Annotated in this window: 97 protein-coding genes and 1 pseudogene (1 of these 98 cut by a window edge); 66 read left to right on the top strand and 32 right to left on the bottom strand. The window is 44.4% G+C overall.

Annotated elements, in window-relative coordinates:
• Positions 1–1212 precede the first annotated feature (1212 nt).
• The 11 genes from OGX90_RS01125 to OGX90_RS01075 form a co-directional block, all read right to left on the bottom strand.
• Entirely contained in the window at positions 1213–3894 is a 2682-nt protein-coding gene (locus tag OGX90_RS01125; RefSeq protein ID WP_047745019.1) for a TraC family protein, read from the bottom strand.
• 8 nt (positions 3895–3902) lie between these two features.
• Complete coding sequence (gene trhV / locus OGX90_RS01120) at positions 3903–4853, bottom strand: IncHI-type conjugal transfer lipoprotein TrhV (RefSeq protein ID WP_001022588.1); 951 nt, start codon at positions 4851–4853, stop codon at positions 3903–3905.
• A 9-nt stretch (positions 4854–4862) separates the two neighbouring features.
• Complete coding sequence (gene htdT, locus OGX90_RS01115) at positions 4863–5615, bottom strand: protein-disulfide isomerase HtdT (RefSeq protein ID WP_182911723.1); 753 nt, start codon at positions 5613–5615, stop codon at positions 4863–4865.
• Between the two features lie 118 nt (positions 5616–5733).
• Positions 5734–6216 (bottom strand): hypothetical protein, encoded by a 483-nt coding sequence (locus OGX90_RS01110; protein ID WP_000377632.1) that lies wholly within the window; start codon positions 6214–6216, stop codon positions 5734–5736.
• Between the two features lie 7 nt (positions 6217–6223).
• A complete protein-coding gene (gene trhB / locus OGX90_RS01105; RefSeq protein WP_000351841.1) occupies positions 6224–7579 on the bottom strand; it encodes an IncHI-type conjugal transfer protein TrhB in 1356 nt (451 codons plus the stop codon).
• Complete coding sequence (gene htdO, locus OGX90_RS01100; protein ID WP_000521242.1) at positions 7569–8030, bottom strand: plasmid transfer protein HtdO; 462 nt, start codon at positions 8028–8030, stop codon at positions 7569–7571. Before htdO ends, trhB begins: the two co-directional genes overlap by 11 nt.
• Position 8031: 1 nt before the next feature.
• Entirely contained in the window at positions 8032–9303 is a 1272-nt protein-coding gene (locus OGX90_RS01095) for a TraK domain-containing protein (RefSeq protein ID WP_000592092.1), read from the bottom strand.
• Positions 9303–10091: a TraE/TraK family type IV conjugative transfer system protein gene (locus tag OGX90_RS01090; protein WP_000783153.1), complete on the bottom strand. Its 789-nt coding sequence runs from the start codon at positions 10089–10091 to the stop codon at positions 9303–9305. Before OGX90_RS01090 ends, OGX90_RS01095 begins: the two co-directional genes overlap by 1 nt.
• 11 nt (positions 10092–10102) lie before the next feature.
• Positions 10103–10453, bottom strand: a complete 351-nt coding sequence (locus tag OGX90_RS01085; RefSeq protein WP_001447770.1) for a type IV conjugative transfer system protein TraL — start codon at positions 10451–10453, stop codon at positions 10103–10105.
• Between the two features lie 17 nt (positions 10454–10470).
• Positions 10471–10824 carry a hypothetical protein gene (locus tag OGX90_RS01080; RefSeq protein ID WP_000423602.1) on the bottom strand — a complete coding sequence of 118 codons (354 nt, stop codon included), beginning with the start codon at positions 10822–10824 and terminating at the stop codon, positions 10471–10473.
• A gap of 1148 nt (positions 10825–11972) precedes the next feature.
• Positions 11973–12848, bottom strand: a complete 876-nt coding sequence (locus tag OGX90_RS01075) for a RepB family plasmid replication initiator protein (RefSeq protein ID WP_000594611.1) — start codon at positions 12846–12848, stop codon at positions 11973–11975.
• Between the two features lie 476 nt (positions 12849–13324).
• Here OGX90_RS01075 and OGX90_RS01070 point away from each other — a divergent pair, with 476 nt between their 5' ends.
• The 4 genes from OGX90_RS01070 to OGX90_RS01055 all read left to right on the top strand — a co-directional run bounded on the left by OGX90_RS01070 (position 13325) and on the right by OGX90_RS01055 (position 16399).
• A complete protein-coding gene (locus tag OGX90_RS01070) occupies positions 13325–14377 on the top strand; it encodes a ParB-like helix-turn-helix domain-containing protein (protein WP_001065778.1) in 1053 nt (350 codons plus the stop codon).
• Positions 14378–14396: 19 nt separating this feature from the next.
• Positions 14397–14597, top strand: a complete 201-nt coding sequence (locus tag OGX90_RS01065; protein ID WP_000594930.1) for a hypothetical protein — start codon at positions 14397–14399, stop codon at positions 14595–14597.
• Positions 14594–15310: a DnaJ-like cysteine-rich domain-containing protein gene (locus OGX90_RS01060; RefSeq protein WP_047745022.1), complete on the top strand. Its 717-nt coding sequence runs from the start codon at positions 14594–14596 to the stop codon at positions 15308–15310. The genes OGX90_RS01065 and OGX90_RS01060 overlap by 4 nt, the downstream gene beginning before the upstream one ends.
• A gap of 234 nt (positions 15311–15544) precedes the next feature.
• Positions 15545–16399: a hypothetical protein gene (locus OGX90_RS01055; RefSeq protein WP_000970401.1), complete on the top strand. Its 855-nt coding sequence runs from the start codon at positions 15545–15547 to the stop codon at positions 16397–16399.
• 8 nt (positions 16400–16407) lie between these two features.
• On the opposite strand, the gene OGX90_RS01050 is transcribed toward OGX90_RS01055, so the two are convergent.
• Positions 16408–17220 carry a DNA adenine methylase gene (locus OGX90_RS01050; RefSeq protein WP_001121574.1) on the bottom strand — a complete coding sequence of 271 codons (813 nt, stop codon included), beginning with the start codon at positions 17218–17220 and terminating at the stop codon, positions 16408–16410.
• A 369-nt stretch (positions 17221–17589) separates the two neighbouring features.
• Between OGX90_RS01050 and OGX90_RS01045 the strand changes: the two genes are divergently transcribed.
• The 4 genes from OGX90_RS01045 (at position 17590) to OGX90_RS01030 (ending at position 21369) form a co-directional block, all read left to right on the top strand.
• A complete protein-coding gene (locus tag OGX90_RS01045; protein WP_000114860.1) occupies positions 17590–18753 on the top strand; it encodes a ParB-like helix-turn-helix domain-containing protein in 1164 nt (387 codons plus the stop codon).
• Positions 18754–19000: 247 nt separating this feature from the next.
• The gene (locus tag OGX90_RS01040) at positions 19001–20692 is read left to right on the top strand and encodes a DUF4942 domain-containing protein (RefSeq protein WP_000096325.1); all 1692 of its coding nucleotides are present in this window, start codon (positions 19001–19003) and stop codon (positions 20690–20692) included.
• Complete coding sequence (locus OGX90_RS01035; RefSeq protein WP_100165683.1) at positions 20689–20865, top strand: hypothetical protein; 177 nt, start codon at positions 20689–20691, stop codon at positions 20863–20865. The genes OGX90_RS01040 and OGX90_RS01035 overlap by 4 nt, the downstream gene beginning before the upstream one ends.
• A 60-nt stretch (positions 20866–20925) precedes the next feature.
• Positions 20926–21369 carry a hypothetical protein gene (locus tag OGX90_RS01030; RefSeq protein WP_261307972.1) on the top strand — a complete coding sequence of 148 codons (444 nt, stop codon included), beginning with the start codon at positions 20926–20928 and terminating at the stop codon, positions 21367–21369.
• Positions 21370–21694: 325 nt separating this feature from the next.
• On the opposite strand, the gene OGX90_RS01025 is transcribed toward OGX90_RS01030, so the two are convergent.
• Positions 21695–22321: a hypothetical protein gene (locus OGX90_RS01025; RefSeq protein ID WP_000966518.1), complete on the bottom strand. Its 627-nt coding sequence runs from the start codon at positions 22319–22321 to the stop codon at positions 21695–21697.
• Between the two features lie 372 nt (positions 22322–22693).
• Between OGX90_RS01025 and OGX90_RS01020 the strand changes: the two genes are divergently transcribed.
• Together OGX90_RS01020 and repHI2 are read left to right on the top strand one after the other, a co-directional pair.
• Positions 22694–25150, top strand: a complete 2457-nt coding sequence (locus OGX90_RS01020; RefSeq protein ID WP_047745024.1) for an Ig-like domain-containing protein — start codon at positions 22694–22696, stop codon at positions 25148–25150.
• 1107 nt (positions 25151–26257) lie between these two features.
• Positions 26258–27346, top strand: a complete 1089-nt coding sequence (repHI2, locus tag OGX90_RS01015; RefSeq protein WP_000159528.1) for an IncHI-type plasmid replication initiator protein RepHI2 — start codon at positions 26258–26260, stop codon at positions 27344–27346.
• A gap of 2077 nt (positions 27347–29423) precedes the next feature.
• On the opposite strand, the gene OGX90_RS01010 is transcribed toward repHI2, so the two are convergent.
• From OGX90_RS01010 to OGX90_RS00990, 5 genes are all read right to left on the bottom strand, one after another.
• Positions 29424–31844: an Ig-like domain-containing protein gene (locus OGX90_RS01010; RefSeq protein ID WP_047745025.1), complete on the bottom strand. Its 2421-nt coding sequence runs from the start codon at positions 31842–31844 to the stop codon at positions 29424–29426.
• A 464-nt stretch (positions 31845–32308) separates the two neighbouring features.
• Entirely contained in the window at positions 32309–32896 is a 588-nt protein-coding gene (locus tag OGX90_RS01005; RefSeq protein WP_000491820.1) for a hypothetical protein, read from the bottom strand.
• A gap of 43 nt (positions 32897–32939) precedes the next feature.
• The gene (locus tag OGX90_RS01000; RefSeq protein WP_000149862.1) at positions 32940–33203 is read right to left on the bottom strand and encodes a hypothetical protein; all 264 of its coding nucleotides are present in this window, start codon (positions 33201–33203) and stop codon (positions 32940–32942) included.
• 93 nt (positions 33204–33296) lie between these two features.
• Positions 33297–34058: a methyltransferase gene (locus OGX90_RS00995; protein WP_001447802.1), complete on the bottom strand. Its 762-nt coding sequence runs from the start codon at positions 34056–34058 to the stop codon at positions 33297–33299.
• Between the two features lie 80 nt (positions 34059–34138).
• Positions 34139–34903 carry a hypothetical protein gene (locus OGX90_RS00990; protein WP_000277498.1) on the bottom strand — a complete coding sequence of 255 codons (765 nt, stop codon included), beginning with the start codon at positions 34901–34903 and terminating at the stop codon, positions 34139–34141.
• 332 nt (positions 34904–35235) lie between these two features.
• Here OGX90_RS00990 and OGX90_RS00985 point away from each other — a divergent pair, with 332 nt between their 5' ends.
• The 40 genes and pseudogenes from OGX90_RS00985 (at position 35236) to OGX90_RS00790 (ending at position 63379) form a co-directional block, all read left to right on the top strand.
• Positions 35236–35751 (top strand): hypothetical protein, encoded by a 516-nt coding sequence (locus OGX90_RS00985; RefSeq protein ID WP_261307973.1) that lies wholly within the window; start codon positions 35236–35238, stop codon positions 35749–35751.
• A 103-nt stretch (positions 35752–35854) separates the two neighbouring features.
• Positions 35855–36286: a hypothetical protein gene (locus OGX90_RS00980; RefSeq protein ID WP_001251242.1), complete on the top strand. Its 432-nt coding sequence runs from the start codon at positions 35855–35857 to the stop codon at positions 36284–36286.
• Positions 36287–36522: 236 nt separating this feature from the next.
• Complete coding sequence (locus OGX90_RS00975) at positions 36523–36711, top strand: hypothetical protein (RefSeq protein ID WP_001107529.1); 189 nt, start codon at positions 36523–36525, stop codon at positions 36709–36711.
• Positions 36712–36743: 32 nt separating this feature from the next.
• On the top strand, positions 36744–36995 hold the full coding sequence (locus OGX90_RS00970) for a hypothetical protein (RefSeq protein WP_000115760.1): 252 nt from the start codon (positions 36744–36746) through the stop codon (positions 36993–36995).
• 402 nt (positions 36996–37397) lie between these two features.
• Complete coding sequence (locus OGX90_RS00965; protein WP_286622990.1) at positions 37398–39788, top strand: Ig-like domain-containing protein; 2391 nt, start codon at positions 37398–37400, stop codon at positions 39786–39788.
• A gap of 434 nt (positions 39789–40222) precedes the next feature.
• The gene (locus tag OGX90_RS00960) at positions 40223–40693 is read left to right on the top strand and encodes a hypothetical protein (RefSeq protein ID WP_286622988.1); all 471 of its coding nucleotides are present in this window, start codon (positions 40223–40225) and stop codon (positions 40691–40693) included.
• Between the two features lie 49 nt (positions 40694–40742).
• On the top strand, positions 40743–41039 hold the full coding sequence (locus tag OGX90_RS00955) for a type II toxin-antitoxin system RelE/ParE family toxin (RefSeq protein ID WP_000581857.1): 297 nt from the start codon (positions 40743–40745) through the stop codon (positions 41037–41039).
• A gap of 44 nt (positions 41040–41083) precedes the next feature.
• The gene (locus tag OGX90_RS00950; protein WP_000339750.1) at positions 41084–42229 is read left to right on the top strand and encodes a hypothetical protein; all 1146 of its coding nucleotides are present in this window, start codon (positions 41084–41086) and stop codon (positions 42227–42229) included.
• A 405-nt stretch (positions 42230–42634) separates the two neighbouring features.
• The gene (locus OGX90_RS00945) at positions 42635–43012 is read left to right on the top strand and encodes a hypothetical protein (protein ID WP_000645321.1); all 378 of its coding nucleotides are present in this window, start codon (positions 42635–42637) and stop codon (positions 43010–43012) included.
• A gap of 91 nt (positions 43013–43103) precedes the next feature.
• Complete coding sequence (locus OGX90_RS00940) at positions 43104–43532, top strand: hypothetical protein (protein WP_020833738.1); 429 nt, start codon at positions 43104–43106, stop codon at positions 43530–43532.
• 64 nt (positions 43533–43596) lie between these two features.
• On the top strand, positions 43597–43854 hold the full coding sequence (locus OGX90_RS00935; RefSeq protein WP_001290639.1) for a hypothetical protein: 258 nt from the start codon (positions 43597–43599) through the stop codon (positions 43852–43854).
• Positions 43855–44009: 155 nt separating this feature from the next.
• The gene (locus tag OGX90_RS00930; protein ID WP_000833775.1) at positions 44010–44618 is read left to right on the top strand and encodes a polyamine aminopropyltransferase; all 609 of its coding nucleotides are present in this window, start codon (positions 44010–44012) and stop codon (positions 44616–44618) included.
• A 170-nt stretch (positions 44619–44788) separates the two neighbouring features.
• Complete coding sequence (locus tag OGX90_RS00925) at positions 44789–46039, top strand: site-specific DNA-methyltransferase (protein ID WP_000104393.1); 1251 nt, start codon at positions 44789–44791, stop codon at positions 46037–46039.
• Between the two features lie 294 nt (positions 46040–46333).
• Complete coding sequence (locus OGX90_RS00920; protein WP_000834113.1) at positions 46334–46654, top strand: hypothetical protein; 321 nt, start codon at positions 46334–46336, stop codon at positions 46652–46654.
• 242 nt (positions 46655–46896) lie between these two features.
• A complete protein-coding gene (locus OGX90_RS00915) occupies positions 46897–47223 on the top strand; it encodes a hypothetical protein (RefSeq protein ID WP_000556022.1) in 327 nt (108 codons plus the stop codon).
• Positions 47224–47288: 65 nt separating this feature from the next.
• Positions 47289–47546 carry a hypothetical protein gene (locus OGX90_RS00910; RefSeq protein WP_001052325.1) on the top strand — a complete coding sequence of 86 codons (258 nt, stop codon included), beginning with the start codon at positions 47289–47291 and terminating at the stop codon, positions 47544–47546.
• 229 nt (positions 47547–47775) lie between these two features.
• A complete protein-coding gene (locus OGX90_RS00905) occupies positions 47776–48567 on the top strand; it encodes a hypothetical protein (RefSeq protein WP_000774871.1) in 792 nt (263 codons plus the stop codon).
• A 50-nt stretch (positions 48568–48617) separates the two neighbouring features.
• Positions 48618–49067, top strand: a complete 450-nt coding sequence (locus tag OGX90_RS00900; RefSeq protein ID WP_000182312.1) for a hypothetical protein — start codon at positions 48618–48620, stop codon at positions 49065–49067.
• A 165-nt stretch (positions 49068–49232) separates the two neighbouring features.
• A complete protein-coding gene (locus tag OGX90_RS00895; RefSeq protein ID WP_000469469.1) occupies positions 49233–51617 on the top strand; it encodes a phosphoadenosine phosphosulfate reductase domain-containing protein in 2385 nt (794 codons plus the stop codon).
• 249 nt (positions 51618–51866) lie between these two features.
• A complete protein-coding gene (locus OGX90_RS00890; RefSeq protein ID WP_001180999.1) occupies positions 51867–52106 on the top strand; it encodes a hypothetical protein in 240 nt (79 codons plus the stop codon).
• A 62-nt stretch (positions 52107–52168) separates the two neighbouring features.
• A complete protein-coding gene (locus OGX90_RS00885; RefSeq protein ID WP_000172888.1) occupies positions 52169–52480 on the top strand; it encodes a hypothetical protein in 312 nt (103 codons plus the stop codon).
• A complete protein-coding gene (locus OGX90_RS00880) occupies positions 52477–52671 on the top strand; it encodes a hypothetical protein (RefSeq protein ID WP_047744965.1) in 195 nt (64 codons plus the stop codon). Before OGX90_RS00885 ends, OGX90_RS00880 begins: the two co-directional genes overlap by 4 nt.
• 54 nt (positions 52672–52725) lie before the next feature.
• Positions 52726–53259, top strand: coding sequence for an HNH endonuclease (locus tag OGX90_RS00875; protein ID WP_000241452.1), 534 nt, complete (start codon positions 52726–52728; stop codon positions 53257–53259).
• Positions 53260–53369: 110 nt separating this feature from the next.
• Complete coding sequence (locus tag OGX90_RS00870; RefSeq protein ID WP_001371923.1) at positions 53370–53981, top strand: DUF6012 family protein; 612 nt, start codon at positions 53370–53372, stop codon at positions 53979–53981.
• 570 nt (positions 53982–54551) lie between these two features.
• A complete protein-coding gene (locus OGX90_RS00865; RefSeq protein ID WP_102063209.1) occupies positions 54552–55361 on the top strand; it encodes a toxic anion resistance protein in 810 nt (269 codons plus the stop codon).
• Entirely contained in the window at positions 55358–56470 is a 1113-nt protein-coding gene (locus OGX90_RS00860; RefSeq protein WP_000609386.1) for a toxic anion resistance protein, read from the top strand. The genes OGX90_RS00865 and OGX90_RS00860 overlap by 4 nt, the downstream gene beginning before the upstream one ends.
• Positions 56460–57353, top strand: coding sequence for a hypothetical protein (locus OGX90_RS00855; protein WP_047744966.1), 894 nt, complete (start codon positions 56460–56462; stop codon positions 57351–57353). Before OGX90_RS00860 ends, OGX90_RS00855 begins: the two co-directional genes overlap by 11 nt.
• Before the next feature lie 174 nt (positions 57354–57527).
• Entirely contained in the window at positions 57528–57755 is a 228-nt protein-coding gene (locus OGX90_RS00850) for a hypothetical protein (protein WP_000336109.1), read from the top strand.
• Between the two features lie 178 nt (positions 57756–57933).
• Positions 57934–58254: a hypothetical protein gene (locus tag OGX90_RS00845; RefSeq protein WP_000071366.1), complete on the top strand. Its 321-nt coding sequence runs from the start codon at positions 57934–57936 to the stop codon at positions 58252–58254.
• Positions 58255–58770: 516 nt separating this feature from the next.
• Complete coding sequence (locus OGX90_RS00840) at positions 58771–59082, top strand: DUF957 domain-containing protein (protein WP_001165367.1); 312 nt, start codon at positions 58771–58773, stop codon at positions 59080–59082.
• Between the two features lie 4 nt (positions 59083–59086).
• The gene (locus tag OGX90_RS00835; protein WP_001371932.1) at positions 59087–59578 is read left to right on the top strand and encodes a DUF3085 domain-containing protein; all 492 of its coding nucleotides are present in this window, start codon (positions 59087–59089) and stop codon (positions 59576–59578) included.
• Positions 59579–60130: 552 nt separating this feature from the next.
• Positions 60131–60334, top strand: coding sequence for a hypothetical protein (locus OGX90_RS00830; RefSeq protein ID WP_020833755.1), 204 nt, complete (start codon positions 60131–60133; stop codon positions 60332–60334).
• A gap of 54 nt (positions 60335–60388) precedes the next feature.
• On the top strand, positions 60389–60613 hold the full coding sequence (locus tag OGX90_RS00825) for a hypothetical protein (protein WP_000551490.1): 225 nt from the start codon (positions 60389–60391) through the stop codon (positions 60611–60613).
• A gap of 39 nt (positions 60614–60652) precedes the next feature.
• Positions 60653–60853, top strand: coding sequence for a hypothetical protein (locus OGX90_RS00820; RefSeq protein WP_020833756.1), 201 nt, complete (start codon positions 60653–60655; stop codon positions 60851–60853).
• Positions 60854–61075: 222 nt separating this feature from the next.
• Positions 61076–61387: a hypothetical protein gene (locus OGX90_RS00815; RefSeq protein WP_020833757.1), complete on the top strand. Its 312-nt coding sequence runs from the start codon at positions 61076–61078 to the stop codon at positions 61385–61387.
• 53 nt (positions 61388–61440) lie between these two features.
• Positions 61441–61617, top strand: coding sequence for a hypothetical protein (locus OGX90_RS00810; RefSeq protein ID WP_000802040.1), 177 nt, complete (start codon positions 61441–61443; stop codon positions 61615–61617).
• A 145-nt stretch (positions 61618–61762) separates the two neighbouring features.
• A complete protein-coding gene (locus OGX90_RS00805) occupies positions 61763–62044 on the top strand; it encodes a hypothetical protein (protein WP_000703842.1) in 282 nt (93 codons plus the stop codon).
• A gap of 216 nt (positions 62045–62260) precedes the next feature.
• The gene (locus OGX90_RS00800) at positions 62261–62866 is read left to right on the top strand and encodes a hypothetical protein (protein ID WP_047744967.1); all 606 of its coding nucleotides are present in this window, start codon (positions 62261–62263) and stop codon (positions 62864–62866) included.
• Positions 62867–63201: 335 nt separating this feature from the next.
• Positions 63202–63312: pseudogene (locus tag OGX90_RS00795) on the top strand (DUF5431 family protein); the annotation flags it as partial.
• Entirely contained in the window at positions 63260–63379 is a 120-nt protein-coding gene (locus OGX90_RS00790; RefSeq protein WP_223152483.1) for a type I toxin-antitoxin system Hok family toxin, read from the top strand. The pseudogene OGX90_RS00795 and the gene OGX90_RS00790, both read left to right, overlap by 53 nt.
• A gap of 608 nt (positions 63380–63987) precedes the next feature.
• Here OGX90_RS00790 and OGX90_RS00785 read toward each other — a convergent pair.
• From OGX90_RS00785 to OGX90_RS00760, 6 genes are all read right to left on the bottom strand, one after another.
• Entirely contained in the window at positions 63988–64308 is a 321-nt protein-coding gene (locus OGX90_RS00785) for a hypothetical protein (protein WP_047744968.1), read from the bottom strand.
• 68 nt (positions 64309–64376) lie between these two features.
• Positions 64377–64796, bottom strand: a complete 420-nt coding sequence (locus OGX90_RS00780; RefSeq protein WP_047744969.1) for a P-loop NTPase family protein — start codon at positions 64794–64796, stop codon at positions 64377–64379.
• Positions 64797–65217: 421 nt separating this feature from the next.
• The gene (locus tag OGX90_RS00775; protein ID WP_047744970.1) at positions 65218–65421 is read right to left on the bottom strand and encodes a hypothetical protein; all 204 of its coding nucleotides are present in this window, start codon (positions 65419–65421) and stop codon (positions 65218–65220) included.
• A 45-nt stretch (positions 65422–65466) separates the two neighbouring features.
• Positions 65467–65817, bottom strand: coding sequence for a hypothetical protein (locus OGX90_RS00770; protein WP_045899599.1), 351 nt, complete (start codon positions 65815–65817; stop codon positions 65467–65469).
• A 59-nt stretch (positions 65818–65876) separates the two neighbouring features.
• Positions 65877–66476 carry a hypothetical protein gene (locus OGX90_RS00765; protein WP_047744971.1) on the bottom strand — a complete coding sequence of 200 codons (600 nt, stop codon included), beginning with the start codon at positions 66474–66476 and terminating at the stop codon, positions 65877–65879.
• 99 nt (positions 66477–66575) lie between these two features.
• Positions 66576–67520: a DUF5417 domain-containing protein gene (locus OGX90_RS00760; RefSeq protein WP_286622977.1), complete on the bottom strand. Its 945-nt coding sequence runs from the start codon at positions 67518–67520 to the stop codon at positions 66576–66578.
• Positions 67521–68029: 509 nt separating this feature from the next.
• Here OGX90_RS00760 and OGX90_RS00755 point away from each other — a divergent pair.
• The 11 genes from OGX90_RS00755 to OGX90_RS00705 all read left to right on the top strand — a co-directional run bounded on the left by OGX90_RS00755 (position 68030) and on the right by OGX90_RS00705 (position 74505).
• Positions 68030–68206, top strand: coding sequence for a hypothetical protein (locus OGX90_RS00755; RefSeq protein ID WP_001371930.1), 177 nt, complete (start codon positions 68030–68032; stop codon positions 68204–68206).
• Positions 68207–68622: 416 nt separating this feature from the next.
• The gene (locus tag OGX90_RS00750; protein WP_047744973.1) at positions 68623–69807 is read left to right on the top strand and encodes a ParB-like helix-turn-helix domain-containing protein; all 1185 of its coding nucleotides are present in this window, start codon (positions 68623–68625) and stop codon (positions 69805–69807) included.
• A gap of 65 nt (positions 69808–69872) precedes the next feature.
• Positions 69873–70154, top strand: coding sequence for a hypothetical protein (locus OGX90_RS00745; protein WP_042896222.1), 282 nt, complete (start codon positions 69873–69875; stop codon positions 70152–70154).
• A 226-nt stretch (positions 70155–70380) separates the two neighbouring features.
• The gene (locus tag OGX90_RS00740; protein ID WP_261307971.1) at positions 70381–70617 is read left to right on the top strand and encodes a hypothetical protein; all 237 of its coding nucleotides are present in this window, start codon (positions 70381–70383) and stop codon (positions 70615–70617) included.
• A 120-nt stretch (positions 70618–70737) separates the two neighbouring features.
• Complete coding sequence (locus tag OGX90_RS00735; RefSeq protein ID WP_047744974.1) at positions 70738–71034, top strand: hypothetical protein; 297 nt, start codon at positions 70738–70740, stop codon at positions 71032–71034.
• A gap of 44 nt (positions 71035–71078) precedes the next feature.
• Positions 71079–71516 (top strand): hypothetical protein, encoded by a 438-nt coding sequence (locus OGX90_RS00730; RefSeq protein ID WP_045340437.1) that lies wholly within the window; start codon positions 71079–71081, stop codon positions 71514–71516.
• A gap of 66 nt (positions 71517–71582) precedes the next feature.
• Positions 71583–72119, top strand: coding sequence for a hypothetical protein (locus OGX90_RS00725; protein ID WP_047744975.1), 537 nt, complete (start codon positions 71583–71585; stop codon positions 72117–72119).
• A gap of 225 nt (positions 72120–72344) precedes the next feature.
• Complete coding sequence (locus OGX90_RS00720) at positions 72345–72713, top strand: hypothetical protein (RefSeq protein ID WP_042896211.1); 369 nt, start codon at positions 72345–72347, stop codon at positions 72711–72713.
• Between the two features lie 432 nt (positions 72714–73145).
• Entirely contained in the window at positions 73146–73445 is a 300-nt protein-coding gene (locus tag OGX90_RS00715) for a hypothetical protein (RefSeq protein ID WP_047744976.1), read from the top strand.
• A 356-nt stretch (positions 73446–73801) separates the two neighbouring features.
• A complete protein-coding gene (locus OGX90_RS00710; protein ID WP_042896207.1) occupies positions 73802–74086 on the top strand; it encodes a hypothetical protein in 285 nt (94 codons plus the stop codon).
• Between the two features lie 65 nt (positions 74087–74151).
• Complete coding sequence (locus OGX90_RS00705; protein WP_000210769.1) at positions 74152–74505, top strand: hypothetical protein; 354 nt, start codon at positions 74152–74154, stop codon at positions 74503–74505.
• Positions 74506–74791: 286 nt separating this feature from the next.
• Here the strand turns inward: OGX90_RS00705 and OGX90_RS00700 are convergent, their stop codons facing one another.
• From OGX90_RS00700 to mobI, 8 genes are read right to left on the bottom strand one after another with little or no spacing between them, the layout of a single operon-like run.
• On the bottom strand, positions 74792–75523 hold the full coding sequence (locus tag OGX90_RS00700) for a nuclease-related domain-containing protein (RefSeq protein ID WP_000338612.1): 732 nt from the start codon (positions 75521–75523) through the stop codon (positions 74792–74794).
• Position 75524: 1 nt separating this feature from the next.
• Entirely contained in the window at positions 75525–76706 is a 1182-nt protein-coding gene (locus OGX90_RS00695; RefSeq protein ID WP_000952985.1) for a S49 family peptidase, read from the bottom strand.
• Between the two features lie 10 nt (positions 76707–76716).
• Positions 76717–77379: an IncC plasmid conjugative DNA transfer DtrJ family protein gene (locus tag OGX90_RS00690; RefSeq protein WP_000718549.1), complete on the bottom strand. Its 663-nt coding sequence runs from the start codon at positions 77377–77379 to the stop codon at positions 76717–76719.
• Positions 77366–78475: a hypothetical protein gene (locus tag OGX90_RS00685; RefSeq protein ID WP_000343598.1), complete on the bottom strand. Its 1110-nt coding sequence runs from the start codon at positions 78473–78475 to the stop codon at positions 77366–77368. The genes OGX90_RS00690 and OGX90_RS00685 overlap by 14 nt, the downstream gene beginning before the upstream one ends.
• Positions 78475–80559 carry a conjugative transfer system coupling protein TraD gene (gene traD, locus OGX90_RS00680; protein WP_001284073.1) on the bottom strand — a complete coding sequence of 695 codons (2085 nt, stop codon included), beginning with the start codon at positions 80557–80559 and terminating at the stop codon, positions 78475–78477. The genes OGX90_RS00685 and traD overlap by 1 nt, the downstream gene beginning before the upstream one ends.
• Positions 80559–83705 carry a MobH family relaxase gene (mobH, locus tag OGX90_RS00675; protein WP_047744977.1) on the bottom strand — a complete coding sequence of 1049 codons (3147 nt, stop codon included), beginning with the start codon at positions 83703–83705 and terminating at the stop codon, positions 80559–80561. The genes traD and mobH overlap by 1 nt, the downstream gene beginning before the upstream one ends.
• Positions 83706–83714: 9 nt before the next feature.
• Positions 83715–84452 carry a hypothetical protein gene (locus tag OGX90_RS00670; protein ID WP_000128631.1) on the bottom strand — a complete coding sequence of 246 codons (738 nt, stop codon included), beginning with the start codon at positions 84450–84452 and terminating at the stop codon, positions 83715–83717.
• Positions 84449–84934 (bottom strand): conjugative transfer protein MobI(A/C), encoded by a 486-nt coding sequence (mobI, locus tag OGX90_RS00665; protein WP_000071885.1) that lies wholly within the window; start codon positions 84932–84934, stop codon positions 84449–84451. Before mobI ends, OGX90_RS00670 begins: the two co-directional genes overlap by 4 nt.
• Before the next feature lie 759 nt (positions 84935–85693).
• Between mobI and OGX90_RS00660 the strand changes: the two genes are divergently transcribed.
• From OGX90_RS00660 to OGX90_RS00640, 5 genes are all read left to right on the top strand, one after another.
• Positions 85694–86494 (top strand): hypothetical protein, encoded by an 801-nt coding sequence (locus OGX90_RS00660; protein ID WP_000004208.1) that lies wholly within the window; start codon positions 85694–85696, stop codon positions 86492–86494.
• 1 nt (position 86495) lies between these two features.
• The gene (locus OGX90_RS00655) at positions 86496–87008 is read left to right on the top strand and encodes a hypothetical protein (RefSeq protein WP_001140952.1); all 513 of its coding nucleotides are present in this window, start codon (positions 86496–86498) and stop codon (positions 87006–87008) included.
• Positions 87009–87600: 592 nt separating this feature from the next.
• Positions 87601–88647: a thioredoxin family protein gene (locus OGX90_RS00650; RefSeq protein WP_000196726.1), complete on the top strand. Its 1047-nt coding sequence runs from the start codon at positions 87601–87603 to the stop codon at positions 88645–88647.
• Positions 88637–90052 (top strand): IncHI-type conjugal transfer protein TrhH, encoded by a 1416-nt coding sequence (gene trhH / locus OGX90_RS00645; RefSeq protein ID WP_001257292.1) that lies wholly within the window; start codon positions 88637–88639, stop codon positions 90050–90052. Before OGX90_RS00650 ends, trhH begins: the two co-directional genes overlap by 11 nt.
• Before the next feature lie 8 nt (positions 90053–90060).
• Positions 90061–93923: the 5' portion of a conjugal transfer protein TraG N-terminal domain-containing protein gene (locus OGX90_RS00640; protein ID WP_047744978.1), read on the top strand. It continues 88 nt past the right edge of the window; 3863 of the gene's 3951 nt are visible here — the first part of the coding sequence; the start codon lies at positions 90061–90063; the stop codon falls past the right edge of the window.

The following is a 93923-nucleotide window of genomic DNA, read 5'->3' as shown; positions in this document are numbered from 1 at the left end:
AGTGTTAGCAACCCTGCCCAGGACGGAAGGACACTATCAGGACTGAACGCCAGTTTGGCGATTAAGGGGGTTAAATCTGCAAGCGGATGACAGTGCCCCAGCTGCTGCTCAGTCACACCACGTCCTGATAAAATCTCCTGCCCGGTAATGTGATGACCGAAAAAAGCCCGTGCACTGGTGTCGGCAGACCGGCACGCAGGAATATGACGTTAATCTGTATCAGCAGGTACATCTCGCATTAGGGAGCAAGTGATAGCAACCCCGCCCAGAACTGAAGGCCAGCATGAGGACAGAACCCCAGTTTGGCGATTAAGGGGGTTAAATCCGGCAGCGTGAGTAAGTGCCCGTGCTGTGTTAAAGAAATATTCCCTAAGGACAATCTTCCGCTCGGCCTTTTGTATAAAGTTGTCACCCCGGGAGCGGGGATCACTTTACCTGCTTAGCCTAAATCTTACGTCAATCGCTATCCGGAATTTTAGCTTAATGGTCCTGAGCAAGTTAAAAGGGCTACCCATAATGACGTCCCCAGATGGTGATAAAGGAGTTAATTCCGCCTTCGGCTTACAGTGCCGCAGCTGCTGCTCAGCAACACCACGCCCTGATTAAATCTCCCGCCTGTCCTTGTGATGACCAAAAATAGTCCGTGCACTGGCGTCGTAAGACCGGCATACAGGAATGAGGCGTTAATCTTTATTAGGTGGCAGGATTCGCATCATGGGAGCAAGGGCCCTAGAACTGTAGACTAACATTAGAAAATCACAGTTTGGCGATAAAGGGGGTTAAATAAGTTAAAAGTCTTCGGTGAGCAAATTGGATAAATTTTCAGAAACCAAACCGTTAATAATAAACTTTTAGAAGAATGATTAAAGGATATCAAGTTTTGTATGCAAAATGACACCAGTGATCTGTTTTCACTAATAATGCCGCGCTACTTTGATTACCTTTGGTAAACAAAAATGTAATTTACGTGATTTTCATCTTATAATGTCAGTATTGAAGTTATAAATTTTGTTTACTTAATGCGTACACAACCTAACTGCGATTTGTATTTATGTCACTGTTTTTACACCACATTAATTATAAAACCAAAATTTGCAGCACAGTGATGAACTCATTAAGTCACAACCTCATTTGTTTACTTAAGGCATACAATAAAAAACCAGATTCTTATGAGACATCTGGTTTAATTATTTTTGCTTGAAGATATTTACTCTACGCGGCCAAACCCGCTGCTACTTCTTGAGCATAGAGAATTTCTATTGCCTCGCCATAGCTACAATTCTCGCGGCTTTGAATTTCCCATAATTTACTCCTGTCAGCACTATCCGTAGTAAAACAAAGCTCCATTTTCCGGTCTACGTATAACCGACAGATCTCTTGGAAGTTTTCGAACCTGACTAACATCTCTGAAAACACCTTTTTGACTGTACGAATATTTTTCATACGTTCATATTCTGCATCTGAAGTAGAAAAATATTTATTAGCCTTCATTGCTTCAATGCTTTCTTTTTCTTGTTTCATGATTATCTTCCAAGGCGAGTTAGCAGTCAGGGCCCGGCCAACAGAAGAAGTAAAATAATCTTCAAACGACTGTGTGATACAGATGCCAGCGCAGTTTGTTTTCCTGAACCTACGCCATGCCGCTTCGAGGAAGGAAGAGAAGAATTGGTTTGATTGATTTCCGGCACCTGATGAATTATCAGGACGAATGTACTCCCATGCTTCATCAAGGATGAACAAGCGACGACGCCCATCTTTTTTGATGAACATTGCATGCTGAGCAGCCTGAATGATAGACATTAATACAACTGTCTGAAGGTGGGGGGTGCCTTTTAGCTCCTCCAGTTCCAAAACAATAAATCTGCTGTCGAAGTTGATTGGAGGCAACGTATCGGTAAACCGGTGCCCATAAATTCCACCTTCGCACCATGCTCCGAGTTGATCCCCAATATCCTTTATACGTTTGTCTTCATGCTTCTTGCAACGCAGAGCAAAGCCGGTTATTGAACCGGTCCGACCTGATTTTCTGGATTCTTGGTACTCTTCTGCAATAAGCTGAAGCATCACTGATTGTTGATAATCATCGATAAGGCCTTTCTCTGAAGCCATAATTTTTAGCTGATTCAAAACCATTATGGTCTGAGCAACTTTGTCTTTTTCTGCATCGTTTGAAGTTGATTCACCGGTAAATTCAGGTGCTTCGTTAAATACATCGTCGTTAACAGTGATGTCAGTTAGGAAGGCAAAGGGATTTAGGGTGAAGTCAGGGGTTTTACCGAAATCAATAAATTGACTGTTTGTATATTGTTCCGCAATCCCCTGGTAAGAACGGCCCACGTCCACAACAAATACTTGAGCACCGTCAGGATCATCATCTGGGTATTCGTTTTCTAAAAAATGCTTAAATGTTGAGCGATAATGAACGAGGTTATTAGATCGCGGTCCAGCTCCAAGATAGTTATTGATTAGATATGCTGTCCAGAATGACTTCCCTGCACCTGACGTTGCACCAATAACCATGTTATAGCTTGCAGAAGTCTTGAAAATATCAAGTCCCATGAGTTGACCTTCACGAGAAACTAAACTCAGTACTGGTCTATCTGTATTACCTTTCCAGGGCCCAAAGATCGGTGTCATATGAGCCGCTCCGGTGTTGCTCACTACTTCGGAACGGTCAAGGTCGAAAATTGTCTTTGGGTCATTGCACATTGGCAGACATGACATAAATGACGGGAAAACGATAAAGGAATCATCTGCTACTTTGACCCGGCTTTCGAGGTAAAAGGATTTGAGATCGTTAGCTGCTGTCTGCACAGAATTGGCATTACTACCCATAACAGTGAAAGTAAGATACCCTCTTAAAAGCTTTGCGCCATCCTCAAGCTCGCGAGTTACGGCCATGTAGTCATTATCCATATCCCGCAGGCGAGGGCAGAATGTGACAACTGAAGGTATACTTGCCTGTTTATTAGTGATTGCTTTGTAGCGGACGTTTTCTTTTGACAACTTGAGCGGATCGGCAAACTGAACAGTCTGAGTGATCATAAATGGGCTGAAAATTGTCTTACGTCCATGCATCCAGTTAACTACTAACTCATACATACAACCGAAATTGACGTATTCAGGAAACTTTACAACGGAAAGTTGTTTGAAGTAACGATGCTCAGATTCGTCGTCACTTTGTGTGACTGATGAGAAATGATTTTCTGTGACTGTATACTTACGGCCGGGAACGTTAACTTGTTCATTAAGCCTTTTCATAGTGTTAACGTCTATGAAACCTTCAGCCCACCGGGAGTTCTTTCCGGGGTTTACGACCTTATCTATACAATAGAGCCAGTTTTCTGCATCGACCTTAAACGGATGCAATCCAATCGTAATTAACTTACTTACAAGTTCAGAGTAAAGTGAATCGATACGCGAATGTTCCAGCTCGGTAGGAAGGGCAGACTGTAAAGGAATCGATAGCGAGATCCATACCTGAAAATCCCTCAACATAAGGTTATCATGATCAGGTTTTAAAGGCTTATGCATACTTCTGTCGTAGTAGTCCAACTGATAACCATTAAGCAGATCTGCTTTAAGCTTATCGTTCCCAGTCATACGCCCACCTCGCACAGCTGACCAAGCACTAAGCTGTAAAGTCAGGTCTGGCAATGCAGTCAGAGATATTTGACAGACAGTATCTGTAGGGAAATCCATTTTGAACATTTCAGCAAGAACATCTTGCTGATTATCAAAAACTCCAGGGGATGGATTACAGATAAACATAAACCCTAATCTGTTGCCATCAATCAAAAAATAGTGAGTCCCTGCTAATTGATCGTAAACAGGGATAAACCCACCTAATTGATGGCGATTTAAACCGCTATTGTAATTATTGATAGCTTCCATATTTGACCTTACAGTTGTCTAACAATGCCGTTCGAAGAGACAGCTTTAGTTGCTTTTTGTTGCTGCTGCATATTTTCCCGGGCCGCATCCTGTACTTCTAAAGGAACTATGCGAGCTGGGTTTGAGGTCGAATTCTTGCCAGCAATCCATGTTTGCGGTTTTACGTTGACATAAACGTAGCCGGGAAGATTAAGCGCATCGTTATCATCGGTATAAGGTGCAAAAGTAATTCTCATTACTTTCCCCTGTTGCAGAACAGCAAGTGGTTCAGGAGCCACTACAGCTTGTTTATAACCTTGCGAACGGTATTGCTGGATCTGCCCAGGGTTGAGAGTCGGGTTAACGGGCTGGCCATTGTAAAGAGAGTACATATCCTTACCAGGACTGATATCAGAATTAGGTGCAACGTAGCGTGGGGCATTTCCAGCAGAAACCGGATAGCTTGTTTGTTTAACGACTTCCGCAGCCGGATGAACGAAAGGGTTACCAGTTGAAGAGGCAGTGCTATAACTGCTAGTCATCCTTACGTTTGAATTAACCGGAACACCAGAAATAGGCCGTGGTCCAATGGATGAAGTAGGGGCACCCATTTTTAAAGTTTTATCGTACATGACAGGTAACTGACCAACTGGCTTAATTTCGGTTTTTGAATAAGCCACAGGCTGATTTTTAAGGGTAGTAGACTGTGGATATTTGACTTCCCCTGGAGGGCTAATTTCAGTTGGATAACGGCTGTCATTGACAGCCGATTTCTCCTTTCCCGATTCCGACTCTTCCCCCGCCAGTGCAGACAGATCATCTCGATTATTAGTTAACTCCATAACTTCGCGAGGACCTTTACAGATAACGCCCTTTTCAATGCCTGGACATTCGGATTCGGAACTACCGATGGAGCACCCCGTAAGATATGAGGATGTACCTACAACCAGAGCACTGAGTACCAATCTTTTGATGTTCATAAACTAGCCTTAATTTGTCTCAAATGGATTTTTTAAGAGAGGTTCAACGCTTTGGTTCAACCAGTAGTCGAAATCTTTTGGAATGCCATTACCAGCCAAACCATCCTGTCTGACAACTGAAGGTACACCCTGCAATTTATAAATTCCTGCGAGCATCAATGACGCTACCAAAGGTTCCGCCGGACATTCTTCTGCTTCTTTTTGAGAGAGCAATCTTTTTTCAATGTCGGATTTGCTTCCCATTAGCCAACGAAGAATATCGAGGTTGTTTATTTTTCCTTTTTCTTTACTACACCAGAGCCTTCTAAGCTCTTCTTTTGGCTCACCGGGTGAGGGAACTAAAACAATATCTATCCGATACTTGTCCCGATCTGCATAGAATTTCTTAACAAGTTCCATGCAACCGTCACAATCAAGTGTTATGAAAATGGCTGCTTGTCTTTTAAGCTTTGAATTTCCCAGAGGAATGGACGCTACAGTTTCCAGAGGGAAGGGGGCCTCATCAAGACTAATAAAATAGGAATTCCTGATTTCTTCTACAGTCAGAACAGGTTTACGTTTAATTACATCAACAAGGCTTCCCCCAGTAAGGGAGTATCGGCCATCGGTCGTTACTGCCATTAGCTGCGAACGTTCGTCCTGAAAGAGGTATAGCCCACCAGAAGGAATGTATATGGCATCCTTAGGTTTATATCCTTTCATTTTTGATAACACACCCGAGATCTGACTGGGTGAAACGCCACCTTCCTTTGCCTTTGCCATTAACGCAGCAGCATCACTATTAGTTAGGACCTGCTCTGAAGCATAAGTGACCGTATTCGCCATAATGGCGAAAGCCGCCATTAAAGGGAAAAGTAACTTTTTCACTATTGGGTGCCCTCTACTTCTTTGCATTATAAGAACTTGATTGTACCGCTTCAGAGCTATCTTCAAGTTCCATATAAGTGACGATTTCAACACTATCCGGTACAGTAACGGCAAGCGTTGCATCAATAATTAAATAGCCACGGTCACGGTAGATCTTCATTAATGTTCTGAAATATTCTTCGAATTGAGATCTATCATTGTCAGCAGTACGGCCTCCGTGATGCTTGAAAAATTCCTTACGTAATTCAGGCATGTCAAGCACTGCAATCTTGTACGAAGGCTGGGATTGTTTATTGAAGTAATCGTAAACATTCATAAAGCCTTTATAACCATAAATAATGACCAATACGGCAAAGGCGAAGAAAAATAAATACTTCAATATTTTTTCAATATCAATTTCGAAGGTAATTTTTTTTGTTGTCCTTTCTCGCACCATTTTTTTAGTGATTTCAGGTCCAGCTGATTCAGGCGATTCTTTTTTTTCTAAACTATCCATTTAAACCTCAGCGACTGGTCAGATTCGTTGGAATTGTAGTTCCGGTCTGAACGACAAATGTAATAGCTCGGCCAGGGCTAATTTCTACGATTGGCCACTGTTGTTCTGCAATTGCGGTGTAGTAATCGACGAGTCGATTAAGACCACCTTGAGCTGCACCAGCCCCGGCTAATGCCCCAAGTGCACCAAAATTAGGGGACTGATACTGAGCCTGTGAATTAGGGTCGATGTTAAGTGAAGATACCTTACTGGGACTTAAGCTACCGGCAAGTGAAGAAAGTCCACCGGCAAATGCAGCTCCTGCAATTGCGTTACCATTTCGGCTGATAAGCGTGCCTCGGATCCCATTTTTTCCGTCATTTTCACTTACAGCATATGCTTCCAGTTTTACGTCAAAAGCTTTCCCTTTTGAATTAACACAAGAGATAGAAGTGGCACGTATGTAAGCACGCTGTGACGCCAGATCACCAACAGCTGAACCCAGAAGGTTACAGTCACGCAAATCCATGGTGAAATTATTGGGCATGATGACATCTTTTTTAATACGCATCGTTACTGGCATTGGTTCTGATTTGGAAGAAAGGCTTGTAGGCGCTTCAAGCCCGGTAATCAGAACACCAGTGATAATAGATGTTGCCGGAAGAAACATTTCATCTTTTCGGGCAGCATGCCGCGCTTTGCTATCAACTGGCGCAGTACCATCACCTCGTACAGTCCGAGTTGGCGCTTTATCTCCTGCAATGACCTCTCTGCCTTCCTTGATTCTGTTTTCAGACACGGGCATAACCTGAATGACACCATCGGTACCATTAGTCTTAATGGAACTTTGTGTGATTGTTCTCATTGGGCTATTACGCGTAGGTGTGATAGAAGCGTAATTAGGGTTTACGCCATTAATCGGCGCATTAGCATTAAGCTGATAAGGAGCTGCCGGTGCCTGCTCATTAATCGTTTTACGCGAACTACCAGCATCCAAGTTACGATTGCCGTTTCGATTTGTCTGCATATCATTAATTTGCTGAGACAGCTGCTGAAGTTGAGAAGTTAAACTTGCAACTTGGGCTTTAGTTTCCTGTTGGGCTTTTTCTGCTTTTTCGCGGTCCTCTTTCGCCGCATTTTGGTCAAGTCGGTTTTGCTTAACCATTTCTTTATATACTTTCTGGCTTTCTTCATTACTCAATTTGTTCATTTGCGAATCATCTAACAACAAATTGGTCTGCATGTCTTTTTTCTGTGTTTTCTTTTCTTTCTTAACTGGTGTGGAAAAAATAGACTGGCTAATAATATAAACAATCACTACCAGCAGAGCGCCAATAACAGAAAGTCTGACGGTCTTATTTTCCCAGGCCTTTTTAATGTCCATGATTAGCTCCACTTGTAGGTTTCTGGAATCGTTTAATTTTTAGATTTCGTTCGCTGTCAGACATCTGAGGAACGATATAGGGTTCACCTGCTCTGGCCCAGTTTTCACGAACAGATGGATGATTCATTTCAGCTTTATCTATCTGGCTCGTTCTAGATATTTCATGTTTGTAATTAGGTTCCAAAACGTTACTTTTGTGATAGTCAAAAGCATTCTCCTCATTAATATTGCCCTCTCCTACAAATTTATCAATAAGAGTTGGATCGTTCATTATTACTGTCTGAACGGGAAAAGCGTTACTGCCATCTTCGATACTAATGGGTGCGTCCGGAACGATTAATACACTCCTTTTTGGTATATATTCTGACCTGTAGTAAAAGCTGGTTAAAGCAAATACGACAAAACCAATCACGGTGGCCCCAAGCAGAGCAGGCAAAGTAACTTTTCCCATATTATTTTCTGATTAGACTTGGTCTGGTTGTAACCCGGGCCTCGCGTTCCTTGAACAATTTATCCCGGACTATGTAAAGCTCTGTTTCTTCTCCCGGTTGCAGGTATGCTTTATCAAATAAAGCACTTGCAATAACGCCTTCTGCCATACACTGCTGATCAGCAACGATTTGACCGTATGGTTTATCGTTTTTCACAAGAATTACATCAATAAGTTCACGTGAGCCAACCAGTCTCTGACCGAGCTTTGCATACATATTAAAGTTACATGGTGACTGCTCTGGCGCAGGAATACGAGAAAGTCGGTCCTGTTGTAAACTGAATCCTGAAGGGACCTCACCAAGAGCCACAGGAGTCAATAAATCAATGATTCTTTGTTTATGATCGTCTTGTTTTGGATCCGTTGGAGCCAGTTCTTCTGACTGGGAGCGGGCCAACATTTCCTCATAGTTTTGCTTATCCAATGAGGTTTCACGTTTGGCTTGCATAGATGGGCTTAAAGATGTAGTAACTGAAATCATCGCACCGGGAACATCAAGCGGTACCAGGGTCAGGTTATAGGTCGATTCAGGTACCTGATCTTCAGACAACATAATCCCGATTGGTTTATCGGTATTAGTTGAAATAAAGACATCGCCACCATTAACAAATATGCTTGCCTCTTCAGCAGGGGTAGAAGTACTGACAGAAGCATTCTTGAAGCTGGTCGATATTCTGTTTTGAAGTCCTCGTGAAACTGGCAGTACCACATTCCCACCAGGCGGCACATTTACACGCTGAACTTCTTTATATCGGTTACGAGCTTCGACATAAAGTTCATCGGCTTTTGACGTGGCGGTCGCATTGGTTGCATTCTGCTGGGAAGAGGTACCTGTTGGTCTCCCATAGCTATCAATTGCACCAGATCGGGTCTGTGCGTCAAATCCGGGGAGACTAGGATTATTTGATAATGCTCCAGTAATAGCGCTTACCGCAGGCGAAGCATTGCTGGCTGGGGAAAGTTGCACGGTAGGGAGATCAGTTGTAGGTTTTTGTCCCTGCGCATTACCGGCTTCACTAAGGTTTGTTTGTGCACCTGACTGTTCAGAACCAGCTTGACCCGGAATAATGGCTTTTGCAGCTCCATTCTGAAATCCGTCAGCACCAACTGGCATTACAACCGGGTTATTAATTGTTGCTGGCAATTGGTATTCTTCAGCGATTACGCAGTTCGAAGTCGTGAGCATGATCAATGCTGTAATTGCGTTGAAGCCTAAGCCCTTTTTTTTAATCATCACTTGTTACCTGTAGACGGTGGCGGATTATCCAGCGTTGCCAGTTGCTCTTTGCCGTTTATCGTAATTTTTTTAATATTCGGTGTTCCGGAATATTGATTTACATATGCAATTCTTGGGCGACCATTTTTCATCCCGAGAACCCATTCATAAGTCCATTTCGATGATTCAGTTTTGTCCGGAACATTTACAAGTCGAGTCGTTTTGGTACCCCAGACATAGACCATGTCATTTTTTGGATCAAAGTAAATATCATTAGGCTTAAAGGTCTGCTCAACACCACGAGCCTGCATGATATTTATCTGCTCCTGTAAAGACTCACTCGTTTTAGCCTGTAGTTCAGGTGAAAGGGCATCGAGGACATAGGCCGTCACAAAGGAAATATTAGTTGGATTAATATTCCCTAAAAGGGTACTAAAAAAGAGAGCCCATTGTGTTTTATAAGATTCCGATGCTTTGTTACCAACAACCGTGATCTCTTCATTCATGTTTGGAGGGGTAACAATCGTCACTGGGTCAGTGAAAAAAAGAATCTTTGCAACCAATAACCCAATGACGGCTATTGAAACAGTATTAATGCGGATAAGTTTTGTATCACGATTAATCAGGGCGCTGTATGTAATTCCAGCACCTGACGCTTCAGCTTGTGGGCTAAATCGTTTTTTAATGTCCAAAAAACGTCCCTTAGCACTTTCATCTTTCTTTACGTATGACTGTTCAAGATCACCGTTTTCATCCTTTTTAGATTTTTTGAAAAAAGGGATGTTAATGCCACTTAGCATTTTCATTCATAGCTCCATCAAGAATACAAATCTCTGATAAATGGATCGTTGAAATAACGGCTACTAAAAACTGCTTTACCTGGCAAAAAACCGAGCCACCAGAGTTTGTGTTTTAGCAATCCTCTTATTCCTGACTCAGCTGCTTTGTTATACGCAATCCAATACACAACCGCTGCTACAACAGAAAACCCGAAGCATTCGAAGATATTCCCAAATGCAACCAGAATGAATGCAAGCCCTAATTTTTTGGCATCCCAAAACAAAATCAGTAGAGGCATGTTGATCCTGAAAGGGAATCTATAGGTATGCTGAGGAACGTCGTTCTGCTTACTCATTAAAAATCCAGAGAGGGGGATGAACCCCCTCATGCATGATTAACAATAAATTACAGCGGTACGCCAGCATCCATAAAGGTGCTGATAATTTTCTCGCCGTTGGCCATTACCAGCATCATGAATAATGAAACCAGTGCCAGGCCCGGGTTAGGCTTAAGGACAGAGAAATATACGCTTGAGATCAACATCGCGGCTGCCAGAATTTTGCCCGGAGCTCCAGTCATACTTTCACTCATGTATGACCAAATATCTCCCAGTGCCCCATCATCTGAACCCGCATATGCCAGACCGCAAAAAAGCACGGTCAGCAGAACAAACAAAATCACTTTTGCGCTTTTTGTTTTAAAAAGTGCAGCCGTGTTAGATTTCTTTTCACTAAGGCCAATATTTAAAGAAAGTTCCATAATTACTCCGTGTAGATTTGAGTTCACGTAAACGCGAATGAATAATACTTTTTTATTCCGATCCTTCCGTTCGCATAAACCCCCTTTTTTTAACGTTTAGCGATTGGTGAATTTTTAAGCAAAGGGCCTAAAGCATAATCTTTGAAAGGTACCAGTGAACGCTTAGTAAAAGTTTGAAAGAGGGGAGGGGGTAAGATTACGTTAAGCTCAATCCTGAAGCTGATGAGACTCCTCAAGCATAAAAGTCACTTTTGATGGTTTGAAAAGCTCTAACTAGATATCGGGCAGGTAACTAAGCTTCATATCTAATCTTTTTTGTTCCCTTATTATCTATCTCTTGATTCTGAGAAGGCCGCATATCACTGTGCTCCCTGGTTCGGCAACTATCAGTTGGAGAAACTACATACAATCCTCGGGCCGGTGCGTCATTCATCTAAATGCCTTTTACACCTCTGGGCGTGAGTGGGACTTTGTCTTGTCCATACGAACATCATTCATTCGAATGCTTTTGGCCAATGCTATTTAAGCAAATGCTTTCTGGCTGAGTCCTTTTGCGAATGAGTCTTTGATATAACTGCATGAATTTTGGGTTGTTTGGTGTACTAACAAAACAAAGGCATTTCTTTGAATGCCATTGGAGTTGTGATGCTTCTGATATTTTTTTGATCTCATATCAAGCACATAGTCCTTCTGATGCCCAATGTCATAGATGTCTTGGACCATTCTCGCTCTTAACAAAGCTGAACTGTGTGTCATTCGACCTAATGCCATTCACCAAAATGCCTTTTTATACCACTGCATAGCTATGCTCGGGATACAGTGTCAAACAAAAGCATTTCAATGAATGAATTTTTGGGATACCGACATCAAAAGCATTTGTATGAATGTAAGAGGCGTAATCCACAAAAGGCATTCACGTGAATAGAGTGCGCACGAAACCATCTTGCTCAACGGCATTTAATGAATGGGCTAGCATGTACGCTTGAGTCAGAAAGGCATACAGATGAATAGTCAGGAGTTCGTTTGAAAAGTTACTTTTTTGCACATTAAGCCGAGATGTAAGACCAGTAGTAAAAGAAGCACTAAGCATAGCACTGATAAATAACTTATTTTTCAGCAGGTTATAACCAGTGCATACCAGATAGCTTTCAACCTTGTTTGGCAAGGGCCAGCTTAGGGCTTCTTTTGAAGATCTGAAATTGTATGTCGCGACCTTTCTTAACTTCTTGATAATCGAGATATCCGATAGATTCAAGTTCCCGCATTGCTTTACGAATTATCTGGTTTTGCGTACGAATAGGGGTTGTAAGAAGCAACCTTTCCCTCAACCGTTTCATATTAACGAACAACGTACCAGCTGGCATTGCTTCAAAATAAATATAGAGAGATTGCGCAGCTTCTTTTTTAGCCAAAATGTATAGAACCTGAAGGCTTAACAATGTCTTATGGTCGTAACGATACAGTTCCCACATAGAAGGATCCCCAACCAGCTCAACAGTATCGCTTTTTGGATCAATCATAGCCTTCTGCACCAGATGCGTTACTGTGAACCGACCACTACGAGAGTCTGAGAAGGCAAGCACTACCGATGCAAGGTTCATTAATGACTCTTTAAAGCGCGCACGAGTTCGTTTGTTGATGTTTGTTGAACTGATACCACACATCTTCGCAAACTCGTTAAAAGTCAGGCTAATCTTCTCGGAAGTAAAACCATATTTACTGAAAGCCATGATGATCCCGAGCCAGCACTTAAAGTCGGTAGACATAGATAGTTTGACACCAGTTATCTTGATGTCGTCATAACCCTCCGATCTTGCAATTTCCATACACGAAAGCTCATCAGAGGCATCAACTTCAAAGTTTCGGTCTCGGTTTTCTTTTGTGCCGACAGGGGTAAATACACTCAATCTCAGCAGGGCCACGGGCTGAACCGACTTGGACGAGTTAGGCGTCAGTTGATAAGTCTTACCTGATTCATTACTGGTTACGTCAAAAGGATGGATTAACTCGTTGTTTTTAATCATTAACTTAACTCGTCGGTGATAAGATTTTCATTTGGCAAACTGTTTATAACATATTCTTGCAAATGCTTTTTACGCATTTACCTAAATGCCATAAGCATTCCAGTAAATGCCTTCCTTATTCATTCAAATGCTTTTCGCATGCATCCGAATGCCGGATCCTTTCATAAAGTTACTATAATCAATGAGTTAAAGATGCCGTGATCTTTACTTGAACTCTATTGATCTTTAGTGATCTAAAGAATTGATCTAACCTGTTGAAAACAATGATAAGTCCATATAAAACAAGGAATAGCGCTCCTTTATCAATATCTACAGATCGCAAACGGAAATGAAAGTGGGTTTACTATCATTGTTTTATTCAAGACAGTTTTTATTTTAATTTTATTAAGCAAATTTTTTGAGTTTACCTTTTAGATGTATCAGCCCTATTTGGCAAATTTGAGGTTCATGTATCATGTAGTAAACAGGAGGAAGATATGAACAACAGCAAACATACAGTCATTGAAGTGGATACTAATCTAGTTGAAATTGAAAAGGGATTTAATCCCCGAGAGGCGGTAATCGGAGATTTGTGTTACGAACAAGAACCTGTCAAATCGATGATTGTGTCAATCAAACAAGCCTTTAAGGAAGGAAGGCAGGTTGATATGATCAAGGTCGTAAAAAGAAAAGGTAAATATTTAGTTCGTCAAGGTCATACTCGTTTTCATGGCTTAAAATTAGCAATTTCTGAAGGTGCTAATATTCCAAAATTATCTGTTATCTTAATCGATTATAAAAACGAAATTGAAGAATACCTTGAGAACCTCGATGGTAACAGAAGCAATGGGCTAAATCCGGTTGGGCAAGCTCATGCATTAGCTCATGCTGTTAGTCTCGGGTATTCGGTTGAAGAACTAGCAATGCGATATCAACGATCAACTACCGCAATTCGTAATATGCTAAAAATCCTTGATATGCCATTAGAGCTTCAACGTTTGATTAGCCTAAATCTAATCAAAAAAACGCTCGCCATTGAAATAATGTTAAAATATTCCAACGATCACAAAATGGTTTTAAAACATATAGAAGGTTTCTTACCTGGCGTTAAGAATATTGAGACTACAACGAGCAAAATTGTAGGCATACCTGAACACAATGCAGCTGGAGCAGGACCAGACACCTTAAATAAAGGCGGACCAGAAAAGAAAAATTCGGCAGTCACACGTAAGACTTTGGGTATTAAGCGCCTCTCGCATAAGAAAACAGAACGGCTAAAATCTGAATTTCTTGAGCTTGTGGAAAGTACACATACGGAATCTATAACGAATACTCAAACAGAACTAAAATTTGGTAGAGATAGTGCACACTTGTTCAAAAATGTTGATAGTAAAAATGTAATATTTTCTGATGATGGTGTTCAAATAATCTTGAATGATGAAAAGCTAAATATTTTATTGTCTTTACTTAACGACGAAAATACAGCAATCATTCTTTCTAAACCAAAATTAGAAGAGCTTCTGGAAATTCGAGATCTCCTTAAGGAATAAAAAACCGAGGATTAGTTGAGTGATTAAACCTATAAAGCTGACTCTTATCGATAATTATAATGATTTGCTTCTAACTCATGAAGTCCTTAAACGCAACATGGAAGAGTTAGAACACGGTAAACGTTTTGACCAATTTCCTGAAGGGCATGACCACTATGAAAAAACTGTGAAAGAAGCTGTAGCAATCGTAGAGGCACGTTTGGAGGTGTTTCGAAAATGAAATCTCTTTTCTTTACTCTTGATGGTCATATGGTACCAGCCTCAGTGAATGTATCCCTTAACGGAGATGGAAATTATTATGCACCTATCGAAAGAGAATGTAACGAATGTGCGGGCACAGGCCACAAAGGGGCTGATGTATGTGAAAAGTGTCATGGGGTACAAACAGTTGGACCCATTATTGAAAAATTAGTGGTACTAGAGCCAATTACCTTTCTCGATAACATTCCGGAACTGCGTGTTAACCCAACACTCGAAGCATGGAAATCCAGAAACCACGTACTTATTGAGAAAGCAAAAAAGGCTAACACTAAGTTTTCTAATAGTATATTGGCGCAACTAGACAATAACCGTTTTTTGACAGAACGCCAGCTGGATTGTTTCTTTACAACCTTTGATGTGATGTTGTCTGAAACTCCGGAAAATGAACAAGAAATTCTAAAACATAGCTACAATATCGGCCAGGTCATAAGCATTGAACTAACATTTACTGAAGTCAGGGCCGCGTACGCAAAAAGTAAAGGGAGTTATTTTTTTACATTTACTGGTAAAGTTAGAAATGACGGGATCGCTTTAACGGCCGATAAACAGGATCACATTTTATTGGGTGAACGTTATCATTTGACTGGAAAAGTCAGAAAATTCTATGAATTTGATTCGAAAAATTATGCTGCAATAACAGTTTTTAAGTTAAGTAAACTCCAAGACAGTTAAATGTTTTACTGCTTAAATATAGAGCCAAGACTTAAACTGTCGTTAGGACTCACTCACGTAATATTGTTGCTTACGCAATGGGTTTTATCCCTCATAAAGATCTGCGAGTATAAATCTTTTACATTTAAATTCCCCTCTATCACAACCTTTTCAATAGTAAAAAAATGATAATCTTATTAATTATAATTTTTAATTTTTTGTATACCAATACCATACAGTTAAGGCTAAAAGGTGATGATGGAGATGGACTTTAAAATGCACAATGATCTGGGTCTCGGTTTCATTTGTAAAAATGCAAGAACATCGTCAAAGCCAACGTTAAGAAAAGTTACTTTTCCGGTAAGCGCATATGAAACGTCTAAGCTTTCTTTAACCGGTTTTCAATGCCCCACAGCCTGCCGATTTCCTTTTTTTGTGCTATGCATGATAATCCATAACCATCTTTCGTCTGCATGCCCTATCAACCAAAATGAATGTTCAAATCATATATCGCAATTTTCTATCGACATTAAAGTACAAGATTGGCTTAGCCGTTCAAGAGTAGCGTTTATTGATTTCCATAATCTAAGAAATACAGATAAAACCACATTAATAACAGTGGAACATCTTGAAGCTTTACTTACTGTTATGTCAACTACTCTTGTCGCTTACGCTCCATATTCAAAAAAGAGACTTAACTTTAGCTTTCTAAATTCATTTACTTTGTCTAAAACTTCTCAAAGTTACACATTAACTTTCCCGGTAGTTCTCAGTCCGCTTTTAGATGCTCTTGGCGGTTTCATTCAGGAATGCATAACCGAAAAATTGTTAAAACGACGAAATTCGAATTTCATGGTTTACGAGTATCTTAAACGTTCAGGCCAGAGCTCTCATAAAGTGGAGGACATTAATAACGACTTACAGCTTAAAACTCTAAATATAAGACTTATGAGCGTCCTTACTGGGCTTTCTCAGCAAGGACTCATTTCATTTATTTGCGAAGGAAAGAGGGGCGACCGGAGAATAGAAGAGCTTCAGTTTATACCTTATGTTCAACGAACTCACCCTGAGGTATTAACTTTTCAGGAATGGATTAGCCCAGTTGATTAGAATTAACTCTATTTCAGCACGGCCAGTATTTCTGTTTCCGTTTTCCGTGTATTTGGCTTACTTCCTACGGATCGGTAAGCGCTGAGTCTGTGTATGACGAATCCACGCTCTTCATAGAGGCCCAAAGTGAATGGTGTCAGGCTATTTGATATCGCAACAGCAGCGCCTTTTCTGTGAGCGTCAACGAGCATATTTGCTAACAGCACGTGGTCGCTTTGGCTGAACGGTTTACCATCGTAACTGACAAAACTAGTTTTGCTTGTTTTGTCATATGGCGGATCACAATAAATCTGATCTCCTTCACCGGTTGCGGCCAGAGTCTCCTCAAAACCAGCGGTGATCAGTTCAATACCTGAAAGACGAAATGAAAGGTAGTCTATTTTATTGAAGTCAAGCTTCAGTTCTGTATGTTTCCCCCAGGGCACTGAATAGATTCTTTCTGAGTTATAGCGGCACATACCGTTATAGCCCAGGCGATTCAGGGAGTAAAACAAAGCCGCTCTTTGAAGCGGTTGACCAGAAATACAGGTTTTGTTGAAACGGTCCCTCATCTCATAGTAGTCCTTTTCGACAAAGGTTTTATCCGCTAGGTTTTGGACCTGATTTATAAAGTTAGTTTTCTGTCTTTGAATAGTCCTGTATAGGTTGATCAAGTCTGGATTGCTATCTGCAAGCAATGCATTTTGTGCAAACATGTTCAGAAAAACGGCACCACCGCCTATAAAGGGTTCTACCCACCGGCAACTATGATCGTGTGGGTAGTGATGGCTGATGAAAGGCATCAGTTTCGTTTTTCCACCAGCCCATTTGATTATCGGCATGTGTCTGAGATGTCGAGTCAAAGTGTCTATACCTGAGAGAGAAATTTAGGTGCTGGTATCGTACCTAACCACGGGCTTTAACTAATAACTTAGGGAGCAAAAAAAAGTTGTTTAAGACGCACAGTTTTGACTTTCAGCATTGCGGATTTATAAGATTTTTCCTCACTGATACCTGAACTTTATGTTTTGGATTTATGTCTTTGTTTATGAAGCGATTTTGATGCCATCACAAGAAATGGGGAGCCCTCTTTTTTTGTGAAAAATCAGAATAGGCTCAAAAAGTACCTTTTTTGCGAAAAATTATGGATTTTTTTTTCGGTAGTATCCCCGCTACGCAGAAAGTAAGCAGAAAAATGTAACGGAGCCCCTATGAGTGTTTTACTGACAGAACCTACACAGCAAGCTAATGACAAGGTCTTTAAAACGGCCCATGTTGCCTTTTCAGTAGTTACTGGCACAGGTCGTTACGTCACTGGGCTTAAACAGTTCCGTGATGCAAACCCTGAACTTTGTACTGAAGTAAGTGACCAGAAAGCATGGGCTATCCACCCTTCAGTAATTCAGGTCACGCCAGGCTTCAACTCCCGCGAAATGGGAATGGGTGACGATTACTATAAGCTCCCTGAGGTTGAAGAACACATCTACAACATCAAGAATGCCTACATTCGAGGTGACTATGTAGACCCTATCCGAGTACGTGTCATTGATGGGGTACCTTTTGTTCGCCAGGGGCACTGCCGTTTAAAAGCCGCAATGATGGCATGTGATGAAGATCATGACATCACAATCCTTTGCGTTGAGATTAAAGAAGATGAAATTGGCTGTGAGCTCGCGACCATTGATGGTAACCGTGGTCTTGCGCTTTCTCCTGTTGCGCTTGGCGAGTCCTATCGTCGCCTACATTCTCTTGCTGGCTGGTCACTCGAACGAATTGCTCAACGTGAAAATAAAAGCCCGACGACCATCAGTTCTCTTATCCGCCTGACAACCTGTTCTGTTGTTATCAAGAAATGGATTCATGCTGACGCTATTTCGTATGTTAACGTGCTTTCACTGATCGATGAGCTCGGTGAAACAGAAGCAATTTCACGTATCAAGAAGATGATCGCGGAACTTGAGCAGGCCGATGCGAATGGCATCACGGTGAAAAAAACCCAACATGGTCAGGTACGAGTCAGACCTTCAGACTTCAAGCCAGCACGGATTCCGCCGGTTATTGCCACAAAAGCCGTAGAAGGCGTCAAACTCATCACCACCAGCTTATTACAGAAACTGGGGGATATTGAATTGCCGGAGATGACAGATTCAAGTGCTGACGAAGAAATCAACATTACGTTGAACCGCAGTACTCTGGAGATGCTGAGAAATCTTTCAAAAGAGATCACAGAATCAGAGAACAAGCAGCTTCGCCGTGCGGAGAATCGTCAGGCAAAACTTAATGGTGAGAAGCCAAAATACCCACGTAAAAAAAATGCTAAGAAGGCAGGGGAAGAGACCGATCAGGATACTGACCCACAGCCGGACGCAGAATAATTTACTTTTGGCAAAGTGTTGGTTTTGTCAGAGTCATTAAGGATTCAGGCTTTTTGCCCGCCTTTTTTAAACCTCCATGTATCGTTCTTGCCCCGTTTATGCGGGGCTTTTTTTTTGCTTCTTTCTATGAGTTGACATCTTTAAGTTTTATTCAGAGACATAAAAAACTTTTTCGTGTCACTGAACCTATTAGGTTACAGAGCGACGTTGCTATCCTGGTAAAAGTTTTTTCTAAAGGACCGGTAAAATGTCATCTCTTGATTCTGAAGCTAAACCCGATAATGCAGGTCACAGCGTACTGGCTTTAACAACCTCTCATAGCCTGGTGGTTAGCTCTTCTGAAACATTTCTTCCAGATATGCGCAAAGAGCTCGGCATTATCGCGGATCTTGTTGAGTCCTATAATGATGAACTCTGCTTGTTGAAACACATGGCTGTCCAGTTCAAAACCCACAATCACCAGAAACTTTATTCTTATCTCTCAGGCTACAACCACAGTATCTCTGAAGCGGATGCCTTGTTCGCGGAAAACGCTCTGAGATCTGAATACTGGAAACGCGTTATGGCACTCACTGATGTTTTGCCTATCATGTCGGATGCCAAACGTAACGAATGGGATAAGCAGTTTACGGCCGACCGCTATATTATGCCGCCTCAGGTGATCCCTGATTTCACAGCTGACGCTGTAGTAGGCACAGTCGTTGCTTTGCTTAATGACCGCAATCAATTTATTAAAGAAAGGGTTTACGACGTCTTCCAGTCTCTGAGCCGCAGTCATAAGACAAACAAAGCTTTTGGGTTCTCCACCCGCATGATCACTACCGGAGTTTGCGAGCCGTCTAAATACCCCTGGCAGAAATTAAGGGTGGATTTTAAAGAGTCTGGCATTTCACCACTGAGCGAGCTCCGCGTTATATGCGCATTCTTCCGTGGCGAACAGGTGAAGGCGATCCATAACACCAAATCATTGGTTGAGGCGTTGGTCGAACATGAGGGGTTCAGAAAATGGATCTGCATCGATGGCAACAGTATTCGTTTCAGGGTTTACAAAAATGGATCAATGCATATTGACGTCCACCCTGATATCGCCGAGCGGCTTAACAATATTTTATCAGCTATCGTACCGCTGGCATTACCTGCCGACCGCATGGCTCATAGCAAGAAATCTTTGGAGGCATTCCCTGTACTTAAGCAGTGCATCGACTTTGATACCCGGATGCAGCTTTCTGAACTAATGTTTAAAAATGACGGGGACAATAAATGGAGTTGCTGGACATCTTTAGGGTCTCTCGCCGAACGCAAATCTTCGAGTGTTGCCGCTGACACCCTTCGGTTCTTAGGGGCAACAGTAACAAAATACGATGTGACATTTTCCTATGATCCGTGTGAGGTTATTCGTTACATCGGCCAGATAGGGGAGATGCCTGATATTGTATCGCATCAGTTTTACCCTTCATCTTGCCGAATCAGCGAATATGTATATTCCCTGCTCGGTGCAGGGGAAGGGGATACCCTCCTGGAGCCTAATATTGGCCATGCGGATTTGCTTAAATCATTCCCTGCCGGTGTGATCGTTACTGGCATCGAGCTTGATACTTTGAATTGCCTTATCTCCCGGGCTAAGGGATACGATACGACAGAAGCTGACTTCCTCACATGGTCTAAGTCTAATCAACAGAAGAAGTTTGATTATGTCGTGATGAACCCACCTTTTGCCGATAACCGGGCCAGGCTGCATCTCCAGGCAGCTGCATCTCATCTCGCAGCCGGGGGATCTCTAGCAGCCGTTCTTCCATTATCTCTTCAGGGGCTCGATAACCTTCTGGGGGAAGAATTCCGGACGGAATGGATGGACGTTTTTGAGAACGAGTTTGAAAACACGACCGTTTCGGTTCGCATCCTGTACGCCGAACGTATTCAACAAGAGGAAGTCCTATGAGCAACCAACCCACCAGCCTGCCAGAAGAAGATATTGAGTTTGTTATGGATACCTTTCAGAGGAGCATGGGTAAATCCAAACCTGTCAGGGATACTCAAATAGAGGGCGAGAAACCGCAAAGTAAAGAGTCCGCAAACTCAACTGATAACCCCGGTTATGAAGAATTCTTTTAATTACGCTCATGATATCCTGGTGCAGTTATTTAGAATGATATTTGAGGGATGGGGGACATTGTGATTAAAAGGCGTAACATTCGACGATCAATTTATGGATTGCTTATTGTTCTTATCGCCGGAAATGTGTGGTTAGGCCTTAGAGCTGATAAAATTCATAAAGTGCGTTATCAGGATTTCTGGTCACCGGCAACTGTGATTAAAGTAACTGTAATGCCTTCAACGAATGAAATCCAGCTCAGTGGTAAAATCCCTAAATCGGTAATAGTTTCAAACAATTATGTTGAGTACTCGTTACCGGGCACACTCTCGGCCAAGACCATTTACCGAAGCGTGTTAGAAGATGAGATGCTCACTTTGCTTAATGCTGGAGGTCAACTTGAAGTTAAATACACTCTGGACAAGCAGACAAATCGAACTAAGGTATGCACTAAGTGCTTACGGGTGATTAAAGATATTAACCATCAATATTCAGCCACTGAGGTAAAGCATGGGCAGTCCTAAATTTGAAATTGCTGAGCAAATTTAAATGTGGATCGTTGTTTATCTAGTTTGCTTTTTAGCACTTTACTGTGTGTTAAGCGCTCTACATGCGCTTTATGATCCGCTAAATTTACCTGCCCTGACGTGGCCTATCAGCTGGTTCGTGGTGCCTGAAATGACAAGTTTTGGCAGTGCATTATTAGCTTTTGTCCTAACGCCAGGCCTTTGCTCTATAATTGCTGTTTTATTCGGTAAGTCTACCTTTAAAAAAGCTAAAACAAAAATATAGAGTTAATTAGATTGGTGGCTCAGGTTTATAAAACCTCTCACTAGAGAGGTTTATTTATTATTTTTGGCTGAGATTAACAGCGTTTTCCATAAATGTATCAATAACAACCGTAAGAGACTGGCTGGTACCATGGCTATACTCAGGCCAAGGTAAAAAAGGATATGAAGAATACGCCATCAACATGATACTGGTTGGGCAACGCCAGTCCGTTGGAACACCTTTACTGTAATGGACAATCATAGCCGGGCGACTACAATCAATATCTCCAGCGTTTTTATCGAGTACGAAAGTAGCCAGAACGCCGGTGTCCTTCTGGGATACGAAAACAAGGCTGTCAGTAAAAATAAAGGCCATTAAGGAAGAGGCCAGGAAAGCGCCAGTAAATAAGGACTTCTTCTCTTTCCAAACGCGTCGAGCATATAACCCCATTAGCGCTACCGCTGAAACCATTCCGGACCACTGAGCACCCAAAGAAAAATCTGTTACTGTTTTAGATGTCATACTTTCATTAATAGTAATCATTGCGACAATGAATGGTGATGCAATTCCAAGTGTTGCTAGGACTATCAGCGATATTTCAGACCGGTTTTCTTTAGCGGATCCTTTACTTATTGCAGACATTGCTCTGAACATAACGAATGTACTGTTGAGCATCAGAAAACAGCATAAGAGCATGTATAACATTGGGTTTCCTCAACCTAGAAGTGATGGTTACCCTGTTATTTTACATAGATTTGACTCAACAGATGCTTTTAAAATCTCGCTTCCTTGAATTTACAAACATATCAGCACAATTGGCAAACATAAAGAAGCAGCGTCTATCAAAAGTTACTTTTATGATTGGTTGAATACTCATTTTGAAGGCTAAAATCCAAAAAAATGGGTACAAAAAGTTACTTTTGCGTCATCCAGATGCACTGCCGCCATTTTGCATTCTGTACGTTGGTTGCTTTCTCACTTGATGTCTCTTTTAACAGGCAAATTATCACTTTATCCGACCGGACCTTGTAGGCTGAATCCGTAGAATAAGGCTATAACCTATTCCCGGAGCATCATATGCGTAAAACTCTAATTGGCTGCATGGTTGCAACTGCCCTTGCTACTGTATCTTCGGCACATGCTCAGGTATTTAGCTACTCATTTACAGATACCAATAAGGCTGTTCGGAATATCAAGCCTGCAACACAAACATATCTTAATCCCGCTGGTGTTTTGACTCTGAACTTGATTTCGGGTCTTGATCGGTACGAGCGAGTGACGGTCACACGAGACAGCGATAAAAAGGTTATGTATTCCTCTGTCTCGACCAAAACGAGCGTTGCAGATCGTATCGTTGCTGCCGATGGAACAGAATACTATGGAAAGGATATGGTTCTACCGGCGCTCGGAGAAGGGACCTTTACTGTAGTCAATGAAACTCTGGATATTCGCCAGACTGTAGTGAGCACATCTACTTATCATTTCATCGTTGATACAACTCCTCCACGCTATAAGAGTATTTATCCGAGTCAAAACGCAGGTTACGACATGGTACTTTCTGGGCCACTTTGGGAGTTGGGCCGTGGCGGTAGTGGCCAGTTTTCTATATTTGCAGACGGTATTGAGGATACTAGTGGAATTGACAAGATCCGTCTTGTCATTAAACGAAGTAATGGTTCTGTGGTCTCCGACAATAACCTGAGTTATGACACAGCCAATAAACGTGCGTTCTATCCGTGGATTAAAGATATGAACACCCAGGCTGGCATGCCCTCAAGTGATCTTGATGAAGAATTCACCTTCAATTTCATCGTTACGGACCTGGCAGGAAATACGCTTAACATTCCTCCCCAGCGGTTTTTATATGACGATCAAATGGGAGAATTTACGCCATTTGCAGTTCATGACTCACGTGTAAGCACCAGTGTTGTACCCGGCATTTCTTCGGGATACGTCCCGTTTAAACGAGGCCTTACAGTGCTGGAAAACCCCTACAAGTTGGTTATACGTATCCCAAGAACTAACTGGAAGCCATATCGAAATGGTGGCATGAGCATTACCAATAACTATGGCGGAGTACAGGTCCTTTCCGAAGATGCCACCTATGTCTACGTGGAAGTTAAGCTGCCACAGGGTGCCTTAGATGGAAACTACTATAGACCTGTGAATACATATCAATGGTCTGGAGGAGATCTTGGTCAGTATGCCAGCTGGCTCAACTGGGATCCTGCCTCTGTAAAGAGTCCGGCTTGGGGAAGTTCACCCATAGAACGACAAAAGGCTGATGGAACATGGTTCAACAGCGTAAACTGGAACCTGTTCAAGGCATCTGATATGCCTATAAAACTTACTAATATCCGATTCAATGTACAGGCCAGGCCATATGATCAAAAAATCACTGGCGGAGCAACATGCAGTATTCCAGCTGGCTCAACAACCTGTACCGTCTCTTTGCCCCAGGATATTATAAATGGCACTACCGGCTATCTTCATAGTGGCTATGAAGTAAGGTCAACCACCGAAGCAACCTTCTTTGCCCCTATATGGGAGAATATAGCCTGGCATACACTGGGTCCCTCCGTCACTGGATTTGATTACAATGAAACCACCAACATTCTCCAGGTTTACGTGAATCAACCTGGAGATGGTTCATATTTCGACCATGTTTATGTAAATCGAGTTTGGTTGTCAGATAAAAACCGTAACAACGCAGAAATAAGCGTAACCGGCAAACAAACAGGTAGAAATATGGCGTCTGGGAACTACACGTATGAGTTCAACATGAAAGAGGTACCAGAAGGCAGTTATAACGTGGTGATTAATGCCCAAGATACATTCAACAATACCGGTAACCTCCCTTATCAAACGGTTGTCGTTGATAATACAGCACCATCTGTAAGTATTAGCTACGAAGGAAAACCGATCAGCAAAAACGTAACAGTATATGGGCTGGAGAACGTCCGTATACAGCTCACCGATGCTCTAACTAAACCATCCTTAAGCCGTATGACTCTTCGCGGTGGCCCTGTTTCTGATGCGGTGGAATTGTCTTGGGTGAATCTGGGAAAAAACCTGTATGCACCTAATTATCCCAAGATCTTTCCGTCTCTTAATGAAGGCGAAACATACACTCTCACAGTTCAGGCCAAAGATGAGATGAACAACGTTAAAGAAAGCTCAGTCGAATTTAACTACCTTCCAAACAATCTCGTCAGGCTAGAGAATCTGAAAACCTTAGCTGTCAATGCTTCTCTCAAAACATCTGACAATACTCCTCTGGCTGTTCTGTATGCCAGCCAGCTGCGTAAAAAGGATGGTTCAATCGCTACAGGGCTTCAGGACGCAGTGCTTACTGTCCGTAAGGACGCTGCATTCGGCGTGACTGTAAATGGTGTTTCTGCGATGCCAGGTGAAAGCAAAGAGCTTCAACTGGATTTGGGGCTCGGGGACAGCCGTAGCTTTCCTATTTTCCCTGCTGTATCCGGCCTTACAGGCAGATCTGAGTTCATGATTAACATTGAAGAATTAAAATAAAGCAGGGCTGTTTTGCTGAAGCACAACGGCCGTCTTCTGATGCGCCGTAGCCCATGTTGTTGCAAATCAGTCCGACGTTCATTGCGTAAGTAACGCTTACTGCGGACCATGGTAGTGATTAGACTCACTACCATGGTCATTTCACCACATATCTTCTCTGCATTGCTCTTGTTGGGCAGACTAGTAACTCGTCACTAAATTGCAGCTTTTGTCTTGCTAAGTCGCTGGTATAACTGCACTACGAAATCGTCAAAAGATTTTATCCCTCATGTAGATCCAATAAATGATCCCAAAGGTGCCAGAGAGTACAAAGAAGATCCCGGTACGCTGTAGGCCGCATGGTTACTGGGCTGGAGCATTGTCACTGACAACAGTAGCGACATAAGTGACAACGGGAGTGACTTAAAAGACAATGGTAGAGACTATTTCGACGTTGGTAATGATTTTAAGTGACAATGGTAGTGAGGTTAGACTTAAACTTCCACTGTGAGGTAAGGTGACTCGCATTATTTAAATAAATTATTACTTTCAATTACTTGCGACACGAGTCTGCATGTATGCTTCTATTTCTCAAAAATTTATCCACCGAAAATGCCTGTGGCTGTGATTTAGCTTTGACGACAGTTTTTATCAGGGAGGCAAGTTGAGACCTGTATAAGAACTAAGCATTTATTTATCCCCATTTTCCACAAGGTAGTTCCAATAATTAGTACCTTAGTGTTCCTGATAGATCAAAAGAGATCCCCGCTGCCTCCAGGCCAGACGGCACAAGGCCTGAGACGTGATCAGTGACAACAGTAGTGATTATCTTGACATTGGTAGTGATTATTATAACGTTGGTAATGAGTTTTTTGACATCAGTAGTGATCAGAGCGACAATAGTAGTGACTTTTCATTAGATCTTTTTAACTTGATCTGATCCGTTGTTGATAAGAGTTGCAGGTCATTGTATGCAAAGAGTTTTTGCCAAGTTTTAATGAGTGGAGTCGTTTTTTTAGGTAGAACTTATGCACAGATATGGATCATCACAATGATCCATCCAGTGACATAGAGTTCGCTGGGGCTTACTATTCACCAATCTGTTTACACATTCAGTGATAACTTATTATGACTAAAGAGAAAGATACTGAGCAGCAGGACCTGGTCACCAGGGCTTTCTCTGTTAGAGAGAAAGAATCAGGTAAAGACATCATTTTGCGTCCTAACAGCAACCGTACGGTGCAGTCTATTGCTTTGATGCGGCTCGGGCTGTTCGTCCCATCACCAAAGAGTGTGGGGCGTCAAAATCGGGAATATAAAACGGTTGGCTTTGACGCAACGAAAGAGTTACAGACGCTCTCTTTAATGGAGAGCGAGGGGTTCACCAATATTTCAATTGTCGGTGAGCGTCTTGATATGTCAGTAGATTTTAAGACGTGGATGGGCATCATTCGAACCTATGCCAATCATCCGATTAACAATGACACGATAAGCTTAAAATTCACTGAATTCCTCAAGCTATGTACGCCTGAAAATTATCGCTCATCTACAGCGTCCAGAAAACGTATAGACGCCTCCTTACGCAGGTTAGCATCCGTTACCTTGTCGTTCACCAGTAATAACTCGTCCAAAGTCTATACAACGCATCTGGTACAGTCTGCCCTGTTAGACCCGGAATCAGATCAGGTTGTCCTTCAGGTTGATCCTAAGATTTTCGAGCTCTATCAATACGATCATAAGGTTTTGATGCAGCTGAAGGCAATTAAGGAGTTGGCCAAGAAGGAAAGCGCCCAGGCTCTCTATACGTTCATAGAGTCATTACCGCCAAATCCTATACCGATATCCCTTACTCGGCTGAAAAATCGTCTGAACCTCAAAACACGAGCAAATAGTCAGAATGCTACCGTGAGAAAGGCTCTTGAAGAGTTGGCATCGATAGGATACCTCCAGTACACCGAAATTAAGAAAGACGGAAAAGTATACTTCCAGATTCATAAGCGGGATCCCGATCTGAATTTGAACAATACTCAGCCTCCTTTAGAAGTGGTTGAAGATGAAGAAGAGAACTCAGGGTCTTCTGTTTTAGAAGGTGAGTTATGCCCACCAGCTGACCCGATTGACGGCGATGATGTTCTTACCGTCCATGATTTAACCGCTGAAGAACTGCGCTATATTCGTAGTCTTCGAAGCCAGAAAAAGAACAGCAACGCCAGCTAAAGTTAACCCGGCGGTTCAGGCTCCGGGTGCTAAATTACTTCTTCGATTTTCGTTAGTCCCAGCCCGCTCTTTCACGTCAACGGTAATGAGTCAAAAGTCATTACCGTTGTCATTGTTCTCTACCACCCTATGTAGATCGAGATTGCGAATTCAACGCTTTCTCCTGAGTCACCTGTTAACACCCGGTTTCTACGCTTTACTTCATTGGCCAGTACATCCAACGGAAAATATCGTAACGGGGTGACAATGGCAGTGAGTTGACCCACTCACTACCATCGACATTCAAATCCCGGCTTCTCTGGTAGCTATAGTGACAATGGTAATGATGTGTACCTTACTGGCATTGTCATTGTCCTCCGAGTGTGCGTTCAGCTTTGGGAGGACACCGGAACTTAATGCGGCGAGTCACGGCCATTGTGAATCTCGATTGGATTGGCGAATACGGCTTCCGGTTGGGCCAGATGTCAATGGTTATGCTTCATCCAGCTCATTACTGTAGTCATTGCCGTTCAGCTGAGCTGATGCTCCTCTCATTCTATGTGGCGACAACGGTAGTGAGCCCAGAAAGTGACTACCGTTGTCATGGCCGTCCAGTAGAGCGGGTCAACCTCTTAAATCACAGGGTGACAACGGTATTGAGCCCAGAAAGTCACTACCGTTGTCATGGACGTCTGGTTAAGCGGATCTACCTCTCAATTCACAGGGTGACAATGGTAGTGAGCCCAGCAAGTCACTACCGTTGTCATAGTCGTCCCGTTGAGCAGATCAACCTCTTAACTTACAGGATGACAACGGTAGTGAGCCTATTAAGTCATTACCGTTGTCATTGCCATCCAGAAGAGCGGATGATCCTCTCAATTCATACGGCGACAATGGCAGTGAGCCCAGCAAGTCACTTCCGTTGTCATAGCCTTCCAGAAGAGCAGATGAGCCTCTTAATTAACAGGGTGACAACGGTAGTGAGCTCATTAAGTCATTACCATTGTCATGGCCGTACAGCTGAGCTGATCATCCTCTCAATTCACACGCCGACAATGGTAGTGAGCTATTAAAGTCACTACCATTGTCATAGACGTCCAGTTAAGTGGACCATCCTCTCAATACACACGGTGACAACGGTAGTGAGCCATTAGAATCACTACCGTTGTCATTGCTTTTCAGGTGCACTGATAAGGCTCTCAATAGACACGACGACAATGGCAGTGAGCAATTAGAGTCACTTCCGTTGTCATTGCTTTCAGCTGAGCTGATAAGGTACGTCATTTACACGATGACAATGGCAGTGAGCCAATCGAGTCACTACCGTTGTTAATGCCGACCAACCGAGGGAAGGGTCCGCTCAAAGAACTGAGTGACAACAGTAGTGAGATCATCCAATCACTACCATTGTCAGCTTAAACCTGTAGGACGAAGAGGCTTGTCCGATAAAATGACGACAATGGAAATGAGCCTATCCATCACTACCACTGTCATTAAAGTCCAGCGGTTCAACGTTAATCAGTAGCTCCGGATGACAATGGTTGTGAGTCAGGCAATTCCCAAGCATTAGGTGACAGCAGCGTAACACCTCTAAGCTCACTCCTGTTGTCAGGGGTTAGGGTATTGAGTCTCTACCGTCGTCAGTGTTTCTGAGACACCAGTATTGCAGATCACTACAATTGTCACTTAAGTATCGACGGGGGAATAGATGCAAGTGACTGGCTAACCAGTACCAGTTTAGATTCAAAACGATCCCATCTTTGTGGATGCACTTGAGTAAGCTCGTATGACGATATGTCAGAGAAGTGACAACGGGAGTGAGTTGCCGGACTCACTACCGTTGTCATCCCCGGTTGAAGGAAGAGGATCCCCGGGGCTGTATATTTACCGGGTATCCTTACTCAAGGGTTTCGACACTCACTCCCATTGTCGTAATCAACGAGTGTGCATTGTCTTTTAAAAGCATCGCTGGAAACGTACGATTAAAGTAACTTTTCTTTCGGTTCTTCCTTGCGAATCTCTGAAGACGTACTGGCTGATCGGAGTCAAGGAGGGCAGTAAAATTGAAGCCGTCAGTTTTACTGTCGGCTCCGGGTAGTTACTTCAACTCGTCGATCTGAATCATGAATTCTGAGGTGCCAACTTTCCCATTTTCGGAAGGATAAACGGGTAACAGAAGATTATCCCCCTGGCCCATATCTATTTGCACCTCAACTGACTCGCCTGGAGCCGCCTGTGCCCCATTAAATTTAATACCGAAGGCTGCATCCTTCCGCACAGTCAGCGTTGCGTTCTGGACCCCTTTAGCAATTTCTCCATTTGTCTTACGCAGAACGTTAGTGGACAAGTACGCAAGTGGTACGCCATCTGTCGTTTTGAGAGGCGAACTGACCGATAATGTGCGTAGATTATGTAACTGCACAAGGTTATTCGGTAGATAACTGAACTTCTGAGTATAGGTTTTGGTATTCGACTGACTATCGGCAACTGTTACGCTAATTGAATAATTTTCAGATGGTTCGAAATTTGGGAACAGCCTCGGATACTCAGGCATGTATGTATCTTTGCCTGCCGGTGACCACGTAAGCTCAACGTTATCAGCTGTGGGGCCACCTACGAGCTGAAGACGGGTTATCCTCGGGGTTGTCAGATTATCTGCCAGAGCAATCCTGAGGTTCTCCAGGCCGTACACTACCGTATCGTCTTTTACCGGCTTTCCGTCGAATGTTATGGCCACTGTCGGAGGAGTGTTATCCAGAGCAATTTCTCCGAAAGTTTTATTGGTCTGGTTCTGGAAGAAGTCCCTGATGTTGACCTCAACGTTGTATTTTCCTTCAGACTGACGGGATAAATCATAAGCAATCGTGTAGTTACCTGAGATACGAGATTTGATTACGCCTGTGGGTGACATCCGGCTACCGGTGTTCTTATCGGAAAGATAAAATTCCCTCAATGAGACCGAGTCGAACCAGTTACCATCGCCTTCAAGTGACGCCAGTACATCCAGCTGCTTGTTAGTCTCGTCATATGATATCGAGTTTATTACCGGCAGTTGTTTATTGTTCCAACGTGTCATAATCCATTGCTCAGACCGCAAAATGGGATTGCTGATGCTGCGAACGAAGTAAAGGATTCTATTGTAGCCTTGGGTACCCAAGGCCATATCAAACGTCTCAGGCGCTTCACACGAGGTTTTTCCTGCCGGAATGGTGCAGGTCGCCTTACCGCCGATCTCTTGTGCAAAGGGCCGGGCTTCAACGTTAAAACGAAGTCGGGAAATTTTAATTGGCAGTCGTGATGAAGCCACACTCTCAAAATCCTTCCACTTAACCCAGTTCCCCTTATCATCGAGGAAATCTACCCAGGTACCCGCAAATGCAGGCGTTTGGTTTGCAGATGGGTTTAGAACGAGGCTGTATGACGGATAATACCCTCCCCACTGGCCAAAGTTCGCCATACGAGCCATATCCCCATTAATTGAGCCATAGGGAAGAGTCATTTCAACATAAGCATAAGTGCTGTCTACAGCTATCTCTTTGGGGGCGGAATATTGATTGATGAACTGAAGCCCACCTTCTGAATAAGCACGGTAGTTAGATTTTGGGATCCGGTAGACTAATCGAATAGGGTTTTCGTTAACGACCATACCGGCTTTGTAAGCCGGATAATTAGAAACCCCGGGTACGACGCTGGAAGACGTATTTGGATCATGAACGGCCCACAGTGTCATCTCACCCAGCGTGTTGTCGTAGCGAAATTTTTGAGTTGGCAGCGTTCGGCTATTACCTGCGTTATCGAAGATAACAACTTTTGCAGTAAAGTCTTCATCCAGGTTGCTGTCTGGTATTCCGGTTCCCTTAACTGAATTCTTAGAGTAAGTGTGGTACATCTTTTGGCCGGATACGTCATACTGCATCTGTGTAGTGCTGTAGAGGCTACCGTCCTGCCTGTAAATATATATTAGGCCCTTATCAATACCATTTGCATCACTTACGCCCGAAGAGGTGAAGTCATACTGCCCCGTTGCCTCTAATCCAAGCTTCCACACGTCACCAGCGGTAGAGCCAGAACCAGTATTAGCGGTAAGAGCATTTGCCGCTGGAGGGGTGACATCAATTAGCCAGTTATAGTTATAGGTCGCTACAGGCTTCTGATTGAGATCTAACACGTTTATCTGAACGACAAATTTGCCTTCACCCAAAGCAGGCAAAGTTACTTTTTTGCCGTAGAACTCACTACCGTCAGCAGCTGTTAGTCGGTCTGATACACCCGTCCGTGTAGTCGTAGTATTAAGAATGACAGTTCCAGTGTCTTTCGTGACTTTGACATTAACGAAACGATCAAGACCTGAAATAAGTGTCAAAGTTACCGGTGATGCCGGATTAAGCATAAGACGAGAAGACGGGGCGTGGATCTCAATACCGTTCGTGTCTTTAAAGGCCGATTCATATATCTGAGCTGGGGCCTGAACAGACATACCGAGTCCGGCTACAGCAGTAATAAAAGCGAGATGTTTCATTCTTATTCCCCTTTAGGTTTGGTGTTATTTTAAGCTTTTCCTAAAGGTCACTATGTTCGTAAAAGTATAAAAAACTTCTCCATATGGTGCTCGAAATTACAAATCTATAATTTGCCTTTCGACAAACCTTATTGTGCGTTCAGGACGGAAATCTTTCTTTTTGGAATTACATCTGACATTTCTGTGGTATCCAAACTGGCAACGATTGCAAAACTTATAACATTAGCCTGAAACTATCGGCATCCACATATCGCATTAAGTGATGCTTTTACTTTGTGTAAAAAAGAATCAGGATAAATAAGGTATGTCAGATATAAATGCGTTAACGGACGGCATATATGAATCAAAACCTGGCGGCATTACGCCACCAGTCAAGAGGGGAGTGAACCTCAGTCAGTACGTCTACCTTCGTTCCGCAAGGCGCTTCTTGTTGTGAATTACAAACTGCCCTGGCGAGAACTGCATCATTTCACCCCCAGCAACACACGTGCCTCTTCAACGGTTTGCCAAGAAGGCATTGCTACGCCAGATTGAGTGCCGTTGCCCCTGCGCTCACCTGTGTCACATTCTACATAAAGACGCATCAGCATCGCTTCTGTTTCAGCGGCCCGGCTATTATCCATTACCAGTTCTGCTGCGCGTCGTAGCTGTTCTGGAATGTCATTCCACATTCCCGCACCACTTCTGTCTTTGTTAGTGAGCAAGTCTTCAATAGCAGATGAAGCCATGTTAAGCAGGTCAGCCGAAACTAAAGGCATCGGCGGGGCGGTATAGAGGATTCGACGTCTTCCGCGTCTGTCTGGATCGTATTTATCATAAAAAGCTTTGTTCACATCTTCCCAGTGCCACTGAAGTTGCCCGGTTGCGTCATGGTGGCAAAACTCGCACTGATAAACAGGCGCAATCGACATAACTGCCTTTCCAATACGTGCCAGTACAGCAACTTCGTCAGCTCTGAGACTCATTGCTTCGCTTGGGTTACTACCCTCGGCAAATTCCAAAATTTGTTCAATACGTTCTGGTGTGAAAGTGGTCATAGGCTTTGAAAACATATTTTTCCAGTTGTGCTTACCATATCATCAGGCATTAGGAGCGTTAGCGAATAATTAACAGGTCAGGACCAAAACTAAATCCTTCCCCCATACGGTCTTCATGACGGGAGACATATGCCTTACCGTATTTCTCCAGATCCTGTAAGCGATCTTTTGCCAGATTCCACGAGTATTCCTGGCCCCACACGGGTCCGTCACGCCCGTCAAAGCGGTCAGGTTTACAATTTGCTTTCAGAAGAGCGTAGACATGCTCCACCGTGGGTAGCTGCAAAGCACTATTAGCCTGAGAAACGGCAGTATGCGTCATTTCTGTTCACTCTTTATTGATTTAGTCAGTTAAGCCGGTCAGGTAACTTTAACCGGCTACTCGTATTAAGATTTCTTTCCGGTTGCTTGTCAGTTAGCGGCGAAGATCAATTTCAAGGCGGGCTGTTTTGACCTTTGTTCCGGACTCCCTAAATGTATCATCCGGAAGAGGCGAAATTTGTCCGCCAAGTTGTTTGACTCGCTCCCTGAGCGCTTTTGTCAGTGTGTCTTCCCGGAACAATACCCCAGCTGACAGAATGGCCTGTAAGCGACCTCGCTTAGCGAGCATTGCGATGGCATGCATGACATGTTTAACGTCAGAGCGTTTAAGGAATGGTGGATTCATAACGATAACATCAAAAGTTTCATCGGGCTGGTACCCAAGAAAGTCGGTATGCACCAGCTCGACTCCTGTGCTAAGGACACTATCGTTCTTCACTGCAAGGAATCGCTCATCGTTCAATTCGATCCCGGTAATCAATGCATCCGGAGCCGCCAGTTTTAAGGCTTTCAGAATGCGGCCATCACCAAACTCTGGCTCCAGTACACGCTCCCCGGCAGCTGGTTCAGCGCGTAGAACCATATCTGTGACTAAATTCTCAGGTGTAGGGAAGAAATTGAACAGATCTCGTGGGATGTCAACCGAACCTGTCAGAATGATTTGCTCGATACGCTCAGCTGCATCCGCCGTAAAAATATGTGCCTGCTCTTTTCGGTTCCATTTGCCACCGGCGGCTTCGAGCACTTTGTTTGTCTTAACATAAATGCTGCGGTCGAGCTGGTCGGCCAGGAAAAGAAAGTTCCCTTCAGCACGGCAGCGAGATAAGACGTTCAGAACTTCAGTTGAGATTTGCATTAAAACTCCATTAAGAGGATTTACCCGCCTGGCGGCAGCGGGTTGGTTACTTAAACGGGACAATTCAGATTTGGCCTTGGTTAGTCGGCAGACAACAGCAGGGATGGGCTGTTATAAGAGAAGCGGTCAACGGGAGCCTTATCAAATCGCTGACCGCTTGCATCAGGGGTCAGAACGAGTCCGTTATGGGCGCAATGAATGTGGAGCAACATATCCCCGCCGGTGTTGATGTGTAAGGCAGGCACACCCTGATCGATTTCGAACATGACACCAAAACAGGGGTTACCTTCCTTGTTAACAACTTCACAGTGGATGTTATGTTGGCCGGTAACGCTGACCTGATAGGCCTGACTGTCCTCTTCTGGCAGTGTTTCCTCCTCCAGGCGCCAGTCCTGAAGTGTGAGGCTAATTTCAGGGGTGTCATGCTCTTTCTGAAGAGCCTGGATACCTTTACGGAACAGCTGCATCATTTCAGGAGTAAGGCAGTCTTCCTCAGCTCCAAAATGTTCTTTCCAGCCTTCAGGATCTGCATACATCCAGACGTTTTTAGCGAGCGAAGGTAAGGAAGCATCAGGCTCTACAAGGAGGTGAGGGATGTTCTCTTTGATTCCGAGATAACGTACCGGCTGGCCATTAAGTGGTAACCCATCCGACACTGTAACTTCTGTTCCTGGCAAGACGACGCTGTTTACCAGACCTCCACAATGTTCGGCCACCACGCGGCCTAAATCTGCCATAAACATCCGATGCTTTTCTGGTGAGTCCAGCTCACCAAGGAGTTCAGGTTTAAGCAGTAAACCGGTAATAATCTCAGTCAGTTCACGAGGAGATACTAATTTATACATTTTGTTTTCCTTTTCTGTGTTGGCTTTATATTACCAATCCAGATGCACGAGCTAATAACCTCCAGACAACTTTTTCAAAAATTATTTACTTAAAGCAGGGTGCTAATATGCGCAAGAAATGAATTTAGGAAGGACGGCTTCAAATTTAACTTTTTGGTTTTTTATTTTAGACGGACTTTAAAATAGCATCGTTGATAAAATAATAAACATGGTTTGTTTTTTTTGTTTGTATTGACAATCAAATGGGTATAAATTAATTTACTTACATGGCGTATATTTAACGCCACCGCCCCGGCGGCACCGGGCATAAAAGGAAAACCATTTTGAAACCGATGCTCAAAAAAGATTTTTTTTCAGCTATTGAAAACCTTCTCAAAGCTGGCTTTCAACCTCGCTTTTACACTGTTAACAGTGGCCGAATCGGTCTCATTACATTCACTGATAAAAATGGAACAAAACAGGTCGAACAGGTTTATTCCTGCACTTCTTTAGCCGCCAATACTTTTGGAAAGCGCTTCACCACTTGGTTAGAAGAAATTTTTCAAAAGCATAATGAAGAAAAAGTAGCTGATTCCGGGTTCGAGGTTGGTAGCCGTGTCTGGGATAAATTGATGTATACGTTGCGCACCATTTCAGAAATTCGTGCCGGGGGGGTGCTGGTGCTGGATAACGGTACACAGCGTACACTGGATGAAGTGCAAAAAACGGCACCTGAAACAAACCAGGTGGAGCCAAAGGAAATCTCTTCACTTCAGGAGCTGCTGAACGCTTCCAAAAATCTGGAGCCGACTTCGCCTGAGCTAATTGCGGCTCTTAATGAGGCTCTGTCAACCGCCATAAAACGGTGAATGCAACGGCAGTCTGGCACATCAGGCCTTGTCAGAGATTAGGCCTGAAAAGCACTTACGTACCGATATAACACCTAATTCCCCTCTAAGGAGATTGCCCTAAATGGCGATGAATAAAAAAGAACAAGCCGCGTATGATGAGCTGGTGGCACAGGCCAGAATAAACCGCGCTTTACGCTGGTCTGACTATGGCGTTGAACGCGATATGCCCGTACCAGAGGTCTCGGGGGAATACCAAAACGGCTGGAGCTTCAACACCGCCACTGGCACTGTTTATCCGACATGGAGCGGAACTACGGTTCACGGCACACGGGAAGAGGGAGAGGTTGTCGATGCAACCTCCCGCCGCATGCGAGGCATGAATGGTAGCCAGAACGGCATACCACAATACAGCACCAAAGAACGCGCCCTGAAGGCATTACGCTGTTCGCTTGAAATCAAGTTTGCCATGCAGCTGGATGCCATAGATAAAGCTATCGCAAAAGAAATAGAGCTGTCCACCGCTCGCCGGGAGAGCGATACATCAGATGCCTAGCGGTAAACCATCAATTCAGGCCCGTGATCAGAGGGGCCTTAACGCCCTGAAAGAGGCGGTTCCAGCGACGGCACAACTACAGATGCGGGTTACCCCTGAACGTAAACTGCGTTACGTCAATCAGGCAAAGGCCGAAGGTCTGGGTCTAACAGACTGGGTCCAAAAGCATATGGATAACGTGTGTGATCTGGCAGGCCAGCCTGAAATAACCATGTACAAAGATGATGGAGAAACAAGTGGCCAAAAATAACAACAGTCTCAAACAGCATGTCTTCAATATGCTGTCGGCTGGCAGCGAACTTAAAGAAGTGAAGCGTTTTCTCACCAGCAAGCGAGTTAAAGCCCGCCTGGCAGTGTCAATGATCCACGAGCAGGCGATTGCTGTGCAGAACACTGAATACCAGAATTATCCGGCTTATAGCTAACTGGTAACAACAATTACAGAGAGATACTTAAAATGAGCGTAAACCCAGAATACACCAGGGTTCAGCATGTCCAGATTATTCGCGAGCGAGATGGGCAGAAGGAAGTTGTTCGAGTCTATGATGAAGATGGCGACGTGGTTCTGTGTTTACCTGCATACATTCAGGATGAGGAAATAAATCTTATTCTGCGCCGGTTGAATGACGTATATTCAGTCGGATATCGTGTAGGTGATGCAGCCCGCCGCCGCGCCATCAAAAAAGCGCTGGGGGATGATGAGGAGTAAGGCCATTTTTACTGGCAAGATATCTGTATACCGGAGTCTTTAGAGTACGTTCTAATGGCTCCGGATTATTAATACTGTTTTACTCATGCAATAAAAAGCAAACCAAAATTCTTTCGCTAATTCATTTTTAAATGCTCAAATCATTAAATGTAAGGAGCGTTATTTATCAATAGGTATGGCGTTCTTAATGGCTATTAAGCTAGTTCTGCTTTCGCTTGCTTCTGGAAATTAGGGAAACCTAATTTTACCCTATCAAAAAGTAACTTTTCTGGTTTTGTTGCATTCACGTAAACAAAAAAAGTCCCGCCGGGCAGAAAAGAAAAACATCAAAAATAGCTATTTTCCCGAAAAGATCACGAACACTGAAAAAGTATCATGGGGAACCTGATCAGGAGACAACCCATGAAAATCAAACTAGCCCTGCTTATTGCATTTGCAGGTTTCAGCGCAGGAGCTTCCGCTGAAATCGCAGAATTCAGCTTTAAAGATACCCTGAACGTTAAAAAGACCGTATCGCCTGCATCCGTATGGATTAATCCGGTAACGAGCTTTGACGTTGCCGTTATTTCCGGTCTGGACCGTTATATTACGCTCAGTCTGCTGAAAAGTGACGGGAGCCTCATCTGGAGCACGAAAAGCAGCCTGGTTACCGTTGATGACCGTACCACATCTTCGACAGGCTTTGATTATTACGGCAAGACTCTGACCGTACCAGCGATGGGAGAAGATAGCTTCACCCTCAGAGAGGTGATTACCGACTTGCAAGGGAAGGAGGTCTCCCGGCAGGATTACCCGCTTGCAATTGACCGAACGCCTCCGGCAACGGGTACCATAAGTTATACGAGAAATGGGTGGAACTTTGGCAGCGAAGCGATCTTCACTTCAGTACCAGCCGGTATGCAGTACGCCAGCGTCCAGGCACTGGTCTTTAATGGACTGAGTGATAAAGGTTCCGGGCTTGCTAATGCTGAATATTTCATAACCGATGCCGCTGGAGTGGAGCGTAAAAAGCCAGCGGAAATTAATACAGTGGAAGGTAGCGTAACCGTTCAAGTCGCCGACGCAAGCAGCAATGCCCTGGCACCGGAAAACCGCTCTGAATATAAAGTGGGGATCTACCTTTATGACAAAGCGGGAAACAGGAGCGAACTAAGCCGCCGAAGCGTAATTGATCGGCTTAAGCCTGACGATATCATCCAGGTGCAGGACGCCACTACCGGATCATGGGTCTCCTATCAGTCTGGCATGACCGTCTTCCAGAACCCTATTTCCGTACGGGTATTAAGGAAGAAAAGTGACTTTACTGCTGTTAACGGTTCCAAATATGGCTGGGCGGACTCGAATTTCCAGACGTCCGATAGCACTTATAATATCTATACTTTCAAATACATATATCCAAATGTGGGGGATACTTATCATGAATTTCAGACTCTGGCGGGAGGAGTAAGACGAATTCATCATAACTCCCTCAACTTCACTCCAGCCCCGGCGATGGAAATAGCCCCGAAGATAGTGGCTAAAGAGATGTACCGGAGTGATACCAGTGAGTGGTTAACTCAGGCCTCAATCAGCGTTAAAACCGCCACCATTAGCCGCATAAAGGTAACCGCAGAACCCCGACCATACGTGCAAAAGTTCAGAACGGTAAAAAATGCAGCCTGGTTCTGCACTATTCCTGTCGGACAAAGTTCATGCGAGATGACGGTTAACTTCTACTACACCAGTGACAAAGGATTTGAGTATCTGCATCTTTACTCGGGAAAAGATGGTGACAGCATATTCGATGCGCTTGCTGGTAATTTTACGGTTATCTGGGATAACAACCCACCGGTGGTTAATGTCGCTCAGGTAAACAAGGCCTCCAAGACAATCACTATGACGGCCACCGATAATGATCGCGTCAACGCCTGGAACATCAGCTACTGGGATACCAAAGTTTTCGAAGCCACCCTTAAAAATGCCCGGGGGGAAACTTTCACCCTGAAGCCTGTGACTGTCAGTGAAAGCGATTATAAAACCAAAAACGCCACTTTCTCATACGCTGGTCTACCGGACGGGGATTATACGGTTGTTAGCGTGTCTGCCACGGATCTTGTTGGAAACACAGGAACCAAAACGCTTAATGCACCGCTGAAAATTGACTCAACGCTTCCGGTTATTGCGTTCAGCTTTAATGGCGCAGACGCAGAAGGAAAACTGGTTAAAGGGCTTGAGAACCTACGCATAAGCGTTACTGATGCCTCTGGGGATGCTTCCCTGATATCGCTTCAGCTCGCTGGTGGACCTAACTCTGAAAAGGTCACCCTTGCATTCACGCCGCTATCCAAGGATGTCTTTATTCCTGAATACCCCAGAATCTTCCCCAATACTGACGAATCGGGACAGATGTATCATCTGGAGGCTCTGGCTATTGACGAATCAGGTAACCGGACCACTAAAACGCTTAATTTTACCTACCAGCCAGCTAACCTGATTATGCTGGATAATCTCAAGACGCTGGCCACAGCCGTAGCACTGAAAGCAACGGACAACACGCCGCTGGCCATCATCCGAACCAGTGTGTTGCGTCGTCAGGACGGTTCTATCATTACCGGACAGTTAAACGGAACCCTGACTGTTCAGAAAAACGCCCAGTTCGGCGTTACGGTTGCCGGAGTTACGGTCCAGCCTGGTGAAACTAAATCGCTGTCACTGGATCTTGGTAATGGTGAAGAGCGCACATATCCCGTTACTCCCGCTGTAAGTGGTCAATCTGGCACGGCCACATTTGCTATAGAATTCCCTCAAACATAAACCCTACACAAGGGTACGGTAGTATGCCGTACCCTGTTACGCCATCCTCAATGTAAAATGTAGAGTTGAGCATGACTTAATTATTACTTTCTCATTAAGTGTCTCTTAAACTGCAAACGGGAAAGGAATATTCCCGAGACGGGAAGGACTCCTTCCTTTTGGTTATAATCTATGATGCTAAACCGTGTAATTACACCGGAACAATGTCCTCGTTTAAATCGCTGGCACCAGTACATGATTTATCCATGAATGCTTTTTGATGCAATTTTACTTCAGAATGCTCTTAATTTTTTAAACAAAATTATATTTGAATCCTTCGTGTATAAATTTGCAGACCCTCTCTCAATGTTTTTTTAAAATATTTACTCTCAGGTTATTAGCCAGTAGATTCATTCTGTCATGATTACTCCAGAACTAACCGGAGGAATCACATTATGACCAAATATTATGATCGCAGTGGAATTGAAATCTCCAGCGCAAAAATCCGCTGTGTTGATTCTGTAAAAGGTACTGCGGAATATTCTTTTCGTATTGTTTGCGATAAATGCAATGGGCGGGGAGAGCGTAAGCATTTTTATAGAAGTCGCTGTATGGCTTGTAAAGCCACGGGTTACAGCCTCGAAACGACCCGTACTGCTTACACGCTGAATGCGCTGTACCGCATTAATGCGCAAGCTGCCCGCAAAGTGTCAGCATCCCTGCAAGACGAGCGTTTAAGGACTGAAAGCGCCCACAGTTCTGCGTTCACAGCATGGTGCAGGTCTCATCAAAAAATGGTTGATGCAATCACCCAACAATCCAGTAGTAATAATTTTCTGGAAAGCCTTAAGTCTTCTTTAACCCACCAGCGTCAGTTAAGTGATAAGCAGCTGGCAGTTGCCGCCCGCATTTTAGGTATTCATTAATTCAAAGCCCTTTTAATTTAATTTTAAGGTCAATTATTACGGAGGAACTATGATCCATTCATTTAAAGACAGACGGCTTGAAAAGTTCTTCCGTAATGGAAAAACAACGGCAGGTATTCCTTCTGAAATTATTAACGCGATTCTGTGTCGACTTGAAACGCTGGATAATGTCCAGAGTGAGCGGGAGTTATTATCCAACAGCTTGCGTTATGAACGCTTAAGAATGACGTCAAACCGTTATTCCTCCATTCGAGTAAACTCTAAGTATCGATTATTCTTTGAATGGAATGATGGCGCACATAATGTTCATTTGTCTGCACATGACTATAAATCGCTCATCCATTAAGGTTAAAAATGAAGCTATTTTCAATTTCATCCCGGGATACAAGCATGGACGCGATGTTTTATATCCAGGCCAGTACTAAACAACAGGCAAGTTACATATTTAGTACCCTTTCCCCGAAGCCTACTGCGAACTGCCAGCTTACAGATTTGCAGAATGAGACGGTCGTCCCTTCCATAAGCCCTATTTCGCTTTCACTTAACCCCTGGTCGATCAATTCCCAGTCCCGAACCCGGGAACTGCGTATGGCCACGCATGGTCTTAACCTGATCTGTGCAGTCACGGATGAGCATACCCGTCAGATAGTTGACTTTTGCGATAACCTTGGACAGCAGCTTAAGGATCCGGACGACAAAAGCGCCTGGGTTAAGCTCATTAATTCTGAATGCGCTTTGCTTAATTCTCCTCGTCTCTATCCCGTTCTGCTTGAGCCGGATACACCGGCACAATTTGAAATCTTTGTGCCAGCTCCGGAAGATGGAGAACACGACACGGTCATAGCCAGCGTTGTTAAAGAATGTTTCGGAGATGAATGCCGGTACAGAGTAACGGACAAAGCTTTTGCAATGTCGGAAAAGCCAGTCATCAGGCTGGAAGCTCATTTCAATGACAAACGCGAAAAGGTTTTAGAACTGACCTTTTCCTGTTTCAATCTTTCACTCTCAGCGTCCGTGCATGAAAACCAGCTACGTCAGATTTTGTTACTTTGCGAAGACTTTGGCGTAAGGCTTCAGGGTAGAGCAGGGGCATCCTGCCACGTTAATATGCGCAGTGCTTACCGTCGTCTTGCTCATGTTGGCACCGGCTCTCGCCCAGGTGATGACAGTGATGTGCGGGTCTATACCTCGTTAAAAGAAGAAAAAGATGTTAAGAGGCTGCTTGATAAGTCAACCAGGGGAAGTGAGCTTGTACCGGCGAGGCACGGGCAGCAGTTTAACGGGGTCTTAGTGAATGCCACACCCGCATCGGCCACTACTGGTTTCATTTACCTTTCGCATGATTTTCCGGAAGGCCAGTTTATGATGACAGCCGAGGTGTTGCATGTTGGAATTACACCAGGCGGTATTTACTACATTGAAACACTGGACGGTTACCGGTTTATCGTGACAGCGTTTGAGAAGGGATTAATGAACGGTTTGAGGGAGTTTATAGCTGCAAATGAGGAATATTTTAAGTATTACCGCTGGTCTTAGTATCTGAGCTGAAACCGGTAGGCCAGGGAAGGCAACCGGGAAAATGCAATTTAACCTGATCCTATACCTACGACTATCTTTATCCACTTATAATAGCCTCACCAAATTATAATGCCCGATCACCGCATTTGCTTAAACCTCACATATTCTTCTTATGCTTCCCCTGATAATCTTCGACCGAAAGACAAAGGAAAGTGAATACGAAATAAGATTTATGAGCACATAAAAGTTACTTTTCCTTGGTGGCACATCACAAACATTGTGGGTTTCATAATCCTTTTTGTTATTTAAAAAGGATGTGTTCAATTCTAATTAAAGGTGGTATTTTTTTTGAAATTTTGCTGGAAGGTTATTAGCTGGGGGGATGGGTAACAGTATAATAAGTACAGATGAAAAGGAGGTTTTATGAAAGCGTTAGACGTGGTTTCAACTCAACTCAACTTTATTAATCTGTTGGATCAGGCAGGATATGCTCTTTCAGAAATTGTTGTAAAACGCTTCAGTGCTGCACCAGCCTTTAACGAAGGGCACTGGTTGTTCATTGCAGAGCAGGATAACCGCTACATTGAAGTGGTCTGTATTCTCTCTTTAGCTTCAGAAAGCGGAGAGCAGCATGTTGATGTTTTTATTAATATGTTCGAAGACCCGATTGATGATGTTATTTCACGAAACATTGAAACCAAAACCTTTGCGACGCTTTATAAATACATTGAACGTATACCTTTTACTCCGGGTGTAAAGAAAGAATTCTTGAGCAGTATTGAGAACATCAATTTTAGTTAATCAAAAACCACAACTTTTTGCCACCAAGTTATTAGGTAATGTTATCAACCTGATATCATTACCTTAACATGAATATGAGCGGAGCCGGGTTATGTCTAATAATACTGAAGTCATTAGCTGTGATTTATTTTCAACTCTATCTTCACTTAATTTTAGCACCGAGGATATTACAGGTTTGACTCCGGCCAACTTTCGAAAGGGAGCTTTCTTACATGCAAAAATTTCTGCTAGCCAGGCCACGCGAGCGACTGATATTTCCATTCAATTACTCACGGATCGTGTTTCAGGTGAAATGAACTACGTAATAGTAATTGGCAGGCACGAAGGACTCCTGCAAAGCGAAGCAATTGACCCAAACGCTGATAAGCAATACCGGGAAAACCGTTATTCTCGCCATTTTATCTCAGTAACCGATGCCAGTACCAAAGCCCTGAAAAAAACCTGCAAGGTAATGAAAGCATATATCAAAGAGCAGGCATTTAAGCCTAACACCTGGGGGCACAGTTTCATTAAGGGTTGATTTATTCTTGCCCCGGTGAGCCGGGGCAACGCTAAATTAACCTCAACCTGTACTGGAGGCACAAATGTCTGAAAAACACTTTATCGTTAAAATCCAGAACCGAAACGGCGACCATGAGAATAGCTATGTTCGGTTACTCGTCAGCGATTGTGAGAAAAATGCTTGCCAGACGGCACTCATTTCAGAGTGCCATGGCGAGCTTGAACAGCTGAGTTTTGAGGACGGTGGGGTTTACGACTACAACGGCGAAAATCACTACAGTGTCAGGAGCTGCGTGGAGGTTGCTCCAGAAGACGTTGCAACTTTGCAACGCTTCCTTTAACACCTGCGACATTTGATTAAATATCGGGCGTCCGCTACAGGATGCCCGTGATTTAAACGATTCCTCAAAGATCGCTGTCACTCCTGATAACTGTATTAAGAGCAGGTTTGTGATAGGTTCAGCGTAACAACATTACTGGAATTTTGGTTGCCTTGATGAAGAGCTGCTTTTCTGATTTACCCGTTAAAGACGGCACGTCCGGAACCTGGAAACTGGACACATTCGAAATTACCGCAGATAAGGCGATGAGCCTCGCCCTTCGTGCCGAGTATACAGGTAATACAGACGAGTTTATCCCGCCCGGTAGATATCGGCGTTTGTCCAACGGCTGGGATGTGGTGATGTCCAATACCCCGATGGAGATCAGAACCTGCCAGGATTTTTTAGAGCGAGCCACCGGGCGCGTGCTCATTAATGGTCTTGGTCTGGGGATGGTGCTTCACGCCATTCTTCAAAAAGAAGATGTAACCCATGTAACAGTAATTGAAAAAGAACAGGACGTTATTAACCTCGTTGCGGCCTCGTTTGCAAACGATCCTCGCGTTGAAATTATCCATGCTGATGCAATGATGTATTGCCCACCAGCAGGCGTCACGTACAACGCATGCTGGCACGACATATGGCCAGACTTCGCAACAGCTAACCTCTCACAGATGGATAAGCTGGAAATTAAGTACCGGGACATCTGTGAATGGCAGGGCTCGTGGGGCAGGGAGGAGTGTGAGCAAAAGCACATTGAGTTTCAAAATCTTGGGGCTGATTGAGTACAACTTTTGAAGGTGTCTCCGCTAAAGAAGACTGGGTCTCTTTGCGCATGCCCAGCTGTGCTGCATGACCTGACAAAGCCTATAAATAAACAGATCGGTTTGATTTAGTAATCCCCCTTCCAACCATCAGGCCGATATTTAAACTGCATCTCCATTAAGGTTGGCTGATGAGCACGATTTCTACGGATTTAATTGCACGGATCTACGCAGCCTCCGAATTGCCGTTGAGCAACGACGAGCTTTATCGCGAAGTGCAGCGTGAAACTGGCATGTCGGATGCCGAATTGCACGAACTGAAAGAATTTGGGTCAGATAAAACCAGAACCAGCGGCGTCAAACACAAAGTACGTTGGTTTCAGCAGACTCTTCGGCAGGCCGGAGTCATCGAACGCGTTCCAGAAAAACGGGGCGTCTGGAGATACTCCTCTAAGACGAAAACAAACCTGCACGAGTCATGGGAAAAGCTCTGTGTTGTCGGTTTCTCAACTTCTCTTGGGGCATCGGTTTTTGGAAACGCCTATGCCTTCTTCAGCAATATCACAGAGCAAATTCATCTTTGCCTGACCTCGCCGCCTTACCTCCTTCGAAATTCAAGAGACTACGGGCATGGCGGGGGGCGTGGCGAGCAGGTTTATATTGACTGGCTTCTGCGTATCCTCGAACCGATCGTGAAACAGCTTGTACCCGGCGCAAGTGTGGCATTGAATATCACTCAAGATAGCTTTAATAGGGGCAGGCCTTCACGTTCTCTGTATCTGGAGCGTCTGACACTGGCATTATGTGACAAGCTGGGGCTTGAGCTCATGGACAGGCTTCAGTGGGTGAATCGCAGTAAGCCCCCATCGCCAACGCACTGGGCATGTAAGCAACGAGTGCAGCTCTGCTCATCGTATGAGCCTGTGCTGTGGTTTACCAATGATGCGAGTAAGGTTCGTTCAAACAACTTACGTGTACTGCAACCGCATTCAGAGCAGCATCTTAAATTGCAGGCAGCAGGCGGTGAAAATCGCACGACCTTTTATGGTGATGGGGCGTACCAGCTTAAAAGCGGATCCTTTGGAAATAAAACAGAAGGAACGATCCCCAAAAATACTTTGTTTTACGGCAATAGCTGCGCTGATACGAGATTTTGCCATTCCATTGCCCGCGAGCTAGGTTTTCCGCTGCATGGTGCAACGTCTCCTACCAGGCTTGCAGCGTTTCTGATTGAGTTTTTGACAGAGCCGGGAGATCTTGTTGTAGATCCCTTCGCTGGCCTGCATAAAGTTCCCATCGCAGCCGAGCGACTTGGCAGACGTTGGCTGGCGACGGACAAAATCATGGAATGGCTGGCGATTTCCCGAAACCTTTTTACGGCCGCACCGGGATATAAGAGTAACCCCATGCTGGACGAGCTCGCCGAACTGTATCGGGCTTAATGCAAGTTAACGGTTTTGATAAAGTGGTTTGAAGCGACAAGCGGTTTATTCATTTTGCATTGTTTCTACCATAAAATGACAATATTAACGGCTTAGCATACGCCGCAGAGATAATTAGGGTGCCATTCATTTCCGGTTGTCTGTATTAACGAGTGTATTCAATATTCGCTTGTTTCTCCGATATAGACCCAACAAAAAAAACTGATGGTTGTGATACAGAACTTGTTGAATTAACATCTGGTACATTAACTATATTGGTAATTTAGACGGTTTCTAAATTAAAGGTGGACAGATATGAAGTCAGATACAGAAATGGTTTCTCCTATCGAGTTGCACATTGGCGATCATGTCCAGCGGCATGGTGCTTTATTTGAGGTTATGCATATTGTTGAATCCGAATGCGATATTCCCGGCGGCATCCGGGTAGCAGCATGCATTTCACGGGTTATCGGTGACGTTACGGGCAATATTCCTCGTGGTTGGCTGGAAACACCGAAGCGTATGGCTGAGCGAGGAGTTAAGTGGGCGACGAGTCTGCCTGAGGGGCTTTACTTTAACATCCAGGGGAACGCACATGCGAAAGTAAGCCGGGTTATTCGTAATGTGACTAATTGAAACTTTTTTCTGAATTGCGGTGTAAAAGTTACTTTTCACCGCATCGTTTTCCCTAACTACTAAATCAGAGCTTCTCTGAAATAAGCGGATTTAACCGCTAGCGATTTATTCAGGCCATTTTATTCTAATCATTATCCTACACTTCAAAAATATTCATTATTTTTTCTTCTGACCTATTAGCCAGAATTCTCGATTCGGTATCATTTACTTACGGTAAATCTTTTGAAAACGAGGTAAATGGCATGCATTCTCAGGATCCTATCACGAAATTAACCCAGACGTTGCAACGCGACGATGGTTCTCAGGTTCGTATTGTAGCGCAGCGGGGATATGGAAGTGGGCTTACAGCCTCGCTTGATGTGTACGTTCTCCGTCGTGATTCCTCTGAAAGCAACTGGTCACTGTGCGGAAAAGATCCTCACCCAGAGTGGAGAAAGATGTCAGTAGATGAGTATCAGAAATTTGGACGCTCTGAAATGCTGCGTTATGCCACACCAGGTGAAATTCTCAGGGTGGCATCCGCTATTGGCCAGCCAATGAGCTTCCTCGATGGCAACCCTGCGTTTTAGCCCGAACCCTGGCGACGCCTTTTAAACCGGCGTCATTCTTTTTACGAGCAACAGACGGAGAAAAAATGAATCTGAACGAACGAAGCACGAGCGCAGCAACGCCAGATTTGAGCCGACTTTATCTCATTTCCGGGCGCATTATGTTTGATGATGATGATCAGGCCTACCTGGTCGAAGCCGACTCCCCTGGTGATGCAGAGGAGGCTTTCCGGCATCATATTGCTGACAGTGCCGACGACTTAGAAAAGGTGATTATAGTTTCCTCTACAAGTTTCGCTTCAGCTCACAGCAGTCGCGTAATTTGTCGGCCTGCCGTGAAGTAATTTCAACTTCCAATGATATTTCCCTCTTTATAAAAGCCGCCGTCTGGCGGTTTTTATTTGCCAAAATGAATATTAATCCTGAATGATATTAATTTAAGATGAGGTAGTGTTCATATTCTTCTTCTTAATATTTTTTCTAAAAAAACGCCTTCAGGTTATTAGTTGGTATTAGTGTATTTGTTATGATCTTCTCATCAAATACATTAATTAAATAATCAAGGAGTCAACTGTGGCAGATAATTATACTCAGGCGTCGTTTATTATTCCCTGCACTCAGGAGCAGGCAAAAATGGCACAAGAAGCAATCACATTCGTTACCGAAGCAGAAATTGCAGAAGGTGAGCGTTTGCTTGATAAGCCACTGACAGATTGTTCTCTGACTGAGAAGCTGATCCTCAGTATTATCGAGAACCACCCTGAGTATGACCCTTCTGAGCCGAGCTTTGGGCAACCATCCTGCCCAGACTGCAATTATGAACTGTTGTTCGCAACAGAAGTTACCAGCAGTGGGCTGGCAGTTTTTCATGGAGAGACCATTGATCTTGACCATGCAATTTGCCTCACAACTGCCGTGCTGTCGGTATTCGACCTCTCGGAAATGGTAACAATTACTGCTGCATTTACATGCAGTAAAAGCCGGACAGATGAATTTGGGGGTATGACTATTCTGGTCACAAAGGATACCCACTATTACCAGGATGGCTGTCAGTTTTCTCGTCTCATGAATGAGGCTCACAAAGCCGGTATCCAGTATGCTCTGTGTAAAGTGACGCATTACCACGGTGAGAGCAGCTATGTGGCAAGCTATGTCCTGAGCTGCGACGTAGCGGATTCAGCCCAGGAGGTCGTTAACAAACGACTGAAGGCATGTGCCGGAAAAGAGCCAGAAGACGGAATCTATATTCTGTGTGAAGAAGACAACACTAGTCTTTCGGTCGAACTCGTTACAGAACTGTCTCCGCTCGATTACGACAAGCTGAGCAAGCTTCTCCCTTCCCTTGACACCCTTTGCGGCGCTTAAGCCTGCCAATTACCGTAGCCACCGGTTTCCCCGGTGGCCTGGAGCCTGCCATGACCAATAAATTCATAGTTTCTACCGTTGATTGTATCAATGAATTTGCAAGTGACGTTCCGCAGAGTGTTTCCTTACGGATAGATACAATGCTTGAACAGCGTATCCGCAAATTGGCGGCATACGTGAAAGAAAACGATCTTCATTTAACTGAGTTTTACTTCTATGACGCTAACTGGTCATTTTGTGGTGAAGATGAAATTCAAGAAATAAAAGACATGGATGAATATAAGCATAGCGACAGCATAAAGCAGGAAGCGATGCTGCGGGAAGTAATGCCATCAGCACGTACGGAATGCCCGGTTATTAGGGTGATGAAAGATTCATTTCAGCTTTCAGCTCTACCACGCCATTGTGGTGATGACATGACTCTTAACACTCCTTTTATTCCGCTGTCTGAGTTGAAAACAAATAATACGGCATTTATTACGCCGCCAACCTATAACTAATAGCTGTGCCGGGTGATTAAATTACAATGGATTATTTTTATATATATTGGCATTAAATCCGCGTGATTTTGATTTAATATAATTTCGCTAAATGGTTGCGCTGTAGTTATTTTAAAGTTCTAATAATATCAGTGATGCAGCATATACCGTGGTTCAGGAAAATATATGTTTATTGAAAAAAGCGACTCATTCCTTGAATTATCCTCAGAAGTTATTTTTCCTGAGGCGGCTAATGCTGCCATTTTGAAACATGATAAATGGGCGGATGTTTGGGAGACCCTGACAACCGATGCCGATCTGAACTATACCGATGAAAAGGAGACTGTGAGTCTTTCTTCTCTGGTCATGTCAGCCACATCTGCTATTTATCAGGCTATTACGGACGGCTGGACGATGTGCGTGGGATACAGTGGCGGCAAAGACTCCCATTCTCTTCTGCACCTGTTTCTGATGGCATTGATCAGGGCAGTACGTAACGGCACAAATATCAGCGAACATCATTTCATTCAGATGTCCGATACGCTGATCGAAAACCCTGAGATGCACTATCAGGCTTCACAGGTTCTCAACCAGCTCAGAATGTTCATTGCTGAACACCAGCTACCGGTCACAGTCCTTGTCGCCAGACCGTCTCTTACGCAGAGCTGGGTCGGCCGCATTCTGACTGGGCGCGGACTTCCGACCTGGACTAATTCTTCTACCCGACAGTGCTCAACCGACTACAAAATCGCGCCCCTGCGCCAGGCCAAAGCTCGTTACCTGAAAAACGCCCCGGCATCCGTTCGAAGCAGGGTATGCCTGATGCTGGGCTCCAGGGATGATGAAAGTGCCCGAAGGGCCGGAAATATCCTCAAAATGGGAGGGCAGGCGAGGAAAGTAACCCTGACTGAGCACGGTGGTGAACTCTATCCGGTAAAGGAGTGGCGCACTCAGGACATCTGGTCTTTTCTGATGGCCTGTGGTTCCGAATCACGCTTCCCTTTACCAAGCTTTATGCCGGATAACTTCAGCCTGGCAACGCTTTATAAAGACGCCACCGGGGAGTGTATCTGGTCGCCGGAGAAACCCACTCGAACATCAGCTTGTGGGGCTCGATATGGGTGCTCGCTTTGCACAGCAGTAGGGGTTGACCATTCAATGGAAACGCTCCTTCGAACTGACCCGGAGAAATACGGTTATCAGGCTGGCCTGAGTCGTCTTCAGCGATTTCTTTCTAAGATCCAGTACGACTGGAGCCTGCGGGATTATATCGGTCGTAAAGTGTTCGAAGGCGGATATGTGCGTCTTCAACCCAATATCTTTTCTTCGTCCCTGACTGAACGTCTTTTTCATGCCTGTTGCAGCCTTGATTATGTTGAAGCAAGACGTGCGGCAGAGCATCGCAGAAAGCTACTTTCCGGCGAGGTTGACGATACGGCTTATAACCGTCGTATGGCTGAGCCACAATTTCGGCTTGTACAGGAAGCAAACGTGATCCACGTTGATTTCCTCTGGTCGTTGCACTGTTTCAACCCTCGCCCGTTTCGGGCAATTGAGATCTATCGCAGGGTCTGGGAAGAGGCCGATCTGGACCTTCTTGAGGATGAGCCTGACATGCAGCCTGTGCCCCGTACACCAATGCCAGCTCCACTCTGGATGAAACTGCCCGGAGGCCGGTTCGGTACAGCTTATGATGGACTGACTGATACGTTGCCGCTGATGACCTATTTTGACGGGCAGGCTGACCCCAGGGCTTCACGTAGCCTAAAGACCGGAGAGAGCAGTTCTGTCGTCGTGGCATTCGAGGAAGAGGATGAGCTGACTGTTGAAGAAGATACGGCGTCCTGGATTATCTGGCATGAATACGACGGGTTACGCCAGCGCATCGCTGACGGTGAGTTTACTCCAACGACTGCTGCTCAGTATCTTCTTCGTTATGGCGCGGTCCGAATTTCAAAAGGCAAGGGCGCTGTCTATCATCGTCTCGCACAACGGGGACAAACCTTTTCCCGCCTGGGGATAGGCGACAGAGTGTCGCTTCCAGAGCTGGTTGCCAGTCGGCGTTTTAAAATACTCAGTGATTCTGCATACCGTCAGGTTGTAGCCCGGAAATTGCGTGGACAGATAAAAAAGTTCAGATTCTGGGCATGCGTAGCTGCCTGTGTTCAGTTGCACGTACACAACAAGACGGCACTCGGAGAAAGAATTTTAACGTTACTCGAAGGTGAGAGGGAACAGCAACAAGGTGCGATCCAGGCGAAGCTGAAGGCGGGAATGATGGATGCAGTTCTAACTCTGTGTAACCAGCGACTCCGGGTGAAAGAAAATACTAACCAGCCAGAGGAGTTCCGCTATTACCGTGCCGTAAGAGCTCGTTTCATGCGCCATTTATCTGAATGCCTTAAGCCAGAAAATGGCGGCGTTATCCGTGACGTTATCTGGGAACTGAGGGTGCTGAGCAGTGCTCACGGTACGACCAAAACAGGTTTTTACTATGTCGATAGCAATCGCCCGACAGCGAAAGGACTGTTAAACCGCCTTCTGATGAGGATGGTCAAGCAGGTCGTATAAGCGTCTGAAACGCGAAACACACGAAAATGGAGGGGTTATACAAAAAAAACTTAGCTTTGATCGTGATGTAATGTGGACATCATGTCCAAGCGTTGCTGCATCCAGAAAAGTAACTTTAATCCTGTTGATACAGCCCTTGCATTACCTGTTTACGCATAGCGTGGAAACGTTCTAATTAAACCAGACGAATATAAATTTAAATTAATTCACTCACCCCCGGAATCGGGGAACTAAACAAAAGGATCATCAATGCAAAATCAAAATACACCCGCTCAGGAAAAACACACCGTATACCTTTTTAATGCCGAACATGCTGACAAGACAGCCGCCAAGCAAGCCGGGAAACTCTTCACGCTGGACATTGAACACCCAATGACCCTCAACGATCTCTCGCTGCTGTGTGAGTCGGTCGCGGACGCTGTGGGAGCACCTGGCGGAATTAAATATGAAATCACAACAGAGCCTAATGGGGTTCAGGAGGAATACTGAATCAGTGTGGTGTGAGTCCATTTTAATTTGACGTTTCATGAGTTCTATCGAGAGGCTGAAGTATGACTTTGAAAATGGAAAGTTCCCGGACTTCCAAGCCTGAGGGGCCATTTGTATTAATCACTTTTGAGGGGGACGAATTTCTTTTTGATGACAGACATAATGTCGTCAAGATAAATGGCAGGCCTAAAAAAATGGATGTAAAGCGAAATTATTTTGAGTCCGATCTGGGAGAAGGGAAAGCGAAATACTGGACTTTAAATATCGAAGAGGCTCATCGGTTCAATTCGATTGATGAAGCGACAGAACAACTTTGTAAACTGAGTCGCCCTCATCTGATCAAAATTCGCAAAGTTGAGGGGGTATCTGAATGACCAAAGAGATGTTTTTAAGCATTTTAAATGAGGCACAGGCTCGTGTGGATAACGATTCGCTTCCGCTTGATGTTCGTATCCGGTCACGCACCACGGTAAATGATTGCGTCATCCGGGCAGATAAAGAGGGGTGGCCTATTGAGTATAAACAGAAGGTCTGGGTAGATGCAGTCAGTGGCTGTTATCTTTAGCGGTTACTTAAGCCAGTTCCTGTGCCCGTGAGCTTAGTAAAGGCGGAAAATGATATGGTCAAGGTGATAAATATCAACGGGAATTTAGTTGAATTACCTGAGCCCTCAGCAAAGTTATCCAAAGCTGAATCACCTGATGGTAGGTTCTCAAAACCTAAAAATAAGATCTCTAAAATACAGCGAGCTGAGCTGCGAATGAAATTTGGGGGGCGTTGTGCCTATTGTGGTTGCAAGCTTCCTGAAAAAGGGTGGCATGCCGATCATGTTGAGCCTGTTCGACGCGACTTTGAACTGGTGAGAGCCCCTGTCGGCAGCGGCGTAACTCATGTTGCCCGAAGTACGGGTAAGGTTATGCACCCTGAACTGCATGCTATAGAAAACTTATTTCCATCATGCGCCCCCTGCAACCTTTTTAAAGGAGCTTTTAGTGTTGAAGGAATGAGAAAAGAAATTACCAAACAGGTTGAACGGGCTCGCGCATATAGCGTGAATTTCCGTACCGCAGAACGTTTTGGTTTGCTTCATATTGTAGAAAAACCGGTCGTCTTCTGGTTTGAGCAGTATAACGAACAGAAACAAAACGAATAATTTCTGTGAAACATAAAAGAAGTTAATCAGCAGTGGTTTACTAATTAAAGAGTGATTTAAATATTTTGATGCTGCTGAGGAGCTGCCTGGTATATCCTTCAAAGGAGAAAATGATGTATCTGCATCTTGTGCCCCGTATTCTTCACCATATGAAAAACAAGTGTACTCTCGTGTCAGTTTCTGTACCTGAATTGTCACTTGAGCTTAAAGCTGATTCGCTGGTGGCAATGAAACCTTATCCCAACAAGTCCTACCACGTTGTCATGTTGAAGGGGCGACGTGCATTAAATGGCTTTCTGGTAAAAAGCCCACGGACTTTAACTGAGTTCACAATGATAACAATCTGGGAAATTGAAGGCTTTGGAAAAATTAGTCATACCGTAAAAACGCTCGTTCAGGACAAAGACTATGACTTGGTCTCCCATGATGTCCTTTTGGCACATGCATACCATCAGAGGGAGGAAGAATTGGGGTACCGTGTACATCCATCCTATGACAGTCTAGCTCCCGTCGATTTTGAACCAACAATGCAGTCAAGGTACATAAAGGAATCCGATCTTTCCCACGACGTATGGGAAACCTATTCATGGGGGGAATTGCTGCGTTCGCGTGAAGAGACATTTCTGGCGATGACCATGTCATCTGCTCGTTTAAGCCATCCAGCATTCATCAGAGGAAACCGACTTCCTCAAACTGACCAGGCCATCATTATCAGTTCGTAACGACCTTTTATTCTTTTTGATGCCAGGCGAGTCTCCTTTTGCCTGGCCACTTTGATTTATTGCCTGGGAGTAACCTATGGATGAGCAAGATATTCTCCGCGTTATAAACGGCCGTGAGATTGATGCTTCTGACCTCCTGGAAGAAGCTATGCCGAACGCAGCCCGACGCTTTTATCGTTTAACTAACAGCATGAACAAATTGCTTTAGGAGGTCAGGGAGCACTTTCCTGACGCGATGTATTACTCTGCCAGCGGAACGGTAAGCCTGCTGTTGGGGAGCAGCCACGACAACAATGACCATCCGGTTAGAGAAATGGTCGCTGTAACGTCACCAGATCTAAACATTGAAGGCGGTGATTGGTAGGTCAAGCAGGGGATCTATGTGCACTTCATGTCCTAACTTCATCCAGTGCTGAATTCAGTGCACAGACAGTAGGGGACTTCTCCTTTAATCAGAATGGCAAAGGGTTACGTGAGGATCAGATTCTATTTTTTTGCCTCGAAAACGGATAAACCCAGGTTTTGGCGCTTTAACCGAAAAATCAGCAGAACGGTAAATGATAGGCTGTCATGGATAACCATTTTGAGGCAAAAATGAACGTTTCAACTTACAGCAGCAACATATCGATAGCAGAACTCAAAGAAGAATTTATACCCGGTCTTCTGCTTAATGCTGGGGCAATAAGCCATTACGGCGACTCGGCTTTATCTTCGAAGGCTATGGATAAGTATTCAAATCTTCTGGAGAAAGACGCAGTTACCGCTTTATCAGGAGCCTTGAACCGTATCGTAAGTGCCTTAGCGGAGGCAGATCCACGTTCTATCAGTAGCAATCCATCCTGGTTTTCCCGCTTTACGGGCAAACACCTTGAAAAGCGCGTTCGTTACCAACACGCACGTGAGAAGGTGGAAAATCTTATTAATGAGGGGAACGGATATCTGACACATGTGAATGAGACGCTACTGGCTTTAGAAGAGCTGCTTGAAACATATGTGTCAGAAATCAAACGCCTTAAAATTTTTATCCAGGCAGGCCATGAGTTCCTTAGGGATTCTACCGAAGAAAAAAATAGTGACGATCTAAGCCTTGTCTTCGATAAACCGAGGGAAAGATTTGCCAGACGTTTAGCTAACCTGGCAACACTGCTTGCGTCTCATGAAATGGCCGCCATGCAGATGGAAATCACTCGCGGGTCTTGTATAGATATTGCTGACCGCTTTAACGAAACTATAAAAGTCCTGGTTCCAGTATGGCGGCAACACACACTTTCGCTGTTATCAGTAAATAACACTGACCCTACGATTGTTAGAAAAGCTAATCAGGCCCACGAGGCTCTTCTAAAAAGCCTGCGACAAAATTTAGAGGGATTCCAAAAATGATTAATAATTTGACCACCAAAACTGAGGTTGTTGCTTTTACTTTGACTTCCGCTGAACTGGAAAAGTTCGGGCTGAATGAGCAAGATGAACAAGAGATTAAAGCCGTCGCGGAATGCATTAATGCCGATGATCCAGGAACAGTTTATCGTTTTGGCCGGGCAATGGGGGAAAACACTGCTAATTATGCGGATAGCCTGCTTGAGCAAATTCGCAATAAAGATTTAGACGAAGCCGGGAGCAAATTAACTGAAATTATCAACCTTGCAAGAAATGTAAACATCTCGAACTTAACTGAAAGTCGTTCAAATCTGCCAGTTATTGGCCCTTTGTTGGATAAAATCCGCACCCGTGGGAAGAATTTCGCCGCACAGTTTGAATCAACTCGTGAACAAATCGATGCTCTGGTTTCAGAGGTTTCAGTTACACAGAATAGCCTCGGTTCTAATAATATTTCGCTCCAGCAAATGTTTGATGAAGTCGTTAAAGAACACCACTTAACAGGTGTACATATTGCTGCCGGTAAATTAAGGCTGGGAGAATTACAATTAAAAGCAGAAAATCTCAGAGCTAATGTTGGTAACAATCCTGCTAAGTTCCAGGAAGTATCTGATCTGGATACGCTAATTGCTAATTTAGAAAAACGTATTGGCGATTTAGTTGTTTCTCAGCAGTCTGCTATGCAAGTATTGCCAATGGTACGGATTATACAGGCAAATAACCAAAGTCTTATCGACAAGTTTCATAGCGTCAAAGAGGTTACTGTCCCTAATTTCAAGCGTCAGTTTCTGTTAGCCATTTCTCTAAATGGACAGCGTAACGCTGTAAATCTTGCCAATGATATCGATAATGCCAACAATGAGTTACTCCGTAGTAATGCAAAATTACTGCATCGCAATGCAGTAGAAACTATGAAAGCAAACCAACGGCTGGTTATTGATATCAGCACCCTTAAAGAGGTGCAGGATACGCTTATCCAGACGGTTGGCGATGTTGTTAAAATCCAGAGAGAAGGGGCTATTAAGCTCAGGGAAACAGAAAAACAGGTTCTTGCCATGCGTGAGAATTTGCGCACCCGACTGACACAAAAAGGGGTAGATCATGGTGCGTAACCTTAAGAGTAGTGACGATTTTTCCCGTGAACTGTCTTTTCTTTTTCACCGGTCTATAAAGATTAGAAATTCAGGTTTCGCGATATTTGGTGCGGGCCTGCTGATAATGATTTTTGGTCTTTGCTTGTGGTTGCTGTCATTACACCTCTCACCTTCAGTTCTGGACTTTGATATTGATGTGCCCTTGTCATTCTTCAATTCATCTGAAGGTGAAGATAAGTTAGTGGTTTCGGATTTTGGCGATGCATTTGGAGGCTTCCTAACTACATATTCTAAGTTGCTATTAGGGATTATGGGGCTATTAGTAGTTTCTTCAACTGCCTTTAAAATTTTAAAGGGGGAGGAAATAGGTGAGATATTCCCGATGCTTCTAATTGCTGGCGCTTTTCTTATCGGCTTGTCAGTTTTTACATCTGCTTTAGGTTCGGAAGAGACTGATGCCACTTCAGCTTCGACTGTAAAGGTTATCAAGAAATATGTAAAACATGAAAAATACGATAAACTTGTCGCATATTTAAATGATAGTAATTGGCCCTCAGGCGAAGAGGTATCTGTAAACTATTTAAAGGCGCAACTACATATAAAACTCGGCAAGCCAGATGTGAAGTTAACACAGAATGTTGTTAGGGCGTATATGTCTGGTGTATTACAGTCAAATATTCCCGTGAAAGTTCGTTATGCATTGGAAAAGACAGCTTTAGATAAATCCGTCTCACCACTTGCGATTCGTTATGAGCAAAAACGTATGTCTAAATCACATAACTTTTCAAAAGCGTCGGTTAATTGTCTTAAAGTAGGTAGTCCCGTCGCATTCGTTGGCGTTTTGTTCGCTCTTCTTGGTATAAAAATCAGGCGGCGAGTCAGATTCTTAGAATCAAATTGAATGAAAGCCCGGTACGCTGGGCTTTTTTATTCAGTAACTTTTATCAAATATGTAGTAATTTACCGGAATCTACTTCTCCAGCTTGTTAGCTGAAAAGCTTACTCAAGTATAATAATCTACTTCTGATTATGTTTTTTATGGTTTTATTTTTACACAACTTATTAAGGATACATGATGTGTAACTTTACTCCTGTTCAAATTATTGCTGATTATATACTGAGGTTTCTTAAAAATAATACTGATGCCAAGCTTTATGAGGCAATGCAGCGTCTTGAAAAGAAAATTGGTCAGTTTGTCGCTGATGGGGTTGATGAACATCAATTACGCTCTTCATTAAGCAAAGTCTGTCGATCTCGTTCCAGGGCGGCTCTTAAAGAGGAGTGTGAACAACTCATTCCATAAAAAGAACATCATACGGGAAAGTTACTTTAACGGTGAATGGCTCGCTTCTGGCGGTTTAAGTTGACGGCCATTCCTACCATAGCCATCATAAAGTATGATTAGCATTCGAGTGTGGCACTACTAATTTTAATGGGCTACGCATTCAGTCTCCACCTCTCTAACTATAAAGGTTCTTTTCATGTCCAATAGCTTCGATAAGCCGCAAACGCTCCCGGTACATAATTCTGATGCCGAACCCTTTTTTCCGAAAAACCTTGGTCCATTTATCGAGCAGGTATCCGGAAGGGATCTGGCAATGCTCACAGAATCAGAGAAGGAAAAACTTGCGCACCTGATCAGAACTGGACGTAAATATGGAGTTTCTGTCGCTATCGTTCCTGATACAGATTCTGCTGAGCTTCATGAATTACTGTCTAATGCCGATTCCATTGAAAGGCAGTTTTCCATCTATGAACGCATCCAGACGAAGATTGCGTTCACGCGGTGTCAGGAAGCATAAACAAAGTGAGAAATACAACTACGTGGTATGACGTAGAACATATTGAAATCACCACAGGCGAGCGAGGCGGCAGGATATGGGTGCTGAAGCTCTCCTGTGGCCATACAGTATTTCGCCGAATACCTCCTATACGTCTTCATAACCTCACAGCTTTTTCTCTGCGGGAGCCCCCAGAAAAATGTCGGTGCTCTCTTTGCAATTCAAGTCCATAATAAAGCCTTTTTAAAGGCCACAAACTGCATATCACTGGATAAATCATCCTCTACAGCGTTCATTCTTAAACGCAAAATTTATATTTCATTCATTCTATTTTAAAAGCGTTATAAAAGACGGAATCCTATTTAGTCTGTTTGATGCTTAAATCATCTTCAGTGCCTTTTATCTTTTACCCAGCGACTTTAACATTAACCTGAGCAGAAAACTTGTTTTCAAACTAAGTTCGAAAACTTTCTGCTCAGGTTATTAGCCGGGTAAGCCACTTTGTTATATTTGTTTCATGTTAACAGAGGAGGCGATATGCAAATTGAAAAGGTGATGTCATTACTTGAAGTGCTTTCAAGCTGGCTTGAAGATAACATCAATATGGATTCTGAAATTATCTTTGATAATGACGAAGATAATACCAACTCAGAAATTCTGTATCCTGCTGTAGAAAAGGCTAATGCCGTTTTGCGCAAAATGGCATCTTTATCTTCAGATTCTGTTCATGCAATTCGACAGCGCTTGCAGCTTGCCGTAGAAGGCAAAGCTGAATTGTCCCTCAAGGATGTGGGAGAGCTTCTGCTGGCAACAAAGTATCTGATGTTGTCCACTGAAGAGGGAGAGTAAGCCTGTGACCACTCTCGTATTTGAAATGGCAGATATCAATAAACTGATCGAAGAAATTCGCACCGCAAAAACGTTTTCGGTCACCCCAGATCAGATCTATGACCCGGCATGCTATCCGGGGGGAGCCCTCCTTAACGCTGAGGGACAGACTGAAGAAGAGGCGCGTAAAGCTGGTAGGGTTTTCTTTCCCTCATCCTCAAAAATTGCCAGCACACATCTGGTGCCAAAAGTGCTTCTCGCGCACAGTCATGGTGTATACCTGATCACTAATGCTGAGCTTGAGGGCTCTCCCGCATCCCGCGATACTGTGGCTTACGCCCAGGGGATGAATCCAAAACTGGATGAGGACTGGGATTACGCTTGTGATGCCGCTTTGGGTGGGTCTGATTGTAGCTATACCATTCCCGTTGAGTGGCTGGAGTTAGCGGTAGAGCAGGGTTTTCAGGAGTTTCGACTTCGAATGAGTGAAACCAATATCAAACTTGTCAGCAAATAGTATGTCCTTGCTGTTTCCAGTCAAACATTGGCCGCCAGTCGAGCTGCTGGCGGATTGTTTTATATAAGGCCGGGAAGGTATGTCAGGTTTAAGCAGTTCCGCCCAGAAGCTTACAAGGGCGCAGATTTACGTGTTAAGACGGATGGCATCCGGCACGATCTATGATATCTCTGGCAATTTCAGACGGGCCAGAGAACGGCGTACGTTTATGGGGAATCCTGATGATGTGACGTGCAGGAGCTCTCCGGTCCTGTTCCGGCTGGGCCTCGTGGAGTTATGCCAGCCAGTAAGGCATCTGGAGCCAGGTTTATACTATCGGCTCAAGTTGAGCTCCTCAGGGCATGAAGCTCTTAAGGCGAACGCACACCTCTAACATTTGAGATAGTTCGTTCGCAGCCAGGAAAGTAACTTTCATCTCAAGTGTGACCCTTACCACCTCATTTATGAGTAAAACCCCCCTCTGATATGTCGAAAATGCTCATTTATACGAAAATAGTTTCTCTTCAGGTGTGATGTAATTACTGAGAATTCTCCCTGAATGGAAGGCAACCGATGAAAATGTTTTTTACCCCTTATGTTCGTATCGTTTTCTATTTTTGCGCATTGATTTTTATTGTTTACAGTTTCAGTGATTTTTTCCAGGGCGTCCCTGACAGCACCTTCTTCAGTGCGGTCATCACGCTACTTGTTATCGGAACCATTGTTGCCCGGCATCTGGATCGCAAAAAATCTCGCAAAAATACTTCACAGATTTAAGTTTCCACTCAGGCCACTCTCGGGTGGCTTTTATAATTTAATAAGGACCGGTTCATGCATAACCACGAAATTCAGACCATTGCTATATTTAGTGCCCAGTATAAAAACATCGAAGATGCCGAAAACGCAGGTGCTTTATATTCAGTAGATATTGAATATCCGATGACACTAAATGATTTATCGCGGCTTTGCGACTCTATTGCCGAAGCAGTAGGTGTGCCTGGCGGCGTCAAATACCAGTTCGTGTCCCAGCCGGAAGCGCATGAAACCAGCTTCTGATAACCAGTAACCAAACTGCCTAAAAGCAGGTGCAAAGCCATGAAACAAAAAAAGTCTTCTATGTCACGTATTGTGCAGCTGTACGACGGGAGCAGATACGGAAACTGCGAGCAGGCTGATAACGAAGGAGAGCTTTTTACGGTGGTGTTGAATAAGCCTTCGCAGATCGATGACATCCGTAAAATCGTAGACACAACCGCCGAAGTACTTGGCAAAGCTTTGCCAGTACTCCTCTTTTAAAGCTTACATCCGTGAAGGATAATTACGGTCTTACTACTTTCAGTTTTTCATTCCAGTGCCGTCTATTTTAATTTATCGATTTTAATCGGTCGGCGCTATTTCATTGTTTCTTTTCCGACTGTAATTCCTTATATATAGGAATATTTCAAAGAATTTATCTCAGGTTATTTGTGGCGTGGTGCCAGTTGTTATAATGATTCCACATAATCTGGAGAGTCAATCATGATCACATCTCTAATGAATTTCCGCGATTTAACCGGAGAGGCAGTCATCCAGGCGCGGCAATGCGTTATTAATGCTGAGATCGAAGCGGCCCGGGAAAAGGTAATTCATGCTCGTTCGTTATTCAAAGCGGGTATACATAATGTTGTAAACGGTAGTTCTGGCATTAAGGCTGCGGCAGCACATTTTCTGGTGATAAAACGTTTACAGACTGACACTCGGTATCTGGACGCGGTTATCACTGATAACCTTTGCATGTTTTCTCCTGAGGGTTATCTGTATCTGTTTATGCAACAACGTTATTTCCGATAAAACAATGGGTTAGGGAAGTATCTTTCCATTAAAAACATTAAAAAGGTGACTTGATGAAACCATTTGGACTTGCCGGAAAACCCCGGCCCGAACCTTGCGGCTGCTGCTGGTATACCCGTGAGGACTGCCCTTACGTCAGCGCAAAACAGATCTATCGCCGCAGGCAGCGCAAGGCAGAACGCCAGCGTCAGCGCAGCACCATTGTGATGGCCGTTTCTGAATTTCGCTGACCTCTTCTGGAAATATCATTTTTTCTCCAGAAGAATTTTAAAATAAAGGGAAATCTTTTCACGGGTATCTGATGTTTATTGTTTATGGTAAATTGCGCCACATTAATTGTTTGTGGCGCAGTTCGTGATGGCTTAAGGATATAATATGAAAATCAGCCAGCTGGAATCCGGGATGCAGGTTTGGTCTGTAACCCGTACCAAAATGGGAAATACCACCATTTCAACGGTCATTGTCCACCCCGTTGTCATTATTGAAATTCATGATAACCATGTGATTGCTCGCTGGAACGGCAATGCACCACGTCGGTTTGGAGAAACGGCTATCAGGGGCTGGAAGAAGGAGAAGCCACTGCTTGTCCGTGAGCCTTTCGGAAATGTTCGTCTGGCCACCCGGGCTGAAAAAACCGCTATGCAGGAAAAAGAGTAATACCCCCTTTTAGCACCCACAATTTCATCGTCCATCTGCCTTTAACCTTGCCTGTTATTAACGGAATCCTTTCTGACTGGGCGGATCCCACGCATAACCTGAACTGTTGGCTAACCGTCTTACAGCCAAATTCCCTCCTTTATCTGGCAGGAGTGCGTCCGTGAGCTCTGTATGATCTACGTGTTTGTTAAGTAGAGCACATAACAGGAGTGGGGTATGACTGAATTAAATAAAAGCCTGTCCGGTTTTTCCGGAGCTGATGTCAGTAAAGAACAGGCTGCCATAAGGGCACTTGTAGAAAGAGTAGTGACCAACTATCGCAGCCGGACAGCACCTGATCGGGTTCAAAAGGCTTCGGTAGCGTTTAATGGGGGATTAATCCTGACCCTGATGCTGGCCTTGACGCTATTGGGCTACCTTGTGGCGGAATTGCTCAGGGGGTATGTTGCGGATAGTTCACCCTATGTGCCCGGTCTAAGTTATTCGCAATTTTCGATGCTTATGGTCGTTGAGCTGTGTCTATGCTTTCTTGCATGGTTTTTGGTTGTCACAGGGGACTATCCCCGGCCGTGGATATTTCAGGTAGTCCCGATGGAGCAGTACTGGTTCTTTGACGAAGTGGATGACGACGATCTTGCCCGGCTTTCCTGTAACCCTTACATCAAGCGCTGGCTACTTGATGAAATGTCCGGTATTCATCGACTGACCTACACGAGGCTGCATGATCGACTGGAGCGCATCTGTAATATTCCATCCCATCTCGAATACAGCCGTATTCAGGCACATAAGATTTCCCTAATCAACGGAAGCAGTGCCTCCTGATCCTACCATTGCATCCGGAAATTAAACGGGCAGGAACTGCACTGTATGTTCCGACCCAGCAGCTGCCCGTTACCCTTTTCTTTAGTATAAAATGACTTTCGCCGACAACCGGAAGTGAATCATGTCAAATAAATGAAAAATCAGTAATTTATGTAGGCGGGGTGTTTGGCTGATCAGGGCAGGGTGGTATAATAACGCTGGTGCTGGAGGCTTTTGCCCCAGCCAGCGGTAACACTGTTTGACTGTGGTAAAAGCAGAAAGCCCCGAGTAATTTTTCAATTAACCCGAGGCCCCTGTATGCTAGTCACATTCAGAGTAGCCTCTTGCCTGCTTAAATGCAAGGAGAAGAAGGCCATGAAAATGCCGAACCAACCCATTGTTTTGTGCATATTAATAGTTTGTTTAACGCTGTTGATATTCACCTGGCTCACACGAAACTCGCTTTGCGAGTTGCGGATGAAAGACGGAACAAGGGAGGTATCTGCTATCCTGGCCTACGAATCCGGTAAGTAGCTGACAAAGAGGGGGGCAACCCCCTCTTTTCAGGGTGTGGATTAGTATGCCATCGGCACCTTTTGAAAGGGTTTCTCCAGTCGGGGAAACCCTTTTTTCCTCCCGTCTTGTGGCATATAGCCTTTTGTATAAATCAAGAGCCAGACCCAAAGAGTCCCGCTTCACGCAAACCGTTCAAAAGCCTTAGCGTAATCCAGTCGGGAAAAATTTCACCGGTGCTCGTCCGGGCACGTACCGGAAACACTGGACTTCTCACTGGTCGGTAGCTCATAGAACGTAGCCATTGCGGTCAGTCCTTATTCTGCACCCAGTAGAGTTTTATGGCCGTCTGGCAAATCGTTCAAACATTGTCATTTCTGTTCTCGCTGCATCCGGTCAAATGATACGGTGAATTCAGCTCATAGGCATTCGCATCGCAGTCTACGAAGGCACCAGAAGTTTGAGGATGTTACGCAAAGAACAGTTATCAGGTTTGCTGGTGGGCGTAATGACTACCTCTACTTTACTTCATAGGGATTCATCTGCGGGGATGCAAGAATTGACTCAACGTTGACCGGTCGTACCAGATTTGTCGCGGAAAGCGCCTTTTTGTGAGGGGGGCCGCAGCGCTAAATCTTTTCCTGGAACGACATGAAGGACAGCAGAGCGTCCGCCCTGGAGGACAGCTCAATACAGTCTCCACGCTGCGGTTCTATCTCTTCGTCAATGGCTTCATTGTACCAAATACGCAGCCGCCATCCCTTTGCAGGGAAAGCGCTCTGCATCGCCAGGACCATCCCCTCCGGCGACAGCAGTTCTCGACAGAGGTAGCAGGCCCCGATCCGGGTTGAATCCCGCAGCCACATTACGGGATACTCTTTAACCAGTTGGTCATACACGCATTCTGCCGTATGAAAGTAATTTTCGTCAGCTCTGCAAAAATCACACATTAGCTTTCCTTTAAATGGTGTTTATCATGATGATTCAGAAACTTGCTCCTTCAAACGACGGGGCTTTTTTAAAGTAGAAACTCTACAGCACAATTTCTGTCATTATCAAATCCGCCGGATAAAGTAATAACTGCACCGAAAAGTGGTTTGATCTGCATTGCATCTGTCGGATATGCGACAATAATAAGGCGCTTCCCGGACTTTCTCGCTGTCTTGATAAATTGCAGAACTTTTGCTTTTTCTGATGCATTTCTTATCGAGACACTATCCAGAATTAATGTTCTCTCAGGCGTTTTCAAGAAATCATAACCATCAAAGTTGTCGTCACAAAGCTGTCGGCCATTCAAATCCGGGAAACGATAATACCTGCAATCACTATCGACAATACGAAGCTCTGCTAAAAGGGTGGTTTTCCCGGATCCCGAATCACCCGTGACCAAGACGTGATGGTCAAGGTTTTGTAGCACATCAATAGCCTGTTTTCGCATAACATCCTCAAGTCAGAATTTAATCATTCGTTTTTATTATCATTCGCCCGATTCTCCCATCAGCATTAGGTATCAGGCTCTGAGTTTCATGACATCAGCTTCCGTCATTCCGTAGTAATAAATTATCATATTGATGAGGGGGAGCGATGGCGCATAACGGTGGCTTTCCTGCATATAACCTAAGTATTTCAGTTCCACTCTCCCGGGGCCGAGGTCCGGCAATGCCCGCCGATGCTCAAAAGCTGCTTTGACAGGCATTCAGGAAAGTAACTTACTACTAAGGCATTACAGATCTAGTCGACGGGGGAGGCTATTCAGAAACAGTCGTCGCTTTGGCTGTAATCGTAGTAATGGAAGGGTTTTATACCCATACTGCCGGGATGGGAGAATCACAGTACATTATGCCAGCGTATACGGGCCGTCATAACTTGTTTTTTTCTAGAACACGGCGAAGCTTTCTTACCTGGGAAGCAGTGGAAAGCGTACCAGTTCGGGGATGGCATGCGCTTGCCTTTTCACCAGGTTTGAGCACATAGGCTAATGCCAGCTCATTCAGAGCCGCCTCAGCTTTCAGCAGGGCCTCAATGGCCGTGTTCAGGTATACGGTTCGGCTCTGATGGTTCATCAGGATTTTCCTCACAAGGGCAAAAAAACAGGCGATACCTGCCGTTTACCCTTTGTCTCCGTTAAGAATGGCATCACGGCAGGCTTCCCAGATAACCTGGGCATTAGCATCACACTCCACGAACCCACCGCACTGATCGTATATCACCTGGTATACGTCCGGGGGAATCTCCCCAGGCGCAACCGGAGATGAGCGTTTGCCTTTATGAATCTCATCTGCGGTATCACAGACAGCATCGAGATGCCGCGACATCCATTCAGATAATTTCAGACCCTCTCGATTTGCCTGTTTTACATAGCGAACTTTTCTGGAAACCGTAGATCGCATCTGAATCTGTGTCACAGCTGGCACATCTTCTTTCATGGCATTCTGTAATGCAGCTTTGGGCTTTTTCATGTTCATGGTTGCTTTAAATTATTCTGGAGTTCGTCTGATATAAACGCTGCCGTGATCTGTCAGCGTCGCTTAAATAGTTTATCGCCTTCCGCCAGTTCGCCGTTGAGCTGTTCAATCACGCTCCAGATGAGCCGATCATCAGGCGTTGAGCCTGCACACTCTTTCACGACCGCCACGGGTCTAAATTCTTCAGGGTCTGCCTGCCCGGAGGTGAAGAGCCTGCTCTCAATCCAGTGGGCCCCCTCTGTGCAGCAGTGGCAACTGGTTTCAGGTGGTTCATCCAGACCGTCCACTCCACAGGCTGAGCAGGTGAACAGTTTGCGAGACCCACCAGCCAGTGGCGTATCGCAAGCTGCTGGAAGTACGCCAGCATTGCGCCAGTACAGCACATGATTTGAATCGTAGCAGTGTCCATGAAGCAGAAGCGAAACGCCGCAACTGCGAGTTTCAATGGCTTTGCCTGTGCCAAGGTATTGCCCGATCTCGTCCCATACGTCCACTAAGGTGTCAGGCAGCGGACGCGTAACAGGGAACTTAGCGCAGTCGTCCGGGGTACCTTTAATGCAGCAGAGGGCCGAATACGCAAGCTCCTGCATTTCGTAGGAGTACTGACCACATACCACGCGTTCCAGTTTGTCGATTAGTTGTTCTTTATTCATCATACTCAGCCTTATTAAACAAATTCATTACGCCACTGGCACCATCTGGGCAGGAGCAGACTGCGGCCCGGTAGTAGAGCCGCAGGGGGTGTCGCTGGACTAACAGGTGCGCAATGAGTCCCGCACTTCCTCATGACTGGTCATTTTCAGAAGAAGCTTTCCAGGGCAGCGTGGTTCCGCCTGTGAACGGGTGACGTCTTCGTTGATTGCCTGGATATGAGCAGATTCAACGGTCCGACGCTGTACGACATGGTTGCTAAGGTTGAATTCGCACTGGAGCCTTCTGGCATCAGAATCCGCGTTCATTACAATGCGTTCATCAAAGCGGCGGTTCATTCGCAGAGCCTCTTCGTGAGTTGCATCAACAAGGGTGCGTCTGGTGACATAGTCGTTACCAGCAAAGAACGATAGCTGAGCGTGTTCCAAAGAGTAGTCGGAGCTTCCCTTACAACGGACAATCGCGGCTTCAGAGTGCAGGATTAATGAGCTCAACCGTGAACAGACGTCATTGATGGTGCCGGTTTTCAGACAGTCGTGGATAAGTGTCCAGGCGGAAATGCTCAGCGGGCGGCTGGTGGTCACATAGGGATTGTAATGATCAACCGTTACGATAGTACGCAGTGAATGAAGCGATTCGGACTGCGTACGTAAGTCACGGCGAACAGTACATGCCACCGAGGCAACATCTTTACATTCTTTGTCGGACATCGAGTCCAGTACGCGGATCTCCACCTCTGCCGCCTTTGAGGCGATATGCGCACTAATCTCACCCTTAAGACGTTTGTAGTCAGCCTTGAAGCTTCTCACGCTGTCAATATCGATCCAGTAACCACAGCTGTAACCAGCATTACCAAACTCGTCATCTTTCTCATAGTTCGGACAGCCGTCATTGCTCCAGCCAGCTTTTTCCAGCAACTCGTCAATAGCGACCAGCTCAGCCATTGGTGCATGTTCGATAATGAAATAATGGACTCGGCCCCAGGCATATGCGCGTGAACGGCCATCTACAGAAGTATCAGAAGTCGTCTGACGGGAAAGTTTCATGAGGTACTCCAGTTCTGCCCGGTACCGCCGGGGCGGTGGTGCGAAAGCCGCACCATGAATGACACTATGATCCTCCTGGCTTCTATTGTCAATACAATTGAAGTGGCGTTGTATTTATTCATTATTTGGACCCGGCTCGTACGGAACGACCGTCGGGACTTACCGATCTTTCTGCGGTGAGCAGGGGAAGGGAACATCCCAACGCTTGTTTCCAGATGCACAGCCAGGGAGGACGCAGAATGCCAGACAGAATCATCGTGCAGCGGTAGCGAAAGACCCGACAAACGGGAAAAGCATCCTTTTATTCCAAAGCCAACCTCAGCTTTTAATGTCGCCAGTACGTTTCCTAAACATGCCAAATCGGTCTCTTATACGGCCGGATGGGCCCGCTGAAAACGATAAAATGAGAAACAGAACCCGACACATCGCTGCTCTCTGGGAAAGCCGGTCAGCAGATGGAGCGCCAGGAACTAAATCCGCTGGTTTTAATAATGATTGAGGAGAACAAGATGAAAGATAACAAGACACGTCCTGTAGACTCGTATGCTCATGCTGATTTCATGGAGTCCGTCTTCAGCAACCTCAGGGCTTTCTGTGATGCGGAATGCCAGCGGCTAACTGCCGGTTATCCCCCAACTGTCAAACCAGAACAGCAAAGCACTGACGGCCAGCTGTCGGCGGCATAAAGCATTACCTGCCAGTTCGTTCAAATTTCCGCTTCCTTAAGCCCGGGCCAAAAGCCCGGCTCAATCCAAAAACTGAACGTACCGGTTTACCTCTATATCTCCTGAATCTCCTGCGACTTACAAGAGACCCGCACCGGTTTAGCCATTCCTGTCCTGCCACTCTCTCATCACTGGCCCAGACAACCGGAAAAGTAACTTTGCTCTCTTACTCACCTTCTGAACCAGAATTTTTGCTTAAACGTAAAAACGGCCCACTGTTGTGAAGATTTAAAACGGACGGATCGAGTAGTATTGCCTGAGGAAAGTTTTTTAAGAAAAGTTACTTTTTCTTCTCCGCAACCTATTAGGAAAAATGTCGAACCTGGTATTGTTGTGTTGTAGCGCAGTTAAACAACCAACCAAAAGAGAGAACAAAAATGTCCGCAATCGAAACTGAAGTAAAAAACAACAGCAACGAAATCAGCCTTCGTGGTTACCTGGAACGCACTGGTAACGGTGCCCGTAAAGGTAACGGCCTTATCATTGACCCTTCGGTTGTTGTAGAGCAGGAAGGCTTTAACACCCGCACGGCCGGTATGGGCGAGCTCTACTATTCAATGCCTCACGTTGTGGAACACCTGAACAGCCTAGCCGATGCTTACATGGAAGACCCGTTCAGCGTGACGCCTATCGTTGTTCAGATGGTTAATGGCGTACCTGTACTGCGACAGGGGGCTTGCCGTATCCGTTCCATCGCTATTGCAAACCGCCAGCTGGAAGCAGAAGGGCGTGAACGCATTACTCGTATTCGCTGCGAAGAGTTTCGCGGTAGCGCTTCAAAAGCAGAACTCTTCACCCTCACCGGCAACTCCAACCTGGCGCTGTCTGTCGTAGCTGAAGCGCTTTCAATTAAGCGTCTTGTTGAAGATAAAGAAGAGCCTAAGACCTTTGCGGAACTGGCAAAAAAACGTGGTAAATCAGAGCAGCATCTTCGCCAGATGGTTCGCGTTCTGGACCTGCCTTCTGAACTACAGACCATGCTTGTGAGCGATCAGGTGAGCATGTACGTTGCGCTGGACGAGTATATGTACAGCGGTGAGGATGCGGTAGATAACATCAACAAGGCGATCTCCATCTATGGTAAAGCGACGAAAAACACGCTGAAATTCGTCAAAGCTGCCAAGGTAGAAGAGCGCATGGCAGATCCGCAGACTCCGGAAAACTCCGGTGATGAGCAACCGGCAGGTAATGCTACCGTTAACACCCCGGAACCGGATCAACTGAATGATGAAAGCAATACAGAGACGCTGGTTACGCCACCGGTACAGGAACCAGCTCCGGCTCCAAAGGACAGCGCTCCTAAACAGAATCCGGCAGGTAAAGCGCCATCCATGTCCAGCGTTCTGAACAAAAAGACCGTGACCGTCATTGCCGACACGGCGATCCCGATTTTTGAACGTATTGCTGAAGAAGCCAAGCTTAAAGAAGGTGAATCTGTCAGCACTGATACTTACACGCTTGTTCTGACCAATGATGAAATGAACGATATCATCAATGCTCATGCTGACCTGAAAGAGTACCTGCGTAAGCATGCTGAGAAGATGAACAAGGGACAGGCATGATTTTCTGACCGACCCCTCCATCCGGACGGGTCGGTAACTTTTTCAGGACAAGGGGAAACAGGGTAATGAAGAAGGCTGTTAGCAACGTAGACAAGACTAACCCACTTCCAGTCCTGACGGATTCGGTGACACGGGTAAGTATTCAGTGCACGGCAAAAGATGAAAACGGGGCAGGGATCGAAGTGAACATCCTCGACCTGATTCAGGATCATGATACGGATGAAGTGAAAGTGCAGTTTGGGAGCTCGCCTGTTCAGGCTCTGGCGATGCTCCGCCGGGTTATGACAGCACTGGAAAAGCAGGCAAACGCAGAACTGAATACAAACCACTATTCGCGCATGCAGTGATCTACTCTGGCAATTTCATCCATGCTGCCTCTGTTCTGTATATCGCGGGCGAAGCCTCAGGATGAATAACGCTGATGTTAGCAGCTGGTGGAACAAACAGATTTAAATGGAACATTGCAGTGAGTAAAACAATGCGTAACGTTGTTGCGGGTTATATTCAGCCGCTAAGCGGTTCCCGGACACTATGCTAAGCGTGGTCAGACGAAAGCTCAGCAGTATCGTCGACATGCAGGAGACCGTCAGACAGTCATCACAAATGCTTGAGCCTGATGCAGCCATATTCCTGAAACGCGCCATAGTTGCGAGGATGCTTCAAAAAATAAAATATCAGGATAGTGAAGTTTTAAAAGATTGCCTTGGCGTTTTTTTTATTTATGAACAACGTGAAAAATTGCGCCGACTTGGCGTGATTACTAACTGGGGGATTAATAAAACAGCAGGCGGGAAGAATAATAAGTTGTGATAACTCAGTAAATATTAATCTAAAAAGCGTCTTCAGAAACAGAAAAAATGCAAATTATATTGCTTCGGGTTATTAGCCGCTGAGGCTGTTTACTTATAATGCTTATAAACTGGAGGTATTATGAGAAAACAACTTGCGTACGCTTCAAACTGTTCTGACTGTCTTTATTCGTATATTTACCGCACCCTGCAAAAACGGGCTGGTGATGAGAATGAAAGCCTTTATCAGCAGGCCATTTCCAGCTGTCGTACAGCCAAACAAAAAATGAAGCTGGCCGGGTATTATGCCGGTCCATGGCAGCTGCTATTCAACGCGTGGTGTAACAATCGCGTCCCTAACACAGCGGTGCTGGCTCTTCTACTCCAGCAGTGCTTATCTCATTTCCAGTGCGAAGAAGTGATCGCAGCCTGGCAGTAACCCTATCAAGCCCCTTCGTATAGCGTAGGAGCAGGAGATATCTCATGTACAGAAACGACAGAAACGTGGATTCCTTCAACCTGGTTAATGCTCTTCAGCCGGTCTTTCGTAACACCGGCTGTGGGATGTTTGAATATGATCGTAAAAAGCAGAATGAAACCGCTGATTCAATCTTACGAGCGTTGGCGTTAAATGCCGATTTCGCGAGGGCCTTAAAACAGTACGTCCGGATTAATTCTGTACGACGGGTTGTTCAGTTCGATGACGGCTCGGTTCGTTATGGTATTCATGCCGAATTTGAAGGGCATAATAAAATTAATTCCTTTCGTATTTTTAAAGATGAAGATACAGACGCATTTGACTCCTATTTTTATTCGGTTTGCGATAATAAAGCTGAGCTGGTGGATTTTAAAATGGACTCTCTCGATATTCAATTACAAGCAGTTTTTGAAAAGGTGACAGGTATTTATCTGTCACATTAAATATTCAAGTTTTCAACCCTCGGGCTGATAGACAAAAACGCACTTTAGAATATAGATGAGATGAATATGAAAAATGTTAATATTTTGACTACCGATATCGCGGCCATTAATGCTCTTTCTGGCGTAGAACTGACTGACTTTCTCACTGCCGGGTATCAGGTAAAATGTTCAGGAGAAAGGGAGGTTTCGCTGGTGGGCTTTCCGTGTTTAGCAAGCAACAAGCAGCCGGTAGAAGTTGGTCTCGGCATTTTCATTAATCGCGTGTACAGCAGAGACAGCCAGTCTCTGAGCGGGAAATTGCGCTATGACCTGTCTAATGGTCTGGCAACCAGTGCATTTTCATTTTTCTCCCAGTCAGGCTGGTATGGGGGATTCCGTGTCGTATCCTTCCGTGACAACGGGCCAGCTGCGTTGAACAACATTGGCATTGTCCATGAGAATGTATTGAATGCATTTTGTGCTGACTTCCCCCGGGCCAATGTGAGCGTAACCCGTTTTCATTGTGGCATGACGCTTGAGCAGATCCGAATGTTCATTTCAGACACTGCTTACGATATGCCGCTTTATAACAACGAGTCTGACTTTCGCAGGCTCGCCAGTTAGCATGGAGGCTGACTTCAGTGCTTACGCCTAAAAGCCGATGAGCGAGGTGGCGGAACCGGTTGGCTTCGCCCAGTATTACTTACTTCTCTCAAGGCACTGCGCTGCAAGCGTACGAAAAAAATGTAAGTAGCTAAATGGCGTGAGCGATTAGTTCTATACGGGAAGAAGTCATAGTATTCTGAAATGATAGTTATCTCATACTAACGATAGTCATGGAGTTTCTTAATGGGCGTTGATATCTGCTGGCGATTTCAAAGGGAAGAAAAGCCTGGTAAATGGATAAATTTATCAAGCAATTATAAAGGGGACCGCTCATATCTCCACTTTGCCTGGCTCGGATTTGATGTAGATCGTGAATGGGCGAGCACATCAGGAGTTTTTATCCACGCATTACGCGGATTACCTGATGATATACCGTCCGAAGATGATGATTTATTCGGTGAACATTCATACTCATGGCTGACTTCGGAAGAAATTTTGTCAGCCATACCACCCGATAACGCCGGAGAGGTGATCCAGGAATTTGTCGAAGAAGTAAAGCGTCTCCACGTGGAGAACGGCAGCGTCCGTTTCGTCTTTGGATTTGAAGGGTAACCCGTAAGAAAGTAGCTATCTTACCCGGCTAGGTCTCCAATCTCTCAGATGCTCAAAGAGGGCCGGGCATGGTGCCCACACATCCCCTACCATTCCGATTTGATATTCGTCTAATACACCCTTTAAAGAAAACAAGCAGACGGCAATGAGACGTCGGATTAGCGTCAGCAAATATGAGACGTCAGTAGTCGATGTTTGTCCTGCGGAAGGTGAATCTGTTTACAGGGCGTAAAGCCGTACCATCCATGAGGGCTCAGAGAGCCGGGGTCTCCTCCAGATTGCTGGAAGTTATTGACTCTGGCAGGCCTATCCCTATGACTTTTTCCCGGATGGCAAATTAAGATCGAACAGGGCCAAATTAGTACTCTTTTCTAAACGGAAATACTGAATCACCCTGATATAACTGGTCTCTCACAAGACAGGAGATCATCAATGGAACGTGTAATATTTTCAGTAATCTTTTTTATGATGCTGGGCGTACCTTTTTACCTTCTTTATAAAATTGCCCGGGACATTTTTGGGACCGCCGGTGCTGGTGAGCCTGCACAATTGCCTCAGGGCAAGCAAAGACGCTCAGGAGGCGCTGGTTCGGGTTCGATCTGGCAAGGACACCATCTACAGGGGAGCAGCCATTTGAACTCCCTCGGAGGTGATTGTAATGGTGAAAATAGCATAGCTGGTGGTTGTGATGGTGGCGGTGGAGGAGGTGACGGAGGTGGTGGTGGTGACTGATAGCCTGCAATTTTACCTATCAGGATGAAACCCATGTCCAGCAACCGGAAAAAGAATTCATTTCAACCGAAAAGCCCTGCCTTAAAGTGAAGCGTATTAAACGTGAAGGATGCTGAATTAGAGGGTATCGGTTTTATACTGAAGCGTAACTGGAAGAAGGATCTGAAATTAACTATTACGGAAAAGTAACTTTCTGACTCACCACGTACGCCCCTCGGTTATGCCATACAGTTTGATACGAAAACAGATCAGTAAGTAGATTGCTATACGCCGGAGAGAAGTCTATTTTTCATGCACCGAACCTGTTTGGCCTGCAATGGAAGCAGGTATAATAATCACATACAAAGGAGGGCATTATGAATACATTTTTATACGTGCTTTTGGCCTGGATTGTTGTGCTTTTTATCGCCAACAAACTGCTCGCAAGACGTAAGCCCAAGACGGTTAAAATCCTGGTACAGCGCAACGGGAAAGCCGCAGAGGTTGATGCTGTAGTGGTTCAGGGTTCAAAGAGAGCTAACAACAGTTCTGTTGCGGACAGCGACGCGGTAGATAGTTATTTTGAAATGAATCCTTACTCCCGCGAAAACCAGGCGAATGGTTGGGCTATGCTGGCCAGAGACGATGACCAGCTTAAATAATCAGTTGAGTGTGATGTGTAAAGCAGCTTAAAACTCTAAATGGACGAACAGGGGAGGTGACAAAGATGACAACCAATACAACAACGACCACCTACCGCTCAGAAGAAATCGTGCCGTTCAGACGGCCCAAAGGGGATCTGGATAGTCGGTATATGCCTCAGGTGTATGCAATGGTGCGGAACTGGGCAAGTAACCCTGCTCAATATGGTGAGGGTGTACTGGCCTCCTACCGCCAACCGGCAGTAAACCTTGCCTACCAGGTAAAAGGAACTCGTGTTGTTTTAATTCTGGTACCAGTAGAGTGCGAGCCACCTGGAGTGATAATGACGGAAACAGTCCTGTGGCCGTCACTATCACTTGTAGAAGTCTTGCAGACCTTGCAGGAAGCCTGGCAAAATATTCCGGCGTTAAACCCCTGACGACTTCTGTCAATATCACCGGCTAGTGATTTACCTCTCTGCTGGTGGTCAGCCCGCCTAAGTTCAAATTATCTCTTTCTAAATTTGCCCGGATAAAAATCGGTCCCTCTAAAATAGCCTGCCCTGAGTAGGCTACGTCATACAAAGCGTTGGCCAGTCACCAGCTGGCTGGTGGCCATAATGCTCCACAGGATAAACCGTATCAGAACTACGCAAAGAAAAAGCCCCAACAATTTACCGATGGGGCCTTTTGCAGACATTTTACAGCCTTACCAATGATAGAGCGCTAAGGCTTCTGCTTAGTGAACAGACTTGCCCACAGATAATGGATAAAGTTGAGCAGAATGTATGTTACTCGTTGCTCGAATTTCATCGGGGCTTTGTACTTTGTCGTTATGTTATGAATATGAGTAAGGTCCGTATAGAGCCCTGGCGACTTCCTTGTTGACTTCAACACCGAACAGATGTGCTGAACAGACTCCGGTGTGAACAACCGTAGCCCTCGTCGTTGTTTGACTTTATGGATAAAATCGTCCATCCCCATACATAACCATTCCGGCTTGATGCCATCAAACTTACAACGTCCGTTTATGATGACGACATTGATACATTCCAGTTCTCTAGCCTTAAGAGCAGACTGAATAGCCCTGATGTGCCCCTGGTTTTGCTTAAACGGGTTCTGCAACTTGAGGGTTCGGGACTGAGTCCATTTCCGCCAGTGGCTTTCCTCCAGAGTACCGTAGAGCTTGCCTACGTAGTTTTTCTGCTCTATGACGTATATACCATGTGGGGCTACGAGAATGTGATCAACCTGCGTAGTGCTATGAGCCGATAACTGAAAGGTGAGATCACTAAGTAGCCCCTGAGCTTCTTCAGGAAGCCCAGATTCAATTGCCTTTGCAGTCCGCCGTTCCGCTATGGCAGAGGTCATAAAACCCAACAGACACAGCAACACGACGAAAATAAGGATAATGAAAGCTACCCCCGTAATGCTCCACAGCAGATTGAAAGCATCCATGTTACCTCACAGAGGGGTAGCTGGTGGCATTAACAGATTCTACCAAGCGGGTAGTGGTACCGGTAAGGCTCTCAATATTTGAAGACAGGCTCATCAGCATGCCGAGTGCAGAACGGAGATTACGATGAGGCTCATTGTAGTTTTTGAACGTGTCAGTGGAGTACATTTTTGAAAGACGTGTACGGATCTCTACTGACGTAAGATCTCCATCCACCAGGCCGTACTTAACTGCCTGAGGTGTTGGCCATACACGGCCTGAATAGAGAGAAACAGCATCGGCATCATGACGCGAGAGAAGCTTTTTACCCCGTCCAAGTTCAACATCAGTTATAAATTTTTCATGCATCGTGTTCAGGATCTCCTTCTGCATGAACTCCCTCGTTGAATCGGACAATGGGTGGAAGGGGTCAAGAGCATCTTTGAACTCACCGGCCGTAAGGGGCTCATTCTTGACGCCTACTGTGCTCATGATCTCTGACAGATTCCAGTGGTCCATACGCACACCGATAGAACCGATCAGGGCATTACTGTCGGCATAAATTGCATCAGCGGGCGATACCGCGTAATAGCATGCGGATGCGCATATGCCTTTCACACTAACGATGATTGGTTTATATGAGTCTGCGATATCAGAGAAAAAACGACCGGTACCGCTGGAGAGTACTTCGAGGGAGTTTTGCTTCGACCGTGCTTCATCGCCACGTTCTGTGCTCCCGGTTTTGTTACTCTTGTCAGCGGCTACAGATGAAAGAGAGCCACCGGCATCTGATACGCGTTCAATCTGTGGCTGGTGGTTTTTAAGCGCGTTTATCTGGCGGTAAATAATGATGGCGTCAGAGGGACCACCACCACCTGACTCTGCCTCGATAATAACTGCTTTGGCATGGGGATTATTGTAAGCTTTGGCAAGAGCTGTTGCGATCACTGTTCCATCGCCCGTTTCCGAGCCGGTACCCATCTCGCCAGAAATCCGTATTACAGCTATATGGTCTTTCTTCCCTTCAGCGTCCTGCCATTGTTCGTAAAGATTGTAGAAAGAAAACCCTACAGCGGTCATGGCAATTAGCGACATAGCAACTTTTGCCGTGGTATGAATGCGAAACATCTTATAAAAACGGTCAGCGTTATCATTGAGCGATTCTTTGATATTTGTAGGGGACTTCCTTTTTTTACTGCTTAACATCTGACCACCTTTACATGAGTTTTTGAAAGTTAGACCACAAGCGATTCAATGCAATTCCCAGTATCAATAAAGCGACTGGTGGGAAAAGTTGAGCGATATTGTTAAATAGTGACATATTCGGCATGACCAGGTAGACCATCGTTAAAGCACTGATCACCCAAAATGCTCGAAACCAAATACGATAAAACTGAACTGTAACCTTACCAAATACGTACCTCTTCAATTTCCACTGGTACATTCCATCTGCTAGCATGGCAAATAGATAGGGCAGAAAAACGATTAGCCACCCCAGGATTAAGTTCCACCGGAAAATGGACTGATAAAGTAAGAGGGGTATGTTTTTGGCCATAGTGTAATTAATAGAGGTAAATTTTTCAGCAACAATGTTAATACCTCTAGCTGGTTTTTTGGTGTCAGGGATCAGAATAGTATTCAGATAGTCAATTAACTTATAGTCATGTACCAACCAATTTAAAGTCGCTTCACTATTTGCAATAACAGACTTCCAACGGTCATTTGATATGATGGACCGGCTTGCATTAACCTCCTGAGTAATCTGATATTTGAGCTCCTCAGTATTCTGGAAAGCCAAGCTGTAACCAAAATAAATGACCATGCCAAAAAAAAGCATTGTTCTGAGCACTGCTGCTCTGCTTGTATTATCCGCAGCCATTGCTTTCCCTCCATTCACGAAAAAGAGCTAGCCTCTGATCGTGATTGCAATAGTTGTTACGCCACATCGTCGGGATACCCAGGAGCCAGTGGTACTGTTTAGGTATGATTTGGTCGATGAGGCTTAACTCCGCCAGTTCTTTATGCTCTGCGCTTTTCCACTCGATCTGTCCCACATCAGGAACAAATACAGCGGTCCTTGCTTTTGCGGCCTGGCGGGAAAATTCTATAAAGTTGATGCCCCACGGCGTCCAGTATCTGTACTGCTCGTTTAGGCCGATGTTAAACACCGGCAGAGAAAGAGTTGAGTCGGCAAAAGCCGAAATCACATTTTTGCAGACTCTTGGACTATCTATTTTTTCCTGTTCGGTTTTGAGATGAGTCAGCAGTGCACGGTCAATAATGCTGTTAAAGGTGTTTGTATAAAGGCCATTAGGGTCAGGAAGCTGATCTATGGCAGTAATGATTTTAAATTTTAACCGAGAAAGAAAGGGAGAGTCCTCAATAGTAACTATATGACTATGTGTTGTTTCTGGATGAATCTGGGGTTTGATGCGCTGTACTTGTTTAAAAGAGACACTACCTGGCAAATTAATGAATGCGCCCACCGTGCGTGTTAAATCGACGAAATAAGGCAAAAGATAACAACCAAGCATACGGGCATTCTTTTTTACAAGATCACACCGTTCGTCATTGTTATCGAAAGAAATACGGAAACTAACGAATTTACGTTCAGGACCTTCGCTGGTGGTCAGCGATTGAATCCATTCATGGCATGATCCTTGTGGTACCGACCAGTAGCTGGTTTCACGGTCCCCAAAGGGATCAGTCGTGATCAACTCTCCCTTTAAAAGGAAAAGCTCAGACAGGGTATTTGCCATGGAGAATAGGGAATCGATATCGTTGCTCTGACAAAATTTTCCCAAATGATGAAACGCGTTTTTTTCTATCTTAGTTAGCCGATCTCGAACTTCCTGAGAATCTGCGTACTTTAAACCCAAAGACTGAAAGCGCCTTTTTACGAGCGAGCGACATTTGCTGACTTTTAGTGCAGAGCTTAAAATTTGCTGGCGCGTCAGGACAATTTTTTCATCCATCAATGCAACTTCCTTAGAAATTTATTAAGATTTTTGATATCGAGATTTTGACGCAAAGTAACTTTTCCGGCCTTCTTGAAAAGCATTTCCGACAGAGTTGTGTTTGGCTTCATTTGTTTCTCAGCAACAGCAATAGGGATTTGGCCTACAACCTTCCTGCCATCTTGAAGCCTGGCAACTATGTGAAACATAGGGACCTGACCCAAAAGATCCTTTGGAATACTCTCTTCTAAAGTTGTCTGCTTTCTTTCTGAGATTGAACCTGAGAAGTTATTATGCGGCAAAGATGTTTCTGAACCGGTCGTATAAGTGACCATATTTGTGCTTATCGCACTCTTACCAAAGTTCTCTACAACAAGCGTCTGAGTAGGAGTATCGTTGACTCGCAAGCTTATATAATTGTTGCAGAGCCCCGTAATTCGATTGGCAGTTTCAACACTTGCCGCAGCAATAAAGTCGGAGATGGTTTGGGTGCAAATAAACAGTGCAATTTTCGCTGCACGACCCTGCGCCAGAAGGTTAATCATAGGGTTGTTAATGGCTGAGTGTGCCTCATCAACAAAAATACTTATCCTGGAATTAGCTGACATATCACCATCCTGAGCGTTGTAGCGACTACCGGCACAGGAGGTCAGATCTGACATTATTAATTGAGAAATAGCAGCTGCTGTATCGGGGTTTGAAAGGCCATCAAGCGAAATGTATAGCACCCCGCCAGTGCTGAACATCCCTTCGCTTGTTACAATTTCTCTTGATGATACTGAGTTCGGGTTAGGAGATAAAAGCTCATTTAAAGGTTTTTCAATGAGCATATCGAAAACAGGCATAATACCTGCGGTCATTTTAGCCATATGCTCTGGGTCGGACATTGAGTAATCAATAAGCTGGGAAACAGTATCTAACCAGTCTATTTGTTCGGACCCCTCGTAATTCATGAAATGAGCCGTAAACCATTCAGCGAGACGCTTGAAACGTACCGGCAAGGTATCGTTAGCGACGTACTTAACTTTTTCGGTCCAGACATCGTAACCATAATATCTCGCGTAACATGACTCCATTACCTTGACTGTAAGATTCACAATAGACATGTGGCTTTTCATGTTCTTGTGAATCAGATAAATAGAAGGCTTTTTCTCTATGTAAGAAAGCCCGGAAATCACATTGGAAACGAGAGCCTTGGCATACTGAACGAATGGGTTAACCTCACCGGGAACTGTCACCAAGCTCAAAAGACGAGATGTTAGGTCAGAAACATTAGTATAGGTGTTGCAGACATCAATACAGACCGAAGATGCTGGCTGGCCAGGATGAAATTTATAGAAAGGAAGACCGAGGGTCTTAGCCTCTTCCATTAGAGATTCTCGCCACTCTGCATCGTTCTTTGGATCTATGACAACAACAACATGACCAAGATGAAGCATGCTAATGCTTAGTAAACGCTGTAGCACCGTTTTCCCGGTACCCACGTTTCCGGTTATCAGAGTATGACCAAACCAATTGTCTTCAGTTACAAATATGGGTTCCCTACGTTCCACAGCAAAAATTGCATTGCTGCCGCCCATCTTACGAGCCATTGCGTCAAAATGTCTCTTAATTGGGTTGAAGACGAATGGCAACTCGATCTCACGTTTATCACTGGAGAGGTTAGCTATTTGATATGCCCGATCCGCATGTTCCGGGCCCCACTCAAACCCATCACAAAAATAGGACTTTCGCTCGGGTATATCCTTATTTTTATTTTGATAATCCTGAACCAGTTGACGATACTTTCGCTCATTGGAGAAAAAGTTACTTTTGTTAATTACACGCAGTGAATCAAGACTAACGAACATGAAATGTCGCTTGAATACACGCCAATGAGCCATCAAAAATGGCGCTGCTGTTTTGCAACGATAAAGGCACAGCAAAAAAAGCAATATTGAGGTGAACAGAACTATTGGGGCGATGTCCAGTCCGTCTGAAGAAAGTCCCATATAAAGCATAGAAACCGAACAAATCAAAAGTATTGAGGCACTACGATACTCAAGAATAGGCCGATAAAAATTCTCTTGTGCATGGAGGTTAGTCCTCTTCGAATCTGACATTATAGGTTCCCAGCCTCTTTCAGGTTATTGATAATTCGTTCAATGTCCACTTTCGCCCGGTCTGATGCGGCCAGCAAAGTAGGCATGTTAAATGCATGGCATTTTGTATTGATCACAGCACCAGAATTAACGAGGTACTGAGGAAGCTTATTGAAAAGATCTTGAGCCTCTAACTGCGACCCAAATTTTTCCACGCAAGATTGGGTCAGATAGAGAGTATTAGGAGTACTTACCATAAATCTGTTTTTGCGCTTTCTTTTAAACGCCACCTCCATTTTGGACAGAATTTGATGCAGTACTAACGCAATTTCTACAAATTCAAGCTCTGTAACGTCACCTTCGCTTATAAGCGAGAATTCACCATTTTGGTCTGATTCAGTAGATGCAAAGACTTTACTGTTCAGATTGTAACCAGAAACAGGTGATGCTGGTTTTTGTACTTCTGCTTTGTCCGATGATTTATTCCGGTTGCGCTTGGGATTTTGTTTTTCTACCGGTGCTGTTGGGGCGAACAGTCTGGCCAGTGCTGGCGAAAGATGATGCCCCTTAGCGTCTGTGGGCGCATGCTCTCCATTTGATTCTTCAAGTAAAGGAGGTAAGGCGGGCTCTTCACTTGCCATCACACTGGTTGCGGCTGCTTCGGTCTGGGAATACACAACTTCAGCTGGTGGTGGGCAGTTACCCTCAGTATCTGGTTCTGAGTTTTCTTGTCCTACAGAAACATCCATAGAGCGTTCAATCGTACCCTGGGGATCAGCGTTCTGTTCTCGGTTAAGTTCTGGTAATTCTGACGGCTCGGGGACAAGCTTTTCATTATGGACCGAAGAGCTTGTTGCACAACTACCGACTTCTGGCCGAGAAACACTAAGCTGTGTGAAATCGGTATAATCAATGATCTCATGCTCTTCATCTTCTTCCTCAAAAAGATGTTGATAATGTTCATATTCCACAGCCTCAGTTTTCAGCGGACCAGTCGCGGATGCACTATCGGTTCCATGATATTCCACGTCGCCAGAATGTTCTTCGACTGCATTTACACGTGGGGGAGGCAGCTCAAGCGTTTGCTTTGGACGTGGGGCAGAGTTTTCAACAGAAGACTCATCATTAATCACTAATGCCTGATACATAGAAGTATTGAAAAGTGACTTTAAAGTTGTTGGCCTTCTTGGCTCATGATAGGTGAGCTGGAACCCGGCGCAGTTATCGCCGAGCTGGACTAAACGCAGATCGTCAATGTCCCTTACTATCCACATTCCATCGAGAGAGCCTTCTCTGAATGTCAGTTGGAAATAGGGCTCTTCACTGAATGCTTTTTCATCTAATCCCGGCAGCAATGCCATAGTGGCATCTATGTTGAGGTAGGGGACAGCATCAACACACACTATATAGTCATTGGAAAGTGGAGCGCTTAAAAGGAGTTCATGAAGTTGGTTGACCAGGACATGGGATTCCGTGTCCTTTGCCGATTCATCTTCACTTTCTTCTATATCAGGAATGACAGGATCAGCTGCTTCCTCACCCTCAGATTTAACTATCTGCGTGTCATTATCAATTTCATTATCACTTTCGGCTTTCTTCTCAAAATCGTCGGATGAGCCTTCATTTTTCTTAGAATGTATATCAACATCAATAGAGGCAGAGGAGCGGCCTAAATCATTAACCTTAAGAACAGCCGTCTCAACAGTATCAGTAATTTTAGTTATAGCGTCCCGACCGGGCACTGGTCTTCTGTATTCAGTAACTGTTTTTTGCTCGTCAATGTAAATAAAGTCTTTATTGGCATTAACGCTAAAAAGACCCGGCACTGAGTCAGGGATTTTATAGGAATCAAAGATTAAACCAATCCACCTTAGCTTAAGAAGGTTATAGAATTCTAGTTTCCCTATCCCATTTCTAAAGATGTTTGATATTTCGTTTTCCGAATAGATACCCGGAATGAAGTAGTGAACGACACGCTCATCATCATAGGGCTCGACGTAACCACGTTGAACTAGGGATTCTACCAATACCGTCTTACCAGCCTCTCCCTGAGGGAAGTTATATTTATGTAATTCGAAATCATTGAGAACAAAATCAAGGAATGCGTTCTCGTTAAGGTATACCTCACCATTTACGATAATGATGTGCATAGGCTTAGTATTGTAATTGTTGATATTGATACTGGTAAAGTTGTGCTTGATGGTACTAATGGCCCTTGCTGCTGCATCATTAGAACGCAGACCCATGATAGGGTCACGTAAAACATTAAGGTCTGTACCAGTAGAATAGAAATCAGCGGTCCTCACGCATTTAGACAAAAAGTCATTCCCATCAGTATAAACGTTTAGGGCGGTGATCATTTTTGAATAAACACGTTCTTTATTTACCCGATCCAAAAATGCAAGACATACCGGGTTTAGGATTCGCTCAAGGAAAACGCTGGACCAGATATTATGTTGATTATGAATACGCTTTCGCCAGTGGATTTCGTATTCAACCACGTCATTTTCACGTGCCCAGTCAAGAAGACTTTGTGAGCTTGGCGTCCAAATGATCGGACTAGCTAAATTCAGGCTTACAATATCGAGATCGTAAACCTTTCCGGCATCATGGACTAAACCACAGATAAACGCAGCATAGAGATATACTTTTCTACGGACTACTTCTTCATCTTGATATCCGATTGGTCTCAGTTCTGAGTGATGCGCATTTTTTAAAGAGAGTATGGCCACTTCCAGGCTGTGAGAAAGTAACCCACCAATACCATTATGATGATGATTTTCGGAAGCTGGCAAAAGATGTATCCAGCGAACATATTCAACCAAGGGCTTTAATACTAAATTAGTAAATGTATATGCATCGTCCCTGATGTCGCTATCGCTGATAGCTAACATCATTGAAATTGAGTGCAGCTTTTCCCGATACAGAGACAGGATTGACTGTTCATTAAATGTCTGTATGCCCGTCGGACGAGTTGGATACTCGATGAATTTCAGGACTTCTGGATTTGGATGATCAGGAACAGTGTACTTCTGATCTCCTAGAATCTGCGCAAAAGGAGAGAGGCTTGATATATCCTCAATCATTACAGAGGTTGCATCATTCTCCTGAGATGAGAATATCCCCAAAATCCGTTTAATACATAAATACAGCGCCCTGAAATTCATCATCATACCTTATCGACGTTTGCCTGACAGTTCGGCTGCAATGTATGCCTGCACACTTTTATATTGCATTACTTTGGTGATGAACTCTGCTGGACTGTATGGCCCATCCTTACGGCGAGAAACATTCAGAGTCTTTTTCACATTCTCAACATATAAATTAATACTCTTTATAATGTTGTGAGACATAACCGGATAGTCGCTTACAGCCAGTAAACCCAATGAGTTGTACTCATACATTGTGTTCATGAGCTGGTTCATCTCGAAGATGTACTTGTAAAACCTCATGGTGTTGTGGTTATTGAAGTTGAGTTGTACTGGTTCAAAACTGAAAGGTACAAACTGAGTTGATGACATGAATGAGTCATTCTTGTCGAACTCAATTGACTTAATATAAGCAACAAGATTTTCTTTCATCTTATTGTTTTCTTCATGCAGCTCGTTGAACCAATCCTGAATAGCCTGAACAAGGTCAGGATGTTTAACTGCATCAACCGTTTTAAAGAGAGAGGAAATAGCGATACTCACATCATCAAAACCTCTGATGACTGCTCCATTTCTGGCAGTTAAAAACCGGTTAAAGTCTGGGGTGCCAGGGTTAATAATAACTTTGGCCATACCCTGGTGCTCTGGTCTACGTTGAGTAGAAGTTTGAGCGTTTACGCCTTGCTTTTTATTTGAACCTTTTACCATTACATCTTTTGGTTCAATGTTAATACGCTCATTGTCCGTGATAATTGCGTCGGTCATTGTGCCACCTTAGTTTTTGAGTATTGACGGATTTTTCGTCCAAGTTCGATATATGCTGAATGATAGAGCTCAAGCATTTCTCTGTAAGGCTCCAGCAATGCTTCCGTTTCAGAAATCATTTCGTATTCCCAGCTGGCATGGTTTACAAAACAGTTCTTAGAATATTTTCCACTTTTCATTGGTTGCACCCGTTTTGACATGTGGCTAGGCGCTCTTGTTTTATAAGGGCTGAACTGATGCCAAGTGATCGTTACTTTTCTGGCATTACCAATTAGCTCAACTTTTGGTGCGTAAGAACCCAGATACTCCCTCTTTGGAACTTTGCTATGTCGGGTAAGGTTAATCTCTTGGTGGTTTCGTTCCTTCCACTTGATCCAGTATTTTGTAATGAGATCTTCAGCCTCAACACGCAAACCTTCAATCTGAGCACGTAAATTTTTACGTGTTAGCTCTATAGAACTTATAAGATTCGAATTACTCATGACGCCTCCTGATGTGAAATTACTATACCGGAGGAAATTTCCGTTTTTTTTCACGAACAGAAGATTTTTGAATGCTCTTTGATGAGGGAATTGAACAGATGTAATGCACTCGCTGTTTCCCCCATTCGGAAGGGGCCTTCAGAAACAGTAACAGCGAGTTTAGCCTCACTTCCATCGCTACCCCCTAAAGTTACTTTTGAGGGAATGACCATTGTGGATTATTGCTTTTGATAATGTGCATTGCTCTATTAAAGTTATACATATATCTAGTGCCACTTTTCCAAAAAAAATGACCCTATGGAACTTTGTCCATAGTGACACTTTTATAAAAAGTGACCCTATGACGACATTACATAGGGTCACTTTTCAAACATAAGTGACCCTATGTGAGGCATTCATAGGGTCACTTTTCTTTGTTTAGTGATCCTATGTAAGCATGAGGTTGATGAAAAGTAAAAATGTCAGTTTATGACGGTCAGTGAAAGACGTCGTTATTCTAATCCAACGTTGGGAGGGGCTGGATTTAGGTTTTTTTTTAATCGCTTCACATTTCGTTAGCATGCGCAGGAATTTTTGATAAAATTCTGGTTAGTTTGGTTAAAAAGTGTTACAAGTAAGCGGTGTGGTTGAAGGGATAGATTTAAGGCATATTCAAGCCTTAAGAAAATACTAAAAGTTACTTTTCACCCTACCGAACACCTAACAAAAAATCCATGTTGAAGATTTGAACAATTGTAATGGCGCAAGGACAATCAGCACATGTCAGAATCTGATAATTTAACTCGTAGCTTACTCGGTAAACTTTTCCGCACTGAGATTTCGCTTATTCGTAGTTACCGTGCATTTTTAATGTTATTGCCTGTGCATGGATCTTCTGCATATCAAACTGGGACTCCTCTTCTCCAGCGTCGCCTATTTGGGAAAGGATTTAGTACAGCCGCTGATTTAGCTTTTGAAGTGGAAACACGTCCAGGTAGTTTTTTGGTTCCGCGTACACTCGGAAAGGAAATTACATGGGAGAGGTTTTTTTCTGCGGTCTTGGACGGTGATTCCAATGTAATTCGTGAATATGATACAAATGATATTGACTATGGTATTTACGATGCCGGTGAAAAAGTGACTTTTCTGAATGGTACAGTGGATATCTATAATCCCAAGAAGATTCATGAGTTGCGTTCTAAATGTGTTGATATACAGAATGACTACTTTATGCAGGTGTTCTTTATCTCAATGCTCGCACCAGAGTTTGTAAGTATTTTCTTTGGTTTAAAACCAACTACAGCTGATGCTATTAAAGACATTGGTTATTCATCGTTAAAAACAATTAACGATGTCGTTCTTTTCCCACGTACAATTGCTTTCTCACAAGGGCATATTGAAGAGAGTGTTTCACTTAAAACGAAAGTTTTTGCCTGGGCTTATGAATTGTCTGCTGACATCCGGTTAGGAAAAGTTAGTGATGATTTGATGGAACTATTACGTTATGACACTATGTTCACCAGTCACCGTCAGGATGTGTTCAACACTTTAACAAATAAAGTTATGTTAAAGGATTATTGATATGGCAAAGGTCGATCAAACAAAAGCTAATGCTCTATTGCGAGCAGCAAGAACTATGTCGCTTGGGGCAAATAAAAATACAATACGAATTTTGTACGGTAATCATGTTGCTGAAAATATCGATTTTGAGCCTGGTGCAAAAACAAAACTCAAAAAAGGTATCCGGGGCTGGAGCAAACGCACAGATAACCGCCGAGCCTTTTCTGCTGTTATTGATGTCGCAGTTAACTATTTTGGTTTTGATCCAATAAATCCGGAAGCGAGTTTTCGGCAAATTGACTTCAACCGAATAATGAGTGTCCTTCATAATCTGGGATACTTTGTATGCGCACCGGAAGTTAATAAAATAATAGAAATCCTTACTTCTATGAAAGAAATTGAAGAACTAGGTGCCTGCGAAAAATGTAAACGCCCATACATTGTGCCAGTGACAAATGATGCTCATTGTCCACGTTGCAGATTATCTTCAACTGCTTCAGCCATAGAGAGGTATTCTCAAGAAGAATTAGATTAAATTTAAAAAAGATATCGCGAAACTTGCCTTGTCTGAATCTAAATATTGACTTAAGTCAAATTCTGTTGTTTGCTTTACAATCAAATATTAGTTACAACTTAAATATCAACTCTTGACAAGTAAAGATATAATTTGATTTTTCTTTATTCAGTTTTTCTTCGTTTCAAAAATGTGCACCTTTTTTTCTGTTGAAAACGTAAAACTACTTAGGTTCTCTAAAACCTTCTCTGCATGACGACTTCTTAATCGCTTTCAATTAATATATTTTATATTCTTGCCTAAGTTCGCTTCTTTGATCCTTAGCTATTCCTTCTTTGAAATATAGAAAAAGCATTACTGGTGATGATTTTTTTCAGCTCTAAATACACCTGTTTTCAAAGCAATATTTGCTTTTAGATATTCGATAAAACCATGTTTTTGTTACACCGGATTTTTGACAATGTGCAAGATGGATGATCTTTCCATCACCGAGACTATCTTCTTAGTCAGCACTCCTTTTCCGTCCTTTTCAACATAAAAACGACCATGCTATACGAGCTCTAACCTTTTTTTTGTATGCCATCATAACCGCATCAGAAAAGGAGAACGGTCTATGACTCGTATTGCATTAGCGCCTTCAAAGATGGTTTTGCTTATGTCTTTGGTAATTACTGGTGCCCACGCCAGCCCTGAGCAACCCCTAATAAAAGATACGCCCTTTGTATCAGGCCAGGCTTATAAGAAGGGTTTCTTCTGGTATGACGATCCTGCTAAAAAAAGCGAAGCTGAAGAAGAAGAGGTTTTGCCACCAACCGGTGCTGCTAGCTCGCCTTCAAAAGAGGAAAAGGTAGATTTAAATTCAAAATGGCTAAAAGAGAATATGCCTCGACTGTTAACGCAGGCAATGGATAACCCTACCGCAGAAAATCTATCACGTTATTACACGGCGCAAAGGTTAATGCTGGATATCAGTACGCGTTTTTCTGACAAATCAAAAGATTATTTTCTTAAAAACCCGATGATGTCTGAAAAACGCAGGCAACCAGTGGAAAAGGTGGCACTGGATGCTCACCGCACTGTTGTTGAAAAAAATCAGCAAACGGTAATGAAAGATATCTTTACTAAGTCAGGTTTATTTTTCTTTTTCCAGAGTACTTGCCAGTTTTGCCACGAAGAAAGCCAAATACTTCAATTTATGCAGAACTATTATTCGGTAGATATTCTTCCAATCAGTATGGATGGAAGGCCATTGCATAATGGCCTTTTTCAGGATTTTAACATCCCCAATGCACAAATTATTGATCAATTTAAAATTCGAGAGGTACCTACAATTTTCCTGGTTTCAAAGGATGGGACATCAGCTCAGCGCATTAGTGAAGGCATGATCTCCGCTGATGAATTAAAGAACACTATTATACTTGCTGCGAAGGGCATGAATCTGATCGATGACGCTTCGTTCCAGTCAACTCTAGATATTAAAAGGCAATATACCATCGGTGATGATGGCGTTATTACCGTTAATAAATCCGAAATGGAATCAGACCCATTCCTACTTCAAAAAATAATGGACCAAAAACTCGAAGGCTATGACATGCCTACGGCCGATCCGGTCAATTATCTTAATGCTGGCGGCAGTTTTGGAGGCACTTATGCGCAGTAATGCCGTTTTCAACTTCAAAAAGTTACTTTTGTCTCTTTCTGTTTGTGCTGCAATTTTAGCCCCGACTGCAAATGCAGACAACGCAATGCGTAACATTTTCAATGGCATGATGACGTCTACCAGCCCGGCCACCTTTTCCACAGCAACCCGTACAGGCATAGTTGGCGGGTCAATGTCTTACCGAACAACAAACGTTAATACCAACCTTGTTTCCATGTCGTTTCCAAAAGCTTCTGTCGGTTGTAACGGTATTGACGTTTTTCTTGGGTCCTTCAGCATGATCAACGGGGACCAGCTTGTGCAGGTGGCCCGTGGTATTGCCCAGGGTGCGGCTATCTATGCTTTTAACGTTGCTGTTTCAGCTATTTGTGCTGACTGTGCTGCAACGATTAATGACATCCAAAACAAACTGCAAGCGCTAAATAAATTTGCGAAAGATTCATGCAATGCAACTTACTCTTTCCTTTCTGAAAACGTGGGTACGCCAAGCCAGTTCGCTAACTCAGTTAGCTCTGGACCAGCCTCAATTCTGGGATCGATTAATGGTCTCATTCCTGATTTCGGCTCATCGATGACAAAGTCACCTGAAGCTGTCACTTCTCAGGTTAAAGCAAAGGATCCTGAAGAGTTCGCTGAAAAATTCAGTGGTAACCTCTTCTATATGTCGTTCATGGATATTGATAAGGGAACGATGAACATCGGAGGGGTAACGGAGTTATCCGGTTATAAACTGGCAGAACAACTTATGTCTCTCGTGGGTACTGTCATTATCAACTGGGATAGCAAAGGCGAAAAAGCGGGAATGGAAGTCCGCCCGTCTACCATGACTGTCACGGATTACATAATGGGGCCACCAGCTGGCGGATCAATTAAAATGCTCAAGTGTTCTCCGGCACCAGATCCATCATCCCCACGAAAGGCTCAGTGCCTTGTCATGTCAGAAGTTAATGACGGTGGTTTTAAGGGATTAAAGGATACCATTTCTGATCTTCTTTTAAACGTACAGAAAAAAATCATCAACGACGTTCGTGTTTCAGATGATGAATTACGCATTATCTCCTATATCGGCATCCCGACCATTATCGACTCTTTGCAAACATTCGAAGCACCGGAAGGGTACGCATACATTCAGGACATCAGCACTATTGCTGCGACGAGCCTCGTAATCAACATGTTGCGCCAGGTTGAGGCCAAAATTTCAACCATGAGCATACCGAGTGAGTCGCTGTCGGGTAAAAGGGATGATCTCAACCGTTTAACAGACAATCTCTCAAAACAGGTTAAAGCCGCCTATGAGCTATCGCACAGCCAGGTCGGTACCAGCTCGGACGTCATTTCAACCTGGGATAACCGTCGCCTGCAACGGAAGGCTTTCACTGAAAGTATTCGTGGCACACGTAACTGAGGTCTGACATGGATTACAACATATATACCCTGGGTGATATTGATTTTGTCTGGTCGGCTTTTACCGGTATTGCCCTAATCTTTTCTCAATATACTGGTGTAAAAGAGTTCCTGACCACGGCCGCCGTTGTAGCAGGTGTGAGCCTATTCTATAAAACGTGGCTATGGCTTCAGGCTCCGACCAAAAATGAATTACCGTTTTTCTCCTGGTTTTTGGGGTTGATCCTTTTCATGATGGCAATGGTTCGAGTGGATGTAACTATTGAATCTGTAAAGTCGGGAGAGGTCAGAAACGTCGACGGAATTCCAATTTTTATTGCTGCGATGGCCACCGTCACCACTAACTTAAGCCAGGGTTTGCTGAAGGATTATAAAACTGCGTTTGATCCGCTTTCTCCGGTGGACCTGTCTGCAACAACTCTGGACGATGACATCACCCTCGGTCCGATGATCCGATTCGTGAAGTTTTTGCAATGGGGCGGCGATAGCCAGGGCTACTGTTCTGCATTTCCTGAACCGGCCAGCGGGCTAGGGCCAATGAACGTATGTGCTACCGTTCAGTCTCTTGCATACAACTGCCTGAAGGCTACCCAAAACTCAAGCGCAAATATTGCCGGTAAAGAAACTATTTTTAACGATATTTTCTCAGCTAATCTGGCAGATAGCATGGACCGGATTAATCAGGCGATGAAAGGCGCACTGAAGAATGCCTCTGCCAGTATTGTTGGCGCTAACGGTTCAAAATCTGGTACATGTGATGAGGTCTGGTCAACTGTGAAACAGGTTACCAGTACAGCTGAAGCTCGCCAGACTATTTCCCTTATAGGACAGACAAACGGCATCCTTACTCCAGACGAAGCAAATGGTGCACCTACCGGCGCAAGCTTTACTGATGTTATGGCGTCAGCAAATGGTATGTACGGTAAGGCTATTGGTTCGTATGACGCCACCCTGAACCTGTTCATAATGAATGAGCTCAGAAATGGCGCAAGCAAATATAAGACCCCACTCGGTCTGGCTTCCGATATGCAGTTGTTTGAGGCTTCTCTGAAGCGAACCAACACAATGGCTTCACAGGGCCAGTTGTGGTTACAACTGTCGGGAGCAGCAATCGCATTCCTTGAAATGTTTGCTTATATGGTTGCTCCATTTGCTTTGCTTATGCTGCTGGCGTTAGGTGGTAATGGTGTTGCCGCTGCGGCGAAATATTTGCAACTTATCCTCTTCGTGAATATGTGGCCGCTTACGGCAGTAATGGTCAACGCGTATGTGAAGAAAGTCGCGACGGCCGACCTGGATACCTGGAGCACCCTCAACAGCCAGAATAATGCCGTCACGTGGATGGGACTCCCAGGGCTTGCGGAAACATACAGTTCATACCTGTCTGTTGCTTCCGCCCTCTATGCTCTGATTCCGGTACTCACATTATTCCTGATGACACAGTCGATTCACCCGATGATGAATGCGGTTAAGGGAGTGACCCCCGATGCGCCGGTGGATACTGGTCATGTAACGCCCAAAGTATGGGATGGCCCTAACAGCGGTAAATCTTCATTTGGTGACGTGACACGAACCGCCTTAACCAGTACCGGTCAGGGATACAGCGATGGCGGCGCAGTTGATTCAAGTAATTTCCGTCTTGGAATGTGGAATGCTGGTTCAAGTATCGCTAACAGCCAGGGGCAAGGATCAGCTGTAACCTCATCAGTTATGAGTGCGGCAAGTAATTCATTCCAGGCTGGTTACAGTCAGATGAGCGAAATTGGAAGGTCAGGACAGTCGAGCCAGCAGTTCTCAACCAACCTGCAAACAATGAAGCAGATCTCGGATAAGATTGGTGCCTCTGTAGCAGAAGGTATTGCAACAAAACATGGGGTGAGTGCGTCTCAGATGGCCAGCATTGCTTCAAATGTTATTCTCAACGCTGGGCTTAATGGAGGTGTTGGAACTGGCAATGGAGCCGGGCTGAAAGCGGCTGTAGCAGGGCAATTGAGTAGCGGTGCATCTAAGACCAATACAGGCAGTGACTCGCTTTCAAATGACCTTTCAAAAGCAATCACGAATCAGCTTAGCCAGGATTCTGCGTTAACTGACCAGTTCAGTAAAGCGGCGTCTCAGGTAAGCAGCGATCAGATATCCAATACTAATGCGTTTAAAGAAGCATCGTCGAAAATGAACCAGGCGACACAGACGATGGCGCAAAATATTTCTACATCGGTTTCGACTAACGCAAGCTCCAATAGTGGAATGAGCCTTGATTCTAAACAAAGCATTAACCTGGACAGGTTCTCCGATTCTATTCGCAACAAAAACTTCAGTGATGATGATGTAAGGAATTTTGCTCGTAAGAATGGGCTGGATGAGAATGCGTTTATGGAGAAATTCAACTCCTATAACGATACCTTCAAGGCCAGTAATCAGCTTGGATCGCAGCTTCAACGTACTGACGCGCTTGTGGCTGCAACACGAGATTTCAGTGAGCAAAAAATTGCGATTGATACCGCCCGGGGAGAGACGGCCGAAAGTAATAAACAGGATCTCCGTGAAACCTCCAGCCTGCTTAAAAGTCTGGTTTCCGACTTCGGTGGTAATGCACAGCAGCTGCTACCTATCACCAATCAGCTCGACAGAATTTCAGGCGACGGGTCAGGAATTAATACTATCACTCAGGCACAGGATAGAACTCCTGACAGCGTAAATACGTCTGGCGTGATGAGTGCGTCACGCGTAGGGGAACTGGGTGGAAGTGTAGATTCGCAGGCTAAACTCGGTCTTTCCTCCAACGCTCAGGACGCGACACAGCGTGTCCCTGGAAAAAGTGAAGCTGGCTTTACTCCGTATAACCTTGATAACGCGGGCAAAGGCGATATTCAGGGAATACATAACAACAACGTGGGCCGCACTTATTCTGATGAAGAAAGGAATGTGCTTAATTCTCTCGAAACGAATGGACCTGTACTGAATAATCAGGGTGTAGAGAAAGTCGTCAATTCGGGTCAGGATGTCAGAAATGCAGAAGGCACATTTAACGATCTGGAAAAGGTTGGAGGTCGAGTTGTTGGTGATGGAATGGATCAACGAGCCACTGCTTTAAACAGTATGTATCAGAGCGGTCAGGTTCGTGGCTTATCTAATAACACTGATAACTACTTTAGTCGTGTTGCCAACAACCCGAACTTAAGCCGGGACGATAAGCGAGCTGAATTGGCACAGCAAGCTGTCTTTACCTATGGTGCCAGCACCATGGCTACCGGTGCCGAAAGAGAGCAGCTCAAAGCGGATACCCAGAAGATCCTTAATGAACTGGGTAACTATAACGTTAACTGGAGTATGAATGACGTTCAGAGCATCCATAGCAGTTTCAACACTCATAACAGAGCTGATGGTTCACTTGAGTCAGTCGTACGGGCAAACCTGGGAGAGGGTGGGTCGGGCGGTGGTCTGGTTGGTAACCGCACTCAGACCGTCACAGATCGCTTGGTTGGGGAAAAGATAGAGGCCAACACTGAGCGGGGCGCGATTTCTGGTGCGCTACTCGGGGGCCAGCAATTTGTTTCGGATACGCTAACCAGCGTTGGGGCGAAACCGGTAAATGAGATGCTTACGGGAGCGGGCATCCTTCAAACCCAGACATCGATAGCAAATGATGCCTCTAACCCTGCAAATATGCCTGATTCTCTCCAGGGTAAAGTCCTTAATCACATGCAGATGTCTGATGGCGTCGCAGCTGTAAGTGACCGGTATCAGAGTATTAGCAGCGACGGCGTTTCGACTTATGCGAATGCAGCGCAGAACTCTGAAAGGGCTATCCGGCAGCAATTGACGGATGACCCACGCTTTGGGCCTCAGAAAGCAGATGAATTCATTCAGTA

Origin of the sequence: Citrobacter sp. Cpo012 (assembly GCF_030333015.1) — a bacterium.
Lineage (GTDB): Bacteria > Pseudomonadota > Gammaproteobacteria > Enterobacterales > Enterobacteriaceae > Citrobacter > Citrobacter portucalensis.
This window is presented reverse-complemented; position numbering and strand designations above follow the sequence as displayed.

What these genes read in the sequence shown, in the direction of transcription:
- OGX90_RS01125 (WP_047745019.1), bottom strand. Translation starts at nt 3,894, where the DNA reads ATGGAAGCTATCAATAATTACAATAGCGGTTTAAATCGCCATCAATTA.
- trhV (WP_001022588.1), bottom strand. Translation starts at nt 4,853, where the DNA reads ATGAACATCAAAAGATTGGTACTCAGTGCTCTGGTTGTAGGTACATCC.
- htdT (WP_182911723.1), bottom strand. Translation starts at nt 5,615, where the DNA reads ATGGCAAAGGCAAAGGAAGGTGGCGTTTCACCCAGTCAGATCTCGGGT.
- OGX90_RS01110 (WP_000377632.1), bottom strand. Translation starts at nt 6,216, where the DNA reads ATGGATAGTTTAGAAAAAAAAGAATCGCCTGAATCAGCTGGACCTGAA.
- trhB (WP_000351841.1), bottom strand. Translation starts at nt 7,579, where the DNA reads ATGGACATTAAAAAGGCCTGGGAAAATAAGACCGTCAGACTTTCTGTT.
- htdO (WP_000521242.1), bottom strand. Translation starts at nt 8,030, where the DNA reads ATGGGAAAAGTTACTTTGCCTGCTCTGCTTGGGGCCACCGTGATTGGT.
- OGX90_RS01095 (WP_000592092.1), bottom strand. Translation starts at nt 9,303, where the DNA reads ATGATTAAAAAAAAGGGCTTAGGCTTCAACGCAATTACAGCATTGATC.
- OGX90_RS01090 (WP_000783153.1), bottom strand. Translation starts at nt 10,091, where the DNA reads ATGAAAATGCTAAGTGGCATTAACATCCCTTTTTTCAAAAAATCTAAA.
- OGX90_RS01085 (WP_001447770.1), bottom strand. Translation starts at nt 10,453, where the DNA reads ATGAGGGGGTTCATCCCCCTCTCTGGATTTTTAATGAGTAAGCAGAAC.
- OGX90_RS01080 (WP_000423602.1), bottom strand. Translation starts at nt 10,824, where the DNA reads ATGGAACTTTCTTTAAATATTGGCCTTAGTGAAAAGAAATCTAACACG.
- OGX90_RS01075 (WP_000594611.1), bottom strand. Translation starts at nt 12,848, where the DNA reads ATGATTAAAAACAACGAGTTAATCCATCCTTTTGACGTAACCAGTAAT.
- OGX90_RS01070 (WP_001065778.1), top strand. Translation starts at nt 13,325, where the DNA reads ATGAACAACAGCAAACATACAGTCATTGAAGTGGATACTAATCTAGTT.
- OGX90_RS01060 (WP_047745022.1), top strand. Translation starts at nt 14,594, where the DNA reads ATGAAATCTCTTTTCTTTACTCTTGATGGTCATATGGTACCAGCCTCA.
- OGX90_RS01055 (WP_000970401.1), top strand. Translation starts at nt 15,545, where the DNA reads ATGATGGAGATGGACTTTAAAATGCACAATGATCTGGGTCTCGGTTTC.
- OGX90_RS01050 (WP_001121574.1), bottom strand. Translation starts at nt 17,220, where the DNA reads ATGCCGATAATCAAATGGGCTGGTGGAAAAACGAAACTGATGCCTTTC.
- OGX90_RS01045 (WP_000114860.1), top strand. Translation starts at nt 17,590, where the DNA reads ATGAGTGTTTTACTGACAGAACCTACACAGCAAGCTAATGACAAGGTC.
- OGX90_RS01040 (WP_000096325.1), top strand. Translation starts at nt 19,001, where the DNA reads ATGTCATCTCTTGATTCTGAAGCTAAACCCGATAATGCAGGTCACAGC.
- OGX90_RS01035 (WP_100165683.1), top strand. Translation starts at nt 20,689, where the DNA reads ATGAGCAACCAACCCACCAGCCTGCCAGAAGAAGATATTGAGTTTGTT.
- OGX90_RS01025 (WP_000966518.1), bottom strand. Translation starts at nt 22,321, where the DNA reads ATGTTATACATGCTCTTATGCTGTTTTCTGATGCTCAACAGTACATTC.
- OGX90_RS01020 (WP_047745024.1), top strand. Translation starts at nt 22,694, where the DNA reads ATGCGTAAAACTCTAATTGGCTGCATGGTTGCAACTGCCCTTGCTACT.
- repHI2 (WP_000159528.1), top strand. Translation starts at nt 26,258, where the DNA reads ATGACTAAAGAGAAAGATACTGAGCAGCAGGACCTGGTCACCAGGGCT.
- OGX90_RS01010 (WP_047745025.1), bottom strand. Translation starts at nt 31,844, where the DNA reads ATGAAACATCTCGCTTTTATTACTGCTGTAGCCGGACTCGGTATGTCT.
- OGX90_RS01005 (WP_000491820.1), bottom strand. Translation starts at nt 32,896, where the DNA reads ATGTTTTCAAAGCCTATGACCACTTTCACACCAGAACGTATTGAACAA.
- OGX90_RS01000 (WP_000149862.1), bottom strand. Translation starts at nt 33,203, where the DNA reads ATGACGCATACTGCCGTTTCTCAGGCTAATAGTGCTTTGCAGCTACCC.
- OGX90_RS00995 (WP_001447802.1), bottom strand. Translation starts at nt 34,058, where the DNA reads ATGCAAATCTCAACTGAAGTTCTGAACGTCTTATCTCGCTGCCGTGCT.
- OGX90_RS00990 (WP_000277498.1), bottom strand. Translation starts at nt 34,903, where the DNA reads ATGTATAAATTAGTATCTCCTCGTGAACTGACTGAGATTATTACCGGT.
- OGX90_RS00985 (WP_261307973.1), top strand. Translation starts at nt 35,236, where the DNA reads ATGCTCAAAAAAGATTTTTTTTCAGCTATTGAAAACCTTCTCAAAGCT.
- OGX90_RS00980 (WP_001251242.1), top strand. Translation starts at nt 35,855, where the DNA reads ATGGCGATGAATAAAAAAGAACAAGCCGCGTATGATGAGCTGGTGGCA.
- OGX90_RS00970 (WP_000115760.1), top strand. Translation starts at nt 36,744, where the DNA reads ATGAGCGTAAACCCAGAATACACCAGGGTTCAGCATGTCCAGATTATT.
- OGX90_RS00965 (WP_286622990.1), top strand. Translation starts at nt 37,398, where the DNA reads ATGAAAATCAAACTAGCCCTGCTTATTGCATTTGCAGGTTTCAGCGCA.
- OGX90_RS00960 (WP_286622988.1), top strand. Translation starts at nt 40,223, where the DNA reads ATGACCAAATATTATGATCGCAGTGGAATTGAAATCTCCAGCGCAAAA.
- OGX90_RS00955 (WP_000581857.1), top strand. Translation starts at nt 40,743, where the DNA reads ATGATCCATTCATTTAAAGACAGACGGCTTGAAAAGTTCTTCCGTAAT.
- OGX90_RS00950 (WP_000339750.1), top strand. Translation starts at nt 41,084, where the DNA reads ATGGACGCGATGTTTTATATCCAGGCCAGTACTAAACAACAGGCAAGT.
- OGX90_RS00945 (WP_000645321.1), top strand. Translation starts at nt 42,635, where the DNA reads ATGAAAGCGTTAGACGTGGTTTCAACTCAACTCAACTTTATTAATCTG.
- OGX90_RS00940 (WP_020833738.1), top strand. Translation starts at nt 43,104, where the DNA reads ATGTCTAATAATACTGAAGTCATTAGCTGTGATTTATTTTCAACTCTA.
- OGX90_RS00935 (WP_001290639.1), top strand. Translation starts at nt 43,597, where the DNA reads ATGTCTGAAAAACACTTTATCGTTAAAATCCAGAACCGAAACGGCGAC.
- OGX90_RS00930 (WP_000833775.1), top strand. Translation starts at nt 44,010, where the DNA reads ATGAAGAGCTGCTTTTCTGATTTACCCGTTAAAGACGGCACGTCCGGA.
- OGX90_RS00925 (WP_000104393.1), top strand. Translation starts at nt 44,789, where the DNA reads ATGAGCACGATTTCTACGGATTTAATTGCACGGATCTACGCAGCCTCC.
- OGX90_RS00920 (WP_000834113.1), top strand. Translation starts at nt 46,334, where the DNA reads ATGAAGTCAGATACAGAAATGGTTTCTCCTATCGAGTTGCACATTGGC.
- OGX90_RS00915 (WP_000556022.1), top strand. Translation starts at nt 46,897, where the DNA reads ATGCATTCTCAGGATCCTATCACGAAATTAACCCAGACGTTGCAACGC.
- OGX90_RS00910 (WP_001052325.1), top strand. Translation starts at nt 47,289, where the DNA reads ATGAATCTGAACGAACGAAGCACGAGCGCAGCAACGCCAGATTTGAGC.
- OGX90_RS00900 (WP_000182312.1), top strand. Translation starts at nt 48,618, where the DNA reads ATGACCAATAAATTCATAGTTTCTACCGTTGATTGTATCAATGAATTT.
- OGX90_RS00895 (WP_000469469.1), top strand. Translation starts at nt 49,233, where the DNA reads ATGTTTATTGAAAAAAGCGACTCATTCCTTGAATTATCCTCAGAAGTT.
- OGX90_RS00890 (WP_001180999.1), top strand. Translation starts at nt 51,867, where the DNA reads ATGCAAAATCAAAATACACCCGCTCAGGAAAAACACACCGTATACCTT.
- OGX90_RS00885 (WP_000172888.1), top strand. Translation starts at nt 52,169, where the DNA reads ATGACTTTGAAAATGGAAAGTTCCCGGACTTCCAAGCCTGAGGGGCCA.
- OGX90_RS00880 (WP_047744965.1), top strand. Translation starts at nt 52,477, where the DNA reads ATGACCAAAGAGATGTTTTTAAGCATTTTAAATGAGGCACAGGCTCGT.
- OGX90_RS00875 (WP_000241452.1), top strand. Translation starts at nt 52,726, where the DNA reads ATGGTCAAGGTGATAAATATCAACGGGAATTTAGTTGAATTACCTGAG.
- OGX90_RS00870 (WP_001371923.1), top strand. Translation starts at nt 53,370, where the DNA reads ATGATGTATCTGCATCTTGTGCCCCGTATTCTTCACCATATGAAAAAC.
- OGX90_RS00865 (WP_102063209.1), top strand. Translation starts at nt 54,552, where the DNA reads ATGGATAACCATTTTGAGGCAAAAATGAACGTTTCAACTTACAGCAGC.
- OGX90_RS00860 (WP_000609386.1), top strand. Translation starts at nt 55,358, where the DNA reads ATGATTAATAATTTGACCACCAAAACTGAGGTTGTTGCTTTTACTTTG.
- OGX90_RS00855 (WP_047744966.1), top strand. Translation starts at nt 56,460, where the DNA reads ATGGTGCGTAACCTTAAGAGTAGTGACGATTTTTCCCGTGAACTGTCT.
- OGX90_RS00850 (WP_000336109.1), top strand. Translation starts at nt 57,528, where the DNA reads ATGTGTAACTTTACTCCTGTTCAAATTATTGCTGATTATATACTGAGG.
- OGX90_RS00845 (WP_000071366.1), top strand. Translation starts at nt 57,934, where the DNA reads ATGTCCAATAGCTTCGATAAGCCGCAAACGCTCCCGGTACATAATTCT.
- OGX90_RS00840 (WP_001165367.1), top strand. Translation starts at nt 58,771, where the DNA reads ATGCAAATTGAAAAGGTGATGTCATTACTTGAAGTGCTTTCAAGCTGG.
- OGX90_RS00830 (WP_020833755.1), top strand. Translation starts at nt 60,131, where the DNA reads ATGAAAATGTTTTTTACCCCTTATGTTCGTATCGTTTTCTATTTTTGC.
- OGX90_RS00825 (WP_000551490.1), top strand. Translation starts at nt 60,389, where the DNA reads ATGCATAACCACGAAATTCAGACCATTGCTATATTTAGTGCCCAGTAT.
- OGX90_RS00820 (WP_020833756.1), top strand. Translation starts at nt 60,653, where the DNA reads ATGAAACAAAAAAAGTCTTCTATGTCACGTATTGTGCAGCTGTACGAC.
- OGX90_RS00815 (WP_020833757.1), top strand. Translation starts at nt 61,076, where the DNA reads ATGATCACATCTCTAATGAATTTCCGCGATTTAACCGGAGAGGCAGTC.
- OGX90_RS00810 (WP_000802040.1), top strand. Translation starts at nt 61,441, where the DNA reads ATGAAACCATTTGGACTTGCCGGAAAACCCCGGCCCGAACCTTGCGGC.
- OGX90_RS00805 (WP_000703842.1), top strand. Translation starts at nt 61,763, where the DNA reads ATGAAAATCAGCCAGCTGGAATCCGGGATGCAGGTTTGGTCTGTAACC.
- OGX90_RS00800 (WP_047744967.1), top strand. Translation starts at nt 62,261, where the DNA reads ATGACTGAATTAAATAAAAGCCTGTCCGGTTTTTCCGGAGCTGATGTC.
- OGX90_RS00785 (WP_047744968.1), bottom strand. Translation starts at nt 64,308, where the DNA reads ATGTGTGATTTTTGCAGAGCTGACGAAAATTACTTTCATACGGCAGAA.
- OGX90_RS00780 (WP_047744969.1), bottom strand. Translation starts at nt 64,796, where the DNA reads ATGCGAAAACAGGCTATTGATGTGCTACAAAACCTTGACCATCACGTC.
- OGX90_RS00775 (WP_047744970.1), bottom strand. Translation starts at nt 65,421, where the DNA reads ATGAACCATCAGAGCCGAACCGTATACCTGAACACGGCCATTGAGGCC.
- OGX90_RS00770 (WP_045899599.1), bottom strand. Translation starts at nt 65,817, where the DNA reads ATGAAAAAGCCCAAAGCTGCATTACAGAATGCCATGAAAGAAGATGTG.
- OGX90_RS00765 (WP_047744971.1), bottom strand. Translation starts at nt 66,476, where the DNA reads ATGAATAAAGAACAACTAATCGACAAACTGGAACGCGTGGTATGTGGT.
- OGX90_RS00760 (WP_286622977.1), bottom strand. Translation starts at nt 67,520, where the DNA reads ATGAAACTTTCCCGTCAGACGACTTCTGATACTTCTGTAGATGGCCGT.
- OGX90_RS00755 (WP_001371930.1), top strand. Translation starts at nt 68,030, where the DNA reads ATGAAAGATAACAAGACACGTCCTGTAGACTCGTATGCTCATGCTGAT.
- OGX90_RS00750 (WP_047744973.1), top strand. Translation starts at nt 68,623, where the DNA reads ATGTCCGCAATCGAAACTGAAGTAAAAAACAACAGCAACGAAATCAGC.
- OGX90_RS00745 (WP_042896222.1), top strand. Translation starts at nt 69,873, where the DNA reads ATGAAGAAGGCTGTTAGCAACGTAGACAAGACTAACCCACTTCCAGTC.
- OGX90_RS00740 (WP_261307971.1), top strand. Translation starts at nt 70,381, where the DNA reads ATGCAGGAGACCGTCAGACAGTCATCACAAATGCTTGAGCCTGATGCA.
- OGX90_RS00735 (WP_047744974.1), top strand. Translation starts at nt 70,738, where the DNA reads ATGAGAAAACAACTTGCGTACGCTTCAAACTGTTCTGACTGTCTTTAT.
- OGX90_RS00730 (WP_045340437.1), top strand. Translation starts at nt 71,079, where the DNA reads ATGTACAGAAACGACAGAAACGTGGATTCCTTCAACCTGGTTAATGCT.
- OGX90_RS00725 (WP_047744975.1), top strand. Translation starts at nt 71,583, where the DNA reads ATGAAAAATGTTAATATTTTGACTACCGATATCGCGGCCATTAATGCT.
- OGX90_RS00720 (WP_042896211.1), top strand. Translation starts at nt 72,345, where the DNA reads ATGGGCGTTGATATCTGCTGGCGATTTCAAAGGGAAGAAAAGCCTGGT.
- OGX90_RS00715 (WP_047744976.1), top strand. Translation starts at nt 73,146, where the DNA reads ATGGAACGTGTAATATTTTCAGTAATCTTTTTTATGATGCTGGGCGTA.
- OGX90_RS00710 (WP_042896207.1), top strand. Translation starts at nt 73,802, where the DNA reads ATGAATACATTTTTATACGTGCTTTTGGCCTGGATTGTTGTGCTTTTT.
- OGX90_RS00705 (WP_000210769.1), top strand. Translation starts at nt 74,152, where the DNA reads ATGACAACCAATACAACAACGACCACCTACCGCTCAGAAGAAATCGTG.
- OGX90_RS00700 (WP_000338612.1), bottom strand. Translation starts at nt 75,523, where the DNA reads ATGGATGCTTTCAATCTGCTGTGGAGCATTACGGGGGTAGCTTTCATT.
- OGX90_RS00695 (WP_000952985.1), bottom strand. Translation starts at nt 76,706, where the DNA reads ATGTTAAGCAGTAAAAAAAGGAAGTCCCCTACAAATATCAAAGAATCG.
- OGX90_RS00690 (WP_000718549.1), bottom strand. Translation starts at nt 77,379, where the DNA reads ATGGCTGCGGATAATACAAGCAGAGCAGCAGTGCTCAGAACAATGCTT.
- OGX90_RS00685 (WP_000343598.1), bottom strand. Translation starts at nt 78,475, where the DNA reads ATGGATGAAAAAATTGTCCTGACGCGCCAGCAAATTTTAAGCTCTGCA.
- traD (WP_001284073.1), bottom strand. Translation starts at nt 80,559, where the DNA reads ATGTCAGATTCGAAGAGGACTAACCTCCATGCACAAGAGAATTTTTAT.
- mobH (WP_047744977.1), bottom strand. Translation starts at nt 83,705, where the DNA reads ATGAATTTCAGGGCGCTGTATTTATGTATTAAACGGATTTTGGGGATA.
- OGX90_RS00670 (WP_000128631.1), bottom strand. Translation starts at nt 84,452, where the DNA reads ATGACCGACGCAATTATCACGGACAATGAGCGTATTAACATTGAACCA.
- mobI (WP_000071885.1), bottom strand. Translation starts at nt 84,934, where the DNA reads ATGAGTAATTCGAATCTTATAAGTTCTATAGAGCTAACACGTAAAAAT.
- OGX90_RS00660 (WP_000004208.1), top strand. Translation starts at nt 85,694, where the DNA reads ATGTCAGAATCTGATAATTTAACTCGTAGCTTACTCGGTAAACTTTTC.
- OGX90_RS00655 (WP_001140952.1), top strand. Translation starts at nt 86,496, where the DNA reads ATGGCAAAGGTCGATCAAACAAAAGCTAATGCTCTATTGCGAGCAGCA.
- OGX90_RS00650 (WP_000196726.1), top strand. Translation starts at nt 87,601, where the DNA reads ATGACTCGTATTGCATTAGCGCCTTCAAAGATGGTTTTGCTTATGTCT.
- trhH (WP_001257292.1), top strand. Translation starts at nt 88,637, where the DNA reads ATGCGCAGTAATGCCGTTTTCAACTTCAAAAAGTTACTTTTGTCTCTT.